Below are 103,862 nucleotides of genomic sequence, written 5' to 3'. Positions count from 1 at the left end.
CATGATTCGGCTCCTGCTGGCGAACGAGGCGGATTGCCTCATTCGCCAACATACGGAACCGCGCAGCCGACCCCTCACAAACCACCACGTCTAGCCGGAGCCCCCTACCGCGCGAGCGGTTTCGTTCATCGATCGATAGCGGCGCCTGAACACGGTCGAGAGCTATCGATAGCCTGGCCGGTGCTTGCCCGTAACGCCGATCACTTACCGTAGCGGTATCGTGTGCATAATGTCATCCATGCGGCCCACCAACCCCAACTTTGAAACAAAGGTCAATATGGCGGCCCCCTGAAAAAATTGCTCAGCACTTTCCGCGAACCCTCCTTGCGGAACGGGAGAAGGGGCCTACGTCGAAGAATTGATTTCGTAGAGTGCGAGACAGCGGGGTCACAATTCAAATAGACAGATGAAAAGAATCTATACGTACAAAGGCTTCGAGATCGCGGTCGAGCTTGAACCAGTGTGGGAAGCGTCTGGCAACGTTACATTGCTGCCACCACGTGGCTTCATCGCCGTCGTGCACATTAGAACGGCGGGCGCTACTCGGCTCATGATTGCGCCGATACGGCTGACAGCAGATAACCAGCAGCCTTTCGCGACGGAAGCCGCCGCGCTCATGGCAGGGTTCAGCGCTGGGCAGCGGGTCGTAGACGACACACTCGTCCAGTGAGTTCGCCCAATCGCGATGGATTGAAGATTGGATGAAGATAACGGCGGAAGCGGTTTGGCTTCCGCTTAGTATCGGTTTTGTCCGCAGTATCGCGTGAGCATGACCGAGCTGATTCTCGCGAACGCTAAAACTGGGGAATTCTCGGCGATCATGCAAGACGAAGATGTCGACGCTGACCAGATCAACAAGCTATCAATACAATCACCCCCCCGTACCGCAACAACAGGGGGCGAGCGCAGAGATTCAATGCCGGGCGCTGCTCCAATCCCACCAGTCGCGATAGTAATCCAGCCGTCTAAGCAGTTTTCGGCGCATTTGCTCCCGGTGATAGTGAGCGGCGACGAACGCTGTTGCCGTCACCAGCACGAATGAACCTACGACGATTGCCACTGCTTCGCTCATGGGAACCTCCATTGCGGATCTCTTGGGTTCACTGCAGGTGCTGCCCTCCATTGATCGCGATGTTGGCGCCGGTCACGAAGCCCGCCTCGCGCGAGCACAGGTACAGCACGAGTGCGGCGACTTCGTCCGGCTGCCCGAGCCGGCCGACCGGAATCTGCGGAATGATCTTCGTCTCGCGGATGTCCTCGGGCACCGCCATCACCATCTTCGTCGCGATATAGCCGGGCGAGATCGTGTTGACAGTGACGCCTTTTTTCGCCACCTCGAGCGCCAGCGATTTCGTGAAACCATGCATGCCGGCCTTTGCCGCCGCATAGTTGGTCTGGCCGAACCCACCTTTGGAGCCAATGATCGACGACACGTTGATGATGCGGCCCCAGCCGCGCTCGACCATGCTGTCGCACACCGACTTCGTCATGTTGAACACCGAATCGAGGTTGGTGCGGATTACCGCGTCCCAATTGACCTTGTCCAGTTTTTTGAAGCTGGCGTCGCGCGTGATGCCGGCGTTGTTGATCAGGATGTCGACCGGTCCGACTTCCGCTCTGATCTGCGCCAGACATTTTTCGCATGAGTCGTAGTCGGCGACGTCGACCGCATACGCGCGGAACTGTCGTCCCTCGGCTTCCATGCGTGCGAGCCACTCGTTCGCACCGGTGTTGCCCGGCGAATGGGTAACTACGACCGCATGACCGGCGTCATGCAACTTGACGCTGATCGCCTCGCCCAGTCCACCCATGCCACCCGTTACTACCGCGATCTGCTTTGTCACTGAATCGTCCTCACAAATTCCGGCGGCGTGCCCGTCTGGAGCAACACTGCCTTCAGTCAAGAATTGGATGCATTGAAATGCCGGATCCTTATCCAAAATGAATAGAAGGAACCCTACATATAGATATGGAACCGATAACGCGGGCATCGCTGCTCGCCTGAGTCTTAGTGCTTCGCGCTCGCGACCACGGCAGCCGACTCGGCGGCACTACGTTTGGCGATGCGGCGATTTGCTCGGGACTCGATAGAGCCATTATTGAAATTCCTCAGGATTCAGTCCGCCGCACGGAGCCCCGAACGACCAGGTTTCGCGCGACGAATGGCGATAATGGATGGACCGAAGCGCAAGGACGCCTGCCAGGCAGCATGCGTCGCGAATACTCGGAGGTCGTTACAGCAAGAGGCACTACACATTAAAGTCCCTCAACAGCTACTTCGCTTAGTTTTTCTTCGGCGCGCTCGCCGCGTGGGGCAGCGGCACGCGCCGCAATTCCCTAGCGCCTTCGCGCGACGGCCTTGAGAATGGAAGCGCCTTCGCTTGTGACATGAGGACGTGGATGGCCCGAGGCGCGGCTTTCCAGTGATATGAGTTGATGCTCCAGCAGCGTGTCGAGCTCGGCGCGGCCCAGTTCGATCTGATCCGGCGCGTCCTTGATGAGCATTAGGGTGGCGAATTCATGGGGACTCAGCATATTGTCTCCTCGATTTAGTCTGTCTGCGCCGCGAGCATTAATTACCCTCTTCACAGAGAATGGCGGCAAATATTTCCATTGCCAAGCAAAGAGAACGTTAAGGAAATCCTGACAGAGACGTCATCATAACCGCTCAGTTTTCAATTGCAATGTGCGGAGTACTTTTTGATTTGTCTGCTTATTTAGCCCGCAGAAAGGCGACGCTTGCCATTCCCTGCGGGCGAGTGACCGTGGAAACCTTGATGGGCTGGGCCCGGGCCATCTGGACGCGCACCTCCATGTCTGAATTGGCAGTCCAATCAATGGCGCCGTGCAGCGCCCCTATTCATATTTGAATATGACGTTTATAGGGCAGTGTCTTTTTCAGACATGGCCGTTTATAAACTTATATTGAGAAATATTTATTACATCCTATGCGAGTCGCTTATTCTCAGAATTCTGACCAGCTAAAGGTTTAATAGCATTGACTTCTCCCGCTGTCGCGAAGGGAAGTCAGCAGGTCATCGACAATACGTCATCCTGCAGTAGAGCCGCCCACCAGCGCATCGGCTTCGCTGAAAAATGACTTGCCGCGCGATTCGCCGAAGCGCAGTGGGGGCGAACACGGCGACAGCGGCACGGGCCTTGCGAATCCTCACGACCGCCACAAATGCGATGCTGGTTGTCGCGCTGGGTCCGGCCTTCCAGTTGAACTCAGTCACGCCAAAGCCCATACCGACGTTCGGCGACACCCGAGGCGCCGTTTTCCCTCCGGTAGCTCTGCATGGCGAGTTGTGCCGTCGAAGTTAGCGGCACCGGATACCCGGTGCAAGCGCCGGAGATAGCCCGAATGCAAAAAAAGCCGCAGACATTGCTGCGGCCTGAACACACACGCCGCGCACAGGGCGCTGACGTTAGCCTCATCCTACACATCTGCATTCCCGAAGCAAATCAGGTATTTCGTCTGTATATTTGCGAGAGGCCGCGTTGCCGCATTTGCCGCGGCGCGGGCTTATGTCAATCGCTGCCGCAGGCGTTGCAGAATGGCCACGATGCCGGACGTTCGGCGCTCGAATGTCACAAGCGAGGTCATTGAACAAGACTGGTACCCTCCTTCGAAATGTTCGCACCGTGTTGTCGCTTTTCTAGCACCGTTATGGGGCGTTTTAAGCAAAGACTAAAGAAGTTCTTCAACCGGTCGATAGCTTGATCAGGGGCTCTTCCCGCCGTGGGACCTGAACCCGAGGTCCGACGTTCCCTGCACGGAGAAACTCAGTGAAACGCCTGGCTTGCCGCACGTGGGACGAAAACTTTGCGATAGAGCGACCACGCCCATGAAACGCAACCTGTTCTTCCGGTTTCTCGGACGTCTCCGCGTCGGCCGAAAGCTGCTGCTGATTTATCTGCTCGACTTGAGCGCAGTCCTTTACATCAGCGGCATCCTGATCCGCGAAAAGTACATCGCAATTGACTTCTCCGACAAGGAGCTGATCGGGAATGCCTACGTCGCGGCCGTGCATGACGCGCTTATCGACTTCGCACTCGCGGGGGCTGGGCAGCCGCAGACTGCGGTCCAATTGAAGAGCACTGCTAGCAGACTCGACGACGCAGAGCGCCGCTTTGGCGCGAACATGCAAAGCGCAGTTATTAACGAACGGGTCCGCGATGCACTCGAAGCCAGTTCGGCGCCGCATGCGAGCGCATCGACGGTGGACCTCGGCCTCGACGCGACGCGCGCACTGGTGACCCGGGTCGGTAACCAGTCGAACCTGATTCTGGATCCGGACCTGGACAGCTACTATTCAATGTCACTGTCGATTCTGCGCTACCCGGAGCTGCTCGGCGACGTCAACAGGATCGGCCGCCATCTGCACGATGCCGGCGCGAACCCTCACGCCGCATCGATGAGCCACGATGAGATGCGTACCCGCTACCTCGTGCTGGAGGGACAGCTCGACGCAGTATTGCAGGGGCTGCGCTCGGACTATGCGGAAGCTTCGGCCGCGAACGGCACACTGACCGGCACGATTGGACCGTCGGTCGAACGCATGCTCGCCGCCGTCGAAACGTATCGCCGCATGGCTGGAGCCGCGGTTGACGCTGGCGCGGATGCGGCCGCGCTGAACCGGCTCGATTCCGCACAGCAGCGCCTGGTAACGAGCGTAAGCGACGCGTGGAGTAACACCGGCAGCCAGCTCGAAAGTCTTCTGCATAAGCGCGTGCGCGGCCTCTTTGAGCGAATGTGGCTGCACCTTGGAACGGCATTCTTTCTGCTATGCGCGATCCTGAGCATGGTGTACTTCGTCGCGCAGCAGATTTCCCGCCCCTTGCGCCAGCTGGCGCGCGTGATGGATACCGTGCGCCGCACAGGAGACCACTCGTTGCGCGCCAAGTGGCATAGTCAGGACGAGATCGGCCAGCTCGTGAGCGGCTTCAACGACATGCTCGCGCAGCTTGACCGCGAGCGCGTCGTGCAGAAGGAGCTTGCCGCGACAGCGCGTGCGTCGGCCGCGCAATACGCTCTTGTAGAGGCGACTCCAGTGCCGATGGTCGTCACGTCAATCCCGGGGCATGAGATCCTGCACGCAAACCGGCCAGCGCTTGCCTGGCTCAACGGCTGCACGGTAGACCCCTGGGGCTTCGGTCTCGACTCGGAGGTACGCGCGCGGTTTTTCCAGCAACTCTCGGACCGAGATGCCGTAGACGAATTCGAGGTGCGCTGGAAGGCCGGCAGCGAACCTACGTGGGCCATGCTGTCGGCGCGACGCCTCGACTTCCAGGGGCGCGACGCAGTGTTGACTGCATTCACTCCAATCAACCAGATCAAGCTGATGGAGCAACGCCTCGAATTGTGGGGCAAGGTGTTCGAGGCATCATCCGAGGCGATTCTGATTCTGGATGAGCAACGACGGCTCGTCACTGCCAATGCATCGTTCTATCGAGCGACTGGATATTGCGCTGACGACGTGGCGGGCAAGAAGCCTGCTTTCCTCTTTGGAACGCAGGAGCAAGATGACATTTTTCCGGCCGTTATCGATTCTGTCGATCGCCTCAGCGCGTGGCATGGCGAAGCGCAGGTGCGAAGGCGGGCCGGCAACGACTATCCGGCATGGCTAATGGTGAGCGCGGTGCGCGACCGGCGGGCGAACCTGTCGCACTATATCTGCACGTTGATCGACATCACGGACCGCAAGAAGAGCGAGGCGCGCATTCAGTTCCTCGCCGAACACGACGTGCTAACGGAACTGCCGAACCGCGAGCTGTTCATCAAGCGCCTTGGCGTCGCACTCGGCAATGCGCGCCACTCCGGCCAACGCGTCGGCGTGCTCTTCATTGATCTGGACCGGTTCAAGAACATCAATGATTCGCTTGGCCATCACATCGGCGACAACCTGTTGCGCTCGGTCGCGCGGCGCCTTCTGCAAGCCGTGCGCAGCAACGACACCGTCAGCCGCCTCGGTGGCGACGAGTTCACGGTAATCCTCAATGGTGTCAGCAATGTGGCGGATATTACCCGTGCGATCGAGGATCGCCTGTTGCCGCTCGTTCGTCAGCCGCATGAACTAGGCGGCGCCGCGTTGCCGGTGTCATGCAGTGTCGGCGTGGCACTTTTCCCGGACGATGGCGAGGACATCGAGACCCTGATGCAGAACGCCGACGCCGCGATGTACCAGGCGAAGGCCGCGGGACGTAACCTCGTCAAGTTCTTCGCACCTGATATGGCCGAACGCGCGCGCTACCGGTTGACGCTCGAAGCGTGCCTGCGCACGGCGATCACCAGGCAGGAGTTCCGGCTTGCGTACCAGCCATGTGTCGATGCCCGCACGGGCGAACTGGTTGCCGTTGAGGGGCTCTTGCGCTGGACCAGCCCGCAGATCGGCACGGTGTCGCCTGCGCAGTTTATTCCGGTCGCCGAAGACACACGACTCATCACGCCGATCGGTGCCTGGGTAATCGACGAAGCATGCCGACAGGTCGCCGCGTGGGACGCTGGCGGGCTGATGCATTTGCGCGTCTCGATCAACGTGTCCGCGATCCAGCTGCGCGATCCAGACTTGATAAGCTCGCTCGCAGACAGTCTCGAGCGGTACGGCGTGGCTCCCGATCGGCTCGAACTCGAGATCACTGAGACGGTGTTGATGGACAACGCGGAGAACTATCTCACCACGATCCAGGCGATCCGCAAGCTTGGAGTCAAGCTATCCCTCGACGATTTCGGTATCGGTTACTCAAGCCTCAGCTATCTGAACCGATTTCCGCTTGATCGCCTCAAGATCGACCGCGCGTTCGTGCAAGACATGCTCGATGCGCCGGCCGACCTCGCAATTATTCGGGCAATCATCGAGCTCGGCCACGAACTGGGCCTCCGAGTGGTCGCCGAAGGAGTCGAGAGCGAGCATCAGGCTCAGATCCTGCGAAACATTGGTTGCGACGAACTGCAAGGTTTCCTCTTCTCGAAAGCATTGTCGCCTACCGAATTGTGGTCCTGGAGTAGCGTACGCAAGGTGGCTTGAGCGCCGCAGTCGCTTTCTTTCGCGCGATAGTATTCTCCGGGGCTGGAGCGGCCGAGCGTGATCACAACTGGCTGCACTCGGACCCTCTAGCGACCTCCGAAAAACCTCGACCAACGGCGGAAATTAACGGATGAACCGTCATTCATTGGATACCGTCGACCGTCCTTCTGTGGCCGGTTGCACTCACAAGGCTGCGACACTGCAAAACTGCCTTAGGGCAAGCTGAACAAGCCACTAAATCGGCGACGTGTCAGCGACTTGAACATCGCCAAGTCATGAGCAGTCGCTTCACGACCGCGAAGACATGTTCCACCCGGGCGCGGATCTTCGACTTGTTGCGGTTCTTGCCCCGTTGCACCTGGTCGACTTCGCCGCCCGCACGGCGCGTGCGCTGATTGGTAAAGTCGCGTGCCCGGGGCGCCTTGCTGTGGATCAGTTCCGTCTGCCTCGCATAGGCGCTGTCGCCGTAGACGCGCCGCTCCTGCCCGTGCAGCAATTGCGGCAGTGGATGCTTGTCATGCACGTTGGCCGGCGTGAGCACCGCGCTGTGCGCCAGACCGCTTTGGCTGTCCACACCGATGTGCAGCCTGGCGCCGAAATACCATTGGCGACCCTTGCGGGTCTGATGCATCTCGGGGTCGCGCGCCTTCTGCTCATTCTTCGTCGAGCTCGGCGCGCCGATGATCGTCGCGTCCACGATGGTGCCGCTTTTGAGCTTCATGCCGCTGGCCTGCAGCACCCGGCCGACTTCGGCAAACAATTGCTCGCCCAGTTTGCGCGTCTCCAGCAGGCGCCGGAATTTGAGCAGCGTCGTCGCGTCCGGTACGGCTTCGCAACCCAGATCAATGCCGACAAAGCGACGCAGGCTGGCGCTGTCGTACAGCGCCTCTTCACAGGCGAAGTCGGCCAGATTGAACCAGTGCTGCACGAAGTGGATCCGCAGCATGCGCTCCAGACCAATTGGCGGGCGGCCATTGCCGCGCTTCGGATAATGCGGCTCGATCACCGCGCACAACTGCGCCCATGGCACGATCGCATTCATCGTGTCGAGAAACTCGTCGCGCCGCGTGCGTTTGCGGTGGGTCTCGAAACCCGCACCTTGATCGGCTGCCATCGCCAGCGTCTGCTGCTTCATCCTGTTCTGCCTGCCTCTTTAAACACGACCTATATAACGCGTGAAGTACCAACTCGGTGGACTTGATCAGCATTGCCTTAAGGCTTATTGCACCCGAATTTCGTGCCGAGTATTCCTTGACGTCCTCGGAGGTCCGACGATAGCGGAGATTCAATTACCATTCCAATAGAAAGATGTGATTCAATTGTGCGGTTTTCGTGATTAATCGTCTCTGCAAGAAAGGGTGCCAACGTGGATTTGAAGCAGTTGGAACATTTTATTGCGGTCGCGGAAGAGCGGCATTTCACGCGCGCGGCGCGCCGCCTCAATCTCGTGCAGTCCGGCTTGTCTGCGTCGATCCGCTCGCTGGAAGAAGATCTGGGCGGACCGTTGTTCAATCGCAGCACGAGGCGAGTCGCTTTGACGCCTGCGGGCGAAGTGCTGTCCGCAGAGGCACAGCGGGTACTGGCTGCCGCGCGCGACGCGCGGCATGCCGTAACGCAGGTTCACGGGCTCGCACGCGGCCGGCTGAGTATCGGTGCGATTCACGGCCTCGCGCCTTTCGTCGACCTGCCCGCTTCGCTAGGGCAGTTTCGGGCCGCGTTCGGTGGGATCGATATCGAATTGACACTGGACGGCTCGCGCGCATTGATCGACGAGGTGCGGGAAGGGCGCCTCGACCTCGCGTTCACACAGCCATCGGATACGCCGCTCGACGACCTCGGATCGCACATGTTCGCATGCGAAGGAGTGGTCGTCGTCTGCGCGACACATCATCGGCTTGCGGGCGCCAGCAGGCTGGCGCGGGCCGATCTCGTCGACGAAACATTCGCCGACCTGCGCCCGGAGTGGAGCGTGCGGCGGCTCGTCGATCGGAGTTTTGCGGCGGCAGGACTGCAGCGCCAGACCAGCTTCGAGGTCAACGACATGCCGATGTTGCTTGAACTGGCCGCGCACGGGCTTGCGATCAGCATGGTGCCCGAATCGGTGGCCGCCGCAAGGGGGAGCGACACGCGCGGGGCGCCGGTCGCAACGGCGAGCCTGCGCGAAGCCGATGAGCCCTGCTGGGAACTCGCGGCGGTTTTTAGGGGAAGCGCCGGAGAACCGCTCATACCCATCGCCCGTGCTTTCCTGGACTTGCTCAAATTGCCCGAGGTGGCGAACTGACGCTTGACTGGCACCGCGCGGTACCGCGCATGCTTCGGACCACTTATCAGCGGGAGCGCCGTCGGTCACGCAAAAAAGTTCATGCTAGGATCGCCGACTCACTGTTCCAACGGATCGGGATCGCAGTCGCTGGTTGGCGTCGCGAATCCGGCACGCATCAAGGAGGATTCTGATGACTCATTCTGCCCTGACCCCCGGCGCCGTCGCCGTGATCACCGGCGCCGCCGCCGGCATCGGCCTGGCTGCTGCCAAACGCTTTGCGCAGCTTGGGCTGCGCATCTGCATTGCCGACCTCGGCGCTGACCGCCTCGCGCGGGCGGTGGAGGAAATCGCCGCGCTGAGCGCAAACGGTACGCAAGACGTCTTTGCGGTTGAGACCGACGTCAGTGTCGCCGACGATGTTCGCCGCCTGCACGCAACCGTCGTCGAACGCTTCGGCGGAACAGATGTATTGATGAACAATGCCGGCATTCAGCCCGGCAGCGGCATGTTCGGTCCAACCGCGAACTGGGAGCGCGTGCTGGGTGTCAACCTGTGGGGCGTGATCCACGGCACGCAGGTCTTCGTGCCGGGCATGATCAAGCGCGGCCGTCCGGGGCTCGTGATCAATACCGGTTCAAAGCAAGGCATCACGACGCCGCCGGGCGACCCCGCATACAACGTTGCGAAGGCCGGTCTGAAAGCGTTCACCGAAGCGCTGCAGCACGAACTGCGCAATACCGCCGACGGCCGGATCAGCGCTCATCTGCTGATTCCCGGCTTCGTGTTCACGGAACTCACACGGAACGGCCGTGTGGAAAAGCCCGCCGCCGCATGGACGCCCGAGCAGACCGTCGATTTCATGTTCGAGCGTCTCGACGCCGGCGACTTCTACATACTGTGTCCCGACAACGACGTGCCGCGTTCGCTCGACGAACGGCGCATTCTATGGGCGGCAGGCGATATCGTCGAGAACCGGCCCGCGTTGTCGCGCTGGCATCCGGACTACGCCAGGGCATTCGAAGCGTTCATCAAGCAGCCCCGTTGACTCAAGGGCCAGCACCATGTGGCAGCAAAGCGAAACCTATCCCGATCCCGCAGTGGAAGTGCTCGATCCGCGCTTCCTCAAATACCGGATCACGAGCGCGGCGGTCGAGCGGCTTGCGACTGGCATGCGCTTCGGCGAAGGACCGGTGTGGTTCGGCGACGGCCGCTTCCTGCTGTGGAGCGACATTCCGAACAACCGCATCATGCGGTGGGACGAGGAATCCGGCGCGACGTCGGTATTTCGCAAGCCCTCGGGGTACGCGAACGGCAATACACGGGACCGCCAGGGACGGCTCATCACCTGCGAGCACGGCAACCGGCGCGTGACGCGCACCGAGTACAACGGCACGCTGACCGTGTTGCTCGACCGCTTCGACGGCAAGCGGCTGAACTCGCCAAACGACGTGGTCGTGAAGAGCGACGACAGCATCTGGTTTACCGATCCGCCGTTCGGCATCTCTAACAACTATGAGGGTGTCAAGGCTGAGCCCGAGCTGCCGACCAACGTCTACCGCCTCGACCCGGCCACCGGCCGGGCGGAGGTGGTCGCCGGCGACATCGTCAATCCGAACGGCATCTGCTTCTCGCCCGACGAACGCCGCCTCTACATCGTCGAATCGGGCTCGAAGCCAAGGCGCATCCGTGTGTACGATGTCGAGGACGGTCGGCGCCTCGTGCACGGACGCGTATTCGTCGATGCGGGCGAGAACGGCGCGCCAGACGGTTTCCGTTGCGACACGGACGGTAACCTGTGGGCCGGTTGGGGCACCGGCCCGGGACTGAACGGTGTGATGGTATTCGCGCCGGACGGCAGCGCGATTGGCCGCATCGCCCTGCCCGAACGCTGCGCGAACGTCTGCTTCGGCGGCGCAGCGCACAACCGGCTGTTCATGGCGGCCGGGCAGTCACTGTATGCGCTATACGTCGATACGGCTGCGGCGGTCGCAACCTGAGCGCGCCGGCGGATTACGTCCGCGCCCGGTCGGCGGTGCCACCGCGCACGGGGTGGTGATGATGCGGATTCGTGCGAGTTAGGACGCGCGCTGGCGCTCGCTGAACGGAATGCCGCCTCTTGACTTGGAGTCTGCTGGAGATTCGACGATCTGCACGACAACCTGTTCAGCGAGGACACCGAGGCTGTCAACCACAGCTTTGGTAATCCCCGTCATCAGCGCTTTCTTTTGCTCGGGTGAGCGCCCTGCTACTGCGTAAACAACGACTTCCGGCATGACATACTCCAGTGGATTGGCAAGGAACTGCAGGCGCAATCATAGCGTCACTGGGCGGCATGTGCTCAAGCCTGGCCGCCGAAGCCAACATACGCCTGAAACTGATTTCCGCCGATTTTTCAGCGGCTCAAGCGGCCGCGATCGGTGGCAAGTTCCAGCTGATCTTGCGGGCGTGGTCAGGACGCGCCAAACGGCTGATGCGCAAGCTGCTCAGGCGCCACGGCTGCCCACGCGTGATCGTCACGGACAAGCTGCGCAGCTACGCGGCGGCGAACAACGAACTGGGCCTGAACGTCGAGCATCGGCAACACAAAGGACTGAACAACCGGGCGGAGAACTCCCATCAGCCCACACGCATGCGCGAGAAGGTGATGCGCCGCTTCAAGTCGGCGCGCCATCTGCAACGATTCACGTCGGTCCATGCTCAGGTAAGCAACCTGTTCATGCACTGCCGCTACAACGCGAACGCGCAACAGAAACGGCAGGCCCGCAAGCATGCGTTCAAGGCGTGGGAAACGGTAACGGGCAATCCGATGCTGGATCGCATTGCCGCATAAATTGGTGATCCTTATGTTGAGTGATTTCGCCTGCGCGCCCTTCAACAAGTTGACAATACCGCTCGTACATATCGCGCATCATTGACCGACTTAACGCTGTTAGCTCGTTGTGTTCGTTGTCAATAATCGCCGGAAGCTGCTGCCGTACTTTCAACGCTGTTTGTGCAATGACCGCACCGTATTCGGCCACCGCTTTCCGGCTGCAGTCATCAGTTGCGCGGTGCGTTGGCATTTCCGCCTTCAACGGGAAGTTTTCCAGCTAGTTGTCGCCTCGACGTTTGGAATTCAGGCTGCTTTAACTCCTGGTTATGAGATTGTCGAATGTCGACGGTCGGCTCAGCCCGATCGGGATTGAGGTGCACGACATGAACGCGCGCTGCCAGTCCCGCGTGGCACCTTTCCATCGTAGCGGATGACGTTCGCGCGAACCTCGTAGAGCGCTGTTCGGCGCTCGAGGATGTTCTGAGCAAGATTGGCATGGCGCTGGGCCGGTGTCACGAAGCGGATCGCACTGTGGCGGTGTTCGTGGTTGTGCCAGCGCACCAGTTCTGCAACCCAGGTGCGGGCTGCGAACAGGGTATCGAATGCCTCTAACGGATACCCACACAGCTAACCACATTGTTGTCTCAACCCCTGCATTGGCCTGGTACCGACGGTTTTCTGGTGCTCCACGTGAGCCAGGGGCGAAGGCCAGAACACCGGCATCCGCCCAGCTTGAAGCGACCTTCGCCGAGTCGCCCGTGGAGGCAAATCCCTAACTCCGGTTAAATGGACAGCCCAGTCACGTATTGCGCCGCCCCGGCCTGGTCGCTGTAGGCTTTTTTCGACTGTTGCGTCACATCCGACCTACTTTTTCAGGTGCAGTCAGAACCAATGCGCTGCCCGCCAATTCTGTGGCTGACGACGCGGCCTTGGGCGGGCATAGTTGGGCTGGGCGGATTCCGGTTGCGAACTCGTGAGACTGTTCCTGCATGGTCGGCGCAAATTCTCGAGCGCCTGATTTGCCAGCGAGAGCGCTTGATTAGAGTGGATGGTGGGATCCAACATATCCAACAAAGCCAACAAAACCAATAAAACGCGCTTGACACCAGTTTTTGTCCAACCTGTAATGCATCCAACCAGCCAATGCGCTGTCCCATTCAGGATTTAGGATGAAATACGAGTCAAAATGCGTCTCTGCGCCGACGGTTCTTGAGGCCGCTGATCGGATCAGGAACGGCAGCCTGACGCCGGGTGAGTTGATAGCGCACACTCTGAAAGCGATAGAAACCCACAATCCCACATTGAACGCATTCGGCGACATCTACGCCGAAACGGCGGCGGCTGAGGCCGAAACGTTGACGCTCGAAGCCTCCCGCGGCTGTTTTAGAGGGCCACTGCATGGCATTCCGTTCGGCGTCAAGGACCTGTTTTCGACCGCTGGACTGCGGACGACGCGGGGTTCGCTGACCGCGCTCGACTATGTACCGTCCGATGATGCGCCGATTATCCGACGCCTGAAGGATGCGGGAGCGATCATCGTCGGCAAGACCGCGACGACTGAGTTCGGTTGGAGCGGCGCGAGCCTGTCGCGCGTATTCGGCAACGGCCGCAATCCCTGGAACCCAGAACTCACGAGCGGCGGCTCCAGTTCGGGTTCGGCGATCGCGGTCGCCGCACGGATGGTGCCCGCGTCGCTCGGTTCGGACGGTGGCGGTTCGGTAAGGATTCCCAGTGCGTTTTGTGGCACGTTCGCGCTCAAGGGCTCGCTCGGCCGGATTCCGACGTGGCCTTGGTCGGCGACCGAAATGCTCAGCCATGCCGGCCCGATCACACGGACGGTGCGCGACAGCGCGCTGCTGTTCGACGTGCTATCCGGTCCCGACCCGCGCGATCACCAGGCGTTGCCAGCACCGACTGAAACGTTCCTCGCGCGTTGCGATTCGCCGCTGCGGCCGCTGCGCGTCGCGTTTTGTCCGACGCTGTTCAACGTTGACGTCGATCCGGCTGTTGCGGCAGCAGTTGAAGCGGCGGTCAATCAGATTGCGCGGACGCTGCCAGTCACGATTGATATGCCCGCGCTCGAATGGCATGACCCGTTGCCGACGTTCGAGGCCCTATGGGTCGGCGGCCGCGGAATCGTGTACGGCAAGTCGCTTGCCAATCGCAAGGAGGAGCTCGAACCGGGCTTCGCGACGCTAATCGAACGTTCTGCGGACTACGATCTGGCCGGCTATCTGACCGCGGTCCAGCAGCGCGCGGCGTTCGCTTGCAAAGTCCACAAGCTGTTCGAGCGCTTCGATCTGCTGCTGACGCCAACGCTGCCAATTCTTCCGTTCGACGCGGACCGGATTGCGCCATCTGACCTCGATGGCGTCGACGACACCGCGGTGCCGTGGGCGCGCTGGACACCGTTCACGTACCCATTCAATCTGTCCGGCAACCCAGCGGCGAGCGTGCCGTGCGGCTGGAGTCCGTCAGGTTTGCCAATCGGCTTGCAGGTCATCGGGCCGCGCTTCGCAGATGGCGACGTGCTGCAGTTCTGCGCGGCGTTCGAGGCAATTGCGCCGTGGGAACATCGGCTGCCGCCGTTGCTCGTCGGCTAGGAGCGCACCGTGACGATCTGCCATTTCGACGCTCATCAAGTCGGTGCCGGGCCAGAACGGCGCGCGCTGATGGCACCGCCGAGACCTGTGCTCCAGCAACAGACGAAGTTGCAAGCGGCGCAACGTCTCGACGCGGACGAGGCCACGCCGACGCACCACCGCCTGTTGGCACAATCCGGGCGTTGCCACCGCGCGATCCGAACGCGCGGCAAACCTCGTTACACTGGTTGCTTCCCTGTCCGCCGGACTCATCTACCTATGCTGAATCAGCCTCGCCTCGAAGAAATCATGCGTTTTCTGAGCCAGCAGAAACGCGTGAAGGCCACCGACCTCGCTACGCAGCTGGTCGTCTCCGAAGAAACGATTCGCCGCGACTTCAAATATCTCGAAGAACTCGGCAAGTTGCGTCGCGTTCACGGCGGCGCGATCCTGCCGCGGCTTAACGAGGAGCAACCGCTGCAGGTCCGCAACCGGATCAGGACACAGGCGAAAGCGAAGATTGCCGAATGCGCAAGCGGCCTCGTGCAGGAGGGAATGGCGCTGTTCCTCGACACCGGCACGACAACACTCGCACTCGCGCATCAGCTGACAAGCTTCAGCCAGTTGCGAGTCGTCACGAACTCGCTCGACATTGCGCAACTGCTGACGCAGCAGAGCGACAACCACGTGCTCGTCACACCAGGCGACGTCCGTCGCAACGACAACGCATTGATCGGCCCGCACACGCTCGAATTCGCCCGTCAGTTCCATTACGACATCGCCTTTATGGGCATTGGCGCGGTCGATCTGAAGCTCGGGCTGATGGATTACGAAGAATCCGAAGCCATGCTGCGCAGAACGCTTGTTGTGCATTGCGTGCGTAGCGTCGTGCTCGCCGACGATGGCAAGTTTGGCCATCGCACGTTCATCAACACACTACCGTTCGACGCGATCGCGACGCTCGTCACAAACCGCCCGCTGTCGGCCGACTACATAGACCGCCTGGAACAAGCTCATGTCGATATCGTCCATCCCTGAACTGGTTCAATCCAACGCCGATGAGTTGCGCGCGTTCGACGCGCTGTTCAGCGCAAGCTCCGCGATCGGCGCGACGCCGGCCGGCGGTCTGCATCGGCTCGCGGCGTCGGCCCAGGACGGACAGGTTCGTGATCTGTTCCGCATCTGGCTCGACGAGCACGGTTTCGATGTGCACATCGATGCAATCGGCAACGTCTTCGGGCTTGTGACTTTGACGCCGGGCGCGCCGTACGTGTTGTGCGGGTCGCATCTCGACAGCCAGCCGAGCGCCGGCCGCTTTGACGGTGTATACGGCGTGCTTGCCGGCGCGACTGCGATCGTCGGCATCGCGCAGAGGCTTCGCGCGAGTGGTCACCGTGCGCCATGCAATCTGGCGGTCGTTGACTGGACCAACGAAGAAGGCGCGCGTTTCCAGCCGAGCCTGACGGGTAGCAGCGTGTTCACCGGCGCGATGTCGCTCGACGACGCGTGGGCATGCGAGGACCGGCACGGCGTCACGCTGAAGAGTGCGTTGGAGCAGATTGGCTATCTCGGCGATGCGATGCTCGACCTCCCTATTGCCGCATATGTCGAGATGCACGTCGAGCAGGCGTCGAATCTCGAGCGCGAGGGGCTCGCAATTGGCGTGGTCCGCGAGACGTGGGCCGCATTGAAATGGCGAGTGCGCTTCGACGGCGAGCAGAATCACACCGGCCCTACACCGATGGCCGACCGGCGCGATGCATTGCTGGCGGCAGCGCACACGATCGCCGCGGTCCATGCGGAAGCCGTGCGGCACGGCGCGCAAATGCACAGTTCGGTTGGCCGCCTCGACGTATATCCGAATTCGCCGAACGTCGTGCCGTCGAGGACGATACTACACATTGAATTCCGTTCGCCGTCCACTGCGCTGCTGGACGGCACTGCAACATGCTTCGAGGCGACGTTGCGGAATATCGCTGAACAGACCGGCACGCGCATCGAGATCGAAAACCGTCAGCTTCGCGCCCCGCTGAAGCTGCATGATGGCTTGTCGCGACTTGCCCACGACGTCAGCCTCGAACTCGACTTGCCAGCGGGCGATAGCGTCACCGTCGCCGGCCACGATGCGATTAGCATGAGTCGCGTCACGCCGACGTGCCTGCTGTTCGTACCTAGCCGCGGGGGCGTCTCGCACAACGAAGCCGAGTACACCGCTGATGCCGATCTGCACAACGGCCTGCGTCTGTTGAGCGCGTTGCTGGAGCGCATCTGCACCGAATCGTCGAGCTACCTTTGAGGACGATAATGCTGACGGAATCGCCTGAATCCCTTCGATTGCTCGACGCGCTGCATGCAGCAGGGCTAGGCAACGACGCGCAGGTTGGGCACGGCACCGGAGCAGTCGCGTCGCCGACGCGGCTCGCGACCGAATGGGCCGGCTTCGTCGTCGCGGTGGGCGCTCAATCGTGGTATGCGAAAGTGCTGCACGACGATATGAAAGAATTGATCGACGTTGCGCGGACCGTCGACGCGAGCCGCTGTGCGGCACAAGCGGAAGCAACGGTCGCGCTGCGCATCGTTGATATGCAGCGCGGCGTGCTGCTGTTCGATCGATTGGAGGCCTCCGAATGGCGCTGGGCGCGCGTTGACGATCTGGCGTCACCCGAGCGTCTCGACGCGCTGTGGGCGGCGAAGCGGCAAGTGCATGACGGTCCAGCGCCCATGTTTGTCTCGTCTCCGATGGACGACATCGCCCGACTTCGGGCGCTGTGTCGACGTGATGCGGTGGAATTGCCGATCGACGGGTTGCGGACCGACGACTGCATAGATCGTGCATGGAATGCGTTGCAGGCATCGGACGTAGAGGTCGTGCCACTGCACGGTGACGGCCTTGCGAGCAACGTGATGGTTGGCCCGCAAGGCGAACTCAAGCTGATCGATTTCGATTACGGTGGCTGCGGCGACCCTTGGTACGACGTGGCTATCACGCTGAACGAGTTGTATCAGTTCGAGCCGCAATGGCGGGAGGGCATCGTGCGCTGGGCTGGCCGTTGCGACGAAGCCGACTACGCGCGTTGCCGTCTGTATGCGCTTGTCAACGACTGGTACTGGACACTGTGGGGATTGTGGCTAGGCACGACGTCACCGCGCCGTCTCGAATTCACGAAACTCGCTCAATGGACTTCGTTGCGCTGCCGACAAGGCATTCAGGACGCGCGCTTCGAAGGCTGGCTTCGTCTGCTGAAGGGATGATTCGATGAAAGCACTCGGTCAGGCTCAGACCCATCATGAACACGAGATTGAAGCGGCGATTCGTGAAATGCCTGCATGGAAAGGGTACGACATTCGCTACGCACCGGTAGGTGGCGGCATCTCGAACACGAACTGGCGCGTCGAAGTTGACGGCGCGCAGACTGCGTATTTTTTCAAAGTGCCGGGTCAGGGCACAGAGATGTTTATCGACCGCCGCACTGCACACGAAGCGAGCGTGAAGGCCGCGATAACCGGCTACGGCGCGCCGGTGTTCGCGTTCCTCGAGGACCTGGGCGTCGAGGTGTTCGAGTTCATGGAAGGCTGGCGCGCGTCGTCAAACCTCGACTTCCTCGAGCGTGAGGTCCGGCACAACGCATTGCGTGCACTGAAGGCGTTCAATGATCAGCCGGTGCTCGCTCAGACGAAGACCATGTTTGACATGATCGACGAACATCAGCAGCAGGTCGAAGCGTTGCACGCGGTTAAACCCCTGGATCACGACTGGCTGTGCCAGCAATACCGTCGTGCCCGTGCGGCGCTCGAAGCGTCGGGCCTGGATCTCGCGCCCTGCATGAACGATACCCTCGCCGGCAACTTCATGCTGAACGATGCGCGCGAGATTCGCCTGGTCGATTTCGAGTACGCGTCGAACAACGACCGGCATTACGAGCTCGCCCTGTGGTTCGGCGAGATGTTCTTCGCGCCCGGGATGGAACTCGCGCTGCTCGAGGACTATTTCGGTCGCGTGACGCCCCAGGTCGTCGCGCGTGTGCAGTTGAACAAGGCGCTCGCCGATCTGAAATGGTCGACGTGGGCGATGGTGCAGCGTGCGGTGTCGCGGCTCGATTTCGATTTCTATAAGTACGGGTTCTGGAAACAGATGCGCGCTCGCATCGTCTTTCAGGATCCGCAGTGGGAGACCTGGCTGAGGCAGGCGTGAAGAAACTAGGCGCTTGAAAACAGCTCCGTGCATAAACTGGTTCTGCGCCGACGCTTGAGCTTGACGACCTATTGAGAACCCGATTTCATTTTCAGGATGGGAAGGCATCATGGTTACTAAGGAATCCAGAGCGAAATTAAAAGCGATTGGTTGCGTCCGGTCGGATCTGACGCCACCTTCGGTCCGGCACGCCGAAGGCGGTGCCTATCGGCTGGGCGCGCGAGATGACAGCGCGTTCCATTCGTGTCCTTCAACCCGCCGCTAGCGAGGAGCCGATCATGGCTGAATCGATCCAAAGCTCGATGCCGAATTCGAAGAAGATTGTATTCGGCATCTATTTCTTCCTGCTCCTTCTGATGGCGCTGTGTCCACCGTTCTATCTAGGCGTCAGCGGCAGTACGCAACTCGTGCTCGGCGTACCGCTGCCGATCTTCTACTGGATCGCGAACGCGGTCCTGGTCGGGCTCGGCGTATGGGCGCTGTACGTGGCCGAAGGCGTGTCCGGCGAACTCGCCAACGAAGGAGAACCGACATGATCCACTTCACGAATCCCGGCAACCCGGCCGTCACGTTCGGCATGATCGTCGTGTTTCTCGTTGCGATGATCGCGGTGCTGTATGCCACCAACCGCCGGAGCACAAGCTTCTCCGACTATGCCGTCGGCGGCCGCTCGTACGGCCCGTGGTTCGTCGCGATGAGCTACACGAACTCGTGGTGGCCCGGCTCGACGTTCACCGCGTTCTTCGCGCTGTCGGTCGGCGGCGTGCTCGGTTTCTACGGGATGGTCTACGCGACGCTCGGCGTGACCGCGATGTATCTGATGGCAAACCGGGCGTGGTCGTGGGGCCGGCAGTTCAACCTGACGACGCAGCCGGACCTCCTCGGCATGCGCTACAACAGCCCGGTCGTCAAGCGAATCGCGTCGATCATCGGGATCATCTCGGTGTTTCCGTGGGTCGTGATGGGCATCCAGGCGCTCGCGACGTTATTCCAGTTCGCAACGTTCGGCCAGTGGACCGTGACGGCCTGCCTGACTGCTGGTGTTGTGATTGTACTGATCCGCCAGTACTGGACCGTCAGCATGGGGATGCGGGGGCTGATCATGACCGACATGTTCCAGGGGCTGATTGCGTACGTGCTGTGCGCGGTGCTGTGCATCCTGTTGCTATTCGGCAACCACGCGTCATTCTCGAACCTGTCGCAACTGCCGGCGAAGATGCTGCTGATTCCCGGCGACGCGCGTACCGGTTACGGTCCTTGGTACATGTTCAGCCTGATCTTCACCGGTGTGATCGGCTCAATGTGCTGGCCGATGAGCTTCCAGCGGATCTATACGGCGAGCGGCGTAAGGGCCGTCAAGAAGGGCACGCTGCTGACGATGCTGCTGGTCGGCGGGTTCTATTGCATCCTGATGCTGTTCGCGGCTGCCGCGAGTCAGGATCCGAACGTAGCCGCACAGCCGCAGCACGGTTGGTTCGTCGCACTCGCCGATATCGGCGGCCCGTGGCTTCTCGCGGTGGCAATCGTGATTGTGCTTGCGGCGAGCATCGGCCATGTCGACGGTTGTGTGCAGGTCTGCGGCACGCAGTTCGCCAACGACCTCGCGACGTGGAATACGCCGCGCAGCGATCGCCAGTTGATGGTGTTGTCCAAGGCGGGCATGGTCGTGTTCATCGGCGCAGCGGCGATCCTTGCATATCTGACTTTCGACTACAGCCGACTGCAATTACTCGCGCAGATTTCATATCAAGGGATCATCCAGCTTGCGGTCCCGCTGTTCTTCGGCATCTTCACGCGGCGTGGCAACAAGCAGGGCGCGATTGCGGGAATGCTGGTGGGCATTGCAATCGCGATCGTGCTGACTTCCGTCTATCCGGACGACATCCGCGCGCTCGGTTCGCTGACCAGCGGGATTGTCGGGCTCGCAGCGAACTTCGTCGTGTTCGTCGTGTTTGCGTTAGCGATCAAACCGTCGACCGACGAGATCGCCCGGCTCGACCGGCTGTTCGCGAAGCCTGTGCGCGGCCGCGCACCTTCGACGGTCGCCGTACCGGTAACACATTAAGGAAAAGCGGCCGCGGCGGCCGGCATGGATCTCGCATTTTGATACTGCCGCGGCATCGAGAATTTGACTCAACGGAGGCCGGATGACTTTAGCGATTTTCGATCTTGACGACACGATTATCAATGGTGATTGCGCGAATTTGTGGAGCAGCGAGATGGCACGCCTGGGATGGGTCGGCGATGGCGATGCATTTGTACGGCAAAACGACGAGATGATGCGTGCCTACGGCGAAGGATTGCTGACGATGGACGATTACATGAAAGCAACACTCGCACCGCTCGTCCGTCGCCGCGTCGTTGATGTGCGCCATCAGATCGATGCGTTTGTTGAACAGGTGATCGAGCCGAGAATTCGGGCCGACGCGCGGAATGTGATCGACGCCCATCGCCAGCGTGGCGACACCCTGCTGATTATCTCGGCGTCGAGCGCGCATCTGGTCGAGCCAATTGCGGCGCGAGTCAGTATCAATCATGTTCTGGCGATTGATATCCAGACGGAGGACGGTGTCTATACGGGACGCACCTCCGGCGTACTGACGTATCGGGAAGGCAAGGTAGTTCGGCTGCGCGCATGGCTAAAGGCGCACGACGAAAGCCTGGCCGGTGCCAGCTTCTATTCCGACTCGCAAAACGATTTACCTCTGCTGTGCGAGGTCGACAGGCCGCATGTGGTCAATCCGGACCGGGTGCTGGCAGCGCATGCGAAGGAGTGTGGGTGGCCTGTGTTGACATGGCACTAACGTGCGCGGCACTCTGGAGCAACGCGAGATGAACTATACCGAAGCGATCGGCACACGCACCTACCGGTTCGACGATCTCAAAACGTTGCTGGCGAAGGCGAGCCCGCTGCGCTCGGGCGATCAGCTCGCAGGCACCGCGGCGGCCAGTGAGGAAGAACGCGTCGCAGCCAAGATGGCACTCGCGCAGGTGCCGTTGCGCACCTTCCTCAACGAGGCATTGATTCCGTACGAAAGCGATGAAGTCACGCGCCTTGTCATAGACGATCACTCGCCCGAAGCTTTCGCCGAGATATCCCATCTGACGGTCGGCGATTTCCGCAACTGGCTACTCAGCAGCGAGACGGATGCCGATGCACTCACGCGTATCTCCGCCGGCCTCACACCGGAGATGGTCGCCGCGGTGTCGAAGCTGATGCGTAACCAGGACCTGATCGCGGCGGCGCGCAAGCGTCCGGTGATCACACGCTTTCGCAACACCGTGGGATTGTCTGGCCACATGTCAGTGCGCTTGCAACCGAATCATCCGACCGATGATGTCAAGGGCATCGCCGCCTCGATGCTCGACGGCCTGATGTACGGTTGCGGTGACGCGATGATCGGCATCAATCCGGCTACCGACAGCCTGGCCGCGATCACCACGCTGCTGCTGATGGTCGACGATTTCCGGCAACGCTATCAGGTGCCGACGCAATCATGCGTACTGACGCACGTCACCAACACGATTGCCGCAATCGGCAAGGGCGCGCCGGTCGATCTGGTGTTTCAGTCGATTGCCGGTACGGAAAAGGCGAATGCCGGCTTCGGCATTTCGCTTGCGTTGCTGCAGGAAGCCTATGAAGCGGCGCTCTCGCTCAATCGCGGCACAGTCGGCAACAACGTGATGTATTTCGAAACGGGGCAGGGCAGCGCGTTGTCGGCGAATGCGCATCATGGCGTCGACCAGCAGACCTGCGAAGTGCGCGCCTATGCGGTGGCACGAAAGTTCAATCCGTTTCTCGTCAATACGGTGGTCGGTTTCATCGGCCCGGAATACCTCTATGACGGCAAGCAGATCACGCGCGCGGGTCTCGAAGATCACTTCTGCGGCAAGCTGCTCGGCGTGCCGATGGGTTGCGACATTTGCTACACGAACCACGCGGAAGCCGATCAGGACGATATGGACAACCTGTTGACGCTGCTCGGCGTCGCGGGAATCAACTTCATCATGGGCGTCCCCGGCGCGGACGATGTGATGCTGAGCTACCAGAGCACCTCATTCCACGATGCGCTTTATGTGCGCGATGTATTGGGCCTAAAGCGTGCGCCGGAATTCGAAGAGTGGCTGGAGTCGATGCAGGTCACCGACGCGCTCGGCGTGTTGCTCAATGGCGCGATACGGCAACCTTTGCTGGAAGGTGCGCGCGAATGGATGGGGATCGCATGAGCAACGACTTCCTCGAAAAGAACCCCTGGAGCGCATTGCGTCAGTTCACCAATGCGCGTATCGCATTGGGTCGTGCCGGCAACAGCCTGCCGACTGGGCCGCTGCTCGCGTTCAATCTATCGCACGCGCAGGCACGCGATGCGGTGCATCATCCGCTCGACGCTGATTCGCTGCATGAGCAGTTGCGCGCGAACGGCTTCACCACGCTCGATGTGCATAGTGCTGCGCCGGACCGTCAGCATTACTTGCGGCGTCCGGATCTGGGGAGACGCCTGTCGGAGGAGAGCCGCGAGGCGCTTGCGCAAGCCTCCATCGAAGCGCCGGAAGTGGTGTTCGTGATTGCCGATGGGCTGTCGGCCTGTGCTGCTGCAAAGCAATCCATTCCGCTTTTGAGGGCCGTCTCTTTACGCCTCGCGGATTGGAGAATCGGTCCGGTGGTGGTCGCTCGGCAAGCACGGGTGGCGCTTGGCGATGAGATCGGCGAAATTCTACGGACCAGGCTCGTCGTGATGCTGATCGGGGAACGTCCCGGGCTGAGCTCGCCGGATAGCCTCGGCATCTACCTGACGTACGCGCCTAAAGTAGGGTGCGCCGATGCGCAACGCAATTGCATTTCGAACGTGCGCTCCGAGGGATTGAGTCACGGCGCAGCCGCGCACAAGCTGCACTATCTGCTGACGCATGCGCGCCGCTTGGGCCTCACTGGCGTGGGACTTAAAGACGAGAGCGATGCATTGCTGGAAGAGGCGCCCAAAGACGCGTCCACGGCGATCGCAGCACCGGACGCCAACTAACTTCGATGTTGTGGAGGTTGTCATGGTCATCCAGTCCAATCAGATAGCACTGCCTCTTCCGTTCGAACTCGACCTGTGCGCATGGACAAACGCCGTGTACGAAGAAGCCTTCGGAGAGGGATTCATTCGCGTGCCTTGGGAACCTGACGACGCGTTCGTCCGGCGATTGCAGTCTTTTTTCCGCACCGGCCTGTCGCCTGCTGAAGCTGTGAGCGCGTGCTTCTGTCTGAACCACTAATGCCAAACCGGCCTGAGTATGAAAGTCGAGGTCCGCGATCGACAGGCCGGACAGATTGACAGACACGGTAGCCGATCAATCGCACGGTCCGCCTTCCAAGGAAGTTGCTTGGGGACAGATAGACTCACGTGCCGTCACGCGCTTCACCAAGCGCATGAGTGGCGGCCGAGCCTCGCAAGCGGCGGGTCGCCACCTGCGAGGCCCACGCGCGTTGTACAGCACGGCTGCCGAATCAGAACCCGGCAGCCAGTCCGTCGCGCCGGGTGTCGCTCGCGGCGACATAACCGCGCTCGGGGTCGTTGCGATCGAGCTTGCAGATGTACTGCCCGGAGCCGAAGTCCATATACGGATCCTCGACCGACTTGATCGTATGGCCGAGACCCTCGAGCGCGCGCACCGTGTCCTCATCGAGCGTCGCCTCGACGTCGACCGAGAAGTCGCGATTGACCTTCCAGCGCGGCGCGTCGCAGGCGGCCTGCGGTTGCTGGCCGTAGTCGAGCATGCGCACGATCGATTGCAAATGTCCCTGCGGCTGCATGTCACCGCCCATCACCCCGAAGCTCATCACCGCTTCCTGCCTGCCGTCCGCCTGCTGGGTCAGGAAAGCAGGGATGATTGTATGGAACGGTCGCTTGCCGCCCTCGACCACGTTCGCCGACTTCGGATCCATTGAGAACCCGTAGCCGCGGTTCTGCAGCGAAATGCCGGAGTCCGGCACCACGATGCCCGAGCCGAAACCCATGTAGTTCGACTGAATGAAGCTGACCATCATGCCGCGCTCGTCGGCCACCGACATGTAGATCGTGCCGCCCGCCTTCGGCATGCCGAAGGCGAATTGCGTGGCACGCTTCGGGTCGATCAGCTTCGCGCGCGACTTCAGGTACGCGTCGTCGAGCATCTGTTCGGGCGTGACCTCCATCGAACGCGGATCGGCGACGTACTGGTACACGTCGGCGAACGCGAGCTTCATGGCTTCGATCTGCAGATGCTGCGATTCGATGCCGTCAATCGGCAGCGAGCCCACGTCGAACTGTTCAAGAATGCCGAGCGCGATCAGCGCGGCAATGCCCTGGCCGTTCGGCGGAATCTCGTGCACCGTGTAGCCGCGATAGTCCTTGCTGATCGGTTCGACCCAGTCGACGCGGTAGTTGCGCAGGTCGTCCATCGTGAGCGCGCCGCCGCCCTGGCGCGAGAACGCGGCGAGCTCTTCTGCGATCTCGCCTTCGTAGTACGCACGCGGGCCTTGTTCAGCGAGCTTGCGCAGCGTCTTCGCGTGACCGGGAAAGCGCACCAGTTCACTGACTTCCGGCGCCCGGCCGCGCGGCATAAACGTGTCGGCGAAACCGGGCTGGTTCTTCAGTTCGGGCACGGCCGCCGCCCACTTGTACGCAACGATGCTCGCCACCGCATGGCCCCGCTCGGCGATCTCGATGGCCGGCTCCATCAGATCGGCGAACGGCAGCGTGCCGAACTTCTGATGCAACGCCTCCCAGCCGGCGATCACGCCCGGCACAGTCACCGCGTCCCAGCCGCGCTTCGGCTGCTTCGCGAGACCGTTTTCCTCACCGTACTTATGCTTAAAGTAATCGACGTTCCACGCCGCCGGCGATACGCCGGAAGCATTCAGGCCATGCAGCTTTTTGCCGTCCCAGACGAGCGCGAACGCGTCGCTGCCGAGGCCGTTAGAGACCGGCTCGACGACAGTGATCGCCGCGGCCGCGGCAATCGCCGCATCGATGGCATTTCCGCCTTTCCACAACATGCGCAAGCCGGCTTGTGCGGCAAGCGGATGGGACGTCGAAACGATGTTGCGCGCGAACACGGGCAACCGGGGTGTTGGATACGGGTTTAGCCAATTGAAACGTGTCATTGAAAACTCAAACGAAAGTGATGAGAGGGCAGTCGGCCGATTGAAGCGGTGATGGAATCCGGTTACGACTCGCGCGGATCGAGCGCATCACGCAGACCGTCGCCGAGCAGGTTGAAACCGAGCACGGCCAGGAAGATCGCGATGCCCGGGAAAATCGACATCCACGGCGCCTGGCTGACAAAATCCTTCGCGGTGTTGAGCATCGAACCCCACGACGGCGCCGGCGGCAACTGGCCGAGCCCGAGGAACGACAGGCTCGCTTCGGCGATGATCGCGGTCGCGATCGTCAGGCTTGCCTGCACGATGATCGGCGCCAGCACGTTCGGCAGGATGTACCGCACGATGATCCGTGCGTGGCCAAGGCCGATTGCCCGCGCGCCTTCGACGTATTCCTCAGCCTTCACGGTGATCGCCTGGCCGCGCGTCAGCCGGACGAAGCGCGGCATCGCGGAGATGCCGATCGCGGCCATCGCGTTGGTCAGGCTCGGTCCGAGGAATGCGGCGAGCGCGATGGCGAGGATCAGGAACGGAATCGACAGCAACGCGTCGGCGATTCGCGAGACCACGCCGTCGACGAGCTTGCCGAAATAGCCGGCCAGCAAGCCGAGCGGCACGCCGATCACGACCGCGATGCAGACCGACACGACGCCCGCCAGCAGCGACGCACGCGCGCCCCACAGCAGACGGCTCAGCACATCGCGGCCGAGTTCGTCGGTGCCGAACCAGTGCGCGGCCGAAGGCGCCTGCCGCACGGTCATGAAGCTGGCCTGCACCGGGTCGTAGTGTGACAGCCACGGCGCGAATACCGCCATGAAGACGATGAGCAGCACGAGCGCCGCGCCAAACACGGCGGCGCGATTGCGCATGAATTTCACGAGTCCGCGGCGCTTGCGGCGCGGCATTACGGTCGTCTGCGACGCAGCGGCCGATGCGTGAACGGGGGTGGCGGGAGTAGCCATCAGCTGCGTCTCAGTCGGGGATTGAGGAGGACGTACAACACGTCGGCGCACAGGTTCACGACGATGAAGCACAGCGCGGTGACGAGCACCACACCCTGCACGACCGCGTAGTCGCGATTGAACACGGCATCCACGATGAGCTTGCCGAAGCCGGGGATCGTGAAAACCTGCTCGGTCAGCACCGCACCCGCGAGCAGTTCGCCGAACAGCAGCGCGAGCACGGTGACGATCGGAACCAGCGCGTTGCGAAAAGCGTGCTTGACGACGACGGTGCCGCGCAGCAGCCCTTTGGCACGCGCGGTCCGAATATAGTCGGTGCGCAGCACGCTCAGCATCGCGCTGCGCGTGTGGCGCATCAATTGCGCGCCGAGCGAGGCGCCGAGCACGAACGCGGGCATCAGCATGGTCTTGATGCTGAGCCAGAAGTCTTCGGTCGGCGACACGTAGCCGGACGACGGCAACAGATGCCAACGCACCGACACAATGAAGATCAGCATGATCCCGAGCCAGAAGTTCGGGATCGACATGCCGGACAGCGCGAAGACGTTCGCTCCGTAATCGAGCGCGCCGCCGCGGCTTGCGGCGGAGATGATGCCCGCCGGAATACCGATACCGATCGCGAAGATCATCGCCATCGCCGCGAGCTGCAGTGTGACCGGCAGCTTCTGCGCGATCAGCGACGTCACCGGCACGTCGGTGCGCAGCGACGCGCCGAGATCGCCGTGCACGACGTCACGGACCCACAGCGCGTACTGCGTCGGCACCGGCTCGTCGAGGTGGTACTTGACGCGCAGCGACGCGATCAACTGCGGATCCTGATCTTCGCCGGCCATGGCCGTCACCGGATCGCCAGGAAGCAGCTTCTGCAGGCCAAAGATCAGCATCGACACGAGAATCAGCGTCGGAATGGCGACCAGCACGCGATTTGCAATGATCTGCAGCATGATCGGTCAGCCCTTGATACTGACGCCGCGCAGGCGGATCAGGCCGTCGGGATAGGGCGTGAAGCCTTGCACCTTCTTCGACAGCTCGAATGGCCACGGCTGGTTATAGACATAGATGATCGGATCGTCGTCGGCGAGCAGCTTCGACGCCGCGTCGTACTCCGTTTTGCGGTCCGCGGTGGTCAGTTTCACGCGCGCGGCGTCGAGCAACTGGTCGACTCCGGGGTTGCAGTAACGCGCGTAATTGAGGTTGCCGGCGCACGTGTTGAACTGATGCAGGTTGCCGTCCGGATCGACCCGGCCCGACCAGCCGAGGTACATCGCCTCGAAGTCGCCGGTGTGCGCGGCATTGAGTTCGGTCGCATAGTCGGTCGGCCGCAGCTTCAGGTTGAAGCCGGCTTCGCTGACCATCGCCTGCATCATCTGCACGATCTGGCTCGACACCGTGTTGTTCGGGTAAGTGAACTCGATGTCGACGTGCTCGTGGCCCGCGGCCTTCAGCAGCGCCTTCGCCTTCGCGATGTCGCGATGCTGCATTGGCAGCGACGCGTTGTAGTACGGGCTCGACTTCGGCACCGCCTGATTCGCCGGCGCGAAGATACCCGCGCCGATCACCTGGTCGATCGCGTCGCGGTCGATCGCGAGTTCGAATGCCTGCCGCACGCGCTTGTCTCTCAGCACCGCATTGCTGCGCTTGCCGTTACCGATGTTGAACGTAACGTAGTAGTAGCCGAAGCCGCTGACCGGCGCGAACTTGAAGTTCGTGTCGCTCTTGACCGACGCCACATCGGACGGCGCGAGGCGCTCAAGCATGTCGAGCGAACCCGAACGCAGATTGGCGAGGCGCACGGTGCTGTCCGGAATCGGCAGGAAGACCACGCGCTGGATCGGGTATTTGTCGGCGTCCCAGTAGCCAGGGAATTTCTCGAGCACGACGCGATCGTTCTGCACGCGTTGAACGAACTTGTACGGACCCGAACACACCGGATGCGCGGCAACGCCGGCCGGATCGGCGAACGTCTTCGGCGCGAGCATCATGCCGGCGCGGTCGGTCAGCGTCGCGAGCAGTGCGGCGTCCGGCTGCTTCAATACGATCGCAACCGTGTAGTCGTCGATCACGTCGACGTGATCGACCGACGCAAGTTCGCTCTTGCGGTTGCTCGTCTGCAGCGTGCGGTCGCGGTCGAGGTTTGCCTTGACGGCGGCCGCATTGAACGGCTCGTCGTCCTGGAACTTCACCCCTTGACGCAGCTTGAACGTCAGCGTCTTGCCGTCGGCACTCGTCGTCCACGACGTTGCCAGCATCGGCACGATCTTCAGGTCGGGCGTGATATCGACCAGCGCATTGCACATCGACGCAAACACGATCCGGTCGACGAGCTGCACACTGCGTGCGGGGTCGAGCGAACCGATGTCGTCCTGCAAGCCGATCCGTATCGTCTGGCTGGTCTGGGCCATCGCAGCGCTGGCGCTGAGTGCGAGCGCTGCGGCAATCAACATTCTTCGCATGAGGAGTTCCCTTTGTTTCCATTTCATAAAATGGTTTGGTGAAGGGGCAGCGGCGCGGCACGCGGCTCAATTCTTCACTCGAATTTCATCTCGACCACCGGCTCAGTCGCCACCGGCCGCGGCCAGCGTCGTTTGGCGGTTGCGGTAGATCGCGAGCCGCTCGATCAATTTCGGGCTGACGCTCGTGGCCAGCGGCGCGCCGCCGCCGGCGTTCTGGATCTCGCGCCAGAAGTGGCACGCGACCTGCCGTCCGTCCTCGAGTCGTTCGCTGGTTGGCCGCGCTTGCGCGCAGTACGGCTTCGCATGCGGACAGCGCGTATGGAAACGGCAACCGGAAGGCGGCGCGGTCGGACTCGGCAGATCGCCGGACAATGAAGGCTTCGCACGCCGCTCGTGCGGGCTACTCGCCGGAATCGCGCGTAGCAGTGCTTGCGTGTACGGATGCAGCGGCGCGTCGAACAGTGCATCGACATCGGCCAGTTCGACGATCTCGCCGAGATACATCACGGCGACGCGGTCGCTCAAATGGCGGATCACCGCGAGGTCATGCGCAACCATGATCAGCGTGAGGCCGAGGTCCTGTTTCAGTGTCTCGAGAAGATTGATCACCTGCGCCTGCACCGAGACGTCGAGCGCCGACACCGGCTCGTCGCCGACGATCAGCTTCGGCTCACCGGCCAATGCGCGCGCGATGCCAATCCGTTGTCGCTGGCCGCCGGAGAATTCGTGCGGGTAACGGTCTGCGTAGGCCGGTTGCAGGCCGACCGTGCGCAGCAGTTGGGCGACGCGCTCGCGGTGTTCGGCGTTGTTGCGCGCGAGCCCGTGCAATGAGATCGGCTCGCCGACGATCTGGCCGATGGTCATGCCCGGATTCAGCGACGCGAACGGATCCTGAAAGATGATCTGCATTTCGCGGCGCAACCGCCGCAGCGGCGCGCCTTGCTGATGCGTGATGTCCTTGCCTTGATAGAAGACGCGGCCGTCTGTCGAGTCGATCAAACGGAGCAGCAAGCGTCCCAGCGTGGACTTGCCACAGCCAGATTCGCCGACGATCGCGAACGTCTCGCCGGGTTGGACCGCGAACGACACGTCGTTGAGTGCATAGACGGTTGGCGTGCGCGTGAAGAGCTGCCGCGTACCGCCAAAATGCTTTGTCAGTGAGCGCGCCTCGATGATCGGCGTCGGCGAATTCGAGGCCGGGTGTGCGTGCGGCGTCGGTTTAGTGGGCGTCGTCATGCAATTTCCTTGCGCAATAGCGGCGCGGCGATCTGTTCGACGGGAGCGAGCCAGCACGCGACGCGATGCACGCCGGCGATCACCCTGTCGGGCGGCGCGGCGTCAATGCAGCGTTGCTCGGCGAACGGGCAGCGCGGCGCGAAGCGGCAGCCGTGCGGCATCAACTCGGGCGACGGCACTGAACCGCGGATCGTCGCGAGCGCGCCTTCGCGCTTGCCGACCGACGGAATCGCGCCCATCAGGCCGATCGTGTAAGGATGCTGCGGGTCGTCGAACAGATCGGCGACGGTACCGTATTCGACGATGCGTCCCGCGTACATCACCGCCACGTGGTCGGCGACTTCCGCGACGACGCCGAGGTCGTGCGTGATCAACACCATCGCAGTGCCGGTCTCGGCTTGCAGATTTTTCACGAGCGCCAGCACCTGCGCCTGGATCGTCACGTCGAGCGCGGTCGTCGGCTCGTCGGCGATCAACAGGCGCGGGCGGTTCGCGAGCGCCATCGCGATCATCACGCGTTGGCGCATGCCGCCGGAAAGCTGATGCGGGTACGCATCGAGCCGGGTTTCCGGCGCCGGGATCCGCACCAGCCGCAGCATCTCGAGCGCCTGCTCGCGCGCCTGCCCGCGCCCGACATCGCGATGCCGCCGGATGCTTTCGCCGATCTGCTCGCCGACCGTGAACGCCGGGTTCAGCGACGTCATCGGCTCCTGAAAGATCATCGACAGCCGGTTGCCACGAATGTCGGCCAGTTCGCGTTCGGACAGCGCGAACAGGTCCTTGCCTTCGAAGTGCGCGGTGCCGGCGACGCGTTGCGCAGGCGGACTCGCGAGCAACCCCATCAGTGCAAGCGACGTCACGCTCTTGCCGCAGCCCGATTCACCGACGATGCATAGCGTCTCGCCAGTGCCCACTGAGAACGACACGTCGTGGACGAGGTTCGGCACCTCGGCGGCGCGCGAGAACTTCAACGAAAAGCCGCGGACCTCCAGAACTGGTCGGCGGGCGGCATCGGTCATGCTGGGAAACTCCATATCGCGCTGCTAGTCCTGTTCAAGGCTGTGCTGGCGGCAAGTATGTGGTGCGCTTCACGATGGAAAATATTAATATTTCTTACCGATACTTAACTTTTCCTTGAGAATGAGCGATGCCGACCCTCCGCATGCTAAGAACCTTTCGAGCCGTCGCGCGGACCGGATCATTCGCGGCAGCGGCCGGGAGCGTCGCGCTGACCCAGGCGGCGGTCAGCTTGCAGATGCGCGGGCTCGAACAGGCGCTGGGCCGCCAGCTGTTCGACCGCAGCGGTCGGCAGATTGCGCTGAGCCGCCACGGACAAGAGATCTGGCCGAAAGTCGAGCAGATTTTCGACCTGCTGGCCGAACTCGAGGCGACGCCGGCGGATTCGATGGTCGGGCCGGTGACCATCGGCGCGATGGTGTCGGTGATCGGCGCGCTGTCGCTGGTCGTCGCGCATTTGAAGGCCGCGCATCCGCAACTGGATGTGCGGCTGCTGTCGTCACGCTCCGACGAACTGGCGCGGATGGTGGAGGCGGGTGAGGTCGATATCGCGGCGATCGTCGCGCATGCCGACACGACGCTATCCGACACGCTGAAGTGGACGACGCTATACACGGAGCCGCTGATGCTGGTGGTTAGCCGCGAAATCGGCGACAACGATCCGCAGAGGATCCTGCGCAGCCACCCCTTTCTGCGCTTCGACCGGCGGGTGCGCACCGGGCGCGTCGTCGAGCATGCACTGCAGACAGCCGGCGTGACGGTCAACGAATACCTCGAACTCAACTCGATCGAGACGATCGTCGCGCTGGTGCGCGAAAATGTCGGCGTCACGGTGCTGCCGCTTCTGCATCGCGGCAACTGGCAAAACGATCCGTTACTACGCGTGCTGTCGATTTCGGATCCGCCGGTGTTGCGCACGGTCGGCATGATCCAGCGCGCGTCATATGACCGGCCCGGCATCACGCAGGCGATTATCGATGCGCTGCACAGCGACTGGGCGCTTGACCCTTCGATATCCAGGCCGCTTGCGGATCCGTGAAAGACTAATTTGACTCTGTCAATAAATTCATGCCATTGTAGAAACTTCTTCAGACTTGGCATGAGGAAGCGATGGTCGGGAAATTGTCGTTCGATGAGTACCTGGAGCATCTGTGCGAGGCACTCGGGCACTGCCGCTCGCCCGACAACCGGAAATAATTTTACATAAAAGAAATGAGAAAAATTTTGACTGTAGCGGCTATATCCTATTGTCGTGTTTTGTGTAGGCTCAGTGTTGGGCATTCAGTTCAGTGCGTCGGCGACGAATGCAACTGCGACGAGCACTATGACGACTCGGAAGCGGCGCGGATGAAACTCTGGAATTCGAGCGTTGGCCCCTTGGGCGCCTGAAACCGGCGATAGCCTATCCTGCCGTTACTGGTTTTTATGTCTTTAAGATCGCCGTTCGCGAATCCGGTGAGTGGGCCTAACCATGGTCGAGCGGATAGATGGACTACCGCTGCAAAACGCCGTGTCTGGACGCGCAGGAAAAACGCGTGGCCCGCGCGGGAAGATGAAACATGCGCAGTGAAATGAACAGGACGTCGCATGGACATCTCCGGCCGTTCGCGCGAGTAAGCTGATCCACTTGGAACACGAAAGCTAAATGCCGAGCGCAGCATGCAAAACCATTGCGGTCATGCTTCGCGCAAAAAGACAGCAGCTCCGATCCACGAGGGTGTCAATGCTCGCGCAGGTTAAACGAGTCTGCTCCCGTGTGGCAGCGCAGGAAAACCTTGTCTTCCGTGCAGGTTTCAGCAGGTCCTGCGATCACCTGACACAGTATCGTGAGCCACGAATTTCAAAGACAGTCAGCTGCCAACGAACGGTGATTGATCGTTAGATCGGAGGCGCGACGTCGCTGCATATCTTCGCGTGCAATTGAAGGCACTGCCGTTCGCGACGGAGTAAAAAAATTCTGATTCCGGGCAATTCCGGTCCGCTCCTGGACGTTCCGATACCTCGAATTGGGTCTGTTTTCAGGGATTGACGACCGTTAATCTCCTCCGCAAGATGGCATGAAGGCAGTGTGTTGCATCCACCGGTTGAATCCGCCCCGAGTTCGGGGCATTCGGCGTCGTGCGGCGTATGCCTGTTGTATCTCAGAAGCCGTCATTGCGGCAGCGTTGATTTCGGTGGGAGGAGAGGAGCGCTAGCCCCTGATAGATTGGTATTCCTCTGTTTCGTCCAAGTGTCAGGTGCTTAACGGTTGTTGGAGCGGCAGTGAGCGTGCTTTTGCTTACGGGAAGCGCTGTTCGATCTTTGAATGATCGGCGAGGTTCGGCCGACCGCTTTGAAAAGAGTATGACTTGACGGTATCTCTCTGCGGGACACTTTGAGACGACCGACCTTGACGTTTTTGTAAATCTGGCGGCGTTGATCTGCCAGTGCGGCCCGATGAAGGCTGTCAAGTGCTGGGAGGAAATTTCGGTATCGCTGGCGGTATCGGCGCTAAATAGCCGGGCGAGAAAGCCGTCTCGACAAGGGTTCAACCGTCTAATTGACGATCGAGTGGGAATTGCGGGCCTCGGCTCGGTTTCGGTAAATGGCCGGGGCCAGCCGGGTGCGAACTTCGAGATGTTTGAGAAACGCGAGAAGATGGCCATGACGCCACCGAGTCAGCCATGGCGCCGCCGGTGTTCCGCAAGTTAGGGTTCGTCGATGTTTCGCTGATGACCTCACATCCCCGGAGCTTGTGTTTTTACAAGCAATTTCACTTTGCCGCGCCCCCTGGCGGTGTTGTTGTACATAGTCCGTCGATGTAGTCCGCCCACTCCTGCATCACGTGGCGACGGTCATCGTCAAAGGTTGTTCTGTCGTAGGCCTTCTGTACGTCACCTCGTTTCGCGTGTGCGAGTTGCGCTTCGAGAACATCGATGTCGATGCCAAGCCGCTCCCTGCCAACGGTTCGCAGCATACCGCGGAACCCATGAGTTGCATGTTTTCCTTGGAACCCCATGTCGCGCAAAGCCTTGCTTAACGCGTCTCGGTGCAAATGCGGCGTCTTCTGGCGCGCGGGCGACGGAAACACATAGTGCCCACGGCCTGTGAGCGACTGTAATTCGCCGAGCAACGCAACCGCCTGTTTAGGTAACGGCACGATATGGTCGTGGCGCATCTTCATCCGGCTGGCGGGGATATGCCACTCGCCCGCGTCAAGATCGATTTCGTCCCACGGTGCAGTCGCCACTACTCCGGGACGTAGGCCAGTGAGCATGGTCAGCTTTAGAGCTGCCCTCGTGATTGGCGACTGGTATGTATTGATGGCCTGCACGAGCGGGACGATTTCGGTGGGCTTCGTAATCGCCGGTATGTGACCTTTCTCGTGTCGCGGGATGACGCCGCGCAGCGACAACGGAATACCGTCCTCTCTCAGGCTATGGTGGATCGCGTAGGTTACGATGCCGCCGACGTATTGGCGCGCCTTGGTTGCGAGGTTGGGGGCATGCGCCGCTATTGCTTCCAACACCGGCTTGACTTCCGATGTAGCGAGCGTCGAGATGGGCTTGTTGTGTAGTGGCGGGATCAGGTATTGCCGAACTACGAATTCCGCTTTGCGATAGGTTTCGTCGGCCCACTCCTTCCGTTTGAAGGCGAGCCAATTCTCGGCGACGAGGTGGAACGCCCCTTCGGCGACCCGTTTGCGTGCGGCAGATTCCGCCCTGCGGTGCTCGACGGGATCAGTACCCTCTCGTACGAGGCTCCGAGCGATCACGGCAGACTTGCGCGCGTCGACGAGCGCAACCTCAGGGTAGGGGCCGAGGCTGAGGAAGTTTTCCTTCCCAGTGCCCGGGCGGCGATAGCGGAGCAGCCAAGTCTTGCTCCCGTCCGGCCAGACGCGCAGAGCGAGCCCATTCCCGTCGGTGAGCAGATAGGGGCGCTCGCGCGGTTTGGCGACGCGAAAGACCACCTCGGACTTCGGTTCGACGCGTTTAGGCATGACCCGGCACCTCGATTCCGCGTATACGCAAGTGTATACGCAAAAATCGTCGATGCCATCGGAACTTGACGGTCGTCCGCGGAAACAAAAAACCCCGTAAGACCATGATCTTACGGGGTTTCTCGGACTACATCGGCTTACGCCGGAACTACTGATGGTGCCCAGGAGAGGACTCGAACCTCCACGGTGTTGCCACCGCTAGGACCTGAACCTAGTGCGTCTACCAATTCCGCCACCTGGGCACGTCTTCAAGCTAGACCGCTATTTTAGCAAGATGATTAAGTTTGTCAATTCCTGCTTCAAACAAACTTGCTTTTCTCATCCGCTCGGTTGAACGCGCAGCGAAGTAATGCAATCGCTACTGAACCACCGTCCTGCTGATCCGGCAATCGAAACACAAACAACGATTTCGACTACCAGGCCTTACAAAAAAGTAGAGCCGCCAAAAGGCGGCTCTACTTTTGAATCTGGTGCCCAAGAGAGGACTCGAACCTCCACAGTGTTGCCACCGCTAGGACCTGAACCTAGTGCGTCTACCAATTTCGCCACCTGGGCAGGTGATGAACAGCAAAGACCGCAATTATAGCGACAGATTCCGACCTGTCAAGCGATTTGCCGAACGCGATTCAACCTCGCGGCGAGCCCGGCGCACTATGCGTCCCAACCACCGCCGCAGGCCCGCGTGGTGCCCGACACGGGTGTTAGAATGCCTCGCAGTAGTTCGTTGGCACGATGCACATCCGGCGTCCCGACGCGAGTGTGGACATGCGATCAGGCAGACGTGCGTCGGCTGGCGTCGAACGAGCCGGACCCAGGCAGTTTCCGGTGCAAATCGCAGTGGAGCAGAAGAGCAGAAAGCAGCAGGTGCAATGACCGAGCCAGCGCAGCCGCCGTGCAGATGCAGCCGAGCGCGACTGCGCGCATTACGCAAACGCCTTCCAGGCCGGATCACATCGCCGACCGACGTCCATGCAACGAGAAAAAATCATCGACAAGCCCTTGAGCAAATTTCCGTATCCGATTCCAAGCCGCGAAGAAATCCTCGGCGTGCTGCGCACGAGTGAAATGCCGCTTGCCGCGAACGACATCGCCGAAGCCCTGTCGATCAAGCGCCAGGAGCGCGAAGGATTTTTCAAGCGTCTCGGCGCAATGGAGCGCGACGGCCAGATCCGGCTCGATCAGCGCAATCTCTATCAACTGACCCATCCGTCGAACTTCGTCGCGGGCCGCGTCCAGGGCCATCGCGACGGCTACGGTTTCCTGATTCGCGACGACGGCCAGGACGACCTGTTCCTGCCCAACGGCGAGATGCAGAAGGTCATGCACAACGACCGCGTGCTCGCGCGCATCGTCGGCTATGACCGGCGTGGGCGGCCCGAAGGGCACATCGTCGAGGTCACCGACCGCGCGAACAAGCGCGTGATCGGCCGTCTGCTCAACGAGAACGGCGCGCTGATCGTCGCGCCTGAAGACAAGCGCATCGGCCACGACATCCTGATCACGCAGAACACCCGCAAGGCGAAGGTTGGCCAGGTCGTGGTGGTCGAGCTGACCGATTTTCCGAGCCGTCATTCGCAGCCGCTCGGCCGCGTGGTCGAAGTGCTGGGCGATATCGACGACCCCGGCATGGAAATCGAAATCGCGGTGCGCAAGTACGGCGTGCCGCACGAGTTCGGCGAGGCCGCGCTGGCCGAAGCGGCGAAGCTGCCCGACGAAGTGCGCCCGGCCGATATTCGCCATCGCGTCGATCTGCGCGACGTGCCGCTCGTCACGATCGACGGCGAGGACGCGCGCGACTTCGACGACGCCGTCTATTGCGAGCCGGTGCAGGTGGGCCGCGGCGACGGCTTCCGCCTGATCGTCGCGATCGCGGACGTGTCGCATTACGTGCTTGCGCAAAGCGGGCTCGATACCGACGCGATCGAGCGCAGCACGTCGGTGTATTTCCCGCGCCGCGTGATCCCGATGCTGCCGGAGAAGCTGTCGAACGGACTGTGCTCGCTGAATCCGCAAGTCGACCGCTGCGTGCTCGTGTGCGACATGATCGTCACCGCGCGTGGCGACGTGAAGGCGTATCAGTTCTATCCGGGCGTCATGCATTCGGCCGCGCGGCTCACCTACACCGAAGTCGCCGCGGTGCTGAAAAACACCAAAGGCCCGGAAGCGACCCGCCGCGCCGCGTTGCTGCCGCAACTGCAGAATCTGTATGGCGTCTACAAGGCGCTGTTCGCGGCGCGTCAGAAGCGCGGCGCGATCGACTTCGATACGACGGAGACGTACATCGTCTGCAACGCGCAGGGCAAGATCGAGCAGATCGTGCCGCGCACGCGCAACGATGCGCACAAGCTGATCGAGGAATGCATGCTGGCCGCGAACGTGTGCGCGGCGGACTTCCTCAAGCGCAACAAGCATCCGGGCCTGTTCCGCGTGCATGCGGGCCCGAGCGCGGAAAAGCTCGAGAACCTGCGTACCTTCCTGCGCGGCATGGGCCTGACGCTCGGCGGCGGCGACACGCCGCACGCGAGCGACTACGCCGCACTGATGGCGCAGATCCGCGACCGGCCCGACGCCTCGATGCTGCAGACGATGCTGCTGCGCTCGATGCAGCAGGCGGTCTACAGCCCCGACAACATCGGCCACTTTGGCCTCGCCTACGAGGCCTACGCACACTTCACGAGCCCGATCCGCCGTTACCCCGACCTGCTCACGCACCGCGCGATCTACGCGATCCTGCAGGGCCGTAAGTATCAGCCGCAGCCGCCGCACGGCGTCGAGCTCAATACCGCACTGTCGCCGCGCGCCCGCGCGATGCAACAGGCCGACGAGGAAAAGCGGGGCGCCCGCGGGCGCGCGAACAACGTGGCGATCTGGGAAGAACTTGGGCTGCACTGCTCGGCGAACGAGCGCCGCGCGGACGAAGCATCGCGCGATGTCGAAGCGTGGCTCAAGTGCTATTTCATGCGCGACAAGCTCGGCGAAGAGTATGGCGGCATGGTCAACGGCGTCACGTCGTTTGGTATTTTCGTGCAGCTCGATTCGCTGTTCATCGAAGGCCTCGTGCATGTGACCGAACTCGGCTCCGACTACTTCCAGTACGACGAGATCAAGAACGAGCTGCGCGGCGAGCGCACCGGCATTCGCTACCGGCTGTCGGATCGCGTGCGCGTGCAGGTGAGCCGCGTCGATCTCGACGCGCGCAAGATCGACTTCCGCCTCGTGCGCGATACGCCGATCAAGCCGCCTTTGGCACGTGGCATCGCGGCGGATAAGGGAGAAGGCGCTGGCCCGCGCGTGCGCGTGATGCCGCCGGTGGAAAGTGGCGCGTCGGTGCCGGGTCCGCGGCGCAAGAAGGCCGCGCCCGCGCAGAGCGCGGCGGTCAGGGAAGCGCGCGTGGCGAGGAAGCACGGTGTCGCGACCAAGGCGGCGTCGAAGCAGGCACGCAAGAAGCGCTGAGGCTTTCACAGCGCCGGGACCGCGCGCAGCGGGCACGTGAGCACGTGCCGGTTGCGCGCGGTCTGCCTTTTGGTTTCATATTCATCACAGTGGCGCGCGTTGAATGCGCGCCCCATCAAAGGTTGTTCAGTCATGGCACGTCATAAGGTCTTATACGGTTTCCACGCAGTGACCGCGCGTATCCGGCACGATGCGTCGACGGTCGAGGATGTCTATTACGACGCGACGCGCAAGGACCGTCGTATGACCGAATTCCTGCATGCGGCGAAGGACGCGGGCGTGCGTCTGATCGCCGCCGACGAAACGCGTCTGTGGGGCCTCGCGCGCACGGAACGTCACCAGGGCGTGGTCGCGCGCGCGGGCGATCTGCCGCTTGCGCAGAATCTCGCCGAACTGCTCGACGGCATCAGCGGCTCGCCGCTGATCCTCGTGCTCGACGGCGTGACCGATCCGCACAATCTCGGCGCCTGCCTGCGCGTCGCCGACGCGGCCGGCGCCCACGCGGTGATCGCGCCGCGCGATCGCGCGGTGGGACTGAACGCGACCGCCGCGAAAGTCGCGAGCGGCGCGGCCGACACGGTCCCGTACATCACGGTCACGAATCTGGCGCGCGCGCTGCGCGAACTGAAGGACGCGGGTGTCTGGGTGGTCGGCACGGCCGACGACGCGCAGAAGAGTGTCTACGAAACGGAACTCGACGGGCCGGTGGCGCTCGTGATGGGGGCCGAAGGCGAGGGCATGCGACGCCTGACGCGTGAAACCTGCGATGTCGTCATGAACATTCCGATGGCGGGGACGGTGGAGAGTTTGAATGTATCCGTGGCTAGCGGAGTGTGTCTGTTCGAGGCTGTGCGGCAGCGGGCGGTGAAGAAGTAGTTTTTCTGTCGTCGTTCTTGTTGTTGGCCGATTGTGGGCGCCCGGAACGCGGTGGTGGTTCCGGGCGTTTTGCTTTGAGTGCCTTCTCCGCGCCACTCCGGTAAACTACGGGTTTTTCACGCTTTTTCCGCCTCTCCCATGACTCAAGACGAACTCAAGCAACTGGTCGGCCAGGCCGCCGCCGATTACGTGAATGCCAACGTGCCGCAAGGCTCGGTGATCGGCGTCGGCACGGGCTCCACCGCGAACTGCTTCATCGACGCGCTGGCCGCCACCAAATCCCGCTATCGCGGCGCGGTGTCGAGTTCGCTCGCCACCACCGCGCGTCTGCAATCGCACGGCTTCAAGGTGCTCGACCTGAATGAGATCGACTCGCTGCCGGTGTACGTCGACGGCGCCGACGAAATCGATCACAGCGGCGCGATGATCAAGGGCGGCGGCGGCGCGCTCACGCGCGAGAAGATCGTCGCGTCGGTGTCGGAAGTATTCGTCTGCATCGCGGATGCGAGCAAGGTCGTCGAGACGCTGGGCCATTTCCCGCTGCCGATCGAAGTCGTGCCGATGGCGCGCACCGCGATCGGCCGGCGCGTGACGGCGCTCGGCGGCGTGCCCGTCGTGCGTGTGACGAAAGAGGGTGTGCCGTTCATCACCGACAACGGCAACGAGATCATCGACGTGAAGGGCTTGAGCATCAGCGACCCGCGCACGCTCGAGGCGCATATCAACGCATGGCCCGGCGTCGTCACGGTCGGCCTGTTCGCGGGCCGCGGCGCGAACCTGTGCCTGCTCGGCACGGACACCGGCGTGCAAACGATCACGTACGGCCAGAATTAAGCGAATTGCGTTTCTGTTCGCTCTGACGCGTGTGAGCCGCTCCAACGGTTCACACGCGTTTTTTGTTGCGGTCGTGCCGCACGATCCCGCTTATACCGCCCGCCGCGGCGGCAACGCGCGCACCTGGCGGAAAATGCCTGGCACCGTGCGCAGACAGTTAGCCGCCGATGCCCGCCGCGCGATGCCCGACACGCGCGCGTCGCCGATCATCCGCGCGCCAGGCGCTTCGAAGCGCACGCGCAACGGACCGTCCGACAGCAGCACCACTGCGTCGCGCGCCGTGCAGCGCACGGCGAATTCCCCCAGGGCCGAACCCGGCCCTCCCAACTGACTGCTCCGATCGCCAAACGGCACGCGAGGCACGGCGGCCGTCGAGCTCGCTCGCCCGTCGCTCGCGCAGCGCTCCGATCGTAAAGGTGTGGGCTGGACTGGCGAGCAGGCGTGGGGCGATACGTCAGGCGTAGTGCACATACGAAAGCGCGGAAATGAAGCCGTGTTTTTGCAGACGCGAACGGACTCTGCGAATTACTCGCTTACTGTCGCACGTCGAATGTGGGCACGCGCACGCACAGTCAGGAACGTGGCACATACACTCTTCTCTGAGGCCAGGTGGCGATTCGTGACAGATAGGACGGGATATGAAAGTGGCGATCGTGCACGATTGGCTGGTCGCTCCCGGCGGCGCCGAGAAAGTGCTCGGGCAGATCATCGAGTGCTTTCCCGACGCCGACGTTTTCAGCGTCGTCGATTTCCTAGAAGATCGCACGCCGCTTGCCGGTAAGCCGGTCACCACGTCGTTCATTCAAGGCCTGCCGTTTGCGCGCAGCCGTTATCGCGCCTATTTGCCCTTGATGCCGCTCGCCGTCGAACGGTTCGATCTGTCGAGCTATGACCTGATCATCACCAGTTCTTGCGCAGTCGCGAAGGGCGTATTGGTCGGCCCTCATCAGACGCACATCAGTTACGTGCACTCGCTGATGCGATATGCGTGGGATCTGCAGCATCAGTATCTGCGCGAAGCGAATCTGCTGCGCGGGCCGAAGTCGTGGGCCGCGCGGGTATTGCTGCATTACCTGCGCGGCTGGGACGCGCAGTCGACGAATGGTGTCGATCGTCTGATCGCGAATTCGCAATCGGTCGCGCGGCGCATGATGAAAACCTATCGGCGCGATGCTGCGGTGATTCCGCCGCCCGTCGACGTGAACGAATTCGAACTGCGCACCGAAAAAGACGATTTCTATCTGACCGTGTCGCGGATGGTGCCGCACCAACGCATCGATCTGATCGTCGAGACGTTCAACGCCACGCCGCAGCGCAAGCTGATCGCGATCGGCGACGGGCCGCAGATGGCGTCGATCCGCGCGAAGGCAGGACCGAACGTGACGGTCCTCGGCTATCAGCCATTCGGCGTACTGAAGGAGTATCTGGCGCGCGCGCGAGCCTTCGTGTGCGCCGCCGAGGAAGATTTCGGCATCGTGCCGCTCGAAGCGCAGGCCTGCGGCACGCCGGTCATTGCGTTCGCCAGGGGCGGGGCGCTCGAAACGGTAGTGCCGGTCGGCGACCCGCACCCGACCGGCGTTTTCTTCGCGCGTCAGACGGCGGTGTCAATGCTCGACGCGATCGACCGCTTCGAGCGGCTGAGCGCGTACATCACGCCGGCGGCCTGTCGCGCGAATGCCGAGCGGTTTTCGGCTCAGGTGTTCCGGCGGGCGTTCATGGCCGAGGTCACGCGCACGATTGCGGCGGTCGCTCAGGGTCTGCCGGCGATGGAGCTGGGGGAGCAGGTGAGGTGGGCGCAGCCCGATCTCGGGACCCGGGAACTCGGCATCGCCAGCGACACGGCGCCGAAAAGCAGGTGGAGGCAATGAGGTGAGGGTCTTTCGCTGTTCTCGCCTCGTGGAGTTTTCGATAGGAGAGAAAGAGGTTTTCGTCGTCATGCAGTGATTTCGCAACGGGCAGTAACGAGCCGTTCTGACCAACGCGTCCGGGCGGCTCTTGGTGTGGGCGCGTCCGCTTCGCGCTTTGTGTCGGCAGCGCCTATCGCGTATCGCGCGATTCGCGTCGCGCGTGCAAGGCCAGCCGCGGCGGGCCATTGTCAAGCACGCAGTATTGGACTTCAAAAAACGACATCGGGGTGCACGCCACGCGCTGTGGGCGAGATATTCGCCGGCGCGGCATGCCTCGCGTGGCCATAACGACCTGAAGCAGACGTTCGCTATCGTGATCGCTGAATTTCCTCACTGCGAAGTTCGCCGTGCCGGCAATTCGGCGTGTCACGGCGATTCACTACAACAGGCAGTCGTCATTCGCGCGTCACCGATTAACGCGCCGACGGCTTTTGGACGAGGACGAATTTAAACTCATGAATGCCGATCGCCTTCCGGGACCCTTTCCCGACATCTCCGCAACGTGGGCTGCGCTGAAGAGCCAGTTGCCGATCACGCCGATTCGCACCGAGGAGGATTATCACCAGATGGTGCGAGTCGCCAATTCGCTGTCCGATCATCTAAGCGGCAACGACAACGATCCGCTCGCCGATCTGCACGCGATCGTGACGGAACTGGTCGGTCACTGGCAAGCGCGCAACCTGACGATGCCAAAAGCGGAGCCGCGCGAGGTCCTGCGCCATCTGCTGATCACGCACGGACTCAAGCAGAAGGATCTGGCCGGCATCGCGTCGCCGACCGTGGTCAGCGATATTCTCGCGGGGCGCCGCGCGATCAGCAAGAAAGTCGCCAAGGCGCTCGCGGTACGGTTTCAGACCGATGTCAGCGCGTTCCTGTAGAGGCGGTGTCGCGCGGCGGACCCGTCCATGACGTGGTCCGTCGCGGCTGCTCATCTTGCGTCAACCACGGCGGCTGTCGATCGGGCCGCCGGCGTTGGCGCTTCTATTCGCCGCGGCATGTACGCGTTGTTGCCCGGTTGGGTGTTTTTCTCGAATGGAACGCAGGCGCATTCCGGCGATCCTTCAGCGCACCGCCTTCAGTACCCGCACTTCGCATGTGCCGCAGTGCCGGCACGATGACCGACACTCCCGGATGCGATTCCCTCGATGGCATGGTCAGAACGCGTTGCGGCCGACAAAGCCCTTGAAAATCGTGATGAAGACGATCTTCATGTCGAACCAGAACGACCAGTTCTGGATATAGAAGAGATCGAACTTCACGCGCGCTTCCATCTTCTCGACCTTGGTGGTCGCGCCGCGATAGCCGTTGACCTGGGCCCAGCCGGTGATGCCGGGCTTGATGCGGTAACGGTGCATGTAGCCGTATACCTGGTCCTTGTACAGATCATCGTGTTCGACCGCATGCGGACGCGGACCCACCACCGACATCTGACCGAGCAGCACGTTCAGAAACTGCGGCAGCTCGTCGAGACTCGTGCGGCGCATGAAGCTGCCGAGCTTCGTCACGCGCAGGTCGTTGCGGGTCGCCTGCGTGATCTGGCCGCGCTCTTCCTCGTGCACGGTCATCGAGCGGAACTTGTAGATGCCGAACGGCTGACCGTCGACGCCCTTGCGGATCTGCCGGAAAAACACCGGTCCCGGCGACGTGAGCTTGATGCCGATCGCGAGCACGGCGAACACCGGCGCGAGGACGATGAGCGCGAGCACGGCGAACAGGCGGTCGAACATCAGCTTGGGCCACATCTGCGGCGACGAGAATGGCGTCGCGCTCAGATTCAGCGTCGGCAAACCGACGACATCGACGATCGCATGATTGAACAGCGACAGACTGCGCACGTCGGGAATGAAGCGCAGATTGACGAAGTCGTGTCTGAAGGTGCGCGTGAAGCGGTAGATCGTGTGTTCCTCGGAAAGCGGCAACGCGAGCCACACTTCGTTCACGCGGTCATTGCGTACCTTCGTCGCGAACGCTTCCAGATCCGTCAGAACGGGTAGGCGGGTCAGACGCGCGCCATACGCGTCGTGGCCTTGCACGCTGGTGTCGAACACGCACACCGGTTTGAAGCCCGCTTGCGGCGCATGCTCGAGATGCGCGACCAGCGTGCGCGCAAACCCCGGTGCGCCGACGAGCGCGACGGTTCGCGCGTTCATACCGCGGCGACGTACGAAGCGCAGCACCACGTGCATGATGCAGCGTGTCGCGATGATCAACGCGCCGGAGATCAGCGTCGAGTAGCCGAGCCACAGGCGCGACACCGCATCCGTCCGATGCAGCGTGAACGCGAGCAGGAGCGCGGTCGCGACCACCATGAGCCACGCGGCGGCGATTCGCGCGAGCACCGGCGCGAGCGCCTTGCCGCGCCACGTCTCATAGACCCCGAAGCCCGGAAACAGCAACAGAACCAGCACACACTTGAACGCGATCAGAAGACGCTCGGTATCGGCCAACGCGATCGGTGCGGAAAAGCGCATCCAGTGGGCGAGCAGACCGCCTGCAATCACGAACAGTGCGTCGAGACATCGAGCAGTAATCCTGAACATAGGAAAATCGACCCCGGTCATCGAGCCGCGTGCCGCTTATTCGACGGTCTCGGCCTGGCGCAGTCGCGGCAGCAGACGATCGAATTCGCGTTTCACGAGGCCGTAGCATTCGCACGCGCGGGCTTCGAGGCCCTTGCGGTCGAGCACCTTGATATGACCGCGGCTATGATGAATCAGGCCTTCGTCGTGCAGCTTGCCGGCCGCTTCGGTGATGCCTTCGCGGCGCACGCCGAGCATGTCGGCAATCAGCTGCTGCGTGACGTTCAGATCGTTCGACGCCACGCGGTCCACCTCGATCAGCAGCCAGCGGCACAGTTGCTTGTTGAGCGCGTGATGGCGATTGCACGCGGCGGTCTGCGCGACCTGGGTCAGAAGAGCGTGCATATACAGCAGCATCAGGCGGCGCAGAAAGTCGGACCGCGCGAACTGCTGCTTGAGCGCCTGTGCGCTCATCCGGTAGGCGAAGCCCGCGCATTGCACCTGTACGCGGTTGGGCATGGTTTCGCCGCCCGTGAGGACCGGCACGCCGGTCATGCCTTCGCGGCCGACCGCGGCGATCTCGACGGAGCTGCCGTCTTCCATCGTCGAGAGCATCGAGATGATCGCGGTAGTGGGGAAGTACACATGATGGATCCGTTGACCCGAGTCGCATAGCAGTTGCTCGGTGCGCAGATGAACCAGTTCGAGGTGGGGAGCTAGGGCCTGCCATTCGTGCGACGGCATTGCGCCCAGCAGATGGTTACCGTGCAAATCGGATTGAAGCGTCAACATGATCGGTCCTCGCATGAGAGTCGCGCCTCGCGCGACTCTCTCCGTTTATTTGATCCGATGCCCGCATCCTCGGGAGTGGGCTGCCCGACGAGCAGCTTGGATGAACAGCATCGGCCCCGTTTTAGGCCTGTCTGCCACCGCCTCTGTTGTTGCGCTCGTGTGCGGTGGCATTCCGTTGCGTAGAGGTAGTAGCGAGGACCGTGCCAACGTTAGGGAAAACGCCTGCTGATGCGGCGCAGCGAAGAAACCCGCAGCGCGTCGGGAGAGTAAAAGCGGCTTTTTGTTTCAGTTCTGCACACCCCCACCGGATGGGGAATGCATCGTATGAAAGCTTTGGGTTTGGGCGAATCCCTTGATATCAAAGGCTTCACGGCCAAATACAGGGGTGCTGTCGAAGCTGTCTCAGATTTGAACCTGGCGCCGCATGCACGTTTTGAAGCGCTCCTCGTGAAGTGCCGGAAATGATTCAGAAGTGTTAAATGGAGTGCGTGCGCTGTCGCACGTAAGGCCTTTCAGAGCAGGCAACAGTTGCGTTCGAGCCAACAGTGAGCGAGCCGGGCAGACAGTTCGAGACCTGCGAAGCGAGCTTTGGGGCGCGTCGCGTCCGTGCGACTAGTTCGGAATGACCACTAGCCGTAGAAGATGGCGGATAGCGCATTGATCGCGCGGACTTCCCCCTGGGGTGCCCCGCATGTTTCATCCACTTTAAAGGCCGCGTTTGATGCGGGAGCAACGAGTTCTTGCGGCGACGCCGCGAAGGCGCTCGACAGCGGTTCGAGCGCATGCAGCGGCACGATACAGCGCCGGTTCGGCGCGAGATGGAACCAGTCGCGCGCCGCGCGATAACGGGGGTCAACGATATGAACGAAGCGCGCAAAGCGCTTCGTTTCGATCGCAAGCTGCCAGCCGCTGTCGTCGCCACGACGTTCGACCTCGACGGTCATACCGAGGTCATCACGCGCGTGCACGCTACGCTCGGGCAGATGAAACGCTTCGGACACGATCTCGCCACTCGCGGCATCGTAGAGCGTTGCAATCGTGACATCGTGCGCGCGTGGACCGAAGCGGTACGCATGCGTGAAATCGAAGAACTGGCCCAGATGCACGGCCGCACTGATGCGTTGCAGGCTGCGCGGGGCAAGCGTCAGCGCGCGTCGCGCGGATGTGAGCTTCACGCTGCCGTCGCGCAAACAGACCAGTTCGAGTTCGCCGCAAAACGTTTGTGCGCGCTCGTTGATCAGATGAATATCGAGGCCGTTCAGGCCTTCGTCGGTGAGCGTGATCTGCAACGGCTGCAGTGTCTGCGCGAAGCCGTGCAGCGCGCTTTTCGGCCGTCCCGTCGCGTCGATCACGCCCCAGCCCGCGCCCGCGCGCAGATCCTGCAACTGCCACACGAGGCCGCCGCCGCACGACGAGCCCGCGCGCCGCCACTCGGCGAACACGTCGCCGATCAGCTCGGCAACCACCGCGCGCGACAGATCCAGATAACGCACCGCATCTTCATAGCGCAAGCGCGCCGGCTCGACGCCGTAAAGCGCCTGCAAATAATGATCGCGCACGTCGTCGAAATCCCAGCCTGCGCCAGGATCGCGCGGCACGGCGGCTTTCCAGCGCGGATCGTGCGTGTGGATCGTGCCGAGCGCGTCGTGCAGCGTCGCCTCGTCGGGGACGTTGGCGAATGCCAGGCATTCGGCCGCGAAGCGCACCTGCGCGCGGCGCACGTCGGCAAGCGGGCGCTGATACGCGCCGACGCCGTAGTAGTGCGTGACGCCCTCGTTAGTCGAAAACGGCCACGCGCCGCCCGATGGCGAATTGCTGACATAGGGCACGTCCTCGCGATCGCGCGCGACGAGCGCGGGCAGCAGCTCGGTAAACAACGCTTGCGCTCGCTGCGCCGCGGGCAGTCCGAACATCGCCGCCTGCTGGTCGACCTCGCTGCCGCCGCACAGCACCGCGAGCGAGGCAAAGCGACGCGTGCGGCTCAGGAACTGGCTCGCTTCGCGCTCGATCAATGCGCTGAACGCTGCATCGTTCGGGTAGTCGAAATTCGCCAGCGCGAAGTCCTGCCAGATCAACAGGCCATACTCGTCGGCGAGCGCATAAAACAGATCGGACTCGTAGAGCATCGTGCCACCGACGCGCAGCATGTTCATGCCGGCGGCGCGCGCGAGCTCGAACGTATGGCGCAATTGCGTTTCGGTGCCAGCTAGCGTGACGAGATCGGCGCTGGTCCAGCACGCGCCGCGACAAAATACGGGCACTTCGTTCACGCGCAAGGCGAAACCCGCAGCATCGGCGCCGCGGTCCACTTCGATACGACGAAAGCCGATCGAGCCCAGAGACTGAGAGATCACGTTGCCGTCGACGAGCTGCAACGTCAGAGGATATAAAGTGGGCTCTCCATGGGTATGCGGCCACCAGCGTTTCGCGTGGGGCACGCGCACGTCGCCGGTGAGTGTATATGCATCGTGCCATTGCAAAGACGAAACATGGTCGCCGCAAGAAAGTGTCGCGCGGCAGGCCGCGACGTCGTGGGGGCGTACGAAACGTAAAGTCAACGAAACAACCCCATCCTCTTGCTCGAGCCGGCTGGTCAGATCAATCGTGTCGAATGCGTGCGGCGCGTCGCCGAGCATTTCGATCGGACGCCACGGGCCGACCGTCTGAATCGACGGACACCAGCCGGGCATATGGCCGAGCAGCGTGGTGCGCACGCTGCGAAGCGTCGGCGGCGACACGAGCCGCGGCCGCCAGCGCGCACGCGAGCGTTTGGCCGCCAACGCTGGCGTTAGTGAGCGAAAGCACAGCACGAGCGTCGCGCGGCCGTCCAGGTCGATATCCAGATCATGGGCGATGAACATCGATGCGGAATCGAGCCGCTTCACATCGTCGAGCCACACTTGCGCGAGCGTCGCGAGTCCATGAAAACGCAAGCGGCGCCGCCCCGTACCGATCAGCGTGACGCGATACCAGTGATCCTCGAATGCGAGCGCTGGCGGGTGATCGACATCGAGCAGACCGGCGGCGAGCCGCGCGCTCGCGACGGTGCCGGGCACCTGCGCGGCGAGCCAGCCTTGCGCGGGCAGCTCGGCCGGCGACGCATAGGCGTGCGGCGGGGTGCTCAGACAGGCCCAGCCGGTGTCGAGCCGTTGCGGCCATAGCGAGGGCGCGGCGCGGGCAGTGCCTGCATCATGCGCTTGCGCGATCGCGCCGGTCGCGCGCGCACGGCCAGCATCGCCCTCGTCAGCGGCAGGATCGAGTGTCGACACATCCACGGTCAATTCCCGGAAAAACCGCGCGGCACGAAGTGCGCGCAACAACGCATCACCGTATTAGCGCACCAGAGCGGCCAGCGGCGGCAGCGTTTTTTCATAAGCGCTTTCAAGCACGTCGAAGCAGTCTTCGCAGGTATCGCGACGGCCGCGCGCGGTCGCGCGAATGAGCCGGAACTGCATCACCATCGACTCCGACGCGATGCGTTGCGCGGCGGCCGGTATCGTCGGCGGGATCTCGAAGCCTTGCGCGAACAGCCACTGCAGATACTTCGACAGGAACTCGAAGTTCGCGCCGAGCTGCCGCATCAGATTGAACGAGTACAGATGGAAGTACGCCTCGTCGCGCTCGAACAGCGTATCGAGATGCGCGGGAAACGCGGCACGCCATTGCGAAATCGGATTGGTCAGCGGACGCCGTTCCAGATGCGCGCACAGCAGTTCCGCCGACGCCTCCGCGAGCGCGGTGCCTTCGAGCGCGGGCCGCGCCTGCTTGGCGAACTCGACGTACGGAAACAGCAGATCGGGCTGCGCGGTGAAATGCGGCAGCTTGCGAAACACGCCGTCGTAGTCGTCGCCCTCGAGCCGGTGGTAGCCGGTGTTGTGGAAATAGCCGAGGCGGCGCGCGGCGGTGTCGACGAAGTCGATGCCGATCGTGGTCTTCGGATGCTCGCGGCGATACGAGGTCGCGCGCGTATCGGGGAGGTAGTAGCCGTCGACCTCGACGAGCACGGTGTGGCCGCGCAGCGTCTGCGCGAGCACGCGTTCTTCGAGCGAGTCGTAGATCGCGAGCTCCTGCACCTGGGTGCCATACAGACGTTCGAGATCATCGAGCGGAAACTTGAAGAACGTGAACTGATCGCCTTCGAAATCCTGCGTGACCGTGAACGCGAGCGCCGCGCGCGGATCGAGCCCGAAGCCGTGCAGCAGCTCGATCCACAGATCGACATAGCAGTTGGTCTCCTGCCACACGCGTTCGCCCTGATGCAGCGCGTGCGCTACGTGCTCGCGCAACTGCGTGCCGGCACCGGGCACCGCGTGGCTCTGCTGATGCGTCGGCGGATCGCCTGCGCGTCGCGGCAACGACGAGTTGGCGAGCGCGCCGGCAAGCGCCGAAGTCGGCGATGGATTCATGCGCGCTCCCCGGCGACGGTCGCCGTTGGCGTCGCCTGCGCCGCCTGCAGCGCATCCGCGACGCGGGTCTCGGTATCGCCCCACAGCAGCGCGCGCACGTCGTCGGGCCACGCGTCGACGTCGAGCCCATGATGACGGAACAGCGCGAGCGTGATGCGTTCCATGCCGAAGCCGACACAGCCCGTATGCGCGGTCGCGCCGTCTTCGCAGGCGATCTTCCAGATCGCGCCGAAGTGGTCCATGTGATAGTTGAACGACAGGCAGGCCGTCTTGCCGCGCGGATCGGCGACCGCGATCAGCAACTCGAACTTGAGCGCCTGCGCGCGCTGACTATCGGCGACGATCTTGCCGCCGCGGCCGAAGAACGGATCGTTCGCGAGATCGACTTCGACCGGCAAGCCTAGCAGCTTCACAAGCAGCGAGCCGCGCTCGATCCACATCTGCCGGAACGCCATCACCTGCTCGGGGCTGCCGAGACGCACGTATTCCCGTTGACGGAACATCTGCATGCGGCCCGGATCGAGCGACGGCTCATGACGGAAGCAGTACGACAGCACGTCGACGGTGCGGCCGTCGGCGGGCAGTGCGCCGCGCCGCGCCATCACCGGATAGATCGGATAGCAGGCGGCCGGCGTCAGCACGACGCGCGTCGGTTTCTGTTGCGCGAGCCACGCGTCGCCGCGGTCGTCGTCGCTGTCGGCCATCGCATCGTCGAGCGCGCGCAGCAGACGGTGGTGGCCCATGTCGTCGCCGCAAAACGAATGGATGGTGCCCGCGAGATTCGGAAAGCTCTTCAGGTATTCGCTATCCTCGAAGTCGGTGCGGCGCATCGCGGGCGGAAAACGCAATACTTCGGCTTGCTGATCTTTACCCAGCTGCGTAATCGCGAGGTTCAGCCGGTCGATCACGTCCTCGAAAACCTGGCTGCGGCCATACAGTCCGTTTTCACCGGTATCGATCAGCAGGCCGGCGGCCAGCATCTCGTCGCGCAGCGTGAGCGAAGGCCCCACGTCCGCGGCGGCGGCGGCCGCGGCGATAGCGGCGGTATCGGTCATCAGCTTCATTCAGGGTCTCCCCGGCGCGGCAGGACGTTGCGCGAGCAGCAGACTCGCGGTGTTCTGCGCGATACGGTCGTTATTGATCATCAAGGGCGCCGAGTGCAGGTCGCGCAGATGGCGGCCGACGCTATAGGGCGTGCCGTTCTTGTAGCCCGCCATGCCGCAGATCATCAGCACTTCCTGTACGACCTGCAGCGCGGTGGTCGAAATGCTGGTCTTCAGCGTGTTCATGTCCGACGCGAAACCGAGCATCGCCGCGAGCGGGGCGTCCGCCTGGGGCGCGCCCTCGCGTGCCTGATGCGCGGCGCGCGCGGCCTCCAGCGCGACCGATAGACGCGCCTGCATCATCTGCAGCAGCCCGACCGCTTCGGCGAGCCGCAGGCCCGCCGGCGGCATCGTGCCGGGCTTCGCGCGCGCCTGCGCGCGGAAGAACGCTTTCGCGCGATTGACCGCGTCGACGGCGATGCCGGTCCATACCGACGCCCACAGCGTGTGCGACACGGGCAGCATGGTCTGATCGGCGATGTCGGCGAACGGCGTCGCGAGGATCTGTTCGGCCAGTCCCGTCGCGACGAGCCGGAAGCCCTCGCTGCAGGTGCCGCGCATGCCCATCGCGTCCCAGCCGCCACGCCGCTCGAGCTGCGTATCGGCGCGCAGCGCGACGATCAGCACCTGGTCGGACGCGGCCGCGTCGGCGGTGCGCCGCGCGGTCACGAGGATGCCGTCGGCGTGCGCGCCGTACGAGATCGTCGGTGCGAGCTTTTCGATCCGAAAACGCGCGCCATCCAGCTCCACCGAGCACGCGCTCGTGCGCATGTTGCCGCCGATCGTCTCTTCCGACGTCGCCGACGCGAGCAGCCATTGCTGCTCGGCCAGTTGCGCAAGCAGGCTCGCTTGCCAGGCGGAGGCGCCGCGATGAGAGTCGACGCACGCGACCTGGATCTGATGCATCGCATAGATCATCGCGGTCGATGCGCAGCCCTGCGCCAGCGTTTCGCAGATCGCACCGATATCGGCAAGCGACAGGCCCGCGCCGCCGAAAGCGGTCGGCACCATCGCCGACAGTAAACGCTCGGCCTTGAGCGCATCGAACGCCTCGACCGGAAAGCGCGCCTCGCGGTCCACGGCGTCCGCGTACTGCGCGGCGATCGCCGCGCAACGATGCGCTGCAGCACGCCATTCGGGACCGGTATCGAGCGCGCTCAGCGCCCCGGTGGCAGCGCCCTGGCCAGCGCCGGTCCGGGCGTCGGTAGTCGAGTTCGAGGCCGCCCCGCAGGCCGCTGCGGCGGCCTGACCCAGCAGCGGCGCACTCATGCTGCCGCCTTGGCCTGCTGCAACTCCGTCATCGCGGCGGCCATCGAGTCGATGCTCGAGAACAGGCGGCGCGTCAGCATACGGTCAGGAATTTCGACGTTGAATTCGTCTTCCATGGCAAGCATCAGATGCACGGTCGCGAGCGATGAGAGTCCGGCAGCATAGAGGTCGGCGTCGTCGGCGAGGCTTTCCAGCGGGACATCCAGGCGTGCGGATTCGGAAAGGATGCGTCTCAATGCAGTTTTCATGCAGTGCTCCCCTTATGATCAAAGGTCTGCCGATGGGTGCCGAGGTCGAATGACGTCGGCACCTGATTTTCGTGTGCAGGTTCGTGCGGTGCGAAGACCGCGGCGTGCGTTCGCGATGGTGCAGTGCGGTGTTGCAGGCGGGCCTGCGTGATGCCATCCGCGCTACCGGGCGAACGTGGCAAGGCTGCGCTTCGTTGGCTCGTATTTAAGATTCGTCAACCCCGAGCGTCAGTGCGATGGCGCACGGAAGCACATCTTTAGCGCACGTTACCGTGTAGTCGATGATGAGGGACCGTCATGGATCGGCCCGCCGTCGCGCACGGCAGGCATCGCCGGACCCGCCGAAAATTTTGACAGCCGGGGGCGTGATGAACTGGAAAACGCTGGAGTTCGATCAGCTATCTGCACGTGAGTTGTATGTCGTGCTGCGTGCGCGCAGTGCGGTATTCGTCGTCGAGCAGTCGCATGTCTGCCTCGACGCGGACGGTCGCGACGAGCAGGCCTTGCATGTGTTCGCGGTCGAAGACATGGCGCGGCCGATGCCGGTGCTCGCCTATGCGCGGGTGCAGCCCGGCGATTCCGAAGATCCGGAAGTGACGATCGACAAGGTGCTGACGAGTCCGCTGCGGCGCGGCGACGGCACCGCCGAGATGCTGATCGAGCGTGTGCTCGAAGCGGTCGCCCAACGCTGGCCGGGCCGCGCCACGCGCGTGAGCGCACCGCTTGGCTTGCGCGGGTTCTACGAGCAGTTCGGCTTTCGCAAGACGGAGGGACCGTACCTCGAACACGGTATGCCGTTCATCGGTCTCACGCGTCAGGTGCGCGGCGCTCAGGCGCGCTTCGGTCTGAGGCGCCGCGAGCGCGACGGCGCATCGTTCGTCAATACGTTCGAACTGTTGTGATGCCGCGTCGGCTGGGTACGTGTTTTCAGCCTTGGCATCCAGGTCCACCGACCGTGAACGAGCGGTGGACCGGCGTCATTGATTGCGCGCGCCGGGACTCAGCCTTGTGCCCGTCCGGACGACGGCGCGCAACGCAGCCAGAGCCTGTAAAGCGCGTCGCGCAACTCGCTCGACCCGCGCAGCGACATGCCGAAGTTCGCCGCGCTCAACGCGAGCGCGACGACGATCGCCAACAGCAACGCGCTGATCGAATCCGCGAGCGCGAGCGCGACGAGCAGAAACGCGAGATGCGCGAGCATGTTGCGCACGATCGTCCATGCATGCAGCCGTGAGAACGCGAGCAGCACCGAGTAATCGAGCAGCACCTTCAGCACGACGACGACCGCCGCGCCCATGATGCCGAACCAGTGGATGCCGCACCATAACGCGCCGGTAAAGAACGGCAACTGAAGCCAGCTGACGCTCGCCACTGCCACGGGATGGGTCTGCGCCTGCAACAGGCTGCCGAGGATGCTCGACTGGCCGCTCAGCCACACGCCGAGGATCAGCACGCTCGCGACCGGCGCCGCGGCGGCGAGCTGCGGTCCGAGCCACAGCAGCAAAAACGGCTTCAGGGCGAACAGCGCGATGATCACGCATGGCGTAAATGCTCCATTGAGAAACGCGAGCGCGTTGTGCGCGAGCGCATCCGCATCCTCGCGCGACGCCGCCGACAGTCGCGGAAACAGGGTGCGCACCATCGCGAGCGGCAGCAGGTTCAAGCGATTGATCAGGTTTTGCGGCGTCGCGTAGTAAGTGACGAAGCGCGCACCGAGCAGTCCGCCGATGAACACGCGGTCGAGCGTCGACGCGATCATGTTGGCGCCGGAAAACATCAGCAGCCAGCGGCCGTTGCGGAACAGCCCGATCATCAAGCGCCATTGCGGCATCCGGATACGGCGAATGCCGAGCGCGCGAATGGCGGCCACGCCCAGCATCAGGCCGCCGACGAAACGCGCGATCACGGCGGCTGGAATCGCGATCGCGAGTGACGGCGAAAAGCAGAGGACCGCCGCGATCGGCAGCAACTGGAACAGCGCGGTGCCGAGCGTCTGGTTGATGTTGTAGCTCGTGAAGCACTCGACGCCGGTAATCGCGCCCGCGAACACCCAGGTCACGTTCGCGATCGGCACAGCGAGCGCGATCCACGGCAGGCTCGCCATCACTTCATGCTGGAACGTCGGCTCGATTTTCACGCCGTAGGTGATGTAGACGATGGCTCCGGCATAAATCAGCGCGCCGCCGATGATGCCGGTACCGAGATTCATGAACCACGCACTCCAGAAGATCGGTTCGATCGAATCGTCGCTGGCCGCGCGAGCTTTGGCGATCTGGTTTTCGGTCGCCAGACTGGTGCCCAGATCGAGGACGCTGAAGTAGCCGATCAGCGCCCACACCAGATTGATCACCCCGTAACGCTCGGCGCCCAGCAGATGAATGTAGGTGGGCACGGTCACGAGGGAAACGAAGGTCGGCGCGACGGCGCCGGCAAAGTTGATGAAGATGTTCCTGACGATGCTTCGTTCCATGTTCCATTGCCGGGCCGGTGAGAAGGGCCGCGCGGACACACGCGGCGGCATCAACTTTTCGCTGGTCTTGCATCTTGCCCCCGGGCGCCGCGTGACTGTGTGGGTGGCCGTACAGATAGCCGCGATCAGGAGGGGGTTAAATGGCAAAGGTCATAGGGTAGCGCGGTGGTTGGCCACGAGCCGGCCGCGCGCACCGCATTGCGGAGCATGCCCGGGCGCGCCCGCGCCGTTTCCACCACGTATTGCTCGCGGCCCGCTGCACGCAGCCGCCGGCATCGACTACAGCGCATGAGCGACGCGATCCGCCGCGCGTCGGTCCATGCGCGGGGCATGCTGCACTGCACAGCAGGCTCATCGACACACGCCAGCGCAGCGCGATTCGGAACCCAAACCAATGTGGCGCGACGCACATATGCGCGAGAGCACCTTTGTTGTAATCATTTGAAAAGGAAGAGTAAGGAGCGGACCGTGAGACCCATCGTCTTCGACGGCAAATTCGGCTGGTTGCATCCAGCCAACGGCCCGGATGGCGTTGTGATGTGTTCCCCGTTTGGCTACGACACGCTGTGCACGTATCGCGGCATGCGCCGGCTCGCCGAGCGCCTCGCCGCGCGCGGCATGCCGGTGCTGCGCTTCGACTACCCGGCGACCGGCGATTCAGCCGGCGACCCGACCGACGCCGGCCTGTGGCGCGCATGGATCGACAGCGTGAAGCAGGCGGTCGCGCAGTTGCGCGAGGCGACCGGCGTCGAGCGTGTCAGCGTGTGCGGTCTGCGTCTCGGCGGCATGCTGGCCGCGCTTGCCGCGCAGGAACTTGGGGATGTGCACGGTCTCGTGCTGATGTCGCCGGTGCTGTCGGGCAAGACTTACCAGCGCGAATTGCGCGCGCATTACCGGCAGTGGTTGAACGATCCGGCCGCGATGGATTGCGTGGTCGAGCCCGATACCGACGAGTTCGTCGAAGCGTATGGCTTTCGCATGTATCGCGACACGCTGCAAAGCCTGCTCGCGGCGGATCTGTATCGCGCGACGAGCCGGCCGGCCGCGCGCGTGCTGCTGCTCGATTCACTGAACCCGGCGCGCGCCGGTGCGCTCGCCGCGCATTACAGCGAACATGGCGTCGAGCTCGAGCGTCACCCGTTCGACGAATACAGCCGCTTCATGATGGAACCGCTCGAAAGCGAAATACCGCACGCCGCGTTCGAGACCATCGAGAACTGGCTGCTGGCGGGGAGCGCGCAAACGGCCCAAACGGTGGCGCGCGTGCCTGAGCGAGGCGAAGAGCCGGCGGGCGGGCACTATGTCGCGCCGAGGCTGCACGAGACGCCGGTGTGGCTGAACGAGGGCAAGGTGTTCGGCATCTACTGCCGGCCCGACGGCGCCGCGGCGGCGCGCGCCCCGGCGGTGCTGCTGCTCAATACCGGCGCGGTGTCGCGGATCGGCAATGGGCGTTTCGGCGTACATTTCGCGCGGCGTCTCGCACGCCAAGGGATCGCGTCGCTGCGCATCGACGTCCGTGGTGTCGGCGACAGCATGCCGTCGTGCGACACGTTGAGCCTCGACGCGCTGTACTCTCAGTCGAGTGCCGGCGACGCCGCGTACGCGTCGCGCTGGCTTGCCGCGCGCGGTCATGCGGGCGCGCTGCTGCTCGGCATCTGCTCGGGCGCCTACACCGGCCTGCATGCGGCGACGCGCGAAGCGGCGGTGGTGGGCGCGGTGATCGTCAACGTGCAGAAGTTCAGATGGCATAACGTCTGCGACGAACACGGCAAGCCGATGATCCCGGTGTCCGCGTTCGGCTCGACGCGCAACTACATGCGCTCGATGAAGCAGCCGGGCAAATGGCTGCGCGTGCTCAAGGGCGAGACGGGCGGCTGGGGCCTCGTGCGCGAGCTGGTGGTACGCCAGCTCGCGCGGACCGGCGAAACGCTGGCCGACCGGATCGAGCAACTGTGTGGCCTCGAATTCGGCGCGCGTGACGAGCGGCATCTGTTCGCGAACCTCGAAGCACGGGGCGTCGACACGCACCTGGTGTTCGGTGTGCTGGACGAAGGCGTCGAGGAGCTCGAGCGCTACTTCGGCGTGCGCGGCGCGCGGCTCGCGCGCTTCACGCGCATTCACGTGGCCTTCTGCAAGCACACCGATCACGCGATCCTGTCGTCGGTGGCGCAGGAAAACATCATGTCGTACGTCGAGAACGTCTATCGCGGCGGCTTCACGAAGCTGCGTCAGCCCGACAGCGCGGCGCTCGACGGCGAGCTGCACAGGCACGATGAACATCGCGCCGCGGGGGCGTTGCGTCCGTTCGGAGAAGCATAGGGAGCACGCGGACAGACAGGGCCGCCCAGGCCGCAGTGTGTGTCGCGCGCATACGACTGAACGCGCGTGCGACCACGAGGCACTTGCTGGCGTCATGCCGGCCCGTGAACAGGATCTGGATTCGAGAGGATCGCAAATGAATCGAATGGTAGAACCAGGTAATTCGCCCGCGCCGCAGGCTGGGACCGCCGCCGCGCTGCGCGAACTGACCGTGCAACCGGTGATTCTCGCGAGCGGCTCCGGTGCGAGGCTGTGGCCGCTGTCGCGCGAACGCAATCCGAAGCAGCGGATCGGGCTGATGGGCGACCAGTCGCTGCTCGAAGCGACGCTGCGCCGGCTCGACGACGCGTTCGACCCGGCCGCGCCCGACGCGGCCCGCACCACGCCGCCCGCCGCGCCGCTGGTGGTCTGCTGCGAGGAACTGCGGCTGCCGACGCTCGAGCGCGTCGAGCAGTACCGCAAGCCGGTGCGCATACTGCTCGAACCGATGGCGCGCAACACCGCTCCGGCGCTGACCGTCGCGGCGCTCGCCGCGCGCGCATCGGCCGCGGCCGGCGACGATCCGATCCTGGTCGCGCTGCCCGCCGATCATCCGATCGCCGATCAAGCGGCGTTCGGCGCGGCGCTCGACGAAGCGCTCGCGCATGCTTCGCGGGACGCGATCGTCACGCTCGGCGTGCCGCCGCAGCGCGCGGCGACCGGCTACAGCTATATCCGCACCGCCGCGGCCTTGGGAAACCGGGGCGCGCGGACGATCGAGCGCTTCGTCGAGAAGCCCGATGCCGAGCTGGCCGAGCGCTACTTCGCGTCGGGCGAGTACTGGTGGAACAGTGGCATGTTCGTGGTGCGCGCGTCGGTGTGGCTCGACGCGATCGGCCTGTGCCGTCCGCTGATCGCGGCGGCCTGCAAGGACGCATTCGCAGGCGCGAGCATCGACGATGCCGGCGCGCTGCATCTCGCGCGCGACGCGTTCGCCGCGTGTCCGTCCGACTCAGTCGACTATGCGGTGATGGAGCGCATGGGCACCGACGCGCGTCTCGTCGGCGTGACGGTGCCGCTCGACGCGGGCTGGTCGGGCCTCGGCGCCTGGGACTCGGTATGGGACGCGTCGAGCAAGGACGGCGACGAGCGCTTCCTGCTGTCGGAGAATCAGTCGACGTTGATTCCGCTGGGCGTCAGGCATCGGCTCGAAAATGCTGGCAAGACGCCGCTGGAAATCATCGAGGTGCATTCGGGCGGCGATCCCGGCGAAGACGACATCGTGCGCTTGCACGGCTGATGGACACCGAGCTGTTCGGCGTCAGCGTGCTGTCGGAGGCGCAGCAGCCGCACAGCCGGCATTTCGCGGGCGAGGCGCAGAGCCGCTTCGCGCCGCCTTGCGCGCCGCGCTTCGCGGCGGTCGACGGCCTCGCCGGCGTCGTGCTGCTCGAGCATGCGGCCGCGCGCGTGGTGGACCGCCATCCGTGCGGCGACCATACGCTGTTCGTCGGCGAGGTGCTGGTGTTCTCGCTCGACGAGCACGCGCCGCTGCTGTTCTTCGGCGGCCGCTATGCGGCGGTCGCGGCGAGCGCGTCGAACGAAGACTCGGCGTGATGCGGCGTCCGCGCGCCGCGGACCCAACTGCGCCGCTTGCGCTTCGCACGACATCTTTGTTCGCCGGAACACGCAGGCGTCCGACCACGTCCGTGCAAATCAGACAATTTCATCACGCCAACGTGCGAATGCGCACAAATCAATCCCCGCAACGCAGGCACGCTTGACGAGCGAGCTTTGTGCCTGACGAAACAGATGGCGTTACACGAACGAAACAAATCTTCAGAGGGATAACCCTGTCAGGAAGTGTCCCACTGGCGCATCCGTTTCGAAGCTTGCAACGTATCGAAAAACGATTCTATTGGCATAACAGATACGTACGGGCCCTTCAATCAACAGGCCACGCGGGGTCAACACCGCTTCGGGGATATGTCATGGAACACGCAAACAAGGATCGCTCGTTGGTGAGCAAAGTCATGGACGGGCTCGTCAGCGGCATCGTCGAGGAAAAATACGGCGCGATTCTGCCGCCGCAGGATGTGCTGTCGAAGGAATTCGATGTGAGCCGCACCGTGATGCGCGAGGCGCTATCGATGCTGCTCGCGCGCGACATGCTCGACGTGCGGCCGAAGATCGGCACGCGCATCCGGCCGATGAGCGACTGGCGCATGATCGACGAGGACGTCGTCAATTGGCGTTTCCGCGCGAAGCCCGATCCGATGTTTCTGCGTGACGTGATCGAGTTTCGCATGCTGATCGAACCGCGCGCGTCGGCGCAGGCGGCCGCGCGCGGCAGTGCCGCGGAAGTCGCGGCGATTCGCGAGGCGTTCGAGGGGTTTCGCATGATCCGTCCGGGCGAGGCCGGCTATCAGGAAGCCGACGAGCTGTTCCATACGCGCATCGTGATCGCGAGCGGCAACCAGTTCTTCAAGCAGATGGCGGCGATCATTCGCGGCGCGCTGTCGACCCTCAATCCGATCGTGCACGACCGGGAAGGGCTGTGGGAGAGTGCGATCGCATCGCATCAGCGCGTCATCGAAGCGATCGAGCGGCGCGATCCGAAGGAGGCCGAGATCGCTGCGCTCGCGATGATCGATTACGCGGCCGAGGAGGTCGGCGGGCGGTTTTCCTCGGAGCCGCCGGCGCGGGTTTGAGCGTGATTGCGAGCGCGGGCTGAGCGTATCTGTGATCGTCCGGCGGGAGCGGCGGGGTGGGGTGTCGAAGGTCGGTGCGCGGCAGTGATGCCGCATGGTTCGATCGGCCGGGTTCGCCGCGTTCGCAAGCGGCATCGGTGACAATAGCGGCTGTTCCGAACCGCATGGACCTTTGCACACACGATGACAGATACGACAGCGGCACCGCACGCAGCCAGCACCCAACCGACCGATCGGGCAGCGCAGGACACCACTTCATCGCGCGAGATCCGCTGGGGGATCGTCGGCACCGGCCGGATTGCGCGCCGCTTCGCGCAAGGGCTCGCGTTCGTGCCGCGGACGCGGCTCGCGGCGCTGTGGTCGCGTCGCGTGGAACCGGCCCAGGCGTTCGCCGATGAATTCGGCGGCGCCGTCTGCGACAGTTTCGACACGCTGCTCGCGAGCGGCATCGACGCGCTCTATATCGCGACGCTGCAGGACAGTCACGCCGACTATGCGATCGCCGCGTTGCAAGCCGGGCTGCACGTGCTGTGCGAGAAACCCGCGTGTATCAATCGTCCGCAGCTCGAGCGCGTGCTCGACACCGCGCGCGCTTCGCAACGGCTCTTCATGGAAGCGATGAAGCCGCCGTTCTATCCGCTCTACAGAAGGTTGCGCGAGCGCCTCGCGGCCGAGCCGATCGGCGAGGTCGGGCTCGTGCGCGCGGGCTGCTCGGTGCCGGGCGTGCCGGCCGATCATCCGTCGCTGTCGTTCGAGCATGCGGGCGGTGCGCTGCTCGATATCGGCATCTACGAGATGTTTCTCGCGGTCGACTGGCTCGGCGCGCCACGCGACGTGCAGACCTTCGGCCGGCTTGGCGCGACCGGCGTCGATACGTTCGCGAGTCTGAACAGCCAGCACGAGCGCGGTGGTATCGCGCAGCTATTCTGCGGGCTCGATCTGCATGGCAAGGGCGATGCGCTGCTGATGGCCCAAGGCGGTCACGTGACGCTGCACGAGCCGTGGTGGAACCCGTCGCGCGCGACGATCCGTTACGCGGATGGCCGCGTCGTCGAACTCGACGAACCGTTCGAAGGCGGCGGCTTGAACTACGAGACCGCGCACTTTTGCGAGCTGATCCGCGCGGGTGTGCTGGAGAGTCCGCTGATGCCGCACGACACGTCGAGACAGATGATCGCGATGGCCGACGCGGCGCGCGCGGCGTTGGGGCTCAAGTTCGCTGGGGAATGAGCCGCTGCGGGCAACGAAAAGGAGCGGGCGGCGCTCAGTGCCGCGTCGGCAGCGACAGCCGCCGTTCGTACCAGCGCTGCGCCCACTCGAGCACCTGACACAGCACCCAGTACACGGCCGCGGCCGCAAGATAAAGCGGCAGCGGCTGGTAGGTCGACGCGATGATTTCCTGCGCGCTGCGCAGCAACTCGGTCACCGTGATGACGGACACGAGCGAGGTGTCCTTGATCAGGCTGATCAGGCTGTTCGACAGACTCGGCACCGCGATGCGCAGCGCCTGCGGCGCGATCACATAGCGCAGCGTCTGACGCCGCGACAGCCCGAGGCTGTATGAGGCGAGCCACTGGCCCTGGTGGATGCCCAGAATCGCGCCGCGCATGCTCTCGGACAGATACGCGGCGACGTTCGCCGACAGCGCGATCACGCCGGCCGGCGTCGGATCGAGCGAAATGCCGAAGCTCGGCAGACCGTAATAAATCACGAAGATCTGCACGAGCAGCGGCGTGCCGCGCATCACGCTCACGTAGACGCGCGCGATCCAGTTCAGCGGACGGCTGTGGCTGATGCCCATCAGCGCGAGCATGGCGCCGCCGATCAGGCCGAAGATCATCGACAGGATCGCGAACTTGATCGTCAGCAGCGCGCCTTGTGCGAGCACCGGCACCGATTGGAGCAGCAGGGATGTGATGGACATGGGCATTGTTCTTATTGACGCACAAAGCGCACATCATAAACTTTGGCGCGCGTTCAGGCGCGGGCCGCGCGATGCGGCTTGGGGTATACGCGACGCGCGGTTCGGCTCCCGCAGCTCGCGTGGGCCGCAAAAGCGCGAAGGGCGGCATCGTGATCGATGCCGCCCTTCGTTCGACTCCACGCGTGTTACTTGATCGGCTTGCTGACGTCGATGCCGAACCACTTGTCCGAGATCTTCGTGAAGGTGCCGTCCGCTTCGAGCTGGGTCATTGCGTCGTCGATCGCCTGCGCGAACTTCGGGTTGCCCTTTCTGAACGGAATGCCCGACGGGTTGCCCGGGCCGACGTTCGCGCCGGTGCGCAGCGGCAGGTTCGAGTTCTTCAGCAGGTACGCGAGCATCAGACGGTCGTTCAACGCCGCGTCGAGCCGGCCGGCGGCCAGATCACGCAGGTATTCGGGTGCGCCCGGGTAGGTCTTCACGTCGATGCCCGGCACTGCCTTCGCCATGTCCATGTAGTTCGTGCCGAGACCGACGCCGAGCTTCTTGCCCTTCAGGTCTTCGAGCGAGGTGAACTGGCGCGTGTCGTTCTTGCGCTGGATCAGTTGCGCCGCCGAGTACGTGTACGCCGGCGAGAAGTCGAGCGTCTGCTTGCGCGCGTCGGTGATGCCGACCTGGTTGACGATCACATCGAACTTGCCTGCCTGCAGACCGGCGATGATGCCGCTCCACTCGGTCGTGACGAACTCGGGCTTCACGCCGAGCCTGGCCGCGACCGCCTTGGCGATGTCGACGTCATAGCCGACCAGCTCGCCCGACGGCGCTTTCGAGTTGAACGGCGGGAAGGTGCCTTCGAGACCGATACGCAGCGTGCCGCGCTGCTTGACCTGGTCGAGCAGGTCTTCCGCGTGCGCGGTAACGGCGCTCAGCGACGCGCCGATCAGCGCGGTGGCGAGGAGCTTCTTCAACAGGCCGAATTTCATCGTGTTCCTTTGTACGTCTGATGTTTTGACGGTCGAGAGCATAGCAAACGAGCCTATCGCAACCTAAATACCGTTTGTTTATGTCTATATGCGGCGGCGCGGATGCCTAGCGCAACGCCTGCGCGCATTCGGCGACGAGCGCCGGACCTCGGTAGATGAAACCAGTGTAAAGCTGCACCAGCGACGCGCCGGCCGCGAGCTTCGCGCGCGCATCGTCGCCCGAGAAAATGCCGCCGACGCCGATGATCGGCACGGCCTCGCCGACTTCGGCGCGCAGCTTGCGGATCACCTCGTTCGACGCGTCGAATACCGGCTTGCCCGACAGGCCGCCGGCTTCGTCAGCATGCTGCATGCCGGCGACGGCGGTGCGCGACAGCGTAGTGTTGGTCGCGATGACGCCTTCGAATTTGTGGCGCAGCAAGGTGTCGGCGATCGACTTGACCTGCTCGTCGTCGAGGTCGGGCGCGATCTTCAGCGCGAGCGGCACGAGCTTGCCGTGCATGTCGGCGAGTCGTTGCTGCTTGTCCTTCAGCGCGGCGAGCAGCGCGTCGAGTTCGTCGGCGCCCTGCAGCTGGCGCAGGTTCTTCGTATTCGGCGACGAGATGTTGACCGTCACGTAGCTCGCGAACGGGTACACGCGCTCGAGGCAGTACAGATAGTCTTCAGCGGCGCGCTCGATCGGCGTGTCGGCGTTCTTGCCGATGTTAAGACCGAGGATGCCGCTATAGCGCGCGGCCTGGACGTTCTTCACGAACTGGTCGACGCCGGCGTTGTTGAAGCCCATCCGGTTGATCACCGCGTTCGCCTGCGGCAGCCGGAACATGCGCGGGCGCGGATTGCCCGGCTGTGCGCGCGGGGTCACCGTGCCCACTTCGATGAAGCCGAAGCCAAGCGCCGCCAGACCGTCGATGCACGCGCCGTCTTTGTCGAGGCCCGCCGCGAGTCCGACCGGGTTTCGGAACGTCAGGCCCATCAGGGTGCGCGGCGAATCCGGCACGCGCGCCGCGAGCGCGCCGGCGAGGCCGGTGCGACCGGCGGCGCCGAGCATGCGCAAAGTCAGATGGTGAGCGTCTTCTGCGTCCATGCGAAAGAGTTGGGCGCGAACGAGCGGATAAAGGGAGCTGAGCACGGGATGAAGCCGGACGGCCGGAAAATGGGAACCCGCTATTTTACCGGCTTTGGGCTTTGATGAGACTGGTGGGGCGTTGCCGGCGACGAGCAGGACCCGGCAACGACTCGACGGCCGGCGCCTCGACTACGGCCTGAGCGGCCCGCGTCGTCCATGCATCGCGAAATCGACCGGCGGCAGGTCGATGCTGGCCGGATCGAGCACGCGCCACGCGCCGTCGATCAAGCCTTCGAGCGGCCGGAAATTCGCCTTGTACGCCATTTTCGGGCTTTCGCGAATCCAGTAGCCGAGATACACGTACGGCAGGTTCAGGCTGCGCGCCTGCTCGATCTGCCAGAAGATGTTGTAGGTGCCGAAGCTCGCGTGCGGCAGGCTCGGCTCGAAGAACGTGTACACCGACGACAACCCGTCGCCGAGGATATCGATCATGCTGATCATGCGCAGCGCGCCCCGCGCGTCAGGTCGCCCGTCAGGTCGCCCATCGGGCTGCAGCGGCGCTGGCTCACGAAACTCGACGAGCCGCGAGTTGATCCGGCTTTGCAGCAGGAACTGCTCGTACTGGTCGCGGCTGTCGCGATCCATGCCGCCGCCCGCGTGACGCGCCGACTGGTAGCGCATATACAGCGCGTAATGCTCCTCGTCGTAGTGCAGCGGCGCGACGGTCGCGATCAGGTCGCCGTGCTTTCTCCATACACGCCGCTGCGTGCGGTTCGGCTGAAAACGCTCGACCGGCACGCGCACCGGCACGCACGCGCGGCAGCCGTCGCAATACGGGCGATACGTGAACACGCCCGAGCGCCGGAAGCCCGCCTTGACGAGGTCGGTGTAGACGTCCGAATTGATCAGGTGACTGGGAGTGGCGACCTGCGAGCGCGCGATGCGGCCGTCGAGGTAACTGCAGGGATAGGGCGCCGTTGCATAAAATTGCAGCGCGGAAAGCGGAGAAAGAGGCAGCTCGTTGGGATGAGTCACGTTGGCAGCTCTCGAAGCGTCTCTGGTAATGCAAACCCGGCACGCCCGGCGGTTGATGCCGCTATTCGAAGGGCGGCGGACCGGATTCGGCCTGATTTTTCCTACGCCGCCCGCGCGAGGATGTCGAGCAGGGCGGTCTTGTCGAAGCGCCACGGGATGGCCGGCGCGCCGACAGACGCGCGAACATGCGCGACAAACGCCTTGCGCGCTATCTCGCGGCCGCCGAGCGACGCCAGATGCGACGTGTTCTGCTGGCAGTCTATCATTTCTATTTCGTGACGTCGCAAGTGGCCGACCAGCGCGGCCAGCGCCATTTTCGAGCCGTCGGTGACGTCGGTGTACATCGATTCGCCGAAGAACATCCGCCCGAGCGAGACGCCATACAACCCCGCTACACGCTCGCCCCCGAGCCAGGTTTCAATGCTGTGCGCGTCGCCCAGGCGGTGCAGCGACGAATACGCTTCGACGACGTCGGCGGTGATCCACGTGCCGCGCTGACCGTGGCGCGGCGCCTGCGCGCAGGCGCGCATCACGGCGGCGAAATCGTGATCGACGCGGATTTCCCACGCGTCGTCGCGCAATACGCGCTTGAGCGTCTTGCGCAGCGATGGCGACACCTTGAACTCGGCGGGGCGCAGGATCATGCGCGGATCGGGGCTCCACCACAACACCGGCTGGCCGTCCGAATACCACGGGAAGATGCCGCGCCGATACGCGTCGATGAGGCGCGACGGCAGCAGATCGCCGCTTGCCGCCAGCAGACCGGGCGCGCCGCTCGCGGCGCCGAGCGCACGCTCGACGGGCGGAAACGGGTCGTCAGCTCCGAGCCAGGGAACCATGCGCGCCGCTCAGCCTTCGCGCAGGGAGCGGAAGATGTCGCCGGTATGCAGGCCGAAACTGCCGGCCGCGCGGTCGGCGAAAAAAAAGCGCAGCGTCTGGCCGACGGTCGGAAACGCGATCTCGTCCCACGGAATCTCGTGCTCCTCGAACAGCTTCACTTCGAGGCTTTCCTCGCCGGCGACGACGTCGAGATCGAGCAGCCGCGCCATGTAGAACAGATGCACCTGATGAACGTGCGGCACATTCAGCAGCGAAAACAGGTTCTGCACCTCGACGCGGGCGCCGGCTTCCTCGAGCGTTTCGCGCGAGGCGGCTTCGGCCGTCGTTTCTCCCATTTCCATGAAGCCGGCGGGCAGTGTCCAGTAACCGTAGCGCGGCTCGATCGCGCGACGGCACAGCAGCACCTTGTCGTCCCACACGGGAACGGTGCCGACCACGTTACGCGGATTCTGATAATGCACGGTACCGCAACTGCCGCATACGAAGCGCTCGCGATTGTCGCCCGGCGGAATGCTCAGACTGACGCCGTGGCCGCAGACAGAACAGAATTTCATTGGAAAGGGGACGAGAAAGGGTGATAGGAGTTTATCACCGGGGCGAGGGATTACTGAGGCGCCGACAGGGGCTGCGCGAGACGACGTCCAAGGCGGCGAGCGCCGTCGTGTCTGACATTGCTGGACAGTCGATTTTTGGATGCGCTGATAGCATCGGTCCTGATGGTTGCGATGGAGGCCACCGCAGTCATCTTTTCTCTCTTGTACATTGCCTCGTAGCTTGGCGCGTCATTCAGTTGACGCGTTTTTTTCGCCTGAGGGTGGGGCGGTCAAGGCGATCGCCAGAGCAAGGCCACAAAAACAAAAAAGGGTTACACGCCAATGCGTTGTAACCCTTCAATGATTTCGGTTGGTTGCGGGGGCAGGATTTGGCACCACGAGACAGATTGTATGGCTCCATAGCGTGCCGCAGCGGGGTCGCCCCCGTGCCCGCATCACGCCCGTAACCTGAACGGACGACCTCGCAGGCACTTCCGTTATGCTTTCTGAATAACCAGGCGCACGCCCCAACAGCGTGCGCTTTTTTTGTGCCTGCGGAAGCAATCGGTTTCGGTCTGACGATAGAAAAACGCACTTGTCCACAGGCGTCCACCGGCATTTATAAATATGTTGCTGTACATCCAACACTCGAACGGTGGAGACATGTCATGCAAGAGGAGACTGACCCGACATCCGTTCCTCCGACGACCGGCGCGCGGCGCGGTTCCAAACCGGCTGTCATTGACACGGATTCGCGTCGCGTTTTCACGATTGACGAGTTTTGCGGCGCCTATCACCTGAGCCGGTCGTTCTATTACCGGCTACGACACACAGGACGGGGACCGCGCGAGGTTCACCTCGGTCGCAAGGTGGTCATTACCGTCGATGACGCGCGCGCATGGGAAGACCGGATGCACGCGCTTACGCGTAAGGCCGAGCCGAATGGGTAACGCGCGCGGCCCGGATGACCGCGCTATTTTTCCGGGGGGTTACAAATGAATTACGGGTTTGATCTGTCTTCCTGCCAGTTCATAACCGATCACGAAGGGAAACGACTGCGGGTTGAAATGCCGATATGGTTGTTTGACCAGTTTTTGGAACTCAGGAACGCCGCGCTACGCGCACAGGCGACAGCTTTGGAAGAAAAAACACCACGCGGCGCGTACCGCAGTTCGCTCGCGGGGCTGACAGGCGTACCCGATGTTGCTGTCTCGGTCGATGCGCCGTTCCGGCCCACGCTCCCCGAACCGCGGACAAAACGTGAACGCGCCGAACGGCTGTTTCTGACGCCGGAAGAACGGCTGATGCAGGAGGCAACGCGAGCTGTCGAGTTCCCCACGGTGTCGGAAACGTCATCAGGCGCTCCTGCGGTGTCCTGCCAGGAAGAACCGGCCTCCCTGACGCCCCGCCACCCCGCGAAGCAGCAGGTATTCTTTCCGCGTGTATTTGTCGAGCCGATTCCCGACGAGGTTGCGCGACTGATCGAGCAAGGCAACTATAACCTGCGGGCGTGGAGACTCTATCGAGACCTTACGCCCGTTGAGGCCGCTGAACTCGCGGGCCTCTCCCGCGGCACGGTTCTCTGGCACGAACGCGGCTATAACGTGCCCAGCGTCGAGACACTGAAGCGCTTCGCGGACGTGTACGACTGCACGACCGGGCAGTTGACCCCGCAACCTGACTCCTGCACCAAACCCTACCAGTCCGTACCTGCCCCAAAAGGCCATGTGGCCCAATTTGCACCCGACGACACTGAGTATCCCGACGCCGTGATGGCGCACCTGATCGATGGCAGATCCCCGATTACCGCCTGGCGAATGTACCGGCGCATGACGATCGACCAGTGCGCCAAAGCCTTCGGCTGTACATCCAAGACCTTCAAGGGTATGGAAGCGTTACCCGTGCTGCGCGACCGGACCCAAAAGACACTGGCGCTTGTCCTTTCCTGCAAGCCTGTGCAGTTGCTGCGCCCCCGAGGTCTTGAAATCGAAAATACATCGCGGCCCGGCGCTTCTGCGCATCGAACAGAACACCGTGCGACTCGAAACGATAACGCGCATCGCGCGCACCTGTAACGCCGGAGAAAAATCGATGGAAAAGCGAGATTCAGTTGCAAGCACAAGCATAAGACCGCTTCATTCCTGCACATACCGGTGCAGAACGGAAGTGAGAGATGTGCTGACCGGTGCGCAGCGCCCGCGCACGTCCGCAGCCACCCTGGATGGATAGCATCGCGTTGTAAAGCGTCGCGGTCCCATCCTCGGGCCGCGACGTGTGTGGTAATGCCCGCACCTTTGTGTGCGGGTTTTTTTTTGCCTTTTGGAGGTAGGGAAATGAGGCTTGGTGCAAATGTCTCCCATGTGCGTGAATACCTCGGATGGACGCGAACCGAGTTCACGTATCGTTTCGCGCCCGCCACGTTCGACCATAACAACAGGAAGCGCTGCTACGACAATCTTCGCTCGCTCGAAGTGCGAAAGCAGCATTCGTCAGAATTGCTGGCGTGGATGGAACCTGTGCTGAGAATCAGCGCCGCTGTGTTGCAGACCGACGACCTGACGGGACTCTTGCCTGACGCTCTGTCGTCGTTGCGCGACCGGTATGCCGGGCCGCCGATGGATGCGCTTACCGTGGTGGTGAACCGGTGCTGTGATGGCGTCGAGGCGACGCGCGACGAATATCGGGCCGCTATGGAACGGGCGGATAAAGCCGGCAAGCGCGAAGCGGTGTTGCAACTGCTGGAGAAGATCGCAGCAGAACGGCGCAAGTGGCACCGCGAGGGAGTGCCCCAACGCGTCAATCGGTGGCAACAGGCATAACACTGAAAAGGCCCGAACGGAGCGGGCCTTTTCACGTTTACGCGTACCAACCGAACGTCTAGTTCGCTGGCGGTCGTTCCTTTGGAGGCGGTTCCGTATTGCACCGATGACCTCCCCTCGGAGGACAGGTTGGCGCAACCATGATTTCTATTGCGAGGTAGTCGTCGGGATTTCCCCTCGCATGGTGCAAGGATGAATCCGGGTAGTGTTGCGGTCCCCGTCTGCCACAAGTCGATCAAACATTGGCACTCCCCGGATGGTTAGCACAAAGCTTTCGTACAGCCGCCGCTCGTGCGTCGTGTGTTGACGCTTCGCTCTTTAGCAACATCGAACGACACACAGGCTCATAACGCCCCCAGGCATCAGGAAATAACTCATGCACAGCGTCAATCTCTTTTTCCGAAATACCAAAGGGTAATTCGCCGGGTGTTTCGAAATAGTAGCGACCGCACAAATGGAGTGCCTTGGTAAACTGCGTCCGCTGGAACTCATCTAGCGGACGCAGCCATTGCACTACCGCGCAAACACTACGCCACTCCGATTTCACCATTCCTCCCCACAATTGCCGTCGCAACCACGGCATCCTACCTGCTTTCGCACGACCGATTAGCGCGGCTTCGTTTAAGTCGAGTGCGCGCCATTCACCAAAAATTGAAAGAATATTGCCCATCGTCTCGGGGAATACCTCGATCCAGAAGATGCGCTCCAGTGTTGCATCGTCATAACCCGACTCGGCGCAACTGCGCGCGACAAATGGTACCTCCCAACGCGTCTCGGTATCGAGAAACAGGTCACTCATTGCCGCCCAAACTGGTCGGCGACGCGCAAGATTTTCGGGGGTCACGATACGACACTCTGGCAAAATTTCACAATAAAGATTGGCTCGCAATAGTCTATTGCAAGCCGGCTATGGGATTTAATTGGCAATAATGCTCTTAAAGCTTGTTAGAGCCGAATCATACCAGTCCTGTATGTGCTCTCCGACCTGACTGCCCATAGCCGCCCCGATAGACACCGTGGCTACTGCGCATACCGGCTCTGCGGGGCCACACAAGAACGAAACCGCACCACCAGCAATAGCGCCACCAATGAAACCTGCGGCAATGATATCGCCTTGTTTTGCCGCCTCCCTAATTTTATCTTTTGCATTAATAATTGCGCCGACTGCATAGATGGCAACTACGATTATGGCCGTAACCCCAAGACCTTTTTGTATTTTTGTTCCTTTGGTGACTTTTACGTTATCGCGACCAGCTGAAAGAATTGTTTCGAAATAAACCGTAGCTCGCTGATCGCCATTTAGAACTTTAAAGTCAACGCCATATTTCGCGTTTGCGTATTTATTAAGGTAGTATTCAAATCCCCTTGATTTCAGCTTTATAGCCTCCGCTCCCGCAATGCCAATGGCCGATGTATATTTGCGATATTCAACGAATAATTGGTCTCGAACTTGGCTGCAATATTCAGCCGCCTCCTTTACGGACAAGTTTCCATTTTCAACAGCCTGTCTAACCGAAGTGGAAATTCGCTTGATATGTGCCTTGTATTGCTGCCTTACGAATTCATCGGTAATAATGCCATGAGATACAAATAGCGCAGCCGCCTCAAAGGCATCTAATTGTGCTTTGAGAAAGCCCGCACCTATTTCATGACTTTGCTTGGTTTGGAATTGCCCATCGACTACGACGCTTTTCTTATCTCCTTGAATTTCTGACATATTTACCCCGCAATTGATGCAAGAATTGATTCGGTTACAGAGCCGGAAGCGTCCGCGTTATCGTCTAATACCAACTCAACGCGGTCCTGACCGTCCGGCCCTTCGATGGCGCAGTGAGGGGAACCGCCGATAATCTGGCCATTGCCGCCGCTATTAAGCGGATCGCCTTTGACAACCGGATAGTAGATGCCGGCCATGCCTATTCCGCCATCGCTGCCAGAAGAGACTCGGTAACTGAGCCCGAAATATCCGAGCCGCCGTCGAACAGGAATTCGATCCGGCTGCATGCAGTGCTATTGCTTGCACGTTCAAAACGCACCTTGTTTTTTGCGTCGAACACCCCGGCCTCCTGGCTTCCATCGGCGAAGTGGGCAACGCATTGCAAGCCCTCGCAGTTCCCCGGTTCAGTCAAAGTGAAACTGATCCAGTGATTGACGGCGGGCGAGGGGGTAGCCTGCCTGCTAATCGTGTCCGCATCTCCACGGTCGATAATTCTCCATTTCGTGCCATACATGGCGATGATGCGTGGAGGATTAGTGCACTTGCAGAGGACGATGTCACCGCCGACGGCCTGAAGCCGCCCACCATTCACCAAGTCGACCATCCGTTTGCGGTCGTTAACGCCAGCGCCGTACGTGACAGAGCCAGTGCTTTTACACTTCGCGCAATAGGCATCGTCTCCGATGAACACCATGCGGCGCGGCCGTCCGCTTTCGTCGGTGATGGTCCCCACCTTACCGCTTGCGTATACCTGGCCGCCTTCGCCACTCGTCAGTGGATCGCCATCTACTGCTGCATAGTAAATTCCCGGCATCTGTTACTCTCCAATTGCTAAGAGAAGCGATTCGGTTACTGAGCCTGAGCCGTTCGCGTTGTCGCCTGGTAATATCTCAAGGCGCGAACATGCACTGTCATTGTCAAAGCGCTCGAAGCGCACTGTATTATCTGCACTGAACGTGCCGTATTCTTCTGAACCGTCATTGAAGTACGCAACGCAGCGCAGACCCGCGCAACTTCCGCGCTCCTGTAGCGCAAAAGAAATCCAGTGACTGGCAACACCGTTCGTGCGTGCGGTGTTCGTCGAATCACTCGCCCTCGTACTGTCCGAGCCGGTGTTGAGATGAATGAACATTCCTGCATCTGCACCCGCGATTACACGGTTTTTTCCGCAAGGACATAGCACCTTGTCACCGTGTACAACGGCATTCCTGTTATTTTCTGACACGCCGTCACCGGTGCCGATGATCTTGAACACGCCCTTGCAGTTGCCACACGTCGCCTCCTCACCATGCAAGGCAATATGTTTTCCGCCATCAAACATCGTGGACGAAAGCGCGATAACGAATCCTCTGGTGGTGGTCGGGTCGCCATGTCGAACCAGTGCAAGCCTCATAGTCATTCACCCTGTTGAAAGTTTCTGGATTAGTCAAAATCGACAAAGTGCCAGTCACCCGATTCCGGGTCATAGATTGTGCACTGGTCCATAGAGGACTTGCCAAGTTCTTCCGCCGCAATGGTCGGCGGCATCCTGGCTATTGCCTGCTCAACTGCATCGTGAATCTGCGCAGTTGACCAACCATCCATTGCTTCGAGCGTTTCGGCGAAGTTTGACAAGCCTGCTTTCGTGAGGATGTCTTCAATCCGGTCAACGACGCGCCCCGTAAACCGGATGGAAAAGTGGTCCCATTGTTCACGCGGTATCTCAAACGAGTCACCGGTGTAGACCATGATGGGTTGCGCGCGCTTGCCGACGACAATCCGGCCGCGATCCGCAGCGAAAGCGTAGTTAACCGATACGTTCAGGCTTCCGTTCTGCTCAAGAAAATGACGGGTATCGACACACCTGAAATCAATCGGCCAGAAGTGATCTTCGTCATCGTGCAGGTCCATTGAACCCAAGATCGCATCGAGCGGACTCAGATAGGTGCAGATCATGCGCCCGTGGTCTGTGCGGTGGCAAAGCATCTGCATGTCACCGCAGTAGTGACTGCCGGGAGAGACGGATGGAGCATCAAGTGGCTTGTTCACCATCGCATACAGGCGAAGCGAAGAATGTAACTGGTAGGGACAGGCTTCATGTGTATCGGCAGACAAACGGATATCTCCTTGAAGTCAGGACGCGACTCAGCAAAAGGAACCTAACGCCCTCCGGTCAATGCCGGACTACGTAATCCCTTTTCCTGAATCAGTTCGCAAAACCGATAACTGATCATTTAAATTCCAGCCGGTCAACGAAATTAAATCGAGATAACCTGGAATTAACAATCATTAACAGATGCACGATGCAATCGATTCATGATGCATGGTTCTGCATCGACACCCAGAAAAAAGGCGGCATTGAGCCGCCTTCTCCGTAAGTGATCGGCGCCAGTTAGTGCTTTGTCCACGAAGCGTCCATAGCCGCCAGTTTCCCGTTCGCGCCGTGCGCAGCGTCAGCCAGAATCGCTGCCGCGTCCGCCGGTGTCAGTTGGCGGTTAGGAAGCCCCTTGGCGTCGAGTGCAAGCACCGTGAACAGTTCCTGATCGCAGCGATTGGCGGCGTGGTAGTCCTCGCCGAGCTGGATCATCACCTCCAGCAAGTTCCGGTGTTCGTGCCTTTCCTCGGCAGTCACAGCAGGACTCCTGAACATCGAGGTCGCAAGTGTAATCAGATGTCGGAGTTGCTGCCCCTGCCGGTCGCAAAGATGGAAGGCGGCAAGCGCGAGACGTTCATACTGGAGAGCGTCTACAGGGGGACGGGTGGGAGATTGCTGCTTTTTGGTGGGTTTGGTCATGCGCGGTCCTGGTTATCATGAAGGATCGCCCGGACACATAGGGAGGTGGTGAGCGGGCACGATGACGAGGTTGGCAGACCGGCGCTAAACCAGACCGGCAGGCCCGAAGGCCTCCCCGCCACGGCCCGCCCATTGAAATGGACGTGCAGAGACAGACGCACGACCTGCCTGGGCAGGCGTGCGGGTTTAGCAATCAGGCTGCCAAGCCTGGCCGTCGCTGTTTTGACGGCATTTCGATTATAAGCGGATGCTGGAGAATTCGCGATTATTGGGATTGTGCGCTGTCGCGAAGGCTCGAGGGGACTTTCACCGTCCCCGTATGACCTTCAATGCCGCTCACGGTGTTGTCGTTTCCTTCGATGTGAATGACGGTGCAGGCCGTCAGCCTCGGGACCGCGAGAACGAGCAGGATCAACGCAACGCGTAGCACGATGGAGTTCTCCTGCGCGACAGGTAGGCGTCTACCGTCCGCGCTGTGGTCCTCATCAGCCGTATTCACGCATGACCAGCAGCCCGTCACCGCCATTGCCGGCGAAGTACGAACCTGACAGCCCGGTTCCACCGCCACCGCCCGCTCCCCGACCCGTGGCGTCATGAACCGGAGTCGCCCCGGACGGACCATAGACACCGCCCATCCCGGCAGTGCCGAACATCGACTTTCCGCCTGCGGTGTAATTCGATGCTGTCGTGCTGACAACCGGCAGGGACCCTTCGCCGCGCAGGTTCAGGTCGCCACCGATGCCAGTTCCACCGGGCGCACCGAGCAGGACGGCATTAGTGGCCGAGCCAGACCCGCCTGCGCCGCCGGTTGCGACGGCAAGGGGTGATCGCAGGTCTCCCAGATGAGTCTGATAGCCGGGAGTACCCGCGTTGCCCGAAGCTGGCACGGTACCACCCTCACCGATGCCGATATCCAACTCGTCTGGCAGACTGTCACCGGAGCGGCGCAGCCAGACATAGCCTCCCGCGCCGCCACCCGTTGCCGTGCCCGCATTGGCCGTCCGGCTCGCGATGCCGCCCGAGCCGCCACCGCCCTGAAGTGCGGTCTCCACCATAGCCGGACTGTGATCCGATTTGCGCCACGGCGGATTCGCGATCGAATGTGTACCCGTTCCCGCATCGGTCATCGATATGGTTTCGCCACCCTGTACGCTGCCGATCTGGAATGTGTTCTGGTCGGTGGATACCTGAACCACGAAATAGGTCGTGTCCCGCGTGATGTTGGCGGGTAACGCGCCCGTACTGTCGAACGTCAACGGCGATCCGGTGAGAGGCGCACGGTGCGAACAGTTGATGACCGGCGACCCGGCCGAAAACGTGACGCTTTGCGCCACGACGGAATAGACGGTGACCGCGAGCAGCGTCGAGCCGCGTGTCGGCTGCGGAATTTCCGGTCTGTTGAGGATCGCGGCGACGCCTGATTCTGCGTTCCAGTCGGCGTTGACCTGCGCAGCAGGGATCGCAGGCCGGTTAAGGATCGCGGCGAGTCCACTGTCTGCGTTCCAGTCGGCATTGACCTGACCAGGCGGAATGACAGGCTGGTCCGTCAGGTCGTCATAGCTGCCAGTGGTGGCAACCGTTGCAAGGCTGCGGGTAATCGTGCTGACTGTTGTGGCGAACGACTCAACGAGAACATCCGCAAGCTGGTTGACCTGCGTGAAGTCCGGAGTTCCACCAAGCGCGATGATGGCGTTGCGCAGTTCCTCGGTAATCGCGTAATACCACCATTCGCCGGGGACGGTCCCGGTAATACCCGCCGCCGGATTGCCATTGGCCGGAAAGCCTCCCGCATTATCTGCGGGAGTTTCGGGCGCATCCTCGACCGCGTTGGCCTGCCAGTAGCGATCCATGTCATTCCCCGTCACCCGGTACAAAGTCGGCGATATCGCCAAAGTCCCCCGCGAGGCACGCCTCGAAAATGTCGCGACCGTGCTCGTGCGGATCGTCCGGCATGGCGATGAATGGCATGAAGTTGTCGAAGCGCTCGAAGTGGACCTCGCAACGAATGCCGGTGTGTTCCGCGTCGGCCCATGCGGGATTCCTGACAGCAACAATGTCCATCACGCGATCCTCGTCCATACGCACCAATAGTCGCTCGCAGCCGACGCATTGCCGCTGCTGAGCCACGTTCCGGGGCGCCCCGGCAGCGCTGCGACCGTACCTTCCGGCGCGGACTGGCTGCTATCGCCTGCACGGACAATGAACGCCACCCACCCGATTCCGTTTCCGCTGAGCGGTTGCAGGTTGGCCGGTGTCCATGCGCCGCCCACCTGGCCCCGCAGATCGTTCACCGCGTTGTTCACGTTGTTGATGCTGTTTTGCAGGTTGCTGACGTTGCCCTGCAGTTCAGCCTCGAAGACCACGTTGCCCTCGTCGGTCTGGTCAACCGTGACACCCAGCCCGCTCCCGTTGGTTCGCCATCCGATATGGAGCTTGTTGGTGCCCTGGCTCACGCCGCCCCCTTGCTCGACCGGCGTGAATCCGAGCGGTGCAGGCGTCCCAATCACGTCTTCATATCTGATCGAAACGGCGAGATGGGCGAGCGCCGCAAGCAGCGCCTGCGCGAGTTGATCGACCTTCGTATGGTCGGGCGACGCGCCGAGCGCGACGATGGCATTGCGTAGTTCCTCGGTGATCGAATGGAACCACCACGCACCCGGCGTCGTCGGCGCTATCGCGGCGGGCAGACTGCCGTCTGTCGGAAAGCCGCCCGCGTTATCAACGGGCACGGCTGGCGCCTGGGCGGCGCTGTTCGCTTCCCAATAGCGGTCCACGTTGATTTCCTCTCAGTGATGGGAGAACGCCACAACCGACTGTGCAGGCGCATAGCGGCGCAGCAGACATTCGATCATCGTCAGCGTCGGCGACGTGCCCCAATCGGAGAGCGGATTGTCTACGGTGTCCGCGACCGTGTTCCATCGCGGCGGCGGCGCGCTGATGACATCGACCAGCCAGCCATGCGCCCAGTCGGTATTGGCAATCGGTGTCGTGACGGACCGCATGACGTGGTGAACGGCAAATTCCGTGATCGTGATGGTGTAGCCGAGCGTCGCGGCGAGCGAGACGAAGTACGCGACGGACTGACCGCCTGTGCCGATCAGGCGGGCGACGATCTGCAGCCGGTTCTCGTCGTCCGAGTCGAACGGGCCGAAGCACGGATCGGGCAGCGCGAGCGACGCATTCCATTCGGGTAGCAGCGCGTCGGCGGTTGCCGGGAACGAGCCCGCGATCAGCGTGAGCGCGTCGCGGTCGATTCTGGTCGGTGTGTCCGCAAGCGCATCGAGCACGGCGGCCTGGGTTCCGCTATCCTCGCGCGTCCACACCCGCCCGCGAGGTAGCAGCCGCCGCAGTGCGCTGGCGTAGTCAGTGCGGCTATAGCGCGCCGGGATCATGCCAGTTACGACCAGGTCACGACGCCTGGCACGGCCAGCGTACCGGGCGGAAGCATCACGTCGTCAGTCGGCGAGAGAATGAGGAAATCATTGACGCCCGATACGGCGGCAATCGCTGACCACAGATGCGCGAGGATCAGGAAGCCGCCCGGTTCGCCCTCGCTTTTCATCAGCGCGTCTATGGCCGCGAGCGCGTCGTCCTGCCGGTCGAGCGCAACGCCGCGAATGCTGATATCGACCGGATACGGCATCGGCGCGACGACATATACCAGTGCGGTGACGGGCCGCAATGGATAGATCGCGTTGGCCACGGTGAGCTGGTCGCCAGTCGCGGACGTGTCTCTTGTCTCGGCTGACGCGACACCGTCTGTTCCCTGCGGGAAGCCATCATGCTGCGCGTTCGCCTCATCGAGCATCACGAACACGATGACCGTGCCGGCACCGTAGCCATTGCCCGTACACCACGCGCGCGTCACGCCCGGAACGGCAAGCGCCCATGCGACATAGTCGCTCGCCGCGCCACCCTGCGGCGGGTTCTGGTAGACGAACAGGACACGCGCACGGTAGGCATCGTTCGATTCAATGTCCGCGCCGCCCCTGAATGCCGTTGCGGCAACGCCGGTCGAATCGATACCCGGAATCGCGCTGGCGAGCGTGAATTGCGTCCCGGCCGCGCAATCGCCGTTCAGCCCTGCCAGTCCTGCCGGGTCCGGATTCGCGGTCGCGGCCACCGTGACCTTACCGGCTTCGACGGCAGCCGCCGCAGTGACCGTGTAGGGCAGTCCGTCGCTGCGCTTGAGTCCCGTTCCCGTATTGACCGGTATGCCTTCGGTCCCGGTGAACGTGACAAGACCCGAGGACTGCGACGCGCTCTTGCGCAATACACCCCTGAGCGCGCCCCACGCCTCGAGGAATTCATCGGTCGCCGTGAACGGCGTAGCCTGCAATGCAATCCAGTCGAGATACCCGTACTGCATGTGCGCGAGCCCGGCCTGAATGTCGCCAAGCACGCGCAGATTCGAGAAGCGCAACAGGGCATCGGCACCCGGCAGGTTCGCATTCAGTTCCTGCGCAACCTGATTGCGCAGGGCCGTCAGCGTCGGTCGTGAGAAAGGCATGCGCCTTAAGAAAGGGACTATCGGTCGGGGCTAGGTTCCCGTCCACACCCTGGGGAAGCTCATCGCGACGCGCGTGCCGTCGCGGCGGCTCGCGACAATCGCCAGGTCGAGCCGGTTGGGCGTGACCCACTGCGGCGTAATGTCGAAGCGCGCCACCACGCCGTCATCAAGCATCCATTGCAGCGCCTCGCTCGCGTAGTCGCCAGCGCGCTGCGCCACGTCGCGCGGTCCCTTGACCCGCGAGAGCAGCCACAGACGCGAGCCAATCGGGCAGTCGGCGCTGTCGCCCCACCAGCCGCGCCAGTCGCCGTCCGGTGTTTCGTCGCTCGGCAATGCCAGCCGGTCACTGAAGAGGCTGATAAGCACGGCGGTCTGCAGGTCGTTGCCGGATCGCAGGGACGCGCCCGCAAGCATCCAGTCGCCGCGCATGTCCGGTACATTCCAGACGGTTGAGATATCGCCCACGGCGCGGAAATCAGAGTTGCGGCTGCGGTATGTCGCTGGTTGCGGTGTCGCCGCCGCGCTGCACGTCCGGCACCGGATGATGATGCGAGTTGTAGACGGCGCGCGAAGCGGCAGCGGTGTGCGGGTTGGTCGCGCTGTTGTCGCGCATGTCGCCCGCACAGGTGATATTGCCGTCGCCCACAATGTCTCCGGTGCAGTGCAATAGCGGTGAATCGGCCGTGATCTGCGGGGTGTTGGTGATCATGACAGGTTGCCCGCCGCCGTTGACGACGATACCGGCAGCGGACAGATAGACCGATTGCCCCTTGTCGTCACTGATGCACACCTCGCCCGGTGCGAGATTGCGGAAGCGGTATTGCTGGTTGCCGCATGCAATCACCACGCCGTTCGTGCGGTCGCCACCGAGAAACACCGCGAGCGCATCGCTACCCGCTGGAGGGTTCGACTGGAACCCGTATTCCGCGAGACGCGGCGTGCTGTCGCGCGTCTCGCTCGCCGATAGCTGCATCTGCACAAGCTGGACCACGCCGCCATCATCCACGCGCGTGAGGCGCCCTCGTCCGATGGCGCGAACGATGCTCCAGAAAAGCGAGTCCATTGGCTATCTATGCCATTCGCATCAAACCAAGAGGACGCCGACAGAAAACAATTTGGAGACAGGCGGTTTCGGCGCTTTCACAGCTATGATTTTCCGGTTCAACAGGAGGATTCGGAATGCCAACAGGAAGTTGTCTTGGTGAGGAAAACAAACAGCGAATCGTCAACGGGTACGATCTCGTTCCCGTCGCGCAGATAAAGTTGCTTGAAGGTCAGATGCTCAAGGGCTGTTGTGGAAAAGTCACCAATCGCTACTACCACTTTGAAGCGACGCCTAAATCTGGCGGCGAGGTAGAAACGTTCGTGGTCGGCTACCACTGCGCGGAGCGACTTCTTGAATTGATAGATCATCCAAAATTGCATCTGTTCAACCCCTTAGCGGCGTTGGGGGGAGGCGACCGGGGGGGCGGCATTGGTATTGGTGGGAATGGCAACGGCAGGCCGAAAACCGACGTTTCAGACCCGAGAAAACTGATGTGTCCGCTGAACGCAGAACTTTATGATGCAATCCACTTGCTGTGCATGGCGTGGCGCACGGTACCCGGAGCGCCGCTACGCCGGACGCTTCAATTTCTTAAAGATCGTCCCGGCCAACCTACAAACGATTCCTCTGTGGAGAGATTCAACCGGATTGTCGGAGCAGACAGGAAGGAACGCACTCTGACCGCGATGATTGATGAATTGCGCTTGCAGAACCCAAGCCTACGTCACTTTGCGTTTCCCGAAATGGCGGCAGCCCTAACGCGGAGTAACGTGAGTAGTAACCTGTAACGACCGACGCCTGCGATACGCCTTATCCTCGTACAAGCGCGGCGGCGGCATCGGCAGGCAACGACAGATCCAGAATCGGTTCGGGCCTGAACGCTTCCGGGGGCATTAGCGTAAGTTCACAACCGGTCCCGCTCAGGTCGCGCCGGTAGGTCACTTCACCAATGGTCCACTTCGCGCCGTCGATGACCTTCAGTTGCGGCAGCGAGAGCGCAGCCAGCGTGTTCGGCGCGTAGAGCGCGCCGTCGCTATCGCGCCATGACGTGGCCGTGATGGCGACCACGTTGCCGCGTCCGATGCGCCGGTTGCATTCCCATAAAGCGTGCGCGTTCGAGACCTCCGCGCCCGCGTCTCCGTTCTGCGCGATGAGCGCCTTGGGCCGGAAACGCGGCATCGTGTCATCGGCCACGATGTATTCCGCGAGCGGTTGCTGACCGGCATCTGTAAAAATCCCGGTGCCGACCAGATAGACGCGGTACTCGCTGAAGCGCTGCGAGATGTCACGCGTATAGCCAGCCTGCTCGACATTGATGCCCATCGCGAAGCCGCCTGCGGCTTCTACGACCGATAGCGGGCCGATGACCAGATCGCCGTCCGCGTCCTCATAACACAGTACTTGCGCGAGCTTGCATAGACGGTCGATAACCTGATAGGCCGATTCGCCAACGTTCAGACAGACCTGCGCATGGACGATGCCCGGTGATAGTGCCTTGACCGCAATGCCGAACGGTTTGCAAAGTGCTGCGGCTATGTCGGCGGTAGCCATGTTCACAAACTGGAACGAATCGAACTGCGCGGCGCAGTCGACGAAGTCTTCGCACTTGCCGCGTCCCGATACTGACAACGTATGCGTTGTCGCACTGACGGCTTCCGTCACCCGGTCAACGTAGCCGGTAATGACCGCATCCGCGCCGATCTTCACGACGCAGGGGTCACCTTCCATGACCACGACCGTTGTCGTGTTCGGAAAGCGCTCTGTCATCGAGATATCGAAGTCGGCCGGGATACGCTCCATGCCGCGCGTAATGCGTACGCTTTTCCAGCCCGCGACGGTCGAACCGCTGATGGTCAGGGAAACGTCATCGCTCATGAGGGCAACGATAGTATTCGACGCTGCCACGGCTGCGTGTTCAGTCCGCCATCAGCACTGGACGCGACTGCCGCCTACCGGCCAACAGCGGTCGGTCATAGTTGACCGCTTTCGGGGTTCCTGCTCGCTTTACAGGAACCCGGAAGGACGCCGGCCAGATGTCAACTTCCTGCACCGCGGCCCATTTCGCCGCCGGAGCCGTGGAGCATTTTTTGCGATAAGAAATACTGGTCGAGCTTTACCTCGGAAGGGCGTATGTTGATAAGCCCTCCGAGCCAGACGGCCTTTTAGTCGACCGCGTGCGTAATCGTCTATAAACCCGTTGCAACCCGGAAGCTGGTGAGTTCTCCACGCCAACCACTGCGCCGCAGAAAACCTTCCCATGTCAGTGCGTCGGGATCGTTTCGCCGGCTCCACGTCAAGTCTCGTTCTGGCGCGTAGTATCCGTATTCGACCGCATAGGTAACCATTCCCACAAGTTCGCGCACCAGCCACTCATCGGCACCGAACGCGGGAAAGTGACGTAGTAATTCCTCGCGCGTATACGCTGAGGCGTAGTGCGCACGCCGGCCTGTTACGCGGACGAAGGTGTCCACAATCTCGCGCGCGGTCAGGACCTCACCGATCACCGGCAGGGTTTGGCCGGAATAAGACTCCGGCTCGTCAAATTGCGCCAGAACCGCGGGACCGGTTGCGGTCAGCGGATCGACAAATGGCACGGGCGTATCTGGCGGCAGATAGACGGCGAAGCTGAGGCTGTCGTCGGTTTCCGGCCGTGGTACGTAGTACTCAAGGAAGTTGCTGTAGAAAAAAGCGAGCTGGATGAAGGAGCTGCGCAGCGGCAGCGTGCGCAAGTATGCCTCCACCAAGGCCTTTTCGGTGAAGTGTGGCGCCCACAGGGTGCCCCCCGTGCGAGCCTCAACGTTTTCGAGGCTGCTCCAGACAATATGCTCCACGCCCGCGGCGAGCGCCGCATCAGCCAACTCGAGCCCCAGCGCCAATTCGGGGCGGCCCGGCGGCGGCACGGGCGCTATTGGCGGTGTCATCAGGAAGGCACCGTACGAGCCGCGCATAGCCGCAGCAAGCTCGGCTTGGCGACCCGCCTCCAACGGCGCGATGACGATCTCGGCGCCGCGCTGGGCCAGCTCGCGCATGGGTGCGCTATCTGCACTTCGTGCGAGAGCGCGCACGCGGTAGCGACCGCTATCCAGCAGGGTGCAGGCCACGCTGCGGCCTTGCTTGCTGGAGGCGCCAGCGACGGTGATCAAGGGCAATGATGCAAAAGGCGTCATGAGACTCTCCATACAGGCACGCAACACGCGCGCCGACATGTGCAGTCTGGACAAAAAATGCTATAGAGTGAAATCGTCAATCTCTTGCTCTACTATCCATGCCATGGATACCAAACGCATAGACCTGAACCTGTTGGTCACCCTCGAAGCCTTGCTCGCAGAGCAAAACGTGACGCGCGCTGCCCGCCGCCTACACCTTAGCCAACCAGCGGTAAGTGCGCAGCTCGCACGCTTGCGCGACCTGTTTGGTGACCCGTTGCTGATCCCGGCGCAACGCGGCATGACTCCCACGGCGAAAGCCGACGAACTGCTGGCGCCCTTGTGCAATGCGCTTGATCAATTGCGTGCCACGGTGATCCAGCATGGCCATTTCGATCCCGCGCGGGCGCAACTAACTATGGCTATCGCCTGCACCGACTATCTACAGGCTGCGCTTGTGCAGCCGCTACTCCTGGAGCTTCGACAACAGGCGCCTGGTGTGCGGATAGCGTTGCGTATGCTGGACGTTCCGCAACTGCCAACGCAAATGGCTCACGGCGAGGTCGACCTCGCGTTTATGACGCCCAGTGACGCCCCGACCGGCCTGCGCAGCCGCCACCTGTTTAACGAACGCTACGTGATGATAGGCCGCCGCGACCATCCCAAGCTGCGACGAAAGCTCACGGTTTTGCAGTTCGCGCAGCTTGAGCATGTCATCGTGTCGCTACGCGGCGGCGACTTCGTCACGCCCGTGGACGACGCGTTGGCGGCCCTAGGCCTTCGGCGCAACGTGGTGCTGTCCGCGGCCTCCTTCCTGTTTGTGCTGGATATCGTGTCCCGCTCCGACCTCGTCGCTCTAGTGCCGCAACGGCTTGTGCGCGATCACACCGATGCATTGTGGATCGTAGAATGCCCGATTTCCGTTCCGGGCTTCGAGGTGGGCATGCTGTGGCATGAGCGCAGTCACGGACACACCGGCCATCGCTGGGTGCGCGAGATCCTTAGGGCGTTGGTCGCCGGGTGAGGCGGGTCCGCAAAGGGCGGGGCGGAACGGCCGTCTCACGGCGGTCTAAGCACGCGCGCAACGACTGAGTTGACAGGCAATCTGGTTAATTTGAATGACCCCTTTTCAGCGATCAGACTGAGGGGAACAATGTCTGTAACGGGTCGATGACAGTCGATCACCACAGGCCGTCAAACGACACCCAGCCCGGCTAGATTAATGAAGCGCTAAAGACGGTTGGGGCGAAGGCAGGATGAACCGGTGCGGCCTGCTGTAGCAATGCATCGTAGCGCGTCACGTCCTGATAGAGCCGTTGCGCCAGTACGAGCAGCGGCATGGATTCCGGTGTCGTGACCGTCTGCATCGTCGCCAGTGACGCGCCTCGCGTAGTCAGGTCCTGCACGACCGCAACCTCAAGCGCACGCAGCGCGGTAAAGGTTGCGTCGTCGACGCTATCCCCCGCTGTCGTGATTTCATTATCGAGCGCATCGCATACCGTCGAGCGCAACGCTTCGGCGTCTTCGAGCGAGGCGAGCGCGTAACCGGTCGTACTCTGTGCGAGCGCAATCACGGCACTACGCCGATACAGCAGCGTCGTTATTGTGTTCGCCGCGGCGAGCGCGGCGGTCGCGCGCTGCTGCGGACTGACAGACCCCTGAAGCGCGGCAAGCGATTGCACGGCCTGATGCGGATCGGGATTCGCATTCTGCACGGCTCCCACCAGCGCCCGTGTAGCGTCAGACATGCCGGGCCAGTCCGAGACGGCCGCAGCGCTCCCCAGCGCGTTCCCCGCGACGCTTACGGCGGTGCGCGCCTGGGCACCCGCGCCGATCAGGTCCTGTATCGTCGTTGCCGGTTGCCGCACAGCGGCGGTGAACTGGCCCACGAACCGGCCGTACCGGCCTTTGAGCGTCGCCACCATCGCAACCAGGCTCGTTGCGCGCTGCGTGATCGCCTGCGCCTCCACGACGAAGTTCTGCGCGGTGCGTTCGATCTCGCCCACCACGGCCGGCGACGACAGCACGGCGGAAACCGTGCTGAAGAAGTCCTGCGCCACTGCCGCGAATGCGGCGACGGCTGACAGGCCGGTCTGCGCCTGCGTCGCAATCGCGAGCGTCGGGAACTGCTGTGCGCCCGACTCGATGAACGAGAATCGCAGTTCAAAATACCGGCCACGCTCCGAACGTTCCTCGCACTCGAACTCGATCAGCGCGACATTCAGCCGCCCAAGCGACGGATGCACCAGTTCGCCATCGGCGCTGTCACTGTCGCCCGGCTGCTCGCATGCGCGGATCATCGCCGCGCGCTGCGCGATGACGTCGCCGCCGCCAGGGCTACCCAGATAGGCGGCATCCTGAAGCAGAAAACCGCTCAGGCTGATGCGCCGTCCTGCGCGTCCGAGGTCCTCGACCCATACTTCGTCGCGGTACGGATATTCGTGCGTGACGTTGCGACGGCCAACCTTCAGCGTCGAACCTGTCACACCGAACGGCACGCCCCGCCATGAGGCGGCCTGCAACGCGCTGAAGAACGGATACTCGGCCACAGCCATCTACCTAGCCGAGCGCTTCCATCGGTCGGGCGATCTTCAGACCCGCAGGCGTGCGCGTCTTCACAGTCACGCTGCCGTCGCGCGCGACGTGGACGTGGTTGTCAACGTGGACGACCGGTGCGGGCGCGCTCTGCATGCCCGCCGCCGCGCCGGGGGCACTGAGCGAAGCCACGTCCATGCCCGGATCGAGCGACGGCATGTGCGCGAGGACGCCCGGCGCGTAGTTGCGCGTTTCGGCCGGGGCGTTGGCGAGTCCCTTGCGGTCCAGATTGCCTTCGCCCCAGTTATAGGCTGATAGCGCGTAGGTCAGATTGCCCTTGTAGCGCGCGAGCAGGCCGGACATCTTGCGCGCCGCGGCGTCGGCGGCCTGCGCTGGATTGAACGCGTCGATCCCGTATTCGCGCGCCGTCGCGGGCATGAACTGGAACAGTCCGCGCGCGCCGGCAGGACTCACCGCCACCGGGTTACCGCGCGATTCCTTCTGCGCGATGGCCGAAAGCAGTCCGACAGGCAGACCATAGCGCGCTTCGGTTCCGGCGAAATTGAGTTTCTGTGCCCACTGCGCGACAGCAGGATTGAGTGGCGCCCCCATTTCGCCGGTTGCGCCCGCTGCGCCGGGTGCGGTCTCCGCACGCTGGACGTTTGCCGAACCGGGCCACACGCCACCCGTTGCCGCTTCGGCCGCCCGGATGCGCTTCAGTTGTTCATCCTCGCCTGTGTTGAGGTGTTCGCTATGCAGACCCAGATACGCGCCAACGGTCGCAGGATTGACGAAGCGCAGCAGCCGGCCCGCCAGGCGTGCGAGCAGGCCGCCGCCCGCTGCTGCCCCCGCACCCGTCATCGCCTCGGCTGCCATGCCTGCCGCTGCACCGATGCCGGTCAATGCGCGCGCGAGCATGAAGCCCCTGACCGCGAGCATTGCAATGCTGCCGAAAGCCGAAGCAATCGACGCAATGAATCCGCCCGTCATGTACAGGGCCAGCGCTGCGGCGGCGACCTTCCAGCCGCCAATGGCCTCCACCGCGTCACCGACCCACGAAGCGAAGCCGATCAGGCCGGTCACAGCCTCCGTGACGCCCTGCGCAAACCTGTTCCAATCGACCGAGGCGAGCCAGCGTGCAAGCCGTTGCGCAAGTTCCGCGATACGCTGCGCAACCAGTTCGCGGTTCTTCGCAATCCATTCTGTAAAGCGGTCGATCATTGGGCCAAGTACCGGCGCGAGACTGTCTGCAATCGATGCTTTGAGCCCATCGGCTGCCGTACGCATCCGGTCGAGCGACAGGGCGAACGCCTGCGCACGCGCGGCCATCTGCGGGGTAAAGTCACCGCGTAGCCGCCGCGCTTCGGCCTCATACGCCTGCATGCCCCGGCGACCGCGAACGAGGACCGGCAGAAGCTGCTCGACGCCGAGCGAGCGCGCCAGATTGCGTGCCGCAGCCGGGTCCGCGTGCTGGATTCTCTGGATACGATCCGCGAGCTCATGGAGCGCGGCCTGCGTATCGGTTGCGCCGGTCTTCGTTGTGCGCAACGCAATGCCGAGCGCCTGGATCGTCGCGAACGCGGCCTGATTGCGTCCCCAGCGTGCATCCTGCAACGTGTCTGCGAAGCCACGAAAGCCCGAGGTCATCGTATCGGCAGACACGCCCATCAGCGTCGCCGCGCTGCGCATCTGCGTGAGTTCGCCCGCCGTGATGCCGAGCAGTCGCGCGGTGCGTTCCGTTTCCGCGCCCATGCGCTCCCACTGCACAACGAGGTCAGCCAGACCCGCGAGCGTACCGCCACCGACCAGCGCGAGCAGCGGCGCACCGATGCGCGTCACACTCGCCGCCGCCTTGCCTGCCTTCTGCGCGACAGCTTCCAGCCGCTTGCCAACTTCAGTCAGCCCCGACGCCTTCGAGAACCGTTGCACGCTGCGCGCGAGGTTCTGGTATGGGCGCGTCATGCGCGACACTGAATCGTTGATCCGGTTGATTGTCCTCGTCGCCTTGTCAACGGTCGAGATGGTGAACTGGATTGCCTGCGCTGCCATCGCCTTACCCCTGGCGGCGTTTCTCTGCGGCCTGCTGCGCAACATGCTGGATGCGTCGCGCCTGCGCGAGCCATTGCGCGAGTTCAGCCCACGTCAGCGCGCCCGCGTCGCGCGGTCCCCATCCATAGAAGTGCGTTACATCAGCCACGATATCGCGCACGTTCGCGGGCACTACTCGAAAAAACCGGAGAGGTATTTGTTGCACGCGTTGAAGTCGCGCGCACCCATGCGGCCCACGGTCGTAACGTCGATCTTCGCCATCGTCGCAATCAGGTTCTTCATTGCGCGCACGTTGCCGAACTTCGCTGCGTCGTCGTTGACCTTCGCGATTTCATCTACGGTAGGTTCGCGCAGCGTAATCTCGGTCAGCCCGTCGATGGGGCTCAGTAGCGTAATGACCTCGTACATGGCGCGCTCCTTACTGTTCGCTTATTGCTCCGTGACGCTGCCCGAGAAGCCCTCGAAGCGGATTTCAAACGTCGCTTCCGGGGTTCTGACTTCCTGCGCCTCGGTGCTCCACATGTTGCGGCCGACGACCGTCTTGCCGTTCGCCAGTTCGAGCGTGACCGTGACGTTGGTCATGGCGTTGAAGTCCTTCACCGTCAGCGTGCCTGCATCGCGCAGCGTCGCGGAAATGAACGGCGCGCGCGGCTTCTCCGCATAGCCGTGTACGCGGTCCTGTCCGACCATTGACTCACGTTCGTAGTCGGCGGGCGAATACGCCAGTTCGCCGGACAGCATGTAGTTCTGGCCGTCCATCGATATCCACGCGACACCGGCCAGGCGGTTTGTGTCATCAGACATGGCGGGCTCCAGAAATGAAAAAGCCGCCGGGGCGGTTCACCGGGGCGGCTTGGTGCGGTTCAGTGCTGCGGTTCGGAATGACTAGCTGAGCCTGAATTGCGCGAGCAGGGCAAAAATCCGTAGCTGGTCGATCAGCGTTCCGGGCCACAGACAGTCAACGCGATTCGGGTTATTCGCGTTCTGCTCGACAATCAGTTGCCGGGCGAACAGTGCGCTGTTCTGCACGTAGCCATCGAATTCGAGTTCCTGATACCTGGCGATCACGTCCGCACGTATCAGCAGCGGTGTGACGATGGCGCTACCGGATGCGAAGCGCGTGCCGTCCGCGGCGAGCTTCATGCGTGAATACTTCGATGTGACCATCGAGCGCAGCGCACGCAGCACGTACATCAGCAGAAACATCGTTTCGACTTCGAGGTAACTGTCATCGGGATCGCCCCACGGATTCTTCTGGTAGGTCGTCGTGATGTTCTCGGCGTAGCAGGTGCCGTCATCGCCCACATTGAACGTGCTGATACCGTCATAGAGCAGCGTGTTGCGCTCGGTGAGCAGGAAGCGCGAGGCAACCGGCGGCGCGAGCATGCCGTGAATCGGTAGCGTCTGGACCGGGCGCCCCGGATCGTTGCGCAGCGCGGGCGCGACCGAGCCGGCAAGCTGCGCGGCGATGATCCATGCGGGTGTGGGCGAATCATGGAACCCAAGCACCGATTCATGCTGATTGTTGCGGCCCGCGCCGAAGGTCGTACACGCCGCGAGCGTCCCCCGGTAAGCTGCGAACGCGTGTCCGTAAATCTGCTGGGCCCACGACCAGCGCCCGGTCTGGTCATTCAGGAAGGTATGCAGTGCATCAAGGCTGACGCTATCGGTATAGGGGCAGACGATGAAGTCGAATGGCATGTCGCCACAGTTATCGAGCGCGGCCTGTAGCGTGTCGGTCGGATTGATCGCGCCGCCCGCCATCGGCGTGATGGCTATGTCCAGATTGAGCGGCGTCGCTTCGCCTGCGCGTGAGCCGCCGTAATTCAGGCGCACGTCAATTTCATTGCCCACCATGCCCGCATTGATGGCGGTCAGCGTGACTAGGTTGTCCTGAGCCGATGCGCTCACCAGCCCGAACGCATCTGCAGCAACGAGTGTGGCGAGCGCTTCCGCGATGTCGGCCGCGCTCTGCATGGCCTGCACCGGCAACTGGTAGCGCCGACCGGCGATATAAAGCGAGATGGCGCCCGACGCGCCCCCGTCGCCCTCAATACCGAGCGTGATCGTGCCGGCAGCAGCGACCGCACCGGTCGCATCCTCGAGCGGCAGATACCACACTTCGCCGAAGGAATCGGCCGCGCGATAGGCGGCCGTCATCGCGGCGAGCATCGAATTGCTGCCCCACCGTGCGCGCGCGTCGCCCACGCCCGCGCTGATAACCGGCGTGCCCGGCTCGCCAGTACCTGCGTCGGTCATCTGCCCGATAATCAGCGTGCGCTGGTTGAGCTGGGCGCTGTTCGCCTGTGACGCGTCGAGCTCCGCGTAGAACAGCGGCACGCGGATGTTCTCAGGCAGGTTGGTAAAGGGAATCATTGGAGCAACCTCCCGGGAAGGTGGGCGCGAACCGGAGACGGAAACGGACGCAGGACGGCCCGGGCGGGCCGTGGTGGGGCTCGCGCGATGGTCTTGAAGGATGGGCGCGGCAAGCGCGGGCAGCGGCAGCAGCGGCGCAGAAAGCGCGTGTTACGTCGGGTCGGTGGCTTTGGGTTCGCGCGTGCGGTGTGATGCGCGCCGCGTCGCGTCGGGGTCCTCTGGCGTGTCCGGTATGGTGGGCGGCTGATCCGCGACCGGCACCACGTCGCCATCGCGCAGACGGCGACGCCAGTACACCGAATCGGGTACGACGCGCCCCGCATTGGGCAGGAAGTCTCGCAGGTCGGGATCGCGCACCCGCACCCCGGTTGCTGGCCTGATGTGCATGTCAGTTCCCCTTTAACGGAACGTCAAGCCGGCCCTCGTCGCGTCCATCAGGGCCGTGCGTACGCGGCGCGGGGACGACCGCCTGCGGGAACGGCGGCGCGGGATACGTACCGGTCGGGTCGGCGCGATTGGTGAGGTCCGCGTGCAGGCCCACGCTTTCGAGCGGTGCGGGCGCAGGCGGATCGAGCGGCCACGGCGCGGGCTGCGGCTGCTCAACCGTGGGGTCGTACATTTCGGGAAACTCGCAGCGGAACGACGCCGCGATACCGGCGAGGTGGCGCGCGCCGTCCGCGCGAATATCGAGCACGCTTTCAACGCTCACGAACTGCTGCAGCATGCGTACAAGCGACCAGTCGAGCAGTAGCGCGTTTTCGACGGCGTACCAGAGCGATTCAATGGCGTCCTGTGCGGCTTCGCCCGTCGCCGCCTCGACCATCGCCTTGACTTCGAGGCTGCATGTCGTGGTGAACTGCGGCATGCCGCGATTGAATGAGGATTTCGATTCGTGCGCCGTACGCACGATGACCGCAGGCAGCACGTCAGACGGCGCGGCCCAGTCGCCCGGCGAGCGGATCAGGACCGGCCGGCCGGCGACTCGAAGCGCTGCGCGCTGCAGTGCGCCAAGCGCGGCGAGACGCACCTGACGACGCCCGAGCATCGGCAAAGGGCGGATACGTGCGCGGTCCACGGCTGGGGCGAGGAAAACTGGTCAGGTCGCGAGATTGAGCAGCAGGAAACACCACCCATGTCCATCCGTACGGACTTCGCGGACGACATAGGTCGTGTCACTGAGCGGCGCACCGGGCGCGGCCGGAATGAACAGCGTGTCGCCCTGGTGTGCAGTAACGGGAAGTGTTGCCACGCGAAAGCCGTAGCATGGGCGTGTCGTGGTGACGGGTACGCCGTCGACCACATCCACGTTCGTAAAGGCTTCGTCAAACACGCCGTTAAGCGCATGCGCGTTACCGCTTCCCGAGTAGAGCGTCGCCGGCTGACCGAAGATGCCCTCGACGGGCGCAAGCACCACGCTATCCCAGTCAATCATGGTGGGGACCGCTCAGGCGATTGGCGCGGCGCTGGGTGCGCCTGCCGGTTGTACAGCCGTCGCGGATGGTTCTGTGATGCGCGTAGCGCCTGCCGTGGTCGCTTCGAACATGCGACCGGACAGCAGTACTTCGGGCCGCGTGCAAACGTACAGCGGGTACGCATACGCTTCCATCTTCCACCACATGCGCCGCAGCACATCGAAGATCGGCAGTACATACACGGGCCGTCCCGGTGTATTGACCCAATCGACGGTTTCGCCCGGCGCCATCGCTTCCCGGAATACACCGGGCGCGCCGACCGGGAAGAACTTCACCACGTCATCAGGAACCTTGATGGTCACGTTGTCGTCCGAGCCGCGATAGTTGAACCACGTAATGCCGGAGAACACGAACGCATCGAACGCGGCGCCCTGCGAGTTGTCGCGCAGTGCCCGCGCGTCGGACCAGTTCACGAACGTACGGATCACGTCCGGGTGATTGACGAACGCATCATAGAAAGCATCGCCGCACATCGCGTAGACGCGCGTGGTCGGCGTGAATGCGCCCTGCGACTTGCGCGCCATCGTACGGATGATCGCGTTGCAGATCGGCCGCAACGGTGTGTTCGCCTTGCCTGCCTCAGTCGCGCCCAGGTCGAACGGCGTTTCGGCGGCCTGCGGAATCTGGAATTCATCGAACCAGTTGTAAAGCACGCTGCCGTCCTTCGGATCGAGCACCAGACCCTGCAACGCGGCGAGCCTCAGGAATTCCTTCGTGTACTCGACGCTCGCGAGCAGCCCGGTTGGCCCTGACAGTCGCCGCGCAACTTCGGCCTCGACCTGCATCAGTACGGATTCCGTACCGAACTCGCGGATGCCCTGTACTTCCTCGGCGTACACCGTATCCGAGTGCATCAGGCGCGGCACGTCGAAATAGCGCATCTTGCGACGTTCGGTCGTGCGCTGCGTGCCTTCCTCGCCGCGCTGGGAGAACGGGATCAGGATCAGCTTGCCGGTGCGTTCCTCGACTGCCAGCGCTTTCGTGCGGATCGGGTTGGGATCGAATACGCCCAGTTCGCCGAGGCCGACAGGCTGGTACGGGTTGCGCTGAACGGCGTCCGAGAGCGCAATTGCCGTGAACGGGTCCTGATGGAATACATCGAGAATTTCGCCAGCCATGATGACGGCTCCCCAAAAGAAAAGACCGCCCCGGACCAGAGTCCGTGCGGCCTTGCGAGGAAGGAAAGGGGTACTAGCGCAGCAGGATGCCTGCGGCGCGCAACTGGTCGCCCGCGATCTGCATCTGGTACGGCGTCACGTCCGACGGCCAGACAAGCTCCGATGCGTTCACTTCTGCGTCGCGCACGATCGCGACGGCGGCGCGATCCATCCGCGTCGTATCGCGCGAGCCGAACAGCAGACCCGCCACGACTTCGGAGCCATCAGTCGCGGCGGGATTCCAGGGCATCCAGATACCGGGCGTGCCGATATCGGACGGATCGGCAGCAGTGAACGTGATCGCGAAGGTATCGCCCGCAGCGAAGCGCTTTGCGCCCTGTTCGATGACGAAGCTCAGGCTGCCGACGACGACCGGCGCTCCGGTCTGCTGCGCAGTCGCGCCCAGTTCATCGGGTCCGCTCACGTCGAACGTGTTGCGGCTCGTGAAGGTGCAGACGTAGCGGCCATACGGCGACGAGCTGGCACGCGGCGGATCGGTGATCCGCAGGACACCGTCGCCGGTGTTCTCGCGCTCCGGCGTGCCTGCGACGACCGACGCGGCCCCCGCGTCGCCCCTTGCGTCACTGCCTGGCGGGGGTGGCGGAGGCAAGGCAAGGCGACTGAGAATGGTCCCGGCCATGACATACACACCGCCCGTCAGGACGATGCCGTCGCGCGAGCGGTGGCCGTTCGCTTCGGAGACGAGAAAGCCGCCGTCATGCCAGTTCTCAAAGAGCGGCGGGACAGTAGGAGCGCCCATGATCGTGATCCCCTGTAATGGAACGGATGAAAAACCGGCACGCGCACTAGCGTTTGCGCGCATTCACCTTCGCGAATGCGTGGTCCCATGCCGACGCGATGGCCTGACGTGAGTTCATGCCCGGTGTACCTCCCGGGCCGACGCGCGGATTGCGCTCGACGCGTCCGCTATTGGCGGTCGGCGCGGCGGGTGTGCTTTCGAGTACCGCGAGCGCGGCACCGCGTGCGAGGCGTGTTCTGAACGCGAGATTGGCGGCCAGTACCGGATTGCGCGCGGCCGCGTGACATGAAAAGATCGCGGCGCAGCGCGCCTGCTCGCGGCGGCGCGCGCGCGCCTCGACGGAACTGCCGTGCATTTCCGCGTCGTCATCGTCCTGCGCGCGGCCACGTCTGGCCTTGCCGCGCCGGCTGTCCCGTTCATCGGCGTTGTCGGAGTCGTCGCGGCTGTCGTCGTCCCCGAGCTGGACGTCATCGTCATCGCCTTCGTCGTTGTCCTCGTCCTCGTCTTGTTCTTCGTTGTCGTCGTCCTGTGCATCGTCGCCGTTGCGCGGCTCGTCGTCCTGTGCGCGCCGTGTGCGCGCATCGTTGTGTGCGCCATCCTCGCGGTCGCGCTCGGCGGGCGGCTCGCGTTCGTCATTCTCGACAAGCGGTGAATCGTCCTCAGCGCGCGTACGCGTCCCCGCGCGCGCAAGATGCGCGAACGGCAGCGCACGGGTCATGGCTGAAAGAGAGAATCCCATTTTGAAGACCTCCTGCACATTCCTTTGTATTCCTGGTGGTTACTGCGGCACGGATCACAGCGCGAGCGAATCGAGTAGCGCAAGAAACGCCGCATCGGGCGACATGACGGCATCGGCAAAACCGGTATCAACGCTCGCCGCCCCGAGGAAGGTTGCGGCCTGCGTGTCGCGCACCTGCGCTACGGTCAGCCCGCGATTGCGTGCGACCGTCGCCACGAACAGTTCGCCTACGCTGTCCACGTCTGCCTTGATACGTACATAAGCTTCGTCAGAGAGTGGCCGATATTCGCTGCCGTCTGCCTTGCGCTCGCCATAGGTAATGAGCGTGACCCTCAGGCCCGCATCGGTGAGTGCTTTCGAAAAATCAACATGCGCGACGATCACGCCGACGCTACCGGTTCCGCCCGTGCGCGGCACGATCACCCGATCACAGGCCGAAGCGAGCGCATACGCGGCGGAAAACGCGCACTCGGTGAGGATCGCGTACAGCGGCTTGATGCCCCGCGCACCGTAAATTGCGTCGGTCAGATCGAAACACCCGGCGACCTCGCCGCCGGGGCTGTCGATATCGAGCACGATTGCACGCACAGAGTCATCGGCCAGCGCCGTCGCGAGGTTCGCGCGGATGCCGTCATAACCGGTCATGCCCGAGTACGGATGCAGCGTGCCGAGCTTCTGCACCAGCGTTCCCTGCACCGGAATGACCGCGATACCCTGGACGACCTCATAGGCACGCTCGTCCGCAGGCTCGCCCGCTTCAAGCCCGGCATCGAATGCGCGCAGTTCACCGTTCGGGCGGAACAGCCGCGCGAGACCAAACCGGTCCGCGAGCGCGGCCATGATGATTTCGATCTTGCCCGGCGCAATGGCGAGCGGCACATTAAAAAGGCGCGTCGCCAGGTGCGGATAGTTCACGACCATCGTACGCGCCTCGGCATTTCGGAGTTGTCTGAGGTCTGCGCTCGGCATACACGCCTAGCATTGCCCCGGTCGCTGCCAGCAATTCCCCTTGCGCGCAGTGACCGGTGGGCTGGATACCTCATCAGCCCCTTGTGCGCGCCATGACTGGCGCGCTTTTTTGGGCTCTTCGCGGAATTCCGGGGAGAGAGACGGCTACCGACCCTGAAGAGACGATCGCGAAATGCCAGAACGGACGTTCGTGCTCAGCCAACATACGATCCCGTACGAGTTGAAGCTGTCGCCAGACTCTATCCCAATGAGCAAACTTAGAGTTCCGCTGCTCTGCTGCATCAAATACGGGTTTGCCCTCTACATCCAACCACCTCAGCCCGCGTCCATCAACTGGGCCTACGAACGGACCAGTTGCGGATAATTCGATCCTATACTCGTTGCTATACGCGAACTTGAGCACAGCGGCACCGTACTCTTCCACGAAGCGCTTCTATCAGCCGTCGTACTCCAAGATGGTCGCCCGTTACCCCCGAAACTCAAGCGCGTCCACCGTGTTCATAGAGATGCTGTATGAATGTACAGGCCACCTGTCAGCGGCGGGCGTTATAGCCCATGAATCGATATTCGACTTTGCCTTGCCGATAGTTGACAATGCCGTTCGGGGATAATTGTGGATACGTCATTCGAGTGTCGCTCTGCTGACGTTAGACATGCCGGAAAGGCAATTGTAACTCGCGCCCTGTCTCCGGTTCGCTGCTGTTCGTTTTGCTCTAGGGTTGGCGTCAAACGTCCACCACTAGAACAGTGAGATCAGCCTCAAGGTCGGACCAAGCGAGTTAACCATTCGCAACTGACAGCAAAAAAGTGAGAGAGATGACCGACGACAACGACAACATTGTTAGCCAAGCAGCATCGCGCCAATCGCTAGTTCAACATTTTTCTATTAAGGGCCTGTTCGGGTATCGCACACTAACTCTGGACTCTGACTACGCGGCCACAATCTTGATCGCCCGTAATGGTGCTGGCAAAACGACAATGCTGGGAGCGTTGGATGCGTTTCTGCGCTGCCAATTCGGGCGACTCGCCGACCTCACGTTTGAGCGAATAGAGTGCAAGCTGCAAAACACAGATGAACTTCTCACATTAGAGAAGAAAGACTTGGACCAATATATGGCCAAGGCTGCTGATCATCCTGCTATTGCTCGCATGGCAAAGCAATATGAGCTTGATCCAGCGGACGTCCTATTTTTCGCAATTTGGGATTATCCGATGCTTCGTCACAGTCGCGACGAACTGACACAGCATCCTGTGTATTACAAGGTGTACCAGCAGCCCGCCCAAACATTTGAATCTGCTGAAAAACAGTTTAAGCAAATCTTCGATTCTATTGGTGACGCAGAAACTCCAATTTCTTTTTTGCGGAAAGCCGTCGCGACCGCAATGGCAGACATTGAAATAGTCTACCTACCTACCTATCGCCGAATCGAGCTATCGATACCTGAGCCCGAGGACGTTCGATACACGAGAAAAAAAAGCGTCCAAGATCGACTTGGTCTAACGCGAAGGGGTTTGCATGCGGGCGATATTCAATTCGGTCTTTCTGACATCTCAGCGAGACTTCGAAAGCTGAATCAGGAAATCATGATTGAATCCAATCAGAAATATGCCGAAATCAGCGCGAACATCGTAGATGACTTGATAAGCGGATCCTTCGAAAAGCAACAGCCAAGTCTTGAAGATCGTCCTAGCCGCGGGGAATTGGAAATATTTTTTGATCGACTAAAGAATGTTAATAAAGATTTTCATTTCCGCGGCTTCTACTATCCATCCTACGGCCCATACGGCCAAGTTAAAATTCCTGACGTCAGTAGGATATACAGCGGGAACATTCCTCCGAACTCGGAAAAATTCTTGACGTACTTTCTAGGCAAGCTAAACAGCGTGATTCAGAAAACTCGCATGACAGAACAGGTTGTCGAAAAGTTCGTGGCCAACTGCAACCGTTACTTGTCCGCAGACGACCCGACCACTGAGCTTGACGGCGTGCCTACTGTCGAGGAGAAGGTTCTCAAACTGGATCGTGCCAGTCTAGATGTGTCTGTATGGCGGAGCCATCCAGATAAGGAGATACCATTGGATGCGCTTTCTTCCGGGGAAAAGCAGATGGTGTCGCTTTTTGCTCGGCTTTATTTGTATCCTAAAAAGAAATTGGTTCTTGTTGACGAACCAGAACTATCGCTTTCTCTGGATTGGCAACGAAAGATACTTCCAGATATTCTTAACTCTGACTTGTGCCAGCAGGTGATCGCCATTACGCATTCTCCGTTCATTTTCGACAACGAATTGGATGCATTCGCGAAAGCACTTCGGGTCGAGATTGTGGATACAGATACAGCCGGAGCATGAAGAAATGACAGAAAAAAAAGAAGATTCGGCAGATCTCAAACGAAATGAGGGCTTAGTCAATCAATATCGGCAGGCGAGAGGTGCGCCGTCCGTTCATAAGACTACATTAGCATCTTTGCGCGCTTATGATCCTAAAAGTCTGGTTTTTGTGTGCGAGGGAGTTGACGATAAAAAAGTTTACTTTCACTGGCTGAGAAACTTACAGCCAGAAATAACTTACAATTTCATAGTGTGCAATGGGAAGGACCAAGTTCTCAAGTTTAGAGAACTCATGCGACGCGATCTTTCCGGGAGCGGAAACGGCGTTTTATACTTAATCGATAAAGATTTTGACGGACTTCGCGGATACCCTGACGACGCTGATATCCACGTCACTGACACTTACTCCTTCGAAAATTGGCTCGTTAGTCGTGAGATCTTGGAATGCATTCTCACCGTTGATATGCATTGCCATGGAGACCCAGCGCTCAGATCGGTGCTTCTAAAAAGGTTCGACGAAATATACGAATCTTTTTTGACAATCACAAAGCCCTACAACCACCGGATATATCTCGCGCGCATCCTTGGCATCGATGCCCGATCTTTGCCAACCAAACTTAGCAAACTTGCAAAGATAGAGCTGACGACTGTTGATGCTTGTGAAGAAGATTTAAAGAATGTAATTGTACTCGCTCGTGAACCAACCCTTGTTGAAATAGAGCAGTACAAGGCCGCCTTCGAAGCCCTTGATCCGATGAAGGACTACAGGGGTAAATTTGCAATGCTTTTCTTTCTAAAATGGCTGACACTTGTTGCCCAAGACAAAAACTCTGAGCATCCAAAGCTTTTTAGGAATGGAAGTGGCGCCGGGGCAAAGGCCAACGGCGCGCTGACATTAGACTCAATAGTATCTAAATCCTCGCCACCTCGGAGCTTCCGGGTATTCATTGAGCGAGCAGCGCAATATTGGTTCGAAGCAACCAACGTTGGAGTCGCTGGCTCCGTGCAGATGACGTAACTCACAACTTTTCGATGATGAGCCGCATCTTGGACGCAGATGCGGTCTCTGCTTTCTTACTTAAAAAACTCCTCAACTTTACTGCAGCGCCCGTAACACGCACCATCACATCCATAGAAACAATTGGTACGAAGCCATTGGACGCCAATCTTGCAGCGATTTTGTCGAGCCAATTCCTAAATCATTTGGCCGGGTGCATTCAGCACGCTCTCGACTCCCGCTATCCCGGCTGTACCACCATCGGTCGCAGCGCCTGCAAGTTCGTCGCCTTTGGTGTAGCTCACTGTTCGGAGGCAGCCGAATAGATCGTTAATTTCGTTCGGAGCGATGCTGCCTCCCATAGTCCGATGGCTGGCGGCAGATTTTCTCAAATTTCCCCTCGCAACTCGCGCTCAGTGTTGAACATCAGATTGTCGTCAATCTGGCTACATACGTCGACCGTCCGAATTTGGCCGACTCGAGCCAGTAACCCATCCTCCACGTAAATCCGCGAAGAACCTTTTTTGCGCTGCGCCACCATCGAGCGCCCGGCATTTCGGATTTGTCCGAGGCCCGCATCGGGCACACACGCCTAGCATTGAAGCCTCGCCCCTCAGTACGTCCTCCACTCACCAGGGGCGATAGGGTTGGCATGTAGTACAAAGCCCTTTTCATGGCGCGTCCTTGTGGCGCGCTATTTTTTTTGCGTCCCTTCATAGCGGCGTCGCGGCACCGTTGGGCGTATCGCCATTCCGAAACCTGCAATTCAACAAAGCTGGCTTCTCTTTCCACCGACCTCGATATCCGGGGGCATCTATCTTTCGGACTTAACCTATTCAAATTTGAGACAGGGAGACCTATCCTGTATTCGAATTTATACGGAGAAAGTCATGAGCCCGATTACCCTGATTGAAGCTACGCACCTCTACAGCCGCGCAGGCGTTGCACGCCATAGCCATTTCCGCCTGAATCCCCTGCGCCTGATTGCGTTCGTACGCAAGCTGTTCGCCGCGCGTCGCCAGTCCTGAACACAGCGCCCGGCTATCAACGCGGCCGGATACTATTGCGGTACAGGGGCTGCCTCGGGTTTCGCCGCTTCTGCCGCAGCGATACTGCCAGCCCAGGCAGGCAAATCAAGCCCAAGTTCCTTCATCAGCCGGATTTCATTCGCGCGCTGATGCAGTACTTCCTCGTAGTCGAGTCCCTGTTCTGCGCATTCGCGCTTGAGCGTCGAGAGCGCCGCGTCCATGCCCATCACCGCACCGGCCTTTTCCTTGGTCGGATCGATCCAGCCGCGCGCCACCCCCATCCATGAACAGCGCGCGTACGCGGCGCGCGCCTCGATATACGGCGGCGCACCAGCCGGCAGCGGCAGTTCACCCCGGTCCATCGCTTCCCACAGCCACGCACCGTAGAACGGTGACGCGAAGTTCAGGCAGAATTCGTCGCGCCGCCGCGTGAGCGTTTTCCATGCTTCGAGCAGCGCAGCCCGCGCACTGCTGTAGTTCGTCTTGCTCCAGTCCTGTGAAAGCTGCTCGGCACTCAGGCCCAGCACCGCCGCAATCACGCGCTGCATTTCGTGCGCGAAGGTCTCGAAGTTGCCGTGCGGGTGCGCGGCCGACACGCTTTCGAGTGATTCGCCGGGCGCCAGCGTGGGAATACGCGCGCCGTTGAGCATCGCGGGACGTTCGTCGGCCCAGCGTGCGCGCAGCGCCTGATAGAGCGGCAGTTCTTCGCCGTCGCCTGCGCCAAGCGCATCCTGTACCAGCGCCGGATCGTAGGGCGACGTAACGTAGGTGCCGAACGTCGCGGCAATCGTCGCGGCCTGTAGTTCGACGCCGTAATACCGCGCGAGCATTCGCGCGTGCAGCAGGACCGGCGTGAACACACCAAGTCCCCGATGCTGGCCCGCACGGTCGCGGTCGTAGTCGTGCAGCACGCGCAGCCAGCCGTCCTCGTCGCAGCGCTCGATACGCTCCCAGGTGTTCGCCTCGACGGCGAGATACCAGTCGTTCTGGTGCGCTTCGCGGATGTGATACGCGAGAGGCACGCCGTAATCGTCAATCTCAACGCCGCCACGCAGATAGCGCGAATCAATCGCCTGATACGGGTTGCTCAGACGGTCGGGATCGAGCAGCAGCAACGCGGTCGCGTAGTCCGCGCCGCCATAGCCGATGCGCTCGGGTAGCCAGTAAATGAGGCCCAGTCCCTCGCCATCGACCAGCTTGTGACGCATTGCGAGCCGGAACTGCTGACCGAGCGTAAGCTGTCGCGCCACGTCGTTGTAGTGCGCGGGGTTCTCAGCATAGCCGCGCCAGAGTGCTTCCGCCGTACGTCTGAATTCATCGGCCCAGGTCGCGTCAAAGGCGCTGATACCGGTACGCAATGCCAGCGCGCGGTAATCGGGATTCGCCGATAAAAGCAGGTTCGTGCCGATGGTGTTATCGAGAATGCGGGTAACACCGCCATTGATCCAGCCGTCATTGCGAAAGAGGTCGCGCGAGCGCGCAACCATCCAGTCCCGGAATAGGTTTATCTCCGAATCGGGCGACCGTATCCACGGCAACCAGTTGCCCATCTCCTGGGCGAACCAGTCCGCAGCGTCGTACGGAAACTGGTAGCCAGGAAGCCCGAGCCCCGGCATGACCATCGCGCGCCCCGGTTCCCCCGTTAGCGCGTTCGTCGCGCCGCCACGTACAGCAACGGGTGCCGGAATCGGCTGGCCGCTTTCGTCAACGATGACGCCCATTGCTGGCTCAGAAGTACGGCGTGACCGGACGGCGGCGGTTGCGGCAGAGTCCGCGCAGTGCATCGATCTGTGTCTGTACGCCGATGATGGCCTGCACCAGATCGGCGATATTGGTCTGCGTGTACGCGACGGAGCGGCTACCGTCCGCCTGTGTGTACGACGCGGACTGCGCCTTTGTGCCCGACACCAGCGCGAGATACGCCTGCTGCATGCTCGCAAGCTGCCTTTCGAGCGCACCGAGCGTCATCCCGTCCAGGATGCTCAGGCGGCGACAGGGCATGGCAGCTTAGACGTGCGATTCAGGCAAGACGCTGAACGAGCGATGTCCGCATTCGGGCAGTGGCCGGATACGGGCGGTGCGGCGTCGGCGGCACGTCAGGCGGCGGGGTCCATGCCTGTACTGCGTCGGCGCGGCGGTTCAGTTGCAGGCCGAAGAACAGCAGACCGCACAGCGCGCCATACGCATACACCCGACAGTCAAGCGCCTCATTGGCGCGGCCCGGTGGCAGTTCCCACACCCGATAACGTCTGCCGCCCGACTCCTTGATCACGATGCGCTCAGCGGTCAGTTGCGCGTAATAGCCAATGTCACGGTCAGCGGGGAAATGCATGTAACCTGGTCCCGGCGTATCGAGCAGCAGCCGCTGCCGGATCGTGTCTTTCGCCGCGTTCACGCCGAGCAGGATCGGGCGATAGGTCTTCTTCGTGCGCGACGTGGGGCGCTTTGACGGCCACACCGGATTGCGCTCGCCGCCGCGTGCCGATTCGCCCTTGACCGCCCAGATACGGCGGCCGATTCGCGCCGCGCAGAACTGGTACACCGCCTGCGTGTGATGCCCGCCCGAATCGATGCACGCAGACATGATTTCAAAGGGACGACCGTCAGCGCGGTACCACAGGCGTTTTAGATACGTGTCGATGCGCGCCTGTGTGCGCGCGTCCGAAAACTCGCCCTCGATGATTTCGTAATCGATTGACCAGCTTTCCTCGTTGCGGCCCCAGCCGACGACTTCGAGCTCAACGCGGTAATCCTGCACGTCCACGCCGACAACCAGCACAGCGACACCATCGGGCACTTCCGCCGCCCATATCTCACCGCGAGCGACAACCGCCTCAGCGGAGAGCGACCGACCAGTGCGCGGACGGTATGGGAGTCCCATCTGTGTATTCCACCACGCCTGCAGCCGTTCCTCGTCGCCCTGTGCGTCGATCCAGCGCGCCGCGATATCGGCGGGTCGGTCGCGCGTCCACGGGCTCAGGAGTTTGGATGCCTGGAATCCGGCATGCGTGTTATCGACGCTCCACGCGCCGCAGGTCGGACACTTCGCGCGGTAGACGGCGTGACGTTCCGATGCCCACCAGTCCCACACCACGCTAGCGGGGTCAGCGCCGTCTCGCGCTTCGTCGCTGTTGCGCCACGCGCGGTCGTACGCGTCGAGCGGCACATGCCGTGCGCCGCAGCACTCGAATACCCGGGTCTGATGCCAGCGGACCGTCTGCAACGCGGTGAGCCGTTCGGACTCGGACCAGCCCGCGCCACACGACTCGCAGTACACGCGCGCGGTTTTCGTGCGATGGGCAGTCACGTTGCCCTTGTCGTCCTTGCGCTTCTCCCACTCGACATGGCGGAAAAATTCCAGGAACTGACGGTGCCCGCAATGCGGACAAGCCACGCTCGCGCGACGCTGGTCCGACTCGCCGTAACTGGCTTCGATGCGGCTTTCCTCGGTGACAGTCGGTGAACAGGTTCGCACGGACAGCCAGTTCGCGAACGTGGCGACGCGTTCCTCGGCGAGCGCGATAGGGTCGCCCTCGCGCGTGACCGGGTACTTGTCGATTTCGTCCGCGAGAACGAGCCGGATCGGGCGGCGCGCGAGGTTATCGGGACTGCCCGCGCCCGCGAGCGCGAGGAAGCCGCCCGGAAACGACTTGAACAGCAGCGTTTCCTCGGCGTTGCGCGTTTTGGTCGTGCCGACCCGTTCACGCAGTACGGGCGTGACCCGCACCAGTGGCGTAATGCGTTCCTTGCTGAACTGTTCGGCCGCGGCTTCCTTCGGTTCGAGCAGCAGCATCGGGCACGGATCGAGATGCGCAAAGTAGCCGAAGACGTTCTCGATCAGCGACGTCTTGAACAACTGCGTGTTCACCATCGCGGTGATGACATGCACGCCCGGCTCGGTCACTGCGAGCATTGGCCCGCGTGCTGCTTCGACGGTCCCGGTCGACCAGCGGCCCGACAGGCTGCCCGATTCCTTCGCGAGTCGCCGGTACTGGTCAGCCCACTGCGGAACGCTCAGACGTGGCGGCGGGGTCCACCCGCTGCGACCGACACGTCGAAGATCATCGGCCTTGTTCCGTGTCGAAGCGCGGTTCAGGCTCCCCGAGGTCGGCAAGCTGCTGATGGACATGCGCCGCCAGTGTGTTCGTTAGCCGGTCAATGTCGTCCAGACCGAAGGCCATTGCGATGAACGGCGCGACCTTCGCGGGCCACGCAAGCCACGCGTCGCGCTGCTCGCGGCACAGTTCGAACACGACGCCTCGCGCGATGGCCAGCTCAACCAGTGCGCCGGACTTATGCTCATATTCCAGACGGCGTAACAGCGCCGTCCAGTTCTCCTTCAGGCGCAGCGCTTCGCCGTAGGCGAGGCCCTTGGCACTTCCGGCTGACTGCAAAGTGTCCTTTGCGTTTTCCTTTGCGCTTTCGTCAGGCCGCTCGCTCGCGCGCCAGCGGGTACCGACGAGCGCCGCGTCCATCAGGCCGTCTGCGCGCTTCGCAAGCCGTCCCTGTTTCAGCGCCTGATGAACAAGCG

Annotated in this window: 94 protein-coding genes, 2 tRNA genes and 2 pseudogenes; 36 read left to right on the top strand and 62 right to left on the bottom strand. The window is 62.3% G+C overall.

Annotated elements, in window-relative coordinates; all coding sequences use genetic code 11:
* The first annotated feature begins 406 nt into the window (after positions 1 to 406).
* Positions 407 to 670 (top strand): hypothetical protein, encoded by a 264-nt coding sequence (locus F6X39_RS14490; protein ID WP_187617103.1) that lies wholly within the window; start codon positions 407 to 409, stop codon positions 668 to 670.
* 243 nt (positions 671 to 913) lie between these two features.
* On the opposite strand, the gene F6X39_RS14485 is transcribed toward F6X39_RS14490, so the two are convergent.
* From F6X39_RS14485 to F6X39_RS14475, 3 genes are all read right to left on the bottom strand, one after another.
* Positions 914 to 1,072, bottom strand: a complete 159-nt coding sequence (locus F6X39_RS14485) for a hypothetical protein (protein ID WP_187617113.1) — start codon at positions 1,070 to 1,072, stop codon at positions 914 to 916.
* 28 nt (positions 1,073 to 1,100) lie between these two features.
* Complete coding sequence (phbB, locus tag F6X39_RS14480) at positions 1,101 to 1,844, bottom strand: acetoacetyl-CoA reductase (RefSeq protein WP_187617102.1); 744 nt, start codon at positions 1,842 to 1,844, stop codon at positions 1,101 to 1,103.
* A 493-nt stretch (positions 1,845 to 2,337) separates the two neighbouring features.
* Entirely contained in the window at positions 2,338 to 2,535 is a 198-nt protein-coding gene (locus F6X39_RS14475) for a hypothetical protein (RefSeq protein ID WP_187617101.1), read from the bottom strand.
* A 1,313-nt stretch (positions 2,536 to 3,848) separates the two neighbouring features.
* Between F6X39_RS14475 and F6X39_RS14470 the strand changes: the two genes are divergently transcribed.
* The gene (locus tag F6X39_RS14470) at positions 3,849 to 7,028 is read left to right on the top strand and encodes an EAL domain-containing protein (RefSeq protein ID WP_187617100.1); all 3,180 of its coding nucleotides are present in this window, start codon (positions 3,849 to 3,851) and stop codon (positions 7,026 to 7,028) included.
* Positions 7,029 to 7,278: 250 nt separating this feature from the next.
* Here the strand turns inward: F6X39_RS14470 and F6X39_RS14465 are convergent, their stop codons facing one another.
* The gene (locus F6X39_RS14465; protein ID WP_262414709.1) at positions 7,279 to 8,070 is read right to left on the bottom strand and encodes an IS5 family transposase; all 792 of its coding nucleotides are present in this window, start codon (positions 8,068 to 8,070) and stop codon (positions 7,279 to 7,281) included.
* Positions 8,071 to 8,409: 339 nt separating this feature from the next.
* Between F6X39_RS14465 and F6X39_RS14460 the strand changes: the two genes are divergently transcribed.
* The 3 genes from F6X39_RS14460 (at position 8,410) to F6X39_RS14450 (ending at position 11,288) form a co-directional block, all read left to right on the top strand.
* Positions 8,410 to 9,309: a LysR family transcriptional regulator gene (locus F6X39_RS14460; protein WP_262414704.1), complete on the top strand. Its 900-nt coding sequence runs from the start codon at positions 8,410 to 8,412 to the stop codon at positions 9,307 to 9,309.
* Between the two features lie 172 nt (positions 9,310 to 9,481).
* Positions 9,482 to 10,336, top strand: coding sequence for an SDR family NAD(P)-dependent oxidoreductase (locus F6X39_RS14455; RefSeq protein WP_187617098.1), 855 nt, complete (start codon positions 9,482 to 9,484; stop codon positions 10,334 to 10,336).
* 16 nt (positions 10,337 to 10,352) lie between these two features.
* Complete coding sequence (locus tag F6X39_RS14450) at positions 10,353 to 11,288, top strand: SMP-30/gluconolactonase/LRE family protein (RefSeq protein ID WP_187617097.1); 936 nt, start codon at positions 10,353 to 10,355, stop codon at positions 11,286 to 11,288.
* Between the two features lie 78 nt (positions 11,289 to 11,366).
* On the opposite strand, the gene F6X39_RS14445 is transcribed toward F6X39_RS14450, so the two are convergent.
* On the bottom strand, positions 11,367 to 11,564 hold the full coding sequence (locus F6X39_RS14445; RefSeq protein WP_187617096.1) for a tautomerase family protein: 198 nt from the start codon (positions 11,562 to 11,564) through the stop codon (positions 11,367 to 11,369).
* A 158-nt stretch (positions 11,565 to 11,722) separates the two neighbouring features.
* Here F6X39_RS14445 and F6X39_RS14440 point away from each other — a divergent pair.
* The 12 genes and pseudogenes from F6X39_RS14440 to F6X39_RS14385 all read left to right on the top strand — a co-directional run.
* Positions 11,723 to 12,121, top strand: a pseudogene (locus F6X39_RS14440) (DDE-type integrase/transposase/recombinase); the annotation flags it as partial.
* A gap of 1,151 nt (positions 12,122 to 13,272) precedes the next feature.
* Positions 13,273 to 14,706, top strand: a complete 1,434-nt coding sequence (locus F6X39_RS14435; RefSeq protein ID WP_187617095.1) for an amidase — start codon at positions 13,273 to 13,275, stop codon at positions 14,704 to 14,706.
* A 258-nt stretch (positions 14,707 to 14,964) separates the two neighbouring features.
* Positions 14,965 to 15,723 (top strand): DeoR/GlpR family DNA-binding transcription regulator, encoded by a 759-nt coding sequence (locus F6X39_RS14430; RefSeq protein WP_187617094.1) that lies wholly within the window; start codon positions 14,965 to 14,967, stop codon positions 15,721 to 15,723.
* Positions 15,701 to 16,981: a Zn-dependent hydrolase gene (locus tag F6X39_RS14425; RefSeq protein WP_187617093.1), complete on the top strand. Its 1,281-nt coding sequence runs from the start codon at positions 15,701 to 15,703 to the stop codon at positions 16,979 to 16,981. The genes F6X39_RS14430 and F6X39_RS14425 overlap by 23 nt, the downstream gene beginning before the upstream one ends.
* Before the next feature lie 8 nt (positions 16,982 to 16,989).
* Complete coding sequence (locus tag F6X39_RS14420) at positions 16,990 to 17,937, top strand: aminoglycoside phosphotransferase family protein (protein WP_187617092.1); 948 nt, start codon at positions 16,990 to 16,992, stop codon at positions 17,935 to 17,937.
* A 4-nt stretch (positions 17,938 to 17,941) separates the two neighbouring features.
* Positions 17,942 to 18,877, top strand: coding sequence for a choline kinase family protein (locus F6X39_RS14415; protein WP_187617091.1), 936 nt, complete (start codon positions 17,942 to 17,944; stop codon positions 18,875 to 18,877).
* 278 nt (positions 18,878 to 19,155) lie between these two features.
* Positions 19,156 to 19,413 (top strand): hypothetical protein, encoded by a 258-nt coding sequence (locus tag F6X39_RS14410; protein WP_187617090.1) that lies wholly within the window; start codon positions 19,156 to 19,158, stop codon positions 19,411 to 19,413.
* A complete protein-coding gene (locus F6X39_RS14405) occupies positions 19,410 to 20,942 on the top strand; it encodes a sodium:solute symporter (protein ID WP_187617089.1) in 1,533 nt (510 codons plus the stop codon). Before F6X39_RS14410 ends, F6X39_RS14405 begins: the two co-directional genes overlap by 4 nt.
* Before the next feature lie 82 nt (positions 20,943 to 21,024).
* On the top strand, positions 21,025 to 21,681 hold the full coding sequence (locus tag F6X39_RS14400) for an HAD family hydrolase (protein ID WP_187617088.1): 657 nt from the start codon (positions 21,025 to 21,027) through the stop codon (positions 21,679 to 21,681).
* A 28-nt stretch (positions 21,682 to 21,709) separates the two neighbouring features.
* On the top strand, positions 21,710 to 23,104 hold the full coding sequence (locus F6X39_RS14395) for an ethanolamine ammonia-lyase subunit EutB (protein WP_187617087.1): 1,395 nt from the start codon (positions 21,710 to 21,712) through the stop codon (positions 23,102 to 23,104).
* A complete protein-coding gene (gene eutC / locus F6X39_RS14390; RefSeq protein ID WP_262414703.1) occupies positions 23,101 to 23,898 on the top strand; it encodes an ethanolamine ammonia-lyase subunit EutC in 798 nt (265 codons plus the stop codon). Before F6X39_RS14395 ends, eutC begins: the two co-directional genes overlap by 4 nt.
* 22 nt (positions 23,899 to 23,920) lie before the next feature.
* A complete protein-coding gene (locus F6X39_RS14385) occupies positions 23,921 to 24,136 on the top strand; it encodes a hypothetical protein (RefSeq protein WP_187617086.1) in 216 nt (71 codons plus the stop codon).
* Positions 24,137 to 24,368: 232 nt separating this feature from the next.
* Here the strand turns inward: F6X39_RS14385 and ggt are convergent, their stop codons facing one another.
* The 6 genes from ggt to F6X39_RS14355 all read right to left on the bottom strand — a co-directional run bounded on the left by ggt (position 24,369) and on the right by F6X39_RS14355 (position 31,673).
* Entirely contained in the window at positions 24,369 to 26,006 is a 1,638-nt protein-coding gene (gene ggt / locus F6X39_RS14380) for a gamma-glutamyltransferase (protein ID WP_187617085.1), read from the bottom strand.
* Between the two features lie 62 nt (positions 26,007 to 26,068).
* Positions 26,069 to 26,965: an ABC transporter permease gene (locus F6X39_RS14375; protein ID WP_187617084.1), complete on the bottom strand. Its 897-nt coding sequence runs from the start codon at positions 26,963 to 26,965 to the stop codon at positions 26,069 to 26,071.
* Positions 26,965 to 27,909, bottom strand: coding sequence for an ABC transporter permease (locus tag F6X39_RS14370; RefSeq protein WP_187617083.1), 945 nt, complete (start codon positions 27,907 to 27,909; stop codon positions 26,965 to 26,967). The genes F6X39_RS14375 and F6X39_RS14370 overlap by 1 nt, the downstream gene beginning before the upstream one ends.
* 6 nt (positions 27,910 to 27,915) lie before the next feature.
* On the bottom strand, positions 27,916 to 29,418 hold the full coding sequence (locus F6X39_RS14365; protein WP_187617082.1) for an ABC transporter substrate-binding protein: 1,503 nt from the start codon (positions 29,416 to 29,418) through the stop codon (positions 27,916 to 27,918).
* A gap of 102 nt (positions 29,419 to 29,520) precedes the next feature.
* On the bottom strand, positions 29,521 to 30,654 hold the full coding sequence (locus F6X39_RS14360; RefSeq protein ID WP_187617081.1) for an ABC transporter ATP-binding protein: 1,134 nt from the start codon (positions 30,652 to 30,654) through the stop codon (positions 29,521 to 29,523).
* On the bottom strand, positions 30,651 to 31,673 hold the full coding sequence (locus F6X39_RS14355) for an ABC transporter ATP-binding protein (RefSeq protein WP_187617080.1): 1,023 nt from the start codon (positions 31,671 to 31,673) through the stop codon (positions 30,651 to 30,653). The genes F6X39_RS14360 and F6X39_RS14355 overlap by 4 nt, the downstream gene beginning before the upstream one ends.
* Before the next feature lie 128 nt (positions 31,674 to 31,801).
* Between F6X39_RS14355 and F6X39_RS14350 the strand changes: the two genes are divergently transcribed.
* Entirely contained in the window at positions 31,802 to 32,710 is a 909-nt protein-coding gene (locus F6X39_RS14350) for a LysR substrate-binding domain-containing protein (protein ID WP_187617079.1), read from the top strand.
* 1,713 nt (positions 32,711 to 34,423) lie between these two features.
* Here the strand turns inward: F6X39_RS14350 and F6X39_RS14345 are convergent.
* The 3 genes from F6X39_RS14345 to F6X39_RS14335 all read right to left on the bottom strand — a co-directional run bounded on the left by F6X39_RS14345 (position 34,424) and on the right by F6X39_RS14335 (position 36,205).
* Positions 34,424 to 35,650: a tyrosine-type recombinase/integrase gene (locus F6X39_RS14345; protein ID WP_187617078.1), complete on the bottom strand. Its 1,227-nt coding sequence runs from the start codon at positions 35,648 to 35,650 to the stop codon at positions 34,424 to 34,426.
* 155 nt (positions 35,651 to 35,805) lie between these two features.
* Positions 35,806 to 35,892, bottom strand: a tRNA-Leu gene (locus tag F6X39_RS14340).
* Between the two features lie 226 nt (positions 35,893 to 36,118).
* Positions 36,119 to 36,205, bottom strand: a tRNA-Leu gene (locus F6X39_RS14335).
* A 414-nt stretch (positions 36,206 to 36,619) separates the two neighbouring features.
* Here F6X39_RS14335 and rnr point away from each other — a divergent pair.
* From rnr to rpiA, 3 genes are all read left to right on the top strand, one after another.
* Complete coding sequence (gene rnr / locus F6X39_RS14330) at positions 36,620 to 39,103, top strand: ribonuclease R (protein ID WP_187617077.1); 2,484 nt, start codon at positions 36,620 to 36,622, stop codon at positions 39,101 to 39,103.
* 132 nt (positions 39,104 to 39,235) lie between these two features.
* A complete protein-coding gene (gene rlmB, locus F6X39_RS14325) occupies positions 39,236 to 39,979 on the top strand; it encodes a 23S rRNA (guanosine(2251)-2'-O)-methyltransferase RlmB (protein ID WP_184029367.1) in 744 nt (247 codons plus the stop codon).
* Positions 39,980 to 40,117: 138 nt separating this feature from the next.
* Positions 40,118 to 40,813, top strand: coding sequence for a ribose-5-phosphate isomerase RpiA (rpiA, locus tag F6X39_RS14320; protein ID WP_018418246.1), 696 nt, complete (start codon positions 40,118 to 40,120; stop codon positions 40,811 to 40,813).
* Positions 40,814 to 40,903: 90 nt separating this feature from the next.
* On the opposite strand, the gene F6X39_RS14315 is transcribed toward rpiA, so the two are convergent.
* Positions 40,904 to 41,104 carry a hypothetical protein gene (locus tag F6X39_RS14315; protein ID WP_187617076.1) on the bottom strand — a complete coding sequence of 67 codons (201 nt, stop codon included), beginning with the start codon at positions 41,102 to 41,104 and terminating at the stop codon, positions 40,904 to 40,906.
* 347 nt (positions 41,105 to 41,451) lie between these two features.
* Here F6X39_RS14315 and F6X39_RS14310 point away from each other — a divergent pair, with 347 nt between their 5' ends.
* Positions 41,452 to 42,681, top strand: coding sequence for a glycosyltransferase family 4 protein (locus F6X39_RS14310; RefSeq protein ID WP_187617075.1), 1,230 nt, complete (start codon positions 41,452 to 41,454; stop codon positions 42,679 to 42,681).
* Positions 42,682 to 43,175: 494 nt separating this feature from the next.
* On the top strand, positions 43,176 to 43,598 hold the full coding sequence (locus F6X39_RS14305; RefSeq protein WP_184063912.1) for a type II toxin-antitoxin system HigA family antitoxin: 423 nt from the start codon (positions 43,176 to 43,178) through the stop codon (positions 43,596 to 43,598).
* Between the two features lie 276 nt (positions 43,599 to 43,874).
* Here F6X39_RS14305 and F6X39_RS14300 read toward each other — a convergent pair whose 3' ends face one another.
* The 7 genes from F6X39_RS14300 to F6X39_RS14270 form a co-directional block, all read right to left on the bottom strand.
* Positions 43,875 to 45,260 (bottom strand): undecaprenyl-phosphate glucose phosphotransferase, encoded by a 1,386-nt coding sequence (locus tag F6X39_RS14300; RefSeq protein ID WP_187617074.1) that lies wholly within the window; start codon positions 45,258 to 45,260, stop codon positions 43,875 to 43,877.
* Positions 45,261 to 45,296: 36 nt separating this feature from the next.
* Complete coding sequence (locus F6X39_RS14295; RefSeq protein WP_090804319.1) at positions 45,297 to 46,031, bottom strand: Crp/Fnr family transcriptional regulator; 735 nt, start codon at positions 46,029 to 46,031, stop codon at positions 45,297 to 45,299.
* Between the two features lie 629 nt (positions 46,032 to 46,660).
* A complete protein-coding gene (locus F6X39_RS14290) occupies positions 46,661 to 49,348 on the bottom strand; it encodes a glycoside hydrolase family 2 protein (RefSeq protein ID WP_187617073.1) in 2,688 nt (895 codons plus the stop codon).
* Positions 49,349 to 49,363: 15 nt separating this feature from the next.
* Positions 49,364 to 50,437: a DUF1839 family protein gene (locus tag F6X39_RS14285; RefSeq protein ID WP_187617072.1), complete on the bottom strand. Its 1,074-nt coding sequence runs from the start codon at positions 50,435 to 50,437 to the stop codon at positions 49,364 to 49,366.
* Positions 50,434 to 51,501: an amino acid--[acyl-carrier-protein] ligase gene (locus F6X39_RS14280; protein ID WP_187617071.1), complete on the bottom strand. Its 1,068-nt coding sequence runs from the start codon at positions 51,499 to 51,501 to the stop codon at positions 50,434 to 50,436. Before F6X39_RS14280 ends, F6X39_RS14285 begins: the two co-directional genes overlap by 4 nt.
* Positions 51,502 to 52,809 carry an acyl-CoA dehydrogenase family protein gene (locus F6X39_RS14275; protein ID WP_187617070.1) on the bottom strand — a complete coding sequence of 436 codons (1,308 nt, stop codon included), beginning with the start codon at positions 52,807 to 52,809 and terminating at the stop codon, positions 51,502 to 51,504.
* Positions 52,806 to 53,057 (bottom strand): acyl carrier protein, encoded by a 252-nt coding sequence (locus F6X39_RS14270; protein ID WP_090804328.1) that lies wholly within the window; start codon positions 53,055 to 53,057, stop codon positions 52,806 to 52,808. The genes F6X39_RS14275 and F6X39_RS14270 overlap by 4 nt, the downstream gene beginning before the upstream one ends.
* A 368-nt stretch (positions 53,058 to 53,425) precedes the next feature.
* Between F6X39_RS14270 and F6X39_RS14265 the strand changes: the two genes are divergently transcribed.
* Complete coding sequence (locus tag F6X39_RS14265; protein WP_184029325.1) at positions 53,426 to 53,959, top strand: GNAT family N-acetyltransferase; 534 nt, start codon at positions 53,426 to 53,428, stop codon at positions 53,957 to 53,959.
* 98 nt (positions 53,960 to 54,057) lie between these two features.
* On the opposite strand, the gene F6X39_RS14260 is transcribed toward F6X39_RS14265, so the two are convergent.
* Positions 54,058 to 55,527 (bottom strand): oligosaccharide flippase family protein, encoded by a 1,470-nt coding sequence (locus tag F6X39_RS14260; RefSeq protein WP_187617069.1) that lies wholly within the window; start codon positions 55,525 to 55,527, stop codon positions 54,058 to 54,060.
* A 468-nt stretch (positions 55,528 to 55,995) separates the two neighbouring features.
* Here F6X39_RS14260 and F6X39_RS14255 point away from each other — a divergent pair, with 468 nt between their 5' ends.
* From F6X39_RS14255 to F6X39_RS14235, 5 genes and pseudogenes are all read left to right on the top strand, one after another.
* A complete protein-coding gene (locus F6X39_RS14255; protein WP_187617068.1) occupies positions 55,996 to 57,846 on the top strand; it encodes an alpha/beta fold hydrolase in 1,851 nt (616 codons plus the stop codon).
* A 136-nt stretch (positions 57,847 to 57,982) separates the two neighbouring features.
* Positions 57,983 to 59,125 carry a mannose-1-phosphate guanylyltransferase gene (locus tag F6X39_RS14250; protein ID WP_187617067.1) on the top strand — a complete coding sequence of 381 codons (1,143 nt, stop codon included), beginning with the start codon at positions 57,983 to 57,985 and terminating at the stop codon, positions 59,123 to 59,125.
* Positions 59,107 to 59,439: pseudogene (locus F6X39_RS14245) on the top strand (flavin reductase family protein); the annotation flags it as partial. The gene F6X39_RS14250 and the pseudogene F6X39_RS14245, both read left to right, overlap by 19 nt.
* Before the next feature lie 374 nt (positions 59,440 to 59,813).
* Positions 59,814 to 60,533, top strand: a complete 720-nt coding sequence (locus F6X39_RS14240; RefSeq protein ID WP_187617066.1) for a FadR/GntR family transcriptional regulator — start codon at positions 59,814 to 59,816, stop codon at positions 60,531 to 60,533.
* A gap of 183 nt (positions 60,534 to 60,716) precedes the next feature.
* On the top strand, positions 60,717 to 61,763 hold the full coding sequence (locus F6X39_RS14235; protein ID WP_222945217.1) for a Gfo/Idh/MocA family protein: 1,047 nt from the start codon (positions 60,717 to 60,719) through the stop codon (positions 61,761 to 61,763).
* Between the two features lie 34 nt (positions 61,764 to 61,797).
* Here F6X39_RS14235 and F6X39_RS14230 read toward each other — a convergent pair whose 3' ends face one another.
* The 6 genes from F6X39_RS14230 to F6X39_RS14205 all read right to left on the bottom strand — a co-directional run bounded on the left by F6X39_RS14230 (position 61,798) and on the right by F6X39_RS14205 (position 66,932).
* Positions 61,798 to 62,457 carry an amino acid ABC transporter permease gene (locus F6X39_RS14230; RefSeq protein ID WP_090804344.1) on the bottom strand — a complete coding sequence of 220 codons (660 nt, stop codon included), beginning with the start codon at positions 62,455 to 62,457 and terminating at the stop codon, positions 61,798 to 61,800.
* A gap of 185 nt (positions 62,458 to 62,642) precedes the next feature.
* Positions 62,643 to 63,437 (bottom strand): cystine ABC transporter substrate-binding protein, encoded by a 795-nt coding sequence (locus F6X39_RS14225; RefSeq protein ID WP_090805719.1) that lies wholly within the window; start codon positions 63,435 to 63,437, stop codon positions 62,643 to 62,645.
* Positions 63,438 to 63,543: 106 nt separating this feature from the next.
* A complete protein-coding gene (locus F6X39_RS14220) occupies positions 63,544 to 64,566 on the bottom strand; it encodes a quinone-dependent dihydroorotate dehydrogenase (RefSeq protein ID WP_187617065.1) in 1,023 nt (340 codons plus the stop codon).
* 126 nt (positions 64,567 to 64,692) lie between these two features.
* Complete coding sequence (locus F6X39_RS14215) at positions 64,693 to 65,538, bottom strand: arginyltransferase (RefSeq protein WP_184029302.1); 846 nt, start codon at positions 65,536 to 65,538, stop codon at positions 64,693 to 64,695.
* 101 nt (positions 65,539 to 65,639) lie between these two features.
* Positions 65,640 to 66,377 carry a leucyl/phenylalanyl-tRNA--protein transferase gene (gene aat, locus F6X39_RS14210; protein ID WP_187617064.1) on the bottom strand — a complete coding sequence of 246 codons (738 nt, stop codon included), beginning with the start codon at positions 66,375 to 66,377 and terminating at the stop codon, positions 65,640 to 65,642.
* Positions 66,378 to 66,386: 9 nt separating this feature from the next.
* On the bottom strand, positions 66,387 to 66,932 hold the full coding sequence (locus F6X39_RS14205) for an NUDIX hydrolase (RefSeq protein ID WP_090804352.1): 546 nt from the start codon (positions 66,930 to 66,932) through the stop codon (positions 66,387 to 66,389).
* A 974-nt stretch (positions 66,933 to 67,906) separates the two neighbouring features.
* Here F6X39_RS14205 and F6X39_RS14200 point away from each other — a divergent pair.
* Both F6X39_RS14200 and F6X39_RS14195 read left to right on the top strand, forming a co-directional pair.
* A complete protein-coding gene (locus tag F6X39_RS14200) occupies positions 67,907 to 68,986 on the top strand; it encodes a helix-turn-helix domain-containing protein (protein WP_187617063.1) in 1,080 nt (359 codons plus the stop codon).
* A gap of 258 nt (positions 68,987 to 69,244) precedes the next feature.
* Positions 69,245 to 69,730 (top strand): hypothetical protein, encoded by a 486-nt coding sequence (locus F6X39_RS14195; RefSeq protein ID WP_187617062.1) that lies wholly within the window; start codon positions 69,245 to 69,247, stop codon positions 69,728 to 69,730.
* A 235-nt stretch (positions 69,731 to 69,965) separates the two neighbouring features.
* On the opposite strand, the gene F6X39_RS14190 is transcribed toward F6X39_RS14195, so the two are convergent.
* From F6X39_RS14190 to F6X39_RS14125, 14 genes are all read right to left on the bottom strand, one after another.
* Complete coding sequence (locus F6X39_RS14190; RefSeq protein WP_187617061.1) at positions 69,966 to 70,529, bottom strand: hypothetical protein; 564 nt, start codon at positions 70,527 to 70,529, stop codon at positions 69,966 to 69,968.
* 117 nt (positions 70,530 to 70,646) lie between these two features.
* Entirely contained in the window at positions 70,647 to 71,447 is an 801-nt protein-coding gene (locus F6X39_RS14185) for a hypothetical protein (RefSeq protein WP_187617060.1), read from the bottom strand.
* Positions 71,448 to 71,449: 2 nt separating this feature from the next.
* Positions 71,450 to 71,644, bottom strand: coding sequence for a hypothetical protein (locus F6X39_RS14180; RefSeq protein WP_187617059.1), 195 nt, complete (start codon positions 71,642 to 71,644; stop codon positions 71,450 to 71,452).
* 2 nt (positions 71,645 to 71,646) lie between these two features.
* Positions 71,647 to 72,261, bottom strand: coding sequence for a hypothetical protein (locus tag F6X39_RS14175; RefSeq protein WP_187617058.1), 615 nt, complete (start codon positions 72,259 to 72,261; stop codon positions 71,647 to 71,649).
* 3 nt (positions 72,262 to 72,264) lie between these two features.
* Positions 72,265 to 72,840, bottom strand: coding sequence for a PAAR domain-containing protein (locus tag F6X39_RS14170; RefSeq protein WP_187617057.1), 576 nt, complete (start codon positions 72,838 to 72,840; stop codon positions 72,265 to 72,267).
* Positions 72,841 to 72,869: 29 nt separating this feature from the next.
* A complete protein-coding gene (locus F6X39_RS14165) occupies positions 72,870 to 73,541 on the bottom strand; it encodes a hypothetical protein (RefSeq protein ID WP_222945216.1) in 672 nt (223 codons plus the stop codon).
* Positions 73,542 to 73,818: 277 nt separating this feature from the next.
* A complete protein-coding gene (locus F6X39_RS14160; RefSeq protein ID WP_187617056.1) occupies positions 73,819 to 74,220 on the bottom strand; it encodes a hypothetical protein in 402 nt (133 codons plus the stop codon).
* Positions 74,221 to 74,705: 485 nt separating this feature from the next.
* Complete coding sequence (locus tag F6X39_RS14155; protein ID WP_187617055.1) at positions 74,706 to 76,070, bottom strand: hypothetical protein; 1,365 nt, start codon at positions 76,068 to 76,070, stop codon at positions 74,706 to 74,708.
* A 1-nt stretch (position 76,071) separates the two neighbouring features.
* The gene (locus F6X39_RS14150; RefSeq protein ID WP_187617054.1) at positions 76,072 to 76,299 is read right to left on the bottom strand and encodes a hypothetical protein; all 228 of its coding nucleotides are present in this window, start codon (positions 76,297 to 76,299) and stop codon (positions 76,072 to 76,074) included.
* Positions 76,281 to 76,994 (bottom strand): hypothetical protein, encoded by a 714-nt coding sequence (locus F6X39_RS14145; RefSeq protein ID WP_187617053.1) that lies wholly within the window; start codon positions 76,992 to 76,994, stop codon positions 76,281 to 76,283. Before F6X39_RS14145 ends, F6X39_RS14150 begins: the two co-directional genes overlap by 19 nt.
* A 12-nt stretch (positions 76,995 to 77,006) precedes the next feature.
* Positions 77,007 to 77,612 (bottom strand): YmfQ family protein, encoded by a 606-nt coding sequence (locus tag F6X39_RS14140; RefSeq protein ID WP_187617052.1) that lies wholly within the window; start codon positions 77,610 to 77,612, stop codon positions 77,007 to 77,009.
* A gap of 5 nt (positions 77,613 to 77,617) precedes the next feature.
* On the bottom strand, positions 77,618 to 78,730 hold the full coding sequence (locus F6X39_RS14135) for a baseplate J/gp47 family protein (RefSeq protein WP_187617051.1): 1,113 nt from the start codon (positions 78,728 to 78,730) through the stop codon (positions 77,618 to 77,620).
* 30 nt (positions 78,731 to 78,760) lie between these two features.
* On the bottom strand, positions 78,761 to 79,159 hold the full coding sequence (locus F6X39_RS14130) for a phage GP46 family protein (protein ID WP_222945215.1): 399 nt from the start codon (positions 79,157 to 79,159) through the stop codon (positions 78,761 to 78,763).
* 46 nt (positions 79,160 to 79,205) lie between these two features.
* Positions 79,206 to 79,793 (bottom strand): phage baseplate assembly protein V, encoded by a 588-nt coding sequence (locus F6X39_RS14125; RefSeq protein ID WP_222945214.1) that lies wholly within the window; start codon positions 79,791 to 79,793, stop codon positions 79,206 to 79,208.
* 116 nt (positions 79,794 to 79,909) lie between these two features.
* Between F6X39_RS14125 and F6X39_RS14120 the strand changes: the two genes are divergently transcribed.
* Complete coding sequence (locus tag F6X39_RS14120) at positions 79,910 to 80,563, top strand: hypothetical protein (protein WP_187617049.1); 654 nt, start codon at positions 79,910 to 79,912, stop codon at positions 80,561 to 80,563.
* Between the two features lie 22 nt (positions 80,564 to 80,585).
* Here F6X39_RS14120 and F6X39_RS14115 read toward each other — a convergent pair whose 3' ends face one another.
* Positions 80,586 to 81,650 (bottom strand): phage baseplate assembly protein, encoded by a 1,065-nt coding sequence (locus F6X39_RS14115; protein ID WP_187617048.1) that lies wholly within the window; start codon positions 81,648 to 81,650, stop codon positions 80,586 to 80,588.
* 311 nt (positions 81,651 to 81,961) lie between these two features.
* Positions 81,962 to 82,942: an NmrA/HSCARG family protein gene (locus F6X39_RS14110; RefSeq protein WP_222945213.1), complete on the bottom strand. Its 981-nt coding sequence runs from the start codon at positions 82,940 to 82,942 to the stop codon at positions 81,962 to 81,964.
* 103 nt (positions 82,943 to 83,045) lie between these two features.
* Here F6X39_RS14110 and F6X39_RS14105 point away from each other — a divergent pair, with 103 nt between their 5' ends.
* Positions 83,046 to 83,945 carry a LysR family transcriptional regulator gene (locus F6X39_RS14105; RefSeq protein WP_187617047.1) on the top strand — a complete coding sequence of 300 codons (900 nt, stop codon included), beginning with the start codon at positions 83,046 to 83,048 and terminating at the stop codon, positions 83,943 to 83,945.
* Positions 83,946 to 84,135: 190 nt separating this feature from the next.
* On the opposite strand, the gene F6X39_RS14100 is transcribed toward F6X39_RS14105, so the two are convergent.
* The 13 genes from F6X39_RS14100 to F6X39_RS14040 form a co-directional block, all read right to left on the bottom strand.
* Positions 84,136 to 85,476 (bottom strand): DNA circularization protein, encoded by a 1,341-nt coding sequence (locus F6X39_RS14100; protein WP_187617046.1) that lies wholly within the window; start codon positions 85,474 to 85,476, stop codon positions 84,136 to 84,138.
* A 4-nt stretch (positions 85,477 to 85,480) separates the two neighbouring features.
* On the bottom strand, positions 85,481 to 87,505 hold the full coding sequence (locus F6X39_RS36370) for a lytic transglycosylase domain-containing protein (RefSeq protein WP_222945212.1): 2,025 nt from the start codon (positions 87,503 to 87,505) through the stop codon (positions 85,481 to 85,483).
* 4 nt (positions 87,506 to 87,509) lie between these two features.
* A complete protein-coding gene (locus F6X39_RS14090) occupies positions 87,510 to 87,653 on the bottom strand; it encodes a GpE family phage tail protein (protein ID WP_184064063.1) in 144 nt (47 codons plus the stop codon).
* 23 nt (positions 87,654 to 87,676) lie between these two features.
* Positions 87,677 to 87,913, bottom strand: a complete 237-nt coding sequence (locus tag F6X39_RS14085; RefSeq protein ID WP_187617045.1) for a phage tail assembly protein — start codon at positions 87,911 to 87,913, stop codon at positions 87,677 to 87,679.
* A 21-nt stretch (positions 87,914 to 87,934) separates the two neighbouring features.
* The gene (locus tag F6X39_RS14080; RefSeq protein ID WP_184064060.1) at positions 87,935 to 88,309 is read right to left on the bottom strand and encodes a phage tail tube protein; all 375 of its coding nucleotides are present in this window, start codon (positions 88,307 to 88,309) and stop codon (positions 87,935 to 87,937) included.
* An 81-nt stretch (positions 88,310 to 88,390) separates the two neighbouring features.
* Positions 88,391 to 89,881 carry a phage tail sheath subtilisin-like domain-containing protein gene (locus tag F6X39_RS14075; protein ID WP_187617044.1) on the bottom strand — a complete coding sequence of 497 codons (1,491 nt, stop codon included), beginning with the start codon at positions 89,879 to 89,881 and terminating at the stop codon, positions 88,391 to 88,393.
* A 150-nt stretch (positions 89,882 to 90,031) separates the two neighbouring features.
* On the bottom strand, positions 90,032 to 90,268 hold the full coding sequence (locus F6X39_RS14070; RefSeq protein WP_187617043.1) for a DUF2635 domain-containing protein: 237 nt from the start codon (positions 90,266 to 90,268) through the stop codon (positions 90,032 to 90,034).
* A 1-nt stretch (position 90,269) separates the two neighbouring features.
* A complete protein-coding gene (locus tag F6X39_RS14065) occupies positions 90,270 to 90,956 on the bottom strand; it encodes a hypothetical protein (protein ID WP_187617042.1) in 687 nt (228 codons plus the stop codon).
* A gap of 21 nt (positions 90,957 to 90,977) precedes the next feature.
* Positions 90,978 to 91,313, bottom strand: coding sequence for a hypothetical protein (locus F6X39_RS14060; RefSeq protein WP_187617041.1), 336 nt, complete (start codon positions 91,311 to 91,313; stop codon positions 90,978 to 90,980).
* A gap of 12 nt (positions 91,314 to 91,325) precedes the next feature.
* On the bottom strand, positions 91,326 to 92,471 hold the full coding sequence (locus tag F6X39_RS14055; protein ID WP_187617040.1) for a major capsid protein: 1,146 nt from the start codon (positions 92,469 to 92,471) through the stop codon (positions 91,326 to 91,328).
* Positions 92,472 to 92,544: 73 nt separating this feature from the next.
* Positions 92,545 to 93,270 carry a head decoration protein gene (locus F6X39_RS14050; RefSeq protein WP_187617039.1) on the bottom strand — a complete coding sequence of 242 codons (726 nt, stop codon included), beginning with the start codon at positions 93,268 to 93,270 and terminating at the stop codon, positions 92,545 to 92,547.
* Positions 93,271 to 93,316: 46 nt separating this feature from the next.
* Positions 93,317 to 94,009, bottom strand: coding sequence for a hypothetical protein (locus F6X39_RS14045; RefSeq protein ID WP_187617038.1), 693 nt, complete (start codon positions 94,007 to 94,009; stop codon positions 93,317 to 93,319).
* Positions 94,010 to 94,063: 54 nt separating this feature from the next.
* Positions 94,064 to 94,930 carry a S49 family peptidase gene (locus F6X39_RS14040; RefSeq protein ID WP_187617037.1) on the bottom strand — a complete coding sequence of 289 codons (867 nt, stop codon included), beginning with the start codon at positions 94,928 to 94,930 and terminating at the stop codon, positions 94,064 to 94,066.
* A gap of 864 nt (positions 94,931 to 95,794) precedes the next feature.
* Here F6X39_RS14040 and F6X39_RS14035 point away from each other — a divergent pair.
* The 3 genes from F6X39_RS14035 (at position 95,795) to F6X39_RS14025 (ending at position 99,331) form a co-directional block, all read left to right on the top strand.
* Entirely contained in the window at positions 95,795 to 97,327 is a 1,533-nt protein-coding gene (locus F6X39_RS14035; RefSeq protein ID WP_187617036.1) for an AAA family ATPase, read from the top strand.
* Positions 97,328 to 97,331: 4 nt separating this feature from the next.
* A complete protein-coding gene (locus tag F6X39_RS14030; protein WP_187617035.1) occupies positions 97,332 to 98,324 on the top strand; it encodes a DUF4435 domain-containing protein in 993 nt (330 codons plus the stop codon).
* A gap of 869 nt (positions 98,325 to 99,193) precedes the next feature.
* Entirely contained in the window at positions 99,194 to 99,331 is a 138-nt protein-coding gene (locus tag F6X39_RS14025; protein WP_184060382.1) for a hypothetical protein, read from the top strand.
* 32 nt (positions 99,332 to 99,363) lie between these two features.
* Here F6X39_RS14025 and F6X39_RS14020 read toward each other — a convergent pair whose 3' ends face one another.
* The 4 genes from F6X39_RS14020 to F6X39_RS14005 are packed head-to-tail and all read right to left on the bottom strand — an operon-like array spanning position 99,364 to position 103,806.
* Positions 99,364 to 101,052, bottom strand: a complete 1,689-nt coding sequence (locus F6X39_RS14020; protein ID WP_187617034.1) for a phage portal protein — start codon at positions 101,050 to 101,052, stop codon at positions 99,364 to 99,366.
* 7 nt (positions 101,053 to 101,059) lie between these two features.
* Positions 101,060 to 101,332 (bottom strand): gpW family head-tail joining protein, encoded by a 273-nt coding sequence (gene gpW, locus F6X39_RS14015; protein WP_187617032.1) that lies wholly within the window; start codon positions 101,330 to 101,332, stop codon positions 101,060 to 101,062.
* A gap of 19 nt (positions 101,333 to 101,351) precedes the next feature.
* Entirely contained in the window at positions 101,352 to 103,460 is a 2,109-nt protein-coding gene (locus F6X39_RS14010; protein ID WP_187617030.1) for a phage terminase large subunit family protein, read from the bottom strand.
* Positions 103,393 to 103,806: a hypothetical protein gene (locus tag F6X39_RS14005; protein WP_222945211.1), complete on the bottom strand. Its 414-nt coding sequence runs from the start codon at positions 103,804 to 103,806 to the stop codon at positions 103,393 to 103,395. Before F6X39_RS14005 ends, F6X39_RS14010 begins: the two co-directional genes overlap by 68 nt.
* Positions 103,807 to 103,862 lie beyond the last annotated feature (56 nt).

Source organism: Paraburkholderia sp. UCT2 (assembly GCF_014397665.1).
GTDB classification, from domain to species: domain Bacteria; phylum Pseudomonadota; class Gammaproteobacteria; order Burkholderiales; family Burkholderiaceae; genus Paraburkholderia; species Paraburkholderia tuberum.
Note: the sequence above shows the minus strand (reverse complement) of the source record. Positions and strands in the feature narration are given on the sequence as shown.

Excerpts from the sequence above, each read along its gene's own strand:
- F6X39_RS14490 (WP_187617103.1), top strand. The coding sequence starts at position 407 with ATGAAAAGAATCTATACGTACAAAGGCTTCGAGATCGCGGTCGAGCTT.
- F6X39_RS14485 (WP_187617113.1), bottom strand. The coding sequence starts at position 1,072 with ATGAGCGAAGCAGTGGCAATCGTCGTAGGTTCATTCGTGCTGGTGACG.
- F6X39_RS14475 (WP_187617101.1), bottom strand. The coding sequence starts at position 2,535 with ATGCTGAGTCCCCATGAATTCGCCACCCTAATGCTCATCAAGGACGCG.
- F6X39_RS14470 (WP_187617100.1), top strand. The coding sequence starts at position 3,849 with ATGAAACGCAACCTGTTCTTCCGGTTTCTCGGACGTCTCCGCGTCGGC.
- F6X39_RS14465 (WP_262414709.1), bottom strand. The coding sequence starts at position 8,070 with ATGAATGCGATCGTGCCATGGGCGCAGTTGTGCGCGGTGATCGAGCCG.
- F6X39_RS14455 (WP_187617098.1), top strand. The coding sequence starts at position 9,482 with ATGACTCATTCTGCCCTGACCCCCGGCGCCGTCGCCGTGATCACCGGC.
- F6X39_RS14450 (WP_187617097.1), top strand. The coding sequence starts at position 10,353 with ATGTGGCAGCAAAGCGAAACCTATCCCGATCCCGCAGTGGAAGTGCTC.
- F6X39_RS14445 (WP_187617096.1), bottom strand. The coding sequence starts at position 11,564 with ATGCCGGAAGTCGTTGTTTACGCAGTAGCAGGGCGCTCACCCGAGCAA.
- F6X39_RS14435 (WP_187617095.1), top strand. The coding sequence starts at position 13,273 with ATGAAATACGAGTCAAAATGCGTCTCTGCGCCGACGGTTCTTGAGGCC.
- F6X39_RS14430 (WP_187617094.1), top strand. The coding sequence starts at position 14,965 with ATGCTGAATCAGCCTCGCCTCGAAGAAATCATGCGTTTTCTGAGCCAG.
- F6X39_RS14425 (WP_187617093.1), top strand. The coding sequence starts at position 15,701 with ATGTCGATATCGTCCATCCCTGAACTGGTTCAATCCAACGCCGATGAG.
- F6X39_RS14420 (WP_187617092.1), top strand. The coding sequence starts at position 16,990 with ATGCTGACGGAATCGCCTGAATCCCTTCGATTGCTCGACGCGCTGCAT.
- F6X39_RS14415 (WP_187617091.1), top strand. The coding sequence starts at position 17,942 with ATGAAAGCACTCGGTCAGGCTCAGACCCATCATGAACACGAGATTGAA.
- F6X39_RS14410 (WP_187617090.1), top strand. The coding sequence starts at position 19,156 with ATGGCTGAATCGATCCAAAGCTCGATGCCGAATTCGAAGAAGATTGTA.
- F6X39_RS14405 (WP_187617089.1), top strand. The coding sequence starts at position 19,410 with ATGATCCACTTCACGAATCCCGGCAACCCGGCCGTCACGTTCGGCATG.
- F6X39_RS14400 (WP_187617088.1), top strand. The coding sequence starts at position 21,025 with ATGACTTTAGCGATTTTCGATCTTGACGACACGATTATCAATGGTGAT.
- F6X39_RS14395 (WP_187617087.1), top strand. The coding sequence starts at position 21,710 with ATGAACTATACCGAAGCGATCGGCACACGCACCTACCGGTTCGACGAT.
- eutC (WP_262414703.1), top strand. The coding sequence starts at position 23,101 with ATGAGCAACGACTTCCTCGAAAAGAACCCCTGGAGCGCATTGCGTCAG.
- F6X39_RS14385 (WP_187617086.1), top strand. The coding sequence starts at position 23,921 with ATGGTCATCCAGTCCAATCAGATAGCACTGCCTCTTCCGTTCGAACTC.
- ggt (WP_187617085.1), bottom strand. The coding sequence starts at position 26,006 with ATGACACGTTTCAATTGGCTAAACCCGTATCCAACACCCCGGTTGCCC.
- F6X39_RS14375 (WP_187617084.1), bottom strand. The coding sequence starts at position 26,965 with ATGGCTACTCCCGCCACCCCCGTTCACGCATCGGCCGCTGCGTCGCAG.
- F6X39_RS14370 (WP_187617083.1), bottom strand. The coding sequence starts at position 27,909 with ATGCTGCAGATCATTGCAAATCGCGTGCTGGTCGCCATTCCGACGCTG.
- F6X39_RS14365 (WP_187617082.1), bottom strand. The coding sequence starts at position 29,418 with ATGCGAAGAATGTTGATTGCCGCAGCGCTCGCACTCAGCGCCAGCGCT.
- F6X39_RS14360 (WP_187617081.1), bottom strand. The coding sequence starts at position 30,654 with ATGACGACGCCCACTAAACCGACGCCGCACGCACACCCGGCCTCGAAT.
- F6X39_RS14355 (WP_187617080.1), bottom strand. The coding sequence starts at position 31,673 with ATGACCGATGCCGCCCGCCGACCAGTTCTGGAGGTCCGCGGCTTTTCG.
- F6X39_RS14350 (WP_187617079.1), top strand. The coding sequence starts at position 31,802 with ATGCCGACCCTCCGCATGCTAAGAACCTTTCGAGCCGTCGCGCGGACC.
- F6X39_RS14345 (WP_187617078.1), bottom strand. The coding sequence starts at position 35,650 with ATGCCTAAACGCGTCGAACCGAAGTCCGAGGTGGTCTTTCGCGTCGCC.
- rnr (WP_187617077.1), top strand. The coding sequence starts at position 36,620 with ATGCAACGAGAAAAAATCATCGACAAGCCCTTGAGCAAATTTCCGTAT.
- rlmB (WP_184029367.1), top strand. The coding sequence starts at position 39,236 with ATGGCACGTCATAAGGTCTTATACGGTTTCCACGCAGTGACCGCGCGT.
- rpiA (WP_018418246.1), top strand. The coding sequence starts at position 40,118 with ATGACTCAAGACGAACTCAAGCAACTGGTCGGCCAGGCCGCCGCCGAT.
- F6X39_RS14310 (WP_187617075.1), top strand. The coding sequence starts at position 41,452 with ATGAAAGTGGCGATCGTGCACGATTGGCTGGTCGCTCCCGGCGGCGCC.
- F6X39_RS14305 (WP_184063912.1), top strand. The coding sequence starts at position 43,176 with ATGAATGCCGATCGCCTTCCGGGACCCTTTCCCGACATCTCCGCAACG.
- F6X39_RS14300 (WP_187617074.1), bottom strand. The coding sequence starts at position 45,260 with ATGTTCAGGATTACTGCTCGATGTCTCGACGCACTGTTCGTGATTGCA.
- F6X39_RS14295 (WP_090804319.1), bottom strand. The coding sequence starts at position 46,031 with ATGTTGACGCTTCAATCCGATTTGCACGGTAACCATCTGCTGGGCGCA.
- F6X39_RS14285 (WP_187617072.1), bottom strand. The coding sequence starts at position 50,437 with ATGAATCCATCGCCGACTTCGGCGCTTGCCGGCGCGCTCGCCAACTCG.
- F6X39_RS14280 (WP_187617071.1), bottom strand. The coding sequence starts at position 51,501 with ATGAAGCTGATGACCGATACCGCCGCTATCGCCGCGGCCGCCGCCGCC.
- F6X39_RS14275 (WP_187617070.1), bottom strand. The coding sequence starts at position 52,809 with ATGAGTGCGCCGCTGCTGGGTCAGGCCGCCGCAGCGGCCTGCGGGGCG.
- F6X39_RS14270 (WP_090804328.1), bottom strand. The coding sequence starts at position 53,057 with ATGAAAACTGCATTGAGACGCATCCTTTCCGAATCCGCACGCCTGGAT.
- F6X39_RS14265 (WP_184029325.1), top strand. The coding sequence starts at position 53,426 with ATGAACTGGAAAACGCTGGAGTTCGATCAGCTATCTGCACGTGAGTTG.
- F6X39_RS14260 (WP_187617069.1), bottom strand. The coding sequence starts at position 55,527 with ATGGAACGAAGCATCGTCAGGAACATCTTCATCAACTTTGCCGGCGCC.
- F6X39_RS14250 (WP_187617067.1), top strand. The coding sequence starts at position 57,983 with ATGAATCGAATGGTAGAACCAGGTAATTCGCCCGCGCCGCAGGCTGGG.
- F6X39_RS14240 (WP_187617066.1), top strand. The coding sequence starts at position 59,814 with ATGGAACACGCAAACAAGGATCGCTCGTTGGTGAGCAAAGTCATGGAC.
- F6X39_RS14235 (WP_222945217.1), top strand. The coding sequence starts at position 60,717 with ATGACAGATACGACAGCGGCACCGCACGCAGCCAGCACCCAACCGACC.
- F6X39_RS14230 (WP_090804344.1), bottom strand. The coding sequence starts at position 62,457 with ATGTCCATCACATCCCTGCTGCTCCAATCGGTGCCGGTGCTCGCACAA.
- F6X39_RS14225 (WP_090805719.1), bottom strand. The coding sequence starts at position 63,437 with ATGAAATTCGGCCTGTTGAAGAAGCTCCTCGCCACCGCGCTGATCGGC.
- aat (WP_187617064.1), bottom strand. The coding sequence starts at position 66,377 with ATGGTTCCCTGGCTCGGAGCTGACGACCCGTTTCCGCCCGTCGAGCGT.
- F6X39_RS14205 (WP_090804352.1), bottom strand. The coding sequence starts at position 66,932 with ATGAAATTCTGTTCTGTCTGCGGCCACGGCGTCAGTCTGAGCATTCCG.
- F6X39_RS14200 (WP_187617063.1), top strand. The coding sequence starts at position 67,907 with ATGAATTACGGGTTTGATCTGTCTTCCTGCCAGTTCATAACCGATCAC.
- F6X39_RS14195 (WP_187617062.1), top strand. The coding sequence starts at position 69,245 with ATGAGGCTTGGTGCAAATGTCTCCCATGTGCGTGAATACCTCGGATGG.
- F6X39_RS14190 (WP_187617061.1), bottom strand. The coding sequence starts at position 70,529 with ATGAGTGACCTGTTTCTCGATACCGAGACGCGTTGGGAGGTACCATTT.
- F6X39_RS14185 (WP_187617060.1), bottom strand. The coding sequence starts at position 71,447 with ATGTCAGAAATTCAAGGAGATAAGAAAAGCGTCGTAGTCGATGGGCAA.
- F6X39_RS14180 (WP_187617059.1), bottom strand. The coding sequence starts at position 71,644 with ATGGCCGGCATCTACTATCCGGTTGTCAAAGGCGATCCGCTTAATAGC.
- F6X39_RS14175 (WP_187617058.1), bottom strand. The coding sequence starts at position 72,261 with ATGCCGGGAATTTACTATGCAGCAGTAGATGGCGATCCACTGACGAGT.
- F6X39_RS14170 (WP_187617057.1), bottom strand. The coding sequence starts at position 72,840 with ATGAGGCTTGCACTGGTTCGACATGGCGACCCGACCACCACCAGAGGA.
- F6X39_RS14160 (WP_187617056.1), bottom strand. The coding sequence starts at position 74,220 with ATGACCAAACCCACCAAAAAGCAGCAATCTCCCACCCGTCCCCCTGTA.
- F6X39_RS14155 (WP_187617055.1), bottom strand. The coding sequence starts at position 76,070 with ATGGATCGCTACTGGCAGGCCAACGCGGTCGAGGATGCGCCCGAAACT.
- F6X39_RS14150 (WP_187617054.1), bottom strand. The coding sequence starts at position 76,299 with ATGGACGAGGATCGCGTGATGGACATTGTTGCTGTCAGGAATCCCGCA.
- F6X39_RS14140 (WP_187617052.1), bottom strand. The coding sequence starts at position 77,612 with ATGATCCCGGCGCGCTATAGCCGCACTGACTACGCCAGCGCACTGCGG.
- F6X39_RS14135 (WP_187617051.1), bottom strand. The coding sequence starts at position 78,730 with ATGCCTTTCTCACGACCGACGCTGACGGCCCTGCGCAATCAGGTTGCG.
- F6X39_RS14130 (WP_222945215.1), bottom strand. The coding sequence starts at position 79,159 with ATGCGCGGCGACTGGATGCTTGCGGGCGCGTCCCTGCGATCCGGCAAC.
- F6X39_RS14125 (WP_222945214.1), bottom strand. The coding sequence starts at position 79,793 with ATGGACTCGCTTTTCTGGAGCATCGTTCGCGCCATCGGACGAGGGCGC.
- F6X39_RS14120 (WP_187617049.1), top strand. The coding sequence starts at position 79,910 with ATGCCAACAGGAAGTTGTCTTGGTGAGGAAAACAAACAGCGAATCGTC.
- F6X39_RS14115 (WP_187617048.1), bottom strand. The coding sequence starts at position 81,650 with ATGAGCGATGACGTTTCCCTGACCATCAGCGGTTCGACCGTCGCGGGC.
- F6X39_RS14110 (WP_222945213.1), bottom strand. The coding sequence starts at position 82,942 with ATGACGCCTTTTGCATCATTGCCCTTGATCACCGTCGCTGGCGCCTCC.
- F6X39_RS14105 (WP_187617047.1), top strand. The coding sequence starts at position 83,046 with ATGGATACCAAACGCATAGACCTGAACCTGTTGGTCACCCTCGAAGCC.
- F6X39_RS14100 (WP_187617046.1), bottom strand. The coding sequence starts at position 85,476 with ATGGCTGTGGCCGAGTATCCGTTCTTCAGCGCGTTGCAGGCCGCCTCA.
- F6X39_RS36370 (WP_222945212.1), bottom strand. The coding sequence starts at position 87,505 with ATGGCAGCGCAGGCAATCCAGTTCACCATCTCGACCGTTGACAAGGCG.
- F6X39_RS14085 (WP_187617045.1), bottom strand. The coding sequence starts at position 87,913 with ATGTACGAGGTCATTACGCTACTGAGCCCCATCGACGGGCTGACCGAG.
- F6X39_RS14080 (WP_184064060.1), bottom strand. The coding sequence starts at position 88,309 with ATGTCTGATGACACAAACCGCCTGGCCGGTGTCGCGTGGATATCGATG.
- F6X39_RS14075 (WP_187617044.1), bottom strand. The coding sequence starts at position 89,881 with ATGATTCCCTTTACCAACCTGCCTGAGAACATCCGCGTGCCGCTGTTC.
- F6X39_RS14070 (WP_187617043.1), bottom strand. The coding sequence starts at position 90,268 with ATGCACATCAGGCCAGCAACCGGGGTGCGGGTGCGCGATCCCGACCTG.
- F6X39_RS14060 (WP_187617041.1), bottom strand. The coding sequence starts at position 91,313 with ATGATTGACTGGGATAGCGTGGTGCTTGCGCCCGTCGAGGGCATCTTC.
- F6X39_RS14055 (WP_187617040.1), bottom strand. The coding sequence starts at position 92,471 with ATGGCTGGCGAAATTCTCGATGTATTCCATCAGGACCCGTTCACGGCA.
- F6X39_RS14050 (WP_187617039.1), bottom strand. The coding sequence starts at position 93,270 with ATGGGCGCTCCTACTGTCCCGCCGCTCTTTGAGAACTGGCATGACGGC.
- F6X39_RS14045 (WP_187617038.1), bottom strand. The coding sequence starts at position 94,009 with ATGGGATTCTCTCTTTCAGCCATGACCCGTGCGCTGCCGTTCGCGCAT.
- F6X39_RS14040 (WP_187617037.1), bottom strand. The coding sequence starts at position 94,930 with ATGGTCGTGAACTATCCGCACCTGGCGACGCGCCTTTTTAATGTGCCG.
- F6X39_RS14035 (WP_187617036.1), top strand. The coding sequence starts at position 95,795 with ATGACCGACGACAACGACAACATTGTTAGCCAAGCAGCATCGCGCCAA.
- F6X39_RS14030 (WP_187617035.1), top strand. The coding sequence starts at position 97,332 with ATGACAGAAAAAAAAGAAGATTCGGCAGATCTCAAACGAAATGAGGGC.
- F6X39_RS14025 (WP_184060382.1), top strand. The coding sequence starts at position 99,194 with ATGAGCCCGATTACCCTGATTGAAGCTACGCACCTCTACAGCCGCGCA.
- F6X39_RS14020 (WP_187617034.1), bottom strand. The coding sequence starts at position 101,052 with ATGGGCGTCATCGTTGACGAAAGCGGCCAGCCGATTCCGGCACCCGTT.
- gpW (WP_187617032.1), bottom strand. The coding sequence starts at position 101,332 with ATGCCCTGTCGCCGCCTGAGCATCCTGGACGGGATGACGCTCGGTGCG.
- F6X39_RS14010 (WP_187617030.1), bottom strand. The coding sequence starts at position 103,460 with ATGTCCATCAGCAGCTTGCCGACCTCGGGGAGCCTGAACCGCGCTTCG.
- F6X39_RS14005 (WP_222945211.1), bottom strand. The coding sequence starts at position 103,806 with ATGGACGCGGCGCTCGTCGGTACCCGCTGGCGCGCGAGCGAGCGGCCT.